The 106,692-nt window shown below is 59.1% G+C and carries 104 protein-coding genes and 3 pseudogenes; 63 read left to right on the top strand and 44 right to left on the bottom strand.

Annotation, left to right across the window (positions count from 1 at the left end):
- Positions 1-278: 278 nt before the first annotated feature.
- The 4 genes from F8N85_RS23080 (at position 279) to F8N85_RS23095 (ending at position 4,766) form a co-directional block, all read left to right on the top strand.
- Complete coding sequence (locus tag F8N85_RS23080; RefSeq protein WP_150805825.1) at positions 279-1,541, top strand: ATP-binding protein; 1,263 nt, start codon at positions 279-281, stop codon at positions 1,539-1,541.
- Positions 1,534-2,094 carry a response regulator transcription factor gene (locus F8N85_RS23085; protein ID WP_150645248.1) on the top strand — a complete coding sequence of 187 codons (561 nt, stop codon included), beginning with the start codon at positions 1,534-1,536 and terminating at the stop codon, positions 2,092-2,094. Before F8N85_RS23080 ends, F8N85_RS23085 begins: the two co-directional genes overlap by 8 nt.
- Before the next feature lie 96 nt (positions 2,095-2,190).
- The gene (locus F8N85_RS23090) at positions 2,191-3,921 is read left to right on the top strand and encodes an ABC transporter ATP-binding protein/permease (protein ID WP_150805826.1); all 1,731 of its coding nucleotides are present in this window, start codon (positions 2,191-2,193) and stop codon (positions 3,919-3,921) included.
- 95 nt (positions 3,922-4,016) lie between these two features.
- A complete protein-coding gene (locus F8N85_RS23095) occupies positions 4,017-4,766 on the top strand; it encodes a FadR/GntR family transcriptional regulator (protein ID WP_150805827.1) in 750 nt (249 codons plus the stop codon).
- A 39-nt stretch (positions 4,767-4,805) separates the two neighbouring features.
- Here the strand turns inward: F8N85_RS23095 and F8N85_RS23100 are convergent, their stop codons facing one another.
- Positions 4,806-6,170, bottom strand: coding sequence for a phospholipase (locus tag F8N85_RS23100; RefSeq protein WP_150805828.1), 1,365 nt, complete (start codon positions 6,168-6,170; stop codon positions 4,806-4,808).
- Between the two features lie 237 nt (positions 6,171-6,407).
- Between F8N85_RS23100 and kdgD the strand changes: the two genes are divergently transcribed.
- The 5 genes from kdgD (at position 6,408) to F8N85_RS23125 (ending at position 13,074) form a co-directional block, all read left to right on the top strand.
- Complete coding sequence (gene kdgD, locus F8N85_RS23105; RefSeq protein WP_150805829.1) at positions 6,408-7,319, top strand: 5-dehydro-4-deoxyglucarate dehydratase; 912 nt, start codon at positions 6,408-6,410, stop codon at positions 7,317-7,319.
- Positions 7,320-7,374: 55 nt separating this feature from the next.
- A complete protein-coding gene (locus F8N85_RS23110) occupies positions 7,375-8,820 on the top strand; it encodes an aldehyde dehydrogenase family protein (RefSeq protein ID WP_150805830.1) in 1,446 nt (481 codons plus the stop codon).
- Between the two features lie 77 nt (positions 8,821-8,897).
- On the top strand, positions 8,898-10,385 hold the full coding sequence (locus F8N85_RS23115; RefSeq protein WP_224795736.1) for an MFS transporter: 1,488 nt from the start codon (positions 8,898-8,900) through the stop codon (positions 10,383-10,385).
- Positions 10,386-10,395: 10 nt separating this feature from the next.
- Positions 10,396-11,949, top strand: coding sequence for a galactarate dehydratase (garD, locus tag F8N85_RS23120; RefSeq protein ID WP_150805831.1), 1,554 nt, complete (start codon positions 10,396-10,398; stop codon positions 11,947-11,949).
- 183 nt (positions 11,950-12,132) lie between these two features.
- A complete protein-coding gene (locus F8N85_RS23125; RefSeq protein WP_150805832.1) occupies positions 12,133-13,074 on the top strand; it encodes an AEC family transporter in 942 nt (313 codons plus the stop codon).
- Here the strand turns inward: F8N85_RS23125 and F8N85_RS23130 are convergent.
- The 7 genes from F8N85_RS23130 to gatC form a co-directional block, all read right to left on the bottom strand.
- The gene (locus F8N85_RS23130; protein WP_150805833.1) at positions 13,071-14,564 is read right to left on the bottom strand and encodes a PhoPQ-activated pathogenicity-related family protein; all 1,494 of its coding nucleotides are present in this window, start codon (positions 14,562-14,564) and stop codon (positions 13,071-13,073) included. The two genes, F8N85_RS23125 and F8N85_RS23130, sit on opposite strands and share 4 nt — an antisense overlap.
- 272 nt (positions 14,565-14,836) lie before the next feature.
- Positions 14,837-15,217: a carboxymuconolactone decarboxylase family protein gene (locus tag F8N85_RS23135; RefSeq protein WP_150805834.1), complete on the bottom strand. Its 381-nt coding sequence runs from the start codon at positions 15,215-15,217 to the stop codon at positions 14,837-14,839.
- On the bottom strand, positions 15,214-16,281 hold the full coding sequence (locus tag F8N85_RS23140; protein WP_150805835.1) for a calcium/sodium antiporter: 1,068 nt from the start codon (positions 16,279-16,281) through the stop codon (positions 15,214-15,216). The genes F8N85_RS23135 and F8N85_RS23140 overlap by 4 nt, the downstream gene beginning before the upstream one ends.
- A gap of 50 nt (positions 16,282-16,331) precedes the next feature.
- Positions 16,332-16,703, bottom strand: coding sequence for a septal ring lytic transglycosylase RlpA family protein (locus F8N85_RS23145; protein WP_150805836.1), 372 nt, complete (start codon positions 16,701-16,703; stop codon positions 16,332-16,334).
- A 255-nt stretch (positions 16,704-16,958) separates the two neighbouring features.
- Positions 16,959-18,404, bottom strand: a complete 1,446-nt coding sequence (gene gatB / locus F8N85_RS23150; protein WP_150805837.1) for an Asp-tRNA(Asn)/Glu-tRNA(Gln) amidotransferase subunit GatB — start codon at positions 18,402-18,404, stop codon at positions 16,959-16,961.
- 10 nt (positions 18,405-18,414) lie between these two features.
- Positions 18,415-19,866 (bottom strand): Asp-tRNA(Asn)/Glu-tRNA(Gln) amidotransferase subunit GatA, encoded by a 1,452-nt coding sequence (gatA, locus tag F8N85_RS23155; protein WP_150805838.1) that lies wholly within the window; start codon positions 19,864-19,866, stop codon positions 18,415-18,417.
- A gap of 16 nt (positions 19,867-19,882) precedes the next feature.
- On the bottom strand, positions 19,883-20,170 hold the full coding sequence (gatC, locus tag F8N85_RS23160; protein WP_007915356.1) for an Asp-tRNA(Asn)/Glu-tRNA(Gln) amidotransferase subunit GatC: 288 nt from the start codon (positions 20,168-20,170) through the stop codon (positions 19,883-19,885).
- Positions 20,171-20,384: 214 nt separating this feature from the next.
- Here gatC and mreB point away from each other — a divergent pair, with 214 nt between their 5' ends.
- The 8 genes from mreB to tldD all read left to right on the top strand — a co-directional run bounded on the left by mreB (position 20,385) and on the right by tldD (position 31,609).
- The gene (gene mreB / locus F8N85_RS23165; protein ID WP_002555108.1) at positions 20,385-21,422 is read left to right on the top strand and encodes a rod shape-determining protein MreB; all 1,038 of its coding nucleotides are present in this window, start codon (positions 20,385-20,387) and stop codon (positions 21,420-21,422) included.
- 142 nt (positions 21,423-21,564) lie between these two features.
- Positions 21,565-22,710 carry a rod shape-determining protein MreC gene (gene mreC, locus F8N85_RS23170; RefSeq protein WP_150805839.1) on the top strand — a complete coding sequence of 382 codons (1,146 nt, stop codon included), beginning with the start codon at positions 21,565-21,567 and terminating at the stop codon, positions 22,708-22,710.
- Positions 22,710-23,198: a rod shape-determining protein MreD gene (mreD, locus tag F8N85_RS23175; RefSeq protein WP_150805840.1), complete on the top strand. Its 489-nt coding sequence runs from the start codon at positions 22,710-22,712 to the stop codon at positions 23,196-23,198. The genes mreC and mreD overlap by 1 nt, the downstream gene beginning before the upstream one ends.
- 42 nt (positions 23,199-23,240) lie before the next feature.
- Complete coding sequence (locus F8N85_RS23180; protein ID WP_150805841.1) at positions 23,241-23,846, top strand: Maf family protein; 606 nt, start codon at positions 23,241-23,243, stop codon at positions 23,844-23,846.
- Positions 23,847-23,903: 57 nt separating this feature from the next.
- On the top strand, positions 23,904-25,361 hold the full coding sequence (gene rng, locus F8N85_RS23185; RefSeq protein ID WP_150805842.1) for a ribonuclease G: 1,458 nt from the start codon (positions 23,904-23,906) through the stop codon (positions 25,359-25,361).
- 76 nt (positions 25,362-25,437) lie between these two features.
- A complete protein-coding gene (locus tag F8N85_RS23190; RefSeq protein WP_150805843.1) occupies positions 25,438-29,241 on the top strand; it encodes a YhdP family protein in 3,804 nt (1,267 codons plus the stop codon).
- 58 nt (positions 29,242-29,299) lie between these two features.
- Positions 29,300-30,148, top strand: a complete 849-nt coding sequence (locus F8N85_RS23195; RefSeq protein ID WP_150805844.1) for a carbon-nitrogen hydrolase family protein — start codon at positions 29,300-29,302, stop codon at positions 30,146-30,148.
- An 18-nt stretch (positions 30,149-30,166) separates the two neighbouring features.
- Positions 30,167-31,609: a metalloprotease TldD gene (tldD, locus tag F8N85_RS23200; RefSeq protein WP_150805845.1), complete on the top strand. Its 1,443-nt coding sequence runs from the start codon at positions 30,167-30,169 to the stop codon at positions 31,607-31,609.
- 56 nt (positions 31,610-31,665) lie between these two features.
- Here the strand turns inward: tldD and yjgA are convergent, their stop codons facing one another.
- Positions 31,666-32,187, bottom strand: coding sequence for a ribosome biogenesis factor YjgA (gene yjgA, locus F8N85_RS23205; protein WP_150805846.1), 522 nt, complete (start codon positions 32,185-32,187; stop codon positions 31,666-31,668).
- A gap of 108 nt (positions 32,188-32,295) precedes the next feature.
- On the opposite strand from yjgA, the gene pmbA reads away from it, so the two are divergent.
- The 6 genes from pmbA to F8N85_RS23235 all read left to right on the top strand — a co-directional run bounded on the left by pmbA (position 32,296) and on the right by F8N85_RS23235 (position 37,693).
- Positions 32,296-33,642, top strand: a complete 1,347-nt coding sequence (pmbA, locus tag F8N85_RS23210; RefSeq protein WP_150805847.1) for a metalloprotease PmbA — start codon at positions 32,296-32,298, stop codon at positions 33,640-33,642.
- A 259-nt stretch (positions 33,643-33,901) separates the two neighbouring features.
- Complete coding sequence (locus F8N85_RS23215; protein ID WP_150805848.1) at positions 33,902-34,297, top strand: FagA protein; 396 nt, start codon at positions 33,902-33,904, stop codon at positions 34,295-34,297.
- On the top strand, positions 34,290-35,666 hold the full coding sequence (locus F8N85_RS23220; RefSeq protein ID WP_150805849.1) for a class II fumarate hydratase: 1,377 nt from the start codon (positions 34,290-34,292) through the stop codon (positions 35,664-35,666). Before F8N85_RS23215 ends, F8N85_RS23220 begins: the two co-directional genes overlap by 8 nt.
- Before the next feature lie 27 nt (positions 35,667-35,693).
- The gene (locus tag F8N85_RS23225; protein ID WP_150805850.1) at positions 35,694-36,155 is read left to right on the top strand and encodes a hypothetical protein; all 462 of its coding nucleotides are present in this window, start codon (positions 35,694-35,696) and stop codon (positions 36,153-36,155) included.
- A gap of 1 nt (position 36,156) precedes the next feature.
- The gene (locus F8N85_RS23230; protein ID WP_150805851.1) at positions 36,157-36,768 is read left to right on the top strand and encodes a superoxide dismutase; all 612 of its coding nucleotides are present in this window, start codon (positions 36,157-36,159) and stop codon (positions 36,766-36,768) included.
- Between the two features lie 31 nt (positions 36,769-36,799).
- On the top strand, positions 36,800-37,693 hold the full coding sequence (locus F8N85_RS23235) for a ZIP family metal transporter (RefSeq protein WP_150805852.1): 894 nt from the start codon (positions 36,800-36,802) through the stop codon (positions 37,691-37,693).
- Positions 37,694-37,884: 191 nt separating this feature from the next.
- Here F8N85_RS23235 and F8N85_RS23245 read toward each other — a convergent pair whose 3' ends face one another.
- The 10 genes from F8N85_RS23245 to F8N85_RS23290 form a co-directional block, all read right to left on the bottom strand.
- Positions 37,885-38,160, bottom strand: a complete 276-nt coding sequence (locus tag F8N85_RS23245; RefSeq protein WP_150805854.1) for an HPr family phosphocarrier protein — start codon at positions 38,158-38,160, stop codon at positions 37,885-37,887.
- 15 nt (positions 38,161-38,175) lie between these two features.
- Positions 38,176-39,033, bottom strand: coding sequence for an RNase adapter RapZ (rapZ, locus tag F8N85_RS23250; protein ID WP_150805855.1), 858 nt, complete (start codon positions 39,031-39,033; stop codon positions 38,176-38,178).
- A gap of 2 nt (positions 39,034-39,035) precedes the next feature.
- A complete protein-coding gene (gene ptsN, locus F8N85_RS23255) occupies positions 39,036-39,500 on the bottom strand; it encodes a PTS IIA-like nitrogen regulatory protein PtsN (RefSeq protein WP_150805856.1) in 465 nt (154 codons plus the stop codon).
- A 12-nt stretch (positions 39,501-39,512) separates the two neighbouring features.
- Complete coding sequence (gene hpf, locus F8N85_RS23260; RefSeq protein ID WP_150805857.1) at positions 39,513-39,821, bottom strand: ribosome hibernation-promoting factor, HPF/YfiA family; 309 nt, start codon at positions 39,819-39,821, stop codon at positions 39,513-39,515.
- Positions 39,822-39,938: 117 nt separating this feature from the next.
- Positions 39,939-41,432 carry an RNA polymerase factor sigma-54 gene (locus tag F8N85_RS23265; protein WP_150805858.1) on the bottom strand — a complete coding sequence of 498 codons (1,494 nt, stop codon included), beginning with the start codon at positions 41,430-41,432 and terminating at the stop codon, positions 39,939-39,941.
- Positions 41,433-41,656: 224 nt separating this feature from the next.
- Positions 41,657-42,382, bottom strand: a complete 726-nt coding sequence (gene lptB / locus F8N85_RS23270; protein ID WP_150805859.1) for an LPS export ABC transporter ATP-binding protein — start codon at positions 42,380-42,382, stop codon at positions 41,657-41,659.
- Positions 42,382-42,927: a lipopolysaccharide transport periplasmic protein LptA gene (gene lptA, locus F8N85_RS23275; protein WP_150805860.1), complete on the bottom strand. Its 546-nt coding sequence runs from the start codon at positions 42,925-42,927 to the stop codon at positions 42,382-42,384. The genes lptB and lptA overlap by 1 nt, the downstream gene beginning before the upstream one ends.
- Entirely contained in the window at positions 42,914-43,486 is a 573-nt protein-coding gene (gene lptC / locus F8N85_RS23280; RefSeq protein WP_150805861.1) for an LPS export ABC transporter periplasmic protein LptC, read from the bottom strand. Before lptC ends, lptA begins: the two co-directional genes overlap by 14 nt.
- An 8-nt stretch (positions 43,487-43,494) precedes the next feature.
- Positions 43,495-44,019, bottom strand: a complete 525-nt coding sequence (locus F8N85_RS23285) for a KdsC family phosphatase (protein WP_150805862.1) — start codon at positions 44,017-44,019, stop codon at positions 43,495-43,497.
- Positions 44,019-44,993, bottom strand: coding sequence for a KpsF/GutQ family sugar-phosphate isomerase (locus F8N85_RS23290; protein WP_150805863.1), 975 nt, complete (start codon positions 44,991-44,993; stop codon positions 44,019-44,021). Before F8N85_RS23290 ends, F8N85_RS23285 begins: the two co-directional genes overlap by 1 nt.
- On the opposite strand from F8N85_RS23290, the gene F8N85_RS23295 reads away from it, so the two are divergent.
- From F8N85_RS23295 to hisC, 11 genes are all read left to right on the top strand, one after another.
- Positions 44,992-45,180: a hypothetical protein gene (locus F8N85_RS23295; protein WP_150805864.1), complete on the top strand. Its 189-nt coding sequence runs from the start codon at positions 44,992-44,994 to the stop codon at positions 45,178-45,180. The genes F8N85_RS23290 and F8N85_RS23295 overlap by 2 nt on opposite strands.
- Before the next feature lie 89 nt (positions 45,181-45,269).
- Entirely contained in the window at positions 45,270-46,079 is an 810-nt protein-coding gene (locus F8N85_RS23300) for an ATP-binding cassette domain-containing protein (RefSeq protein ID WP_150805865.1), read from the top strand.
- A complete protein-coding gene (gene mlaE, locus F8N85_RS23305) occupies positions 46,079-46,876 on the top strand; it encodes a lipid asymmetry maintenance ABC transporter permease subunit MlaE (protein WP_150805866.1) in 798 nt (265 codons plus the stop codon). The genes F8N85_RS23300 and mlaE overlap by 1 nt, the downstream gene beginning before the upstream one ends.
- Positions 46,876-47,343, top strand: a complete 468-nt coding sequence (gene mlaD / locus F8N85_RS23310) for an outer membrane lipid asymmetry maintenance protein MlaD (protein ID WP_150805867.1) — start codon at positions 46,876-46,878, stop codon at positions 47,341-47,343. Before mlaE ends, mlaD begins: the two co-directional genes overlap by 1 nt.
- 10 nt (positions 47,344-47,353) lie before the next feature.
- Positions 47,354-48,007, top strand: coding sequence for a phospholipid-binding protein MlaC (locus F8N85_RS23315; RefSeq protein ID WP_150805868.1), 654 nt, complete (start codon positions 47,354-47,356; stop codon positions 48,005-48,007).
- The gene (locus F8N85_RS23320; RefSeq protein ID WP_150805869.1) at positions 48,004-48,309 is read left to right on the top strand and encodes a lipid asymmetry maintenance protein MlaB; all 306 of its coding nucleotides are present in this window, start codon (positions 48,004-48,006) and stop codon (positions 48,307-48,309) included. Before F8N85_RS23315 ends, F8N85_RS23320 begins: the two co-directional genes overlap by 4 nt.
- A gap of 114 nt (positions 48,310-48,423) precedes the next feature.
- Entirely contained in the window at positions 48,424-48,663 is a 240-nt protein-coding gene (locus tag F8N85_RS23325; protein ID WP_150805870.1) for a BolA family protein, read from the top strand.
- A 22-nt stretch (positions 48,664-48,685) separates the two neighbouring features.
- A complete protein-coding gene (murA, locus tag F8N85_RS23330) occupies positions 48,686-49,951 on the top strand; it encodes a UDP-N-acetylglucosamine 1-carboxyvinyltransferase (protein WP_150805871.1) in 1,266 nt (421 codons plus the stop codon).
- A 138-nt stretch (positions 49,952-50,089) separates the two neighbouring features.
- On the top strand, positions 50,090-50,725 hold the full coding sequence (gene hisG, locus F8N85_RS23335) for an ATP phosphoribosyltransferase (RefSeq protein WP_150805872.1): 636 nt from the start codon (positions 50,090-50,092) through the stop codon (positions 50,723-50,725).
- 168 nt (positions 50,726-50,893) lie between these two features.
- A complete protein-coding gene (gene hisD, locus F8N85_RS23340) occupies positions 50,894-52,219 on the top strand; it encodes a histidinol dehydrogenase (RefSeq protein ID WP_150805873.1) in 1,326 nt (441 codons plus the stop codon).
- Entirely contained in the window at positions 52,216-53,268 is a 1,053-nt protein-coding gene (gene hisC, locus F8N85_RS23345; RefSeq protein WP_150805874.1) for a histidinol-phosphate transaminase, read from the top strand. The genes hisD and hisC overlap by 4 nt, the downstream gene beginning before the upstream one ends.
- Positions 53,269-53,403: 135 nt before the next feature.
- Here hisC and F8N85_RS23350 read toward each other — a convergent pair.
- The 3 genes and pseudogenes from F8N85_RS23350 to algW all read right to left on the bottom strand — a co-directional run bounded on the left by F8N85_RS23350 (position 53,404) and on the right by algW (position 57,485).
- A pseudogene (locus F8N85_RS23350) lies at positions 53,404-54,122 on the bottom strand (DUF4198 domain-containing protein).
- Positions 54,123-54,134: 12 nt separating this feature from the next.
- Positions 54,135-56,240 (bottom strand): TonB-dependent siderophore receptor, encoded by a 2,106-nt coding sequence (locus F8N85_RS23355; protein ID WP_150805875.1) that lies wholly within the window; start codon positions 56,238-56,240, stop codon positions 54,135-54,137.
- 84 nt (positions 56,241-56,324) lie between these two features.
- Positions 56,325-57,485, bottom strand: coding sequence for a Do family serine endopeptidase AlgW (algW, locus tag F8N85_RS23360; protein ID WP_150805876.1), 1,161 nt, complete (start codon positions 57,483-57,485; stop codon positions 56,325-56,327).
- Between the two features lie 102 nt (positions 57,486-57,587).
- Here algW and F8N85_RS23365 point away from each other — a divergent pair, with 102 nt between their 5' ends.
- From F8N85_RS23365 to cysN, 3 genes are all read left to right on the top strand, one after another.
- The gene (locus F8N85_RS23365) at positions 57,588-58,346 is read left to right on the top strand and encodes a Nif3-like dinuclear metal center hexameric protein (RefSeq protein ID WP_150805877.1); all 759 of its coding nucleotides are present in this window, start codon (positions 57,588-57,590) and stop codon (positions 58,344-58,346) included.
- Between the two features lie 148 nt (positions 58,347-58,494).
- Positions 58,495-59,412: a sulfate adenylyltransferase subunit CysD gene (cysD, locus tag F8N85_RS23370; protein WP_150805878.1), complete on the top strand. Its 918-nt coding sequence runs from the start codon at positions 58,495-58,497 to the stop codon at positions 59,410-59,412.
- 9 nt (positions 59,413-59,421) lie between these two features.
- On the top strand, positions 59,422-61,320 hold the full coding sequence (gene cysN / locus F8N85_RS23375) for a sulfate adenylyltransferase subunit CysN (protein WP_150805879.1): 1,899 nt from the start codon (positions 59,422-59,424) through the stop codon (positions 61,318-61,320).
- A gap of 174 nt (positions 61,321-61,494) precedes the next feature.
- Here cysN and F8N85_RS35115 read toward each other — a convergent pair.
- Positions 61,495-61,592 (bottom strand): annotated as a pseudogene (locus F8N85_RS35115) (acyltransferase); the annotation flags it as partial.
- Between the two features lie 216 nt (positions 61,593-61,808).
- Between F8N85_RS35115 and F8N85_RS23385 the strand changes: the two are divergent.
- Together F8N85_RS23385 and F8N85_RS23390 are read left to right on the top strand one after the other, a co-directional pair.
- A complete protein-coding gene (locus F8N85_RS23385) occupies positions 61,809-62,363 on the top strand; it encodes a hypothetical protein (protein WP_150805880.1) in 555 nt (184 codons plus the stop codon).
- Positions 62,344-62,652, top strand: coding sequence for a hypothetical protein (locus tag F8N85_RS23390; protein WP_191636242.1), 309 nt, complete (start codon positions 62,344-62,346; stop codon positions 62,650-62,652). Before F8N85_RS23385 ends, F8N85_RS23390 begins: the two co-directional genes overlap by 20 nt.
- A gap of 186 nt (positions 62,653-62,838) precedes the next feature.
- Here the strand turns inward: F8N85_RS23390 and F8N85_RS23395 are convergent, their stop codons facing one another.
- The 3 genes from F8N85_RS23395 to F8N85_RS23405 form a co-directional block, all read right to left on the bottom strand.
- Positions 62,839-63,744, bottom strand: a complete 906-nt coding sequence (locus F8N85_RS23395) for an acyltransferase (protein ID WP_150805881.1) — start codon at positions 63,742-63,744, stop codon at positions 62,839-62,841.
- Complete coding sequence (pta, locus tag F8N85_RS23400; RefSeq protein WP_150805882.1) at positions 63,745-65,844, bottom strand: phosphate acetyltransferase; 2,100 nt, start codon at positions 65,842-65,844, stop codon at positions 63,745-63,747.
- A 237-nt stretch (positions 65,845-66,081) separates the two neighbouring features.
- Positions 66,082-66,420 (bottom strand): DUF3565 domain-containing protein, encoded by a 339-nt coding sequence (locus tag F8N85_RS23405; RefSeq protein ID WP_150805883.1) that lies wholly within the window; start codon positions 66,418-66,420, stop codon positions 66,082-66,084.
- Here F8N85_RS23405 and F8N85_RS23410 point away from each other — a divergent pair.
- The 3 genes from F8N85_RS23410 (at position 66,389) to F8N85_RS23420 (ending at position 68,809) form a co-directional block, all read left to right on the top strand.
- The gene (locus tag F8N85_RS23410; protein WP_150805884.1) at positions 66,389-66,874 is read left to right on the top strand and encodes an FKBP-type peptidyl-prolyl cis-trans isomerase; all 486 of its coding nucleotides are present in this window, start codon (positions 66,389-66,391) and stop codon (positions 66,872-66,874) included. The genes F8N85_RS23405 and F8N85_RS23410 overlap by 32 nt on opposite strands.
- A gap of 132 nt (positions 66,875-67,006) precedes the next feature.
- On the top strand, positions 67,007-67,489 hold the full coding sequence (locus F8N85_RS23415; RefSeq protein WP_150805885.1) for a glutathione peroxidase: 483 nt from the start codon (positions 67,007-67,009) through the stop codon (positions 67,487-67,489).
- 216 nt (positions 67,490-67,705) lie between these two features.
- The gene (locus tag F8N85_RS23420) at positions 67,706-68,809 is read left to right on the top strand and encodes an NADH:flavin oxidoreductase (protein WP_150805886.1); all 1,104 of its coding nucleotides are present in this window, start codon (positions 67,706-67,708) and stop codon (positions 68,807-68,809) included.
- 104 nt (positions 68,810-68,913) lie between these two features.
- Here the strand turns inward: F8N85_RS23420 and F8N85_RS23430 are convergent, their stop codons facing one another.
- Together F8N85_RS23430 and cysZ are read right to left on the bottom strand one after the other, a co-directional pair.
- Positions 68,914-70,149: a glycosyltransferase family 4 protein gene (locus F8N85_RS23430; protein WP_150805888.1), complete on the bottom strand. Its 1,236-nt coding sequence runs from the start codon at positions 70,147-70,149 to the stop codon at positions 68,914-68,916.
- A gap of 40 nt (positions 70,150-70,189) precedes the next feature.
- Positions 70,190-70,945, bottom strand: coding sequence for a sulfate transporter CysZ (cysZ, locus tag F8N85_RS23435; protein WP_150805889.1), 756 nt, complete (start codon positions 70,943-70,945; stop codon positions 70,190-70,192).
- Between the two features lie 305 nt (positions 70,946-71,250).
- Between cysZ and trxB the strand changes: the two genes are divergently transcribed.
- Positions 71,251-72,213: a thioredoxin-disulfide reductase gene (gene trxB / locus F8N85_RS23445; protein WP_150805890.1), complete on the top strand. Its 963-nt coding sequence runs from the start codon at positions 71,251-71,253 to the stop codon at positions 72,211-72,213.
- A gap of 80 nt (positions 72,214-72,293) precedes the next feature.
- On the opposite strand, the gene F8N85_RS23450 is transcribed toward trxB, so the two are convergent.
- The 6 genes from F8N85_RS23450 to F8N85_RS23475 form a co-directional block, all read right to left on the bottom strand.
- Positions 72,294-72,632 (bottom strand): HopJ type III effector protein, encoded by a 339-nt coding sequence (locus F8N85_RS23450; protein WP_150805891.1) that lies wholly within the window; start codon positions 72,630-72,632, stop codon positions 72,294-72,296.
- Positions 72,625-72,921 carry a DUF1244 domain-containing protein gene (locus F8N85_RS23455; RefSeq protein WP_150805892.1) on the bottom strand — a complete coding sequence of 99 codons (297 nt, stop codon included), beginning with the start codon at positions 72,919-72,921 and terminating at the stop codon, positions 72,625-72,627. The genes F8N85_RS23450 and F8N85_RS23455 overlap by 8 nt, the downstream gene beginning before the upstream one ends.
- Positions 72,922-73,020: 99 nt before the next feature.
- On the bottom strand, positions 73,021-73,392 hold the full coding sequence (folX, locus tag F8N85_RS23460) for a dihydroneopterin triphosphate 2'-epimerase (RefSeq protein ID WP_150805893.1): 372 nt from the start codon (positions 73,390-73,392) through the stop codon (positions 73,021-73,023).
- Between the two features lie 2 nt (positions 73,393-73,394).
- Positions 73,395-73,955: a GTP cyclohydrolase I FolE gene (gene folE, locus F8N85_RS23465; RefSeq protein WP_150805894.1), complete on the bottom strand. Its 561-nt coding sequence runs from the start codon at positions 73,953-73,955 to the stop codon at positions 73,395-73,397.
- 21 nt (positions 73,956-73,976) lie between these two features.
- Positions 73,977-74,687 carry a dihydromonapterin reductase gene (gene folM, locus F8N85_RS23470; protein WP_150805895.1) on the bottom strand — a complete coding sequence of 237 codons (711 nt, stop codon included), beginning with the start codon at positions 74,685-74,687 and terminating at the stop codon, positions 73,977-73,979.
- A gap of 287 nt (positions 74,688-74,974) precedes the next feature.
- Positions 74,975-75,553: an antibiotic biosynthesis monooxygenase gene (locus tag F8N85_RS23475; RefSeq protein ID WP_150805896.1), complete on the bottom strand. Its 579-nt coding sequence runs from the start codon at positions 75,551-75,553 to the stop codon at positions 74,975-74,977.
- A 212-nt stretch (positions 75,554-75,765) separates the two neighbouring features.
- Between F8N85_RS23475 and F8N85_RS23480 the strand changes: the two genes are divergently transcribed.
- The gene (locus F8N85_RS23480) at positions 75,766-76,725 is read left to right on the top strand and encodes a MerR family transcriptional regulator (RefSeq protein WP_150805897.1); all 960 of its coding nucleotides are present in this window, start codon (positions 75,766-75,768) and stop codon (positions 76,723-76,725) included.
- A gap of 13 nt (positions 76,726-76,738) precedes the next feature.
- On the opposite strand, the gene F8N85_RS23485 is transcribed toward F8N85_RS23480, so the two are convergent.
- Both F8N85_RS23485 and F8N85_RS23490 read right to left on the bottom strand, forming a co-directional pair.
- Positions 76,739-77,344 (bottom strand): hypothetical protein, encoded by a 606-nt coding sequence (locus F8N85_RS23485; RefSeq protein WP_150805898.1) that lies wholly within the window; start codon positions 77,342-77,344, stop codon positions 76,739-76,741.
- 54 nt (positions 77,345-77,398) lie between these two features.
- Positions 77,399-77,872, bottom strand: a complete 474-nt coding sequence (locus F8N85_RS23490) for a PAS domain-containing protein (protein ID WP_150805899.1) — start codon at positions 77,870-77,872, stop codon at positions 77,399-77,401.
- A gap of 125 nt (positions 77,873-77,997) precedes the next feature.
- Between F8N85_RS23490 and F8N85_RS23495 the strand changes: the two genes are divergently transcribed.
- Positions 77,998-78,456: a flavodoxin gene (locus F8N85_RS23495; protein ID WP_150805900.1), complete on the top strand. Its 459-nt coding sequence runs from the start codon at positions 77,998-78,000 to the stop codon at positions 78,454-78,456.
- Here the strand turns inward: F8N85_RS23495 and F8N85_RS23500 are convergent.
- Positions 78,437-79,333, bottom strand: coding sequence for a LysR family transcriptional regulator (locus tag F8N85_RS23500; protein WP_150805901.1), 897 nt, complete (start codon positions 79,331-79,333; stop codon positions 78,437-78,439). The two genes, F8N85_RS23495 and F8N85_RS23500, sit on opposite strands and share 20 nt — an antisense overlap.
- Positions 79,334-79,430: 97 nt before the next feature.
- On the opposite strand from F8N85_RS23500, the gene F8N85_RS23505 reads away from it, so the two are divergent.
- The 5 genes from F8N85_RS23505 (at position 79,431) to F8N85_RS23525 (ending at position 83,584) form a co-directional block, all read left to right on the top strand.
- Complete coding sequence (locus tag F8N85_RS23505) at positions 79,431-79,832, top strand: CidA/LrgA family protein (RefSeq protein WP_150805902.1); 402 nt, start codon at positions 79,431-79,433, stop codon at positions 79,830-79,832.
- Positions 79,822-80,508, top strand: a complete 687-nt coding sequence (locus F8N85_RS23510) for an LrgB family protein (protein WP_150805903.1) — start codon at positions 79,822-79,824, stop codon at positions 80,506-80,508. The genes F8N85_RS23505 and F8N85_RS23510 overlap by 11 nt, the downstream gene beginning before the upstream one ends.
- Before the next feature lie 154 nt (positions 80,509-80,662).
- On the top strand, positions 80,663-81,445 hold the full coding sequence (locus F8N85_RS23515) for a class II aldolase/adducin family protein (protein WP_150805904.1): 783 nt from the start codon (positions 80,663-80,665) through the stop codon (positions 81,443-81,445).
- Complete coding sequence (locus tag F8N85_RS23520; RefSeq protein ID WP_150805905.1) at positions 81,445-82,347, top strand: alpha/beta fold hydrolase; 903 nt, start codon at positions 81,445-81,447, stop codon at positions 82,345-82,347. The genes F8N85_RS23515 and F8N85_RS23520 overlap by 1 nt, the downstream gene beginning before the upstream one ends.
- Positions 82,348-82,672: 325 nt before the next feature.
- The gene (locus F8N85_RS23525; RefSeq protein WP_150805906.1) at positions 82,673-83,584 is read left to right on the top strand and encodes an SDR family oxidoreductase; all 912 of its coding nucleotides are present in this window, start codon (positions 82,673-82,675) and stop codon (positions 83,582-83,584) included.
- Positions 83,585-83,655: 71 nt separating this feature from the next.
- Here the strand turns inward: F8N85_RS23525 and F8N85_RS23530 are convergent, their stop codons facing one another.
- Complete coding sequence (locus F8N85_RS23530) at positions 83,656-84,426, bottom strand: N-acetylmuramoyl-L-alanine amidase (RefSeq protein ID WP_150805907.1); 771 nt, start codon at positions 84,424-84,426, stop codon at positions 83,656-83,658.
- Between the two features lie 295 nt (positions 84,427-84,721).
- Positions 84,722-85,108 carry a hypothetical protein gene (locus F8N85_RS23535; RefSeq protein ID WP_150805908.1) on the bottom strand — a complete coding sequence of 129 codons (387 nt, stop codon included), beginning with the start codon at positions 85,106-85,108 and terminating at the stop codon, positions 84,722-84,724.
- Between the two features lie 933 nt (positions 85,109-86,041).
- Between F8N85_RS23535 and F8N85_RS23540 the strand changes: the two genes are divergently transcribed.
- From F8N85_RS23540 to F8N85_RS23560, 5 genes are all read left to right on the top strand, one after another.
- Positions 86,042-87,835, top strand: coding sequence for a DUF1302 domain-containing protein (locus F8N85_RS23540; RefSeq protein WP_150805909.1), 1,794 nt, complete (start codon positions 86,042-86,044; stop codon positions 87,833-87,835).
- A gap of 22 nt (positions 87,836-87,857) precedes the next feature.
- Positions 87,858-89,225 (top strand): DUF1329 domain-containing protein, encoded by a 1,368-nt coding sequence (locus tag F8N85_RS23545; RefSeq protein ID WP_150805910.1) that lies wholly within the window; start codon positions 87,858-87,860, stop codon positions 89,223-89,225.
- A gap of 342 nt (positions 89,226-89,567) precedes the next feature.
- The gene (locus F8N85_RS23550) at positions 89,568-91,094 is read left to right on the top strand and encodes a glycoside hydrolase family 10 protein (RefSeq protein WP_150805911.1); all 1,527 of its coding nucleotides are present in this window, start codon (positions 89,568-89,570) and stop codon (positions 91,092-91,094) included.
- Between the two features lie 149 nt (positions 91,095-91,243).
- Positions 91,244-93,784, top strand: a complete 2,541-nt coding sequence (locus F8N85_RS23555; RefSeq protein WP_191636243.1) for a LuxR C-terminal-related transcriptional regulator — start codon at positions 91,244-91,246, stop codon at positions 93,782-93,784.
- Positions 93,785-94,022: 238 nt separating this feature from the next.
- A complete protein-coding gene (locus F8N85_RS23560) occupies positions 94,023-94,355 on the top strand; it encodes a hypothetical protein (protein WP_224795737.1) in 333 nt (110 codons plus the stop codon).
- Positions 94,356-94,422: 67 nt separating this feature from the next.
- Here F8N85_RS23560 and F8N85_RS23565 read toward each other — a convergent pair whose 3' ends face one another.
- Complete coding sequence (locus F8N85_RS23565) at positions 94,423-95,220, bottom strand: IclR family transcriptional regulator (RefSeq protein WP_150805912.1); 798 nt, start codon at positions 95,218-95,220, stop codon at positions 94,423-94,425.
- A 163-nt stretch (positions 95,221-95,383) separates the two neighbouring features.
- Here F8N85_RS23565 and hmgA point away from each other — a divergent pair, with 163 nt between their 5' ends.
- From hmgA to maiA, 3 genes are read left to right on the top strand one after another with little or no spacing between them, the layout of a single operon-like run.
- Entirely contained in the window at positions 95,384-96,688 is a 1,305-nt protein-coding gene (gene hmgA, locus F8N85_RS23570; RefSeq protein WP_150805913.1) for a homogentisate 1,2-dioxygenase, read from the top strand.
- A gap of 3 nt (positions 96,689-96,691) precedes the next feature.
- The gene (fahA, locus tag F8N85_RS23575) at positions 96,692-97,996 is read left to right on the top strand and encodes a fumarylacetoacetase (RefSeq protein WP_150805914.1); all 1,305 of its coding nucleotides are present in this window, start codon (positions 96,692-96,694) and stop codon (positions 97,994-97,996) included.
- Positions 97,997-98,008: 12 nt separating this feature from the next.
- The gene (maiA, locus tag F8N85_RS23580) at positions 98,009-98,644 is read left to right on the top strand and encodes a maleylacetoacetate isomerase (RefSeq protein WP_150805915.1); all 636 of its coding nucleotides are present in this window, start codon (positions 98,009-98,011) and stop codon (positions 98,642-98,644) included.
- Positions 98,645-98,691: 47 nt separating this feature from the next.
- Here the strand turns inward: maiA and F8N85_RS23585 are convergent, their stop codons facing one another.
- Positions 98,692-99,516: a class I SAM-dependent methyltransferase gene (locus tag F8N85_RS23585; RefSeq protein ID WP_150805916.1), complete on the bottom strand. Its 825-nt coding sequence runs from the start codon at positions 99,514-99,516 to the stop codon at positions 98,692-98,694.
- A gap of 65 nt (positions 99,517-99,581) precedes the next feature.
- Positions 99,582-100,385: a SirB1 family protein gene (locus tag F8N85_RS23590; protein ID WP_150805917.1), complete on the bottom strand. Its 804-nt coding sequence runs from the start codon at positions 100,383-100,385 to the stop codon at positions 99,582-99,584.
- A gap of 182 nt (positions 100,386-100,567) precedes the next feature.
- Between F8N85_RS23590 and F8N85_RS23595 the strand changes: the two genes are divergently transcribed.
- The 4 genes from F8N85_RS23595 to F8N85_RS23610 all read left to right on the top strand — a co-directional run bounded on the left by F8N85_RS23595 (position 100,568) and on the right by F8N85_RS23610 (position 104,872).
- A complete protein-coding gene (locus F8N85_RS23595; RefSeq protein ID WP_150805918.1) occupies positions 100,568-101,587 on the top strand; it encodes a Leu/Phe/Val dehydrogenase in 1,020 nt (339 codons plus the stop codon).
- 82 nt (positions 101,588-101,669) lie between these two features.
- Entirely contained in the window at positions 101,670-102,767 is a 1,098-nt protein-coding gene (gene pdhA, locus F8N85_RS23600; protein WP_150805919.1) for a pyruvate dehydrogenase (acetyl-transferring) E1 component subunit alpha, read from the top strand.
- On the top strand, positions 102,760-103,746 hold the full coding sequence (locus tag F8N85_RS23605) for an alpha-ketoacid dehydrogenase subunit beta (RefSeq protein ID WP_150805920.1): 987 nt from the start codon (positions 102,760-102,762) through the stop codon (positions 103,744-103,746). The genes pdhA and F8N85_RS23605 overlap by 8 nt, the downstream gene beginning before the upstream one ends.
- Positions 103,747-103,762: 16 nt before the next feature.
- Positions 103,763-104,872 carry a dihydrolipoamide acetyltransferase family protein gene (locus F8N85_RS23610; RefSeq protein WP_150805921.1) on the top strand — a complete coding sequence of 370 codons (1,110 nt, stop codon included), beginning with the start codon at positions 103,763-103,765 and terminating at the stop codon, positions 104,870-104,872.
- Positions 104,873-105,079: 207 nt separating this feature from the next.
- Here the strand turns inward: F8N85_RS23610 and F8N85_RS35120 are convergent.
- Positions 105,080-105,319: pseudogene (locus F8N85_RS35120) on the bottom strand (YebG family protein); the annotation flags it as partial.
- Positions 105,320-105,833: 514 nt separating this feature from the next.
- Here F8N85_RS35120 and F8N85_RS23620 point away from each other — a divergent pair.
- Positions 105,834-106,148: a hypothetical protein gene (locus F8N85_RS23620; RefSeq protein WP_150805923.1), complete on the top strand. Its 315-nt coding sequence runs from the start codon at positions 105,834-105,836 to the stop codon at positions 106,146-106,148.
- A gap of 202 nt (positions 106,149-106,350) precedes the next feature.
- On the opposite strand, the gene F8N85_RS23625 is transcribed toward F8N85_RS23620, so the two are convergent.
- The coding region (locus F8N85_RS23625; protein ID WP_150805924.1) for a transposase at positions 106,351-106,692 on the bottom strand (342 nt) is incomplete at its 5' end.

Below are 106,692 nucleotides of genomic sequence, written 5' to 3' on the forward strand. Positions count from 1 at the left end.
GAGCGAGAAGGGCGGCGCTGCGGCTGAATGTGTGCATGGAATCTCCTTGAGTGCGGTCCGCAGGTGCTGGGGCCGAGCCTGCGTGAAACCATCAGACTGTAGCTTTTATTATCCGGTTCACTCAGTTACAACTTTGATACACATCAACCCCAAGATGAACGTGCGACGGGTATATTGCGGCGCTTGATGGCTGTGGCCGTTTGCCGCAGTTTGCCTGTGCGGGCTGCTGCTTGGTTATACTCGACGCGATCCGCCTGGAGCGCTCATCAGGAGAGCTCATGCTCGCCCCCGTTCAACTGCTTTCCGCCACTCGCCAGAACCTTTGGCGTCTGACCTTTATCCGCACCCTGGTACTGGCCGCTCAAGCCGGCTCGGTGGGGCTTGCCTACTGGTTCGATCTGCTGCCCTTGCCCTGGCTGCAACTGGCGATAACCCTCGGGTTTTCCATGGTGCTCTGCGCCCTGACCGCCATTCGCCTGCGCACCTCGTGGCCGGTCACGGAGCTGGAATACGCCGTGCAACTGGCCTGCGACCTGTTTATCCACAGTGCCTTGCTGTATTTCTCCGGTGGCTCGACCAACCCCTTCGTGTCCTATTATCTGGTACCGCTGACCATCGCCGCGGTGACGTTGCCCTGGCGCTATTCGCTGATCCTCTCCGGTATTGCCCTGGCGCTTTACACCCTGCTGCTAGCGCAGTTCTATCCGCTGGAGACGTTCCAGATCGCCCGGGAAAAGATGCAGATCTACGGCATGTGGCTGAGCTTTGCCCTGGCGGCGGCAGTGATTACCTTCTTCGCGGCGAAGATGGCCGAGGAGCTGCGGCGTCAGGAAGAGTTACGGGCGATCCGCCGCGAAGAGGGCCTGCGCGATCAGCAATTGCTGGCCGTGGCCACACAGGCCGCTGGTGCTGCCCATGAATTGGGTACACCCTTGGCGACCATGAGCGTGCTGCTCAAGGAGATGCGTCAGGATCACCACGATCCGCTGCTGCAGGACGATTTGAGCGTGCTCCAGGACCAGGTCAAGCTGTGCAAGGAGACCTTGCAGCAACTGGTCCGCGCCGCTGAAGCCAATCGTCGGCTGGCCGTGGACATGCAGGACGTCACCGACTGGCTCGACGAAGCCTTGAACCGCTGGCACCTGATGCGCCCGGAGGCCAGTTATCGTCTCCAGCGCCTGGGCCAGGGCACGGTGCCGCGCATGGCGCCGCCGCCGGACCTCACCCAGGCGCTGCTGAATTTGCTCAACAACGCCGCCGATGCCTGCCCTGAGGGGTTGCAGGTGACCCTGGACTGGAATGCCGAGGACCTCACCATCAGCATTCGCGACCACGGCGCCGGTGTGCCGCGGGCGATTGCCGAGCAGATCGGTAAACCATTTTTTACCACCAAGGGCAAAGGTTTCGGCCTGGGCCTGTTTTTGAGCAAGGCCAGCGTGACACGCGCCGGCGGCTCAGTGAAACTCTACAGTCATGAGGAAGGTGGCACGCTTACCGAGCTGCGCCTGCCCCGTGTTGCCCGAGGAGACGAACATGAGTGACGAGATCCAAGTCGAAGGCGAAGAACTGCCGCATTTATTGCTGGTAGACGACGACGCTACCTTTACCCGCGTCATGGCACGCGCCATGAGCCGCCGCGGTTTTCGCGTGAGTACCGCGGGTTCCGCCGAAGAAGGCCTGAGCATCGCCCAGCAGGACATCCCGGATTACGCTGCGCTGGACCTGAAAATGGATGGCGACTCGGGGTTGGTGTTGCTACCCAAATTGCTCGAACTCGATCCGGAAATGCGTGTACTGATCCTGACCGGCTATTCGAGCATCGCCACTGCTGTCGAAGCGATCAAGCGCGGTGCCTGCAATTACCTGTGCAAACCGGCGGACGCCGATGACGTGTTGGCCGCGCTGCTTTCCGAGCACGCCGACCTCGACACCCTGGTGCCGGAAAACCCGATGTCGGTGGATCGCCTGCAATGGGAGCACATCCAGCGCGTGCTGACCGAACACGAAGGCAACATCTCTGCCACTGCCCGCGCCTTGGGCATGCACCGCCGGACCTTGCAGCGCAAACTGCAGAAGCGTCCGGTTCGCCGCTGAACGGACACTGATCAGCTGCCTCAGACCTCGCGACAACCCGAGTCGATCAATTATGATCGGTTCAGTGCGTGTTCTTTACCTTATCGAGCCTGAACAATGAATCAGAACGCTGAGTATTCCGCGGTCAATGATGCTGTGCGTGGGCAGTTTTTGCGGCGGGTCTGGAAGATGACTACGCCGTACTGGCGCAGTGAGGAGAAAGGCAAGGCCTGGACGCTGTTAATTGCGGTGATCGCGCTGTCGTTGTTCAGCGTGGCGATCTCGGTGTGGATCAATAGTTGGTACAAGGATTTCTACAATGCGCTGCAACAGAAGGACGAAGCGGCCTTCTGGCAACTGATCCTGTATTTCTGCGGGATCGCCGCGGTGGCGATTCTCGGTGCGGTGTATCGGCTGTACCTGACGCAGATGCTGAGCATTCGCTGGCGGGCCTGGCTGACCGAGCAGCATTTCAGCCGCTGGCTCGGTCATAAGAATTACTACCAGTTGGAGCGGGGCGGCTACACCGATAACCCGGACCAGCGGATTTCCGAAGATCTCCACAGTTTCACCACCAACACCCTGGACCTTGGGCTCGGGCTGATCCGCACCGTGGTCAGTCTGGTCTCGTTCTCGATCATCCTCTGGGGGGTGTCGGGCAGTATCGAAGTCTTCGGCTACACCATCCCCGGTTATATGTTCTGGTGCGCGCTGGTGTACGCGGTGGTCGGCAGTTGGTTGACGCACTTGATCGGCAAGCGCCTGATCGGCCTGAACAACCAACAACAACGCTTCGAAGCCGACCTGCGTTTTTCCATGGTGCGGATTCGTGAAAATGCCGAAAGCATTGCGCTGTATAACGGCGAACCGAACGAGAACAAACGCTTGAGCAGCCGTTTCGGCATGGTCTGGCACAACTTCTGGGACATCATGCGGGTGTCCAAACGCCTGACATTCTTCACCGCCGGTTACGGGCAAATCGCAATCATCTTCCCGTTCATTGTCGCTGCGCCGCGCTATTTCAGCGGCAAGATCCAGCTCGGTGAGCTGATGCAAATCAACTCGGCGTTCGGCAACGTTCAGGAGAACTTCAGCTGGTTCATTACCGCGTATTCCGATCTCGCGGCCTGGCGCGCCACCTGTGACCGCTTGCTGAGCTTTCGCCAGGCCATGACCGACAACGAAAACCGGCCACCGGCGATCGATGTGCAGAGCCAGGGCGATGGACTGCACGTACACAACCTGGGGCTGGATCTGGCGGACGGCCGTCACTTGCTGTCTGGCGCCAACATGAGCATTGCGGCGGGTGAGCGACTGATGCTCAGCGGCCGCTCCGGTAGCGGCAAAAGTACTTTGCTGCGGGCCATGGGCCGGCTCTGGCCTGACGGCCACGGCAGCATCCGCGTACCAGCGCAGCGTTATCTATTCCTGCCGCAAAAGCCTTACCTGCCGATTGGCAGTCTGCGCGAAGCCCTGAGTTATCCACAGCCGGGGGACGTTTACCCGCATGAGCGTTACGTGCAAGTGCTGGAAACCTGCCGCTTGCCGCACCTGATTCCGCGTCTGGATGAGAGCAATCACTGGCAGCGCATGCTGTCGCCGGGCGAACAGCAACGCCTGGCCTTCGCCCGCGCGATGCTCTATGCGCCGCAATGGCTGTACATGGACGAAGCCACCTCGGCGATGGATGAAGAGGACGAAGCCGCGCTCTATCAAGCCTTGATCAACCAACTGCCGGGCCTGAGCATTGTCAGCGTGGGGCATCGCAGCAGCCTCAAACGTTTCCACGCAAGGCATGTGCGTATCGAGAGTGGCCACCTGGTCGAGCAAACAGTGACGGCGGCGTAGGTGATCGTACAACTCAGGTAAGCTATGATGTGGGCAATGTGGAAGCGGGTTTGCCCGCGAAAGCGATTCTTTTGAACCCGAGATAGATGCTCACCATGGAAAACCAGATCGACGCGCCACGCCTTCCACGCAAGCGCCGCAGCCTCGCGCAGGAACTGGTGACGGTGCTGTCCGAGCAGATTCGCGACGGCTTGCTCAAGCGTGGCGACAAGTTGCCCACCGAGTCGGCAATCATGGAGGCGCATGGCGTCAGCCGCACCGTGGTGCGTGAAGCGATTTCCCGCTTACAGGCCGCAGGCCAGGTCGAGACCCGTCACGGTATCGGCACCTTCGTGCTGGACACCCCGAGCCCGAGCGGCTTCCGTATCGATCCGGCGACCGTGGTGACCCTGCGCGATGTGTTGGCGATTCTTGAGCTGCGTATCAGCCTGGAAGTGGAGTCCGCCGGCCTCGCGGCACAACGTCGCAGCGCCGAGCAGCTGGCGTTGATGCGTGCGGCACTGGATGCCTTGAACGAAAGCGCGGCCCGTGCCAGTGACGCGGTGGCCTCGGATTTCCAGTTTCATCTGCAGATCGCCCTGGCTACCGGCAACCGTTACTTCACCGACATCATGACCCACCTGGGCACCAGTATCATTCCGCGCACCCGGCTCAACTCGGCACGCCTGGCCCATGATGACCAGCAGCACTACATGAACCGCCTGAGTCGCGAGCACGAAGAGATCTATGAAGCGATTGCCCGCCAGGACTCCGACGCGGCCCGTGCCGCCATGCGCCTGCACCTGACCAACAGCCGCGAACGGCTGCGCCATGCCCATGAAGAAGCGGAGGCACAGCGGGGCTAAGGTGTTTACGTTGCCTGAGTAGGAGCCGTCCGGCTGCTCCTACAAGGGTTCTGTGTTGTACACATAATTTGTGCCAAGTGCCGAGCCAGGTTTGCTCGGCTTGTAGCCCTTGAGCAGCAGATAGGTACTCCAGCCCCACCAGTCGCCGATCCGGTTCTGGTCGTCAAGATTGTTGACGTCGCTGCGGCGCAGCACTTTGTCTCCTTCCATGACGAATAACGGTGAGAAATTGCCGGAAGGGTTCTGTACGGCTTTCAGGTCAGGGATGTAGTCGAGTGCGATGTAGTTTTCGGGCGCAGGCAAGGTGCCCCTGATGAACGTGTCGAAGACTTCATCCACCGATCGCTGCACGGCCAGTTTGACCTGCCTGCAATTGGCGCTGTCGAGGGTGTCGAAGTAGCGCTTGTCGCCATAGGCACGCCATTTGTCGCCCCGGGCGTTGCTGACATTGAGCCCGAACTTGCTGTCTTCATCGTGCATGAATCGAGTGATCAGTGAGCCCAGATCGCTCGGGGTCACGACTGCCGCCAGCTGTTTGCGCGGAACGCGAAGGTGCCCGGCGGAAAACAGATCGGTCAGGAAATGGTCGGCGAAGGCGTTCATGGCGTAGGCCAGTTCCAGTTGCCTATCATCGCCACTGTTGTGCGCCAGCACCGCCTGATGCAATGCCGCGGTATGACCGGCCACATAAGCCAGCAGCGCCCATTCACCAAAGTGGTCGACGTTGTTCGCTGCCAGCTTCAGGTAGCGCCCCAACGGGAACAGCGAGGAAACAAGACTGCCACCGCCGGTGACCCCGTTCGACTCCTCGGACAACGTATCTCCCAGGAACTCGTAGACTTCGTGGGGCTGATTGCCGTCCCTGATAGCCAGGTTGGTGGCGATAATTGCCTTCTGCATGACACTGAGGATTTGCCTGGCTTCGTCCTTTGCCGTGGGCGATACCGCCAGAGAATTGAAGGCTTCCAGAAAACGCTGAAGTCGATTGGCAGGCGTTGCTCCTTCGCAAATCGGTTGTTCAGGGAGGCCATAGAAATCACCCCCCAGGGCAACGATCTGCCCATAGGTCAGCACCAGGCTGTTGGGCAGGCGCAATTGCACTTGTCCGGCGGGAATACCCGCCGCGTCCTTGACGAGGCGCAGCAAGGTACTGTCGCCAATCGCGGTGTGCTCTGCACCCTCGAACCTCAGTATTGGCGAGGCTTTCAGGCCACTGCCTGGCAGGTTGGAGATCACTCCTGGCGGGTAATAGTTGTTGTCGGGTTGGTCGTCGGCGACCAGCCTCAACGTATCGCCAGCGGCCGAAACCCGAATGCCGTGCTCGGTAAAAAGGTTATCCGGATCAGCAATGACTTTGCTGTCCGGGCTCAAGCGTTCCTGCGGTTGGACGTGTAGACCGGACATTCTCAGCTCCTTGATATGCCGTAAATGTTCTCTCGATAAGCTGTATGTATATACAGTATATGTCGATCATAGATGAACCCCGGCTTGCGTCAAGAAAGTCATTGTTGCGGCCCCTATCTACGGCTCCGGCGATGAAATGCAGTTGACGATTGAATTTTTGGTTGTACGATGACGTATGACATCAGCGACGGCTGACTTAACCTTTCATCACAACGTGTTTCCCAGGGTGTTCGAATAATGAATCCACAAGAACTGAAGTCCATCCTCTCTTCCGGTCTGCTTTCTTTCCCGGTTACCGATTTCAATGCCCAGGGTGATTTTCACCGCGAGGGCTATATCAAACGTCTCGAATGGTTGGCCCCGTATGGCGCCTCAGCCCTGTTCGCGGCGGGCGGCACGGGTGAGTTCTTCTCCCTGGCGGCCAGCGAGTATTCGCAAGTGATCAAGACCGCCGTCGACACCTGCGCCAACAGCGTGCCGATCCTCGCCGGTGTCGGTGGCTCGACTCGCCAGGCTATCGAGTACGCTCAAGAAGCCGAGCGTTTGGGCGCCAAAGGCTTGCTGCTGTTGCCACACTACCTGACCGAAGCCAGCCAGGACGGCGTTGCCGCCCACGTCGAAGCGGTGTGCAAATCAGTCAACATCGGGGTGATCGTCTACAACCGCAACGTCTGCCGGCTGACCGCGCCATTGCTGGAACGCCTGGCCGAGCGTTGCCCGAACCTGATCGGTTACAAGGACGGTATCGGTGATATCGAGTTGATGGTGTCGATCCGTCGTCGCCTCGGCGATCGCTTCAGCTACCTCGGCGGCCTGCCGACCGCGGAGGTTTACGCCGCTGCCTACAAGGCGCTGGGCGTGCCGGTTTACTCCTCGGCGGTGTTCAACTTCATCCCGAAAACCGCGATGGATTTTTACCGCGCCATCGCCCGTGAAGATCACGCCACCGTCGGCAAGATCATCGACGACTTCTTCCTGCCGTACCTGGACATCCGCAACCGCAAGGCCGGTTATGCGGTGAGCATCGTCAAGGCCGGGGCAAAAATCTCCGGCTACGACGCAGGTCCGGTCCGTACCCCGCTGACTGATCTTTTGCCAGAAGAATACGAAGCACTGGCGGCGCTGATCGACAAGCAGGGCGCGCAGTAAACAATTCACCAGGGCCGCTGAGCAATCAGCGGCCTTTTGCGTAAGGAGATTGCTCGTGTCTGATGTCAAACGATTCGAAAACTACATCGGCGGCCAATGGGTCGCTGGCGCCGACTACTCGACCAATATCAATCCGTCCGAGTTGTCGGATGTCATCGGCGAATACGCCAAGGCTGATCTGGCCCAGGTCAATGCCGCCATCGATGCTGCTCGCGCGGCGTTCCCGGCCTGGTCCACTTCGGGTATCCAGGCACGCAGTGACGCGCTGGATAAAGTCGGCAGCGAGATCCTCGCCCGTCGCGAAGAACTCGGCACGCTGCTGGCTCGGGAAGAGGGCAAGACCCTGCCCGAAGCCATTGGTGAAGTGAGCCGCGCCGGTAACATCTTCAAGTTTTTCGCCGGTGAATGCCTGCGCCTGTCGGGCGATTACCTGCCATCGGTGCGTCCTGGCGTCAACGTCGAAGTGACCCGCGAAGCGCTGGGTGTGGTCGGTCTGATCACCCCGTGGAACTTCCCGATTGCGATCCCTGCCTGGAAGATCGCTCCGGCGTTGGCCTACGGCAATTGCGTGGTGCTCAAACCGGCCGAACTGGTGCCGGGTTGCGCCTGGGCCTTGGCGGAAATCATCTCCCGCGCCGGCTTCCCGGCCGGTGTGTTCAACCTGGTAATGGGCAGCGGGCGAGTGATCGGCGACGCCATGGTCAACAGCCCGAAAGTCGACGGCATCAGCTTCACCGGTTCCGTGGGCGTTGGTCGGCAGATCGCGGTCAACTGCGTATCGCGTCAGGCCAAAGTTCAACTGGAAATGGGCGGCAAGAACCCGCAAATCATTCTCGACGATGCCGACCTTAAACAAGCGGTCGAGCTCTCGGTACAGAGCGCGTTCTACTCCACCGGCCAGCGTTGCACCGCGTCGAGCCGCTTCATCGTCACCGCCGGGATTCACGATAAATTCGTCGAAGCCATGGCCGAGCGCATGAAGTCGATCAAAGTTGGCCATGCGTTGAAATCCGACACCGACATTGGTCCGGTGGTCTCGCAGGCGCAGCTTGAACAAGACCTGAAGTACATCGACATCGGTCAGTCCGAAGGTGCGCGTCTGGTCAGCGGCGGTGGTCTGGTGACGTGTGACACCGAAGGCTACTTCCTTGCGCCGACACTGTTTGCCGACAGCGAAGCTGCGATGCGCATCAGCCGCGAAGAGATCTTTGGCCCGGTGGCCAACATCGTTCGCGTGGCCGACTACGAATCAGCGCTGGCCATGGCCAACGACACCGAATTCGGTCTGTCGGCGGGCATCGCCACCACGTCGCTGAAGTACGCCAACCACTTCAAACGCCATTCCCAGGCCGGGATGGTGATGGTCAACCTGCCGACCGCCGGCGTCGATTACCACGTTCCGTTTGGGGGTCGAAAAGGTTCATCCTATGGTTCTCGCGAGCAAGGTCGCTACGCGCAAGAGTTCTACACCGTTGTAAAAACCGCCTACGTCGGCTCCTGACAACACAATGCCGGCAACTACGTCGGCAATGACGACACCGCACCACCGGCGTAGGAGCTGCCGCAGGCTGCGATCTTTTGATCTTCAGCGCCATCAAGGGTGCCAAGTATCAAGATCAAAAGATCGCAGCCTGCGGCAGCTCCTACAAGGGAATACAAGATTCACCCGCGCATAAAAACAATCAGTGGGAGTACCTCTACATGCAAGCGACCAAGCCAACGCATGTCCGTTATTTGATTTTGCTCATGCTGTTCTTGGTGACCACGATCAACTACGCAGACCGCGCGACCATCGCCATCGCAGGCTCGAGCCTGCAAAAAGACCTCGGCATCAGTGCCGTCACCCTGGGCTATATCTTCTCCGCATTTGGCTGGGCCTACGTGGCCGGGCAAATCCCCGGAGGCTGGCTGCTCGATCGCTTCGGCTCGAAAAAAGTCTATGCGATGAGCATCTTCACCTGGTCGTTGTTCACCGTGCTGCAAGGCTATGTCGGTGAGTTCGGTGTTTCCACCGCGATCGTTGCGCTGTTCATGCTGCGCTTTCTGGTAGGGCTGGCCGAAGCGCCATCCTTCCCGGGTAACGCGCGCATTGTTGCGGCCTGGTTCCCCACCGCTGAACGCGGCACGGCCTCGGCGATTTTCAACTCGGCGCAATACTTCGCCACGGTGCTGTTCGCGCCGCTGATGGGCTGGATCGTCTACTCCTTCGGCTGGCAGCACGTGTTCATCGTCATGGGCGTGATCGGTATCATTTTCTCGCTGGTCTGGCTGAAAGTTATCCACAGTCCGCGCCAGCATCCGATGATCAACGAGGCCGAGTTCAAGCACATTGCCGACAACGGCGGCCTGGTCGATATGGATCAGGACAAAGGCCATGGCAAACGCAGCGATGGCCCGAAATGGGACTATCTGCGCCAGCTGCTGACCAATCGCATGATGCTTGGTGTGTATCTTGGCCAGTACTGCATCAATGGCATCACTTACTTCTTCCTGACCTGGTTCCCGGTGTACCTGGTTCAGGAGCGCGGCATGACCATTCTCAAAGCGGGTTTCATCGCGTCGTTGCCGGCCATCTGTGGCTTCATCGGCGGCGTGCTGGGCGGGGTCATTTCCGACTATCTGCTGCGCAAGGGCCATTCCCTGACCTTCGCCCGCAAGGCGCCGATCATTGCTGGCTTGCTGATCTCCAGCAGCATCGTGGCCTGCAACTATGTGGACGTTGAATGGATGGTCATCGGCTTCATGGCGCTGGCGTTCTTTGGCAAAGGTGTGGGTGCACTGGGCTGGGCCGTGGTGTCCGACACGTCGCCGAAACAGATCGCCGGCCTGAGTGGTGGCCTGTTCAACACGTTCGGCAACATCGCCTCGATCACCACGCCGATTGTCATCGGTTACATCATCAGCTCCACGGGCTCGTTCAAATGGGCGCTGGTGTTCGTCGGTTGCAACGCACTGTTGGCAGTGTTCAGTTATCTGGTGATCGTCGGCCCGATCAAGCGTGTAGTGCTCAAAGAGCCGCCGAGTACCGATCCTGAGCTCACCAAACTTTCTCAAGCTCATTCCTGAGGGCGGCGTCATGCAGTTGATTGAACATTCCGATTCGCCGCGCTACATCCGTCTGCACGAACTGGATAACGTCGTGACAGTGGTTAACGACCAGGGGGTGCCGGCCGGCACCGAGTTCCCGGACGGTCTGGTCACCGTGGATTTCGTCCCGCAGAGCCACAAGGTGACGCTGGTGGATATTCCCGAAGGCGGCCAGGTGATTCGTTACGGCCAGACCATCGGTTATGCCTTGCAGCCGATCCCGCGTGGCAGCTGGGTCAAGGAAGATCAACTGCGCATGCCCACCGCGCCACCGCTGGACAACCTGCCGCTGTCCACCGATGTGCCGGCTGCACAGGCGCCGCTCGAGGGGTTTACCTTCGAGGGTTATCGCAACGCCGACGGCACCGTCGGCACGAGAAATATTCTCGGCATCACCACCACTGTGCAGTGCGTCACCGGCGTGTTGAATCATGCGGTCAAGCGTATTCGTGACGAGCTGCTGCCCCAGTACCCGAACGTCGATGACGTGGTGGCCCTGACCCACAGCTATGGCTGCGGCGTGGCGATTACCGCCACCGATGCCTACATCCCGATCCGTACCGTGCGCAATCTGGCGCGCAACCCGAATCTGGGCGGCGAAGCACTGGTCATCAGCCTGGGCTGCGAGAAATTGCAGGCCGGCCAGGTGATGCATGAGAACGACAGCTCGGTGGATCTCAGCGAGCCGTGGCTGTATCGCTTGCAGGATTCCAGTCACGGTTTCACCGAGATGATCGAGCAGATCATGGAACTGGCCGAGACCCGCTTGAAGAAACTCGATCAACGTCGTCGCGAAACCGTGCCGGCGTCCGAGCTGATTCTGGGCATGCAGTGCGGTGGCAGTGATGCGTTCTCCGGGATCACTGCCAACCCGGCGCTGGGGTATGCCTCGGACTTGCTGTTAAGAGCGGGCGCGACGGTGATGTTTTCCGAAGTGACCGAAGTGCGTGATGCCATCTACTTGCTGACCGCGCGCGCCGAGACCGAAGAAGTCGCCCAGGCGTTGGTGCGCGAGATGGACTGGTACGATCGGTACCTGGCCAAGGGTGAAGCCGACCGCAGTGCCAACACCACGCCGGGCAACAAGAAGGGCGGGTTGTCGAACATTGTCGAGAAGTCCCTGGGCTCCATCGTCAAGTCCGGCAGCAGCGCGATCAATGGGGTGCTGGGCCCGGGTGAACGCTTCAAGCGCAAAGGGCTGATTTTTTGCGCGACGCCGGCCAGTGATTTTGTTTGCGGAACCTTGCAACTGGCGGCGGGGATGAACCTGCATGTGTTCACCACCGGCCGCGGCACGCCCTATGGTCTGGCGATGGCGCCAGTGGTGAAGGTTTCGACCCGCACCGAACTGGCCCAGCGCTGGCCGGACCTGATCGACGTCGATGCCGGGCGAATAGCCACGGGGCGGGCTTCTATTGAAGAGCTCGGCTGGGAACTGTTCCACTTCTATCTGGATGTGGCCAGCGGCAAGAAACAGACCTGGGCCGAGCAGCACAAGCTGCATAACGACATTACCTTGTTCAACCCGGCGCCTATCACCTGACACCGCGTTATCGTTCATCGCGAGCAAGCTCGCTCCCACAGAGATCTCCGGTGTGCACACATTGTGTGTCACAAAGAAGATCTCTGTGGGAGCGAGCTTGCTCGCGATAGCGGTCTACCAGACGCAGATGCTCTTGCTGGCTTATCATTAGCCCCCTAACGACAGGCACAAGGTTCACCCGGCATGCTGGCAATCTTTCTCGAAACGCTGAATATCACCGCGCCGGTGTTTGCCATGTTGTTTTTGGGGGTATTGCTCAAGCGCATCGACTGGATCAACGACAACTTTATCCACACCGCGTCGGCCCTGGTGTTCAACGTCACCATGCCGGCGTTGTTGTTTCTCGGCATCCTGCATGCCGATCTGCATTCGGCATTGCAGCCTTCATTGTTGATTTATTTTTCCATTGCCACGCTGGCCGGTTTCGCGATTGCCTGGGGTTGGGCGATCTGGCGTTGCCCGCGGGAAGACCGTGGGATCTATACCCAGGGTGCGTTTCGCGGTAACAACGGGGTGATCGGTCTCGCGTTGGCAGCAAGCATGTATGGCGATTACGGGATTTCCCTCGGAGCGATTCTCGCGGGCCTGGTGATCCTGTTCTACAACACCCTGTCGAGTATTGTGCTGGCGGTCTACAGCCCGGTGATCAAGTCCGATCCGTGGAGCATTTTTAAAAGCGTGCTCAGTAACCCGCTGATCATCAGCGTAATGGCTGCCACGCCGTTCGCCTATTTCCAGATCGGCCTGCCCGACTGGCTGGAAACCTCCGGCGGTTACCTGGCAAAGATGACGTTGCCTCTGGCACTGATCTGCATTGGCGGTACCCTGTCACTGGCGGCATTACGCAAAAGTGGTGAGATGGCGTTGAGCGCAAGCCTGGTGAAGATGATCGGTTTGCCGGTGCTGGCAACCCTTGGGGCCTGGTTGTGCGGGTTTCGTGGGCCGGAGTTGGGGATTCTGTTTCTGTACTTCGGTAGCCCGACCGCCGCCGCCAGCTTTGTCATGGCCCGCCAGGCCAATGGCAATCACGAGTTGGCGGCGGCGATCATCGTGATCACCACGTTGATGGCTGCGGTGACCACCAACGTCGGGATCTTTTTGTTGCAGTGGGGTGGGTGGATTTAACGGTCGCCTTCATCAATCAGGGTCTTGCAAGCCGGTTCCATAGCTGGCGGTACAACTGTTGGATATCGCTTGGGCGTGATCTGTACCGGTGTGGTGGCGACAAAGCCATCGGCAAAAGTCGCTTCGACAAACGTCGCCTTCCATCCATTGTCAGGTGTGTCGATCAATACCTGCGCGTTCAGCGGGTCGATAGGGATGATTTCCTTGGCCTCATAACGAATGCCGCACGGGTAACGAAAGTCTCGAGCTATTGGATTCAGGGCGGTCCACTGAGTCACCTTGACCGGGGCTTCGGGAAAATGGAGCGAGATGGTTTCCCGAGCCAGATTTATTGTCGAGCGTGCGGTAATGCTCGGTAGCGGGCGATCCTGTTGCCAGCGATTGATCACCGGGATCAGCGAGTTTTCGACAAGTTGCTGGATGCCGTAATGGCTGGCATTGGGCGCGACCCGTAAAGCTTTCGGGCCGGGCAGTTGGTCGAAATAGAAGTCTGTATTGTCCGGTACGAAAAAATCGTCGCTACTGGCGTTGACGATGTATTTCGGTATCGACAATCGCTCGGCATAGGCACTGTCCAGATAGCTCAGCGGATCTTCGATTTTCAGCAGCTTGGCGAAGTTCTCGCTGGTGCGTTGTCGGGTAATACCTTCGTGGTGATAGTCATAAAACGCTAACGGCCAGCTTTTTCCGTAGGTTTGGTAGGTGTGTTCGAGCACTTTACCCATACCCAGGATGTCGATCACAAACGGCACAATGGCGTTGATCCGGTCATCGGCAATTGCAGATAGCCAGGCTGCCCATGCACGCTTCGACGCGCCGCTGGCGATGAAGTGCTCGATCTGCCAAGGCTGTAATTCTTTTTGTGCGAGATCCATCGCCTTGACCACGGCCGCCATCATCGGCAGGTGCAGCGACATGAACGGACGCGCCTCAGGATCGTCGAGAAATAACTTCCAGCTGTGGGCGACGCTGGCATCTTCTTTACGGGCGATGCCATCATCGGTATAGGTCAAGTACTGATTGGGGATGTTGCTGACTGAAATGACGATCGTGCGGGTTTTGCGCGCAACTTCAAGTGCCATGGCTTCAGTGAAGTCCGAAGGCCCGCTTATACCTTTGTTACCCATGGCAATGTTGATTCCATTATTCGCCACTAATAATGCTCGGCCGTGCAGGGCGTCGCTGGGAATATAAATATCGACATCGTGTTTCCATTGTTCAGGGCTGACCAGTCCCTGTGGCGACCACTCCTGAGAGGCAAGTTCAAAGCTGCGCTTCTCAATATCCGGAAACAGTTGTGTACCTTTTGCGGTATAAAGTAAAGGTTTTGAAACTTGAGCCTTTTTATAGCAATTCAGGACTTCGCTGAAGTCGTAAGAATTGGCCTCGAAGCATGCCGGGGCCGAAGTCGCGGCGTGTACCGTGACGCTGCCGAGCAAGCCCAGCAGTAATAGATTCGATAGCATGACACGAACGCCAGATCGCAACATACAGACCTCTTTGGTATTTATAGATGCGAATTGAGGATGGACGTAACTGTGCGGCCACTCACTACGCTTGAGGATGCGCAGTGCATTGTGTCGTAAAGAGGCGCAGGTGTAAGTTGTTGTGAAGGGTTATTTCTTATCGAAATATTTGTAAGTAGGGAAATTCCGTCAGCTGCGTCATAGCGCAGTAATTAAGGGCTGTTCGACAGGTTGGTAAACATTATCATCCAACCGTCGAACGATTTATTCAGGAAAGAAATTTTAGTTTCGTGTCGTCATTGCGGTTTCTGATACTCATCAATCACTTCCTGCGCCGCCCGAAACGCATCGACCGCCGCCGGCACGCCGGCGTACACCGCGCAGTGCAGCAGCGCTTCACGAATCTCTTCCACGGTGCAGCCGTTATTCAGTGCGCCGCGAACGTGACCTTTGAGCTCCTGTGGACACTTCAACGCCGTGAGAGCGGCGAGGGTGATCAGGCTGCGGGTTTTCAGCGGCAAGCCTTCGCGGTTCCAGACACTGCCCCAGGCATGTTCATTGATGAAGTCCTGCAGCGGTTGGGTGAACTCGGTGGCGTTGCCCAGTGCGCGGTCGACGAAGGCATCGCCCATTACCTGGCGGCGCATTTCAATGCCGGAATTTTTTGGGTCGGTCATAGCGATTCTCTCTTGTGTTGGCGGCGCCAGGTGAACAGGGAGGTGAACAGCAGAAACACTACCAGCGCCGGCAGGACGAAAAACAGCATCAAGTGTTCGAGCTTGCCGGCCAGCGGCATGCCGGTGGTGAACGCCACCACGTGCAGCCCATAAGCCAGGTACAGGCTCAGAAACAGCAAACCTTCAGCCCGAGTAATCCGGTAGCCTGAATAAAACACCGGCAGACACAGCACGGCGACCCCGAGCATGACCGGCAGGTCGAAATCCAGGGCGTTGGGCGACACCGATAACGGCATTGGCGCCACCAGCGCGGTGAAGCCCAGCACCCCCAGCAGGTTGAACAGATTGCTGCCGATCACATTGCCCACGGCGATATCGCGCTGACCGCGAAAGGCGGCCATCAGCGAAGTGGCGAACTGCGGCAGCGAAGTACTGACGGCCACGATGGTCAGCCCGATGATCCGTTCCGATAACCCCAGGTCGGTCGCGACCTCGACCGCAGCGTCGAGCAGCAGATGACCGGCGAACACCAGCAGTGCCAGGCCGCACATCATCAGCAGCAGGCTGCTGAGCCATGGTGCACGACTCCTGGCAGGAGCGTCGTCGTGGGCAGGTCGAGGGCGAGCGGAGCGCCGTGACTGACGCAGCAACAGGCCGAGATACAGCACCAGCCCCGTCAGCAGTAGCAGGCCATCCAGCGGCGTCAGCTCTTCGTTGTAGGCCAGTACGAATACCAGCAGGCTGGCGCCGATCATCAACGGAATGTCCAGCCACACCAGTTGCCGGGAAACCCGCAATGGAATGATCAGTGCTGACAGACCCAGGGTGACGAGGACGTTGAAGATGCTGCTGCCAATCACGCTGCCGACGGCAATGTCGGCGTTTTCCGAGAGGGTCGCTTGCAGGCTCACGGCCATCTGTGGCGCGCTGCTGCCGAAGGCGACGATGCTCAGGCCGATGATCAGCGGACGGACTTTCAGCCGGGCGGCCAAGCGCATGGCACCGCGCACCAGCAGTTCGGCACCGGCAATCAGTAGTACCAGGCCGCTGAGCAGTTGAATCACACTCAGCAGTGGTAATTCGGCTAATCCGAAAATGGTCAGGGCTCCGTTGATCAGTTATTCAAGGCTTGCACGCGAACCCGTGCGGTACCGCTGCGCAACATGCCCAGCCGCTCGGCAGCCTCGCGCGAGACGTCGATCAAGCGGCCACGAGTATGCGGTCCGCGGTCGTTGATGCGCACCACGACGGTTTTGTCGTTACCCAGATTGGTGACCTTTACCCGAGTGCCAAACGGCAATCCGCGATGGGCGGCGGTCAAACCATGCTGGTTGAAACGCTCGCCGCTGGCGGTGCGTTTGCCTTGGTGTTTGGCGCCGTAATAGGAAGCGGTGCCGGATTTGTCATATCCGCGTGGGTCGATGTCTTGGCTGGCACAACCGGCCAATAGAGAGAGCAGGGCACAGGCGCTAAGCAGACGTTTCATTTGAAGGGTTCCCACAATAAATGTGGGAGCGGGCTTGTGTGGAGATTGGGCTTATTGTGGCGAGGGGGCTTGCCCCCGTTGGACTGCGCAGCAGTCCCAAAACTTGAAGACTCGCTCTGATACTACGCGAGTCCAACTATTGGGGTCGCTTCGCGACCCAACGGGGGCAAGCCCCCTCGCCACAAAAGCTCTGTGACCACTACAAGCCCGCTCCCACAGGGGTCGAGCCAGACTTTAGTTCTGGCTCCATACCTGTCAGCCTTCGAGCTTGCTTTTCAGCAGTTCGTTGACCTGTTGCGGGTTGGCTTTGCCTTTCGAGGCTTTCATCGCCTGACCGACGAAGAAGCCGAACATCTTGCCGCGCTTGGCTTCATCAGCCGCGCGGTATTGTTCGACCTGTTCGGCGTTGGCCGCGAGCATTTCGTCGAGCACTCTGGAGATTTCGCCGCTATCGGTCACTTGCTTCAGGCCGCGCTTCTCGATGATCTCGTCGGCGCTGCCTTCGCCATTGGCCATGCCTTCGAAGACCATCTTGGCGATCTTGCCGGAGATGGTGTTGTCCTTGATGCGCAACAGCATGCCGCCCAACTGCTCGGCCGAGACCGGTGCCTGGTCGATTTCCAGGCCCTGTTTGTTCAACAGGCTGCCCAGCTCGACCATGACCCAGTTGGCCGCCAGTTTGGCGTCGCCGCTGGTGCTCACGACTTTCTCGAAGTAATCCGCTTGCTCACGGCTTGAAGCCAACACGTTGGCGTCGTAGACCGACAGACCGAACTGCTCCTGGAAGCGCTCGCGTTTCTGCGGTGGCAGTTCCGGCAGGGTGGCGCGGATGCCGGCGAGGAACGAGTCCTCGATGACCACCGGCAACAGGTCCGGATCGGGGAAGTAACGGTAGTCGTTGGCTTCCTCTTTGCTGCGCATGGCTCGGGTTTCGTCTTTGTTCGGATCGTACAGGCGGGTCTGCTGAATGACCCGGCCGCCGTCTTCGATCAGCTCGATCTGGCGTCGCACTTCGGTATTGATCGCCTTCTCGATGAAGCGGAACGAGTTGACGTTCTTGATCTCGCAGCGCGTGCCGTACTCGACCTGGCCTTTGGGGCGGATCGAGACGTTGCAGTCGCAGCGCAGCGAACCTTCAGCCATGTTGCCGTCGCAGATGCCCAGGTAACGCACCAGCGCGTGGATCGCCTTGACGTAAGCCACGGCTTCCTTGGCGCTGCGCATGTCCGGCTCGGAGACAATCTCCAGCAACGGCGTGCCGGCGCGGTTCAGGTCGATGCCGGTAGCACCGCTGAATTCTTCATGCAGGCTCTTGCCGGCATCTTCTTCCAGGTGCGCGCGGGTGATGCCGACGCGTTTGACGGTGCCGTCTTCCAGGGCGATGTCCAGGTGGCCCTTGCCAACGATCGGCAATTCCATCTGGCTGATCTGGTAGCCCTTGGGCAGATCCGGGTAGAAGTAGTTTTTGCGGGCGAATACGTTGTGCTGGCCGATTTCTGCATCGATGGCCAGGCCGAACTTGACCGCCATGCGCACCGCTTCCTGGTTCAGCACCGGCAGGACGCCGGGCATGCCCAGGTCTACCAGGCTGGCCTGGGTGTTGGGCTCGTTGCCGAACGTGGTGGCGCTACCGGAGAAAATCTTCGATTGGGTGGCGAGCTGGGTATGAATCTCCAGCCCGATCACGACTTCCCATTGCATAGTGTTCTCCTCAGAAGCCGGTAGGGGTGCGAGTGTGCCAGTCAGTGTTGAGCTGGTACTGGTGCGCCACATTGAGCAGGCGGCCTTCCTGGAAATACGGGGCGAGCAATTGCACACCGACCGGCAAGCCGTCGACAAAACCGGCGGGCATGGACAAGCCCGGCAGACCGGCGAGGTTGGCGGTGATGGTGTAGACATCTTCCAGATACGCAGCGACCGGGTCGTCGTTCTTGGTGCCGATCTTCCAGGCCGGGTTCGGCGTGGTTGGGCCGAGGATGATGTCGACCTCAGTAAAGGCTGCCATGAAGTCGTTCTTGATCAGGCGACGGATTTTTTGCGCCTTCAGGTAATAGGCGTCGTAGTAGCCAGCCGACAACGCGTAGGCACCGACCATGATCCGGCGCTGCACTTCGGTGCCGAAACCTTCACCGCGCGAACGCTTATAAAGGTCGGTCAGGTCTTTCGGGTTTTCGCAGCGATAGCCGAAGCGCACGCCGTCGAAACGCGACAGGTTGGAGGAGGCCTCCGCCGGCGCGATCACGTAGTACGCAGGAATCGCGTGCTGCATGTTTGGCAGGCTGATTTCCTTGATCACCGCGCCGAGCTTTTCCAGCTCCTTGACGCTGTTATGGATCAACTCGGCGATGCGCGGGTCGAGACCTTCGCTGAAGTATTCCTTGGGTACGCCGATGCGCAGGCCTTTGAGCGAGCCGTTGAGGCTGGCGCTGTAGTCCGGCACGGGTTCATCGATGCTGGTGGAATCCTGCGGGTCGAAGCCGGCCATGCCTTGCAACATGATCGCGCAGTCTTCGGCAGTGCGCGCCAACGGGCCACCCTGATCGAGGCTCGAGGCATAAGCGATCATGCCCCAGCGCGAAACGCGACCGTAGGTTGGTTTCAGGCCGGTGAGGTTGGTCAGTGCCGCGGGTTGGCGAATCGAGCCGCCGGTGTCGGTGCCGGTGGCAGCCGGCAACAGGCGAGCAGCCACCGCGGCCGCTGAACCGCCGGACGATCCACCGGGTACGTGTTCCAGGTTCCACGGATTTTTCACGGCGCCGTAGTAGCTCGACTCGTTGGCCGAACCCATGGCGAATTCGTCCATGTTGGTCTTGCCCAGGGTCACGGCCCCGGCAGCGGCGAGCTTGGCGACGACTGTGGCGTCATACGGCGCCTTGAAGTTGTCGAGCATCTTCGAGCCGCAGCTGGTGCGAATGCCCAGGGTGCAGAACAAGTCCTTGTGGGCGATCGGTGCGCCAAGCAGGGCACCGCTCTCACCGTTCGCGCGGCGTACGTCAGCGGCCTTGGCCTGCTGGAGCGCGAGGTCTTCGGTGAGGCTGATGAAACTGTTGAGCTGTGGGTCGAGCTGGGCGATACGCGCCAGCAGAACCTTGGTCAGCTCTTCGGATGAAAACTTTTTATCGGCGAGACCGCGGGCGATCTCGGCCAGAGTCAATTGATGCATTGCAGGCTCTTTCCCTTTAGTCGATGACTTTCGGAACCAGATACAGGCCGTTTTCGACCGCTGGTGCGATGGACTGATAGGCCTCGCGATGATTGCTTTCGGTCACCACGTCTGCGCGCAAGCGTTGGCTGGCTTCCAGTGGGTGGGCCAGAGGCTCGATACCGTCGGTATTCACAGCCTGCATTTCATCGACCAGTCCGAGAATGCTGTTCAGGGCCGAAGTGATGTGTGGAAGATCGGCATCATTGAGGCCAAGACAGGCCAGATGAGCGATTTTTTCCACGTCGGAGCGTTCAAGCGCCATGGGATTCTCCAGTGGAAGGAAAACAGAACGGATGCTATCCGTGTGTTAGATTGTCGGAACACTACCGCATTTCTACGGTCATAAGGCCGCGATTGTGGGGGTTGGTGCACAGAAAAGCGGTCAATTTAACATATTGGCGCCTTGCCCAAAATCCCTGTCGTTGTTAGAGTTTGCCGCACTTTTTTACCCACGCGTTGCCTAGGGTCCTTTCCCCATGTTCAAGAAACTGCGTGGCATGTTTTCCAGCGATCTTTCCATTGACCTGGGCACTGCCAACACCCTTATTTACGTGCGCGAGCGCGGTATCGTCCTGAATGAGCCCTCGGTTGTGGCCATTCGCACGCACGGTAACCAGAAAAGTGTCGTTGCCGTCGGCACCGAGGCCAAGCGCATGCTCGGCCGTACACCAGGTAACATTGCTGCCATTCGTCCGATGAAGGACGGCGTGATCGCCGACTTCAGCGTTTGTGAAAAAATGCTTCAGTACTTTATCAACAAGGTTCACGAAAACAGCTTTTTGCAGCCTAGCCCTCGTGTATTGATCTGCGTTCCCTGCAAATCCACCCAGGTTGAGCGTCGTGCCATCCGTGAATCGGCCCTCGGTGCCGGTGCCCGTGAAGTATTCCTGATCGAAGAGCCAATGGCTGCTGCCATCGGTGCCGGCCTGCCGGTTGAAGAAGCGCGCGGTTCGATGGTCGTCGATATCGGTGGCGGTACCACTGAAATCGCCTTGATCTCTCTCAATGGTGTGGTTTACGCCGAATCCGTACGGGTTGGCGGGGACCGCTTCGACGAAGCGATCATCACTTATGTGCGTCGTAACTACGGCAGCCTGATCGGTGAGTCCACCGCAGAGCGCATCAAGCAGGAAATCGGCACTGCCTACCCGGGCGGCGAAGTCCGTGAAGTCGACGTTCGCGGCCGTAACCTGGCTGAAGGCGTTCCACGTGCCTTTACCCTGAACTCCAATGAAGTGCTGGAAGCTCTGCAAGAGTCCCTGGCAACCATCGTTCAGGCCGTGAAGAGCGCTCTGGAGCAATCGCCTCCGGAACTGGCTTCGGATATCGCCGAGCGTGGTCTGGTACTGACCGGCGGTGGCGCCTTGCTGCGCGACCTGGACAAATTGCTGGCCCAGGAAACCGGTCTGCCGGTGATTGTCGCCGAAGACCCGCTGACCTGCGTTGCTCGCGGCGGTGGCCGTGCGTTGGAAATGATGGATAAGCACACCATGGACCTGCTCTCCAGCGAATAATTTCGCGGGATGCATCTATGCTGTTCCGCCCTCAGGCAGCACTTTGCAGTGCTGCCTGTTGGCGTTTATCTTCTGTCAATCTGTTCCAGGCCGGTTTGATGCCGTATGAATAACGAGAACATTTGCCTGGGAGGAGCGGCTTATTAAACCGCTTTTCACCAAGGGCCCCTCACTGGGCGTGCGCGTGTTGGTGCTGGTCGTGCTATCGGTCGCGCTGATGGTGTTCGATGCCCGCTTCACACTGCTCAAGCCAGTGCGTAGCCAGATGTCGCTGGTGTTGATGCAGTCTTACTGGATCACCGACCTGCCGCAGCGGCTATGGCAGGGTGTCGCCAGTCAATTCGGCAGCCGCACGGAGCTTGTCGCCGAAAACGAAAAACTCCAGACCGAAAACCTGCTGCTGCAAGGCCGCATGCAAAAACTCGCCGCCTTGACCGAGCAGAACGTCCGGCTGCGCGAGTTGCTCAACTCTTCTGCATTGGTCAACGAAAAGGTCGAAGTGGCCGAGTTGATCGGCATGGACCCCAATCCCTTTACTCATCGCATTATCATCAACAAAGGTGAGCGCGATGGCGTGGTTCTCGGCCAGCCGGTACTCGATGCCCGTGGCTTGATGGGGCAGGTGGTCGAGTTGATGCCCTACACCTCACGGGTGTTGCTGTTGACCGACACCACCCACAGCATCCCTGTTCAGGTGAACCGTAACGGTCTGCGGGCGATTGCCAGCGGCACCGGTAATCCCGAGCGTCTGGAACTTCGCCACGTGGCGGACACCGCGGATATCAAAGAAGGCGACTTGCTGGTCAGCTCCGGGCTCGGCCAGCGTTTTCCAGCGGGCTACCCGGTCGCAACGGTCAAGGAAGTGATTCATGACTCTGGCCAGCCGTTCGCTATCGTGCGCGCCGTTCCAACCGCCGCGCTGAACCGCAGCCGTTATCTGTTGCTGGTGTTCAGCGATACCCGCACTGTCGAAGAGCGCGCCAATGCCGCCGCCCAGGCTCAGGAAGCGCAGGACCGGCAAGGCGGCGCAGCCCCGAGCATTCCGGCGACCCTGCCCAAGACTGTCGTGCCCTTTGTCCCGGCGCCAGCGCCAGCCGCTGCCGCCGCTGCGCCGACCACCACGCCAGCGACCCCGGCCAAGCCGGTTGCTCCTGCTGTCGCGGCCAAACCTGGCGCTGCCAAACCACCTGCGGCCAAACCACCCGCTGCGCAACCGGCTGCCGCCAAACCTGCCGCGACCAAACCGCCCGCTACGGCACCGGCGACACCTGCTCGGGAGAGACAATAATGGCCGGCACCCGGTCCAGTAACGGTTGGATAGTCTGGTTGACCTTCGCGATCGGTCTGCTGCTCAGCGTCTCGCCACTGCCGCAGTTCATGGAAATCCTGCGCCCGCTGTGGCTGGCTTTGTTGCTGGCCTTCTGGGTGTTGGCGTTGCCACAGAAGATCGGCATGGTCACCGCCTGGTGTCTGGGCCTGGCGGAAGATGTGCTGTACGGCACATTGTTGGGGCAGAATGCCTTGATCCTGACCTTGATCACCTTCCTGGTATTGTCGTTGCAGCAGCGCTTGCGCATGTTTCCGATGTGGCAGCAATGTCTGGTCATTCTGGTGATCTTCGGTCTGGCCCAGTTGGTACAGCTGTGGCTCAGTGCCTTGACCGGCAACCGCCAACCGACCCTGGCACTGGTATTGCCAGCACTGGTCAGTGCGTTGCTCTGGCCGTGGATCAGCTTCGGTTTGCGTGGATTGAGTCGCCGCTACAAAATCAATTGATCGGTCAGGCATTTGCCCGCACCTCGACAGGGAGATGTCTTGATGAACCTGCTCTATCTGGCCTCTGGCTCACCACGCCGACGCGAACTGTTGACGCAGATCGGCGTGCCTTTTTCCGCCATCGGCGCGGACATCGATGAAACCCCTCTGAATGACGAATCCCCTGCCGCCTATGTCGAGCGTCTGGCGCGCGGCAAGGCCGAGGCCGGGCGCGCAGTGCTGGCGCTCAGCGAGCCCGCGTTAGCGGTTTGTGTGCTGGGAGCCGATACCGCCGTGGTACTCGACGGGCAGATTCTCGGCAAGCCGGTCGATGAGGCCGATGCCCTGAGCATGCTCATGGCGCTGTCTGACCGTGAACATGAAGTCTTGACCGCGATCGCCGTGCTCGACGGGCAACGTTGCGAGTCGCGGGTGGTCCGCAGCCTGGTGCGGTTTCGCCCGATCAGCCGCGAAGAAGCCGCGGCCTACTGGGCCAGCGGCGAGCCGCAGGACAAGGCCGGTGGTTACGGGATTCAAGGGTTGGGCGCGGTGTTTGTCGCCGGGCTCAATGGTAGTTACTCAGCAGTCGTTGGCCTGCCAGTGTGCGAAACCGCAGAACTGTTAGGCCATTTCGGCATACCCTGTTGGCAAAACCTTACCGTGCGCTAAGCGCCGTACCTGACTGACGCGGCCATTATCGTGAATACGCCTGAGCGAGACCCTGCCATGAGTGAAGAGATCCTGATCAACATCACGCCGATGGAATCGCGCGTGGCGGTGGTTGAAAACGGTGTTCTGCAAGAAGTGCATGTCGAGCGCACCCAGAAACGCGGCATCGTCGGCAATATCTACAAGGGCAAGGTGGTCCGGGTGTTGCCGGGCATGCAGGCAGCTTTCGTCGATATCGGCCTGGATCGCGCGGCCTTTATTCACGCCTCGGAAATCTCCATGCGTGAAGGCCCTGCGGTGGAAAGTATCAGCTCCCTGGTCCATGAAGGGCAGAGCCTGGTGGTGCAAGTCACCAAGGATCCGATCGGTTCCAAGGGCGCGCGCCTGACGACCCAGTTGTCGATTCCATCGCGGTATCTGGTGTACATGCCGCGCACCGCCCACGTCGGCATTTCCCTGAAGATTGAAGATGAAGCCGAGCGCGAGCGACTGAAGCAGGTGGTCAGCGACTGCGTGGCGAAGGAAGGCATCAAGGAAGCCGGTGGCTTCATTCTGCGTACGGCTGCCGAAGGCGCCGGGGCCGATGAGATCCTGATGGACATCCGCTACCTGCGCAGGTTGTGGGACCAGATCGCGGAGCAGATCAAGACCATCAGCGCACCCAGCGTGATTTATGAAGACCTGGGCCTTGCCTTGCGCACCTTGCGTGATCTGGTCAGTCCGAAGATCGAGAAAATCCGCATCGATTCCCGGGAAACCTTCCAGAAAACCACACAGTTCGTCGCCGAGCTGATGCCGGAAATCGCCGATCGCCTTGAGCACTATCCCGGCGAACGGCCGATTTTCGATCTGTACGGAGTAGAGGACGAGATCCAGAAAGCCCTTGAGCGCAAAGTGCCGCTTAAATCGGGCGGTTATCTGGTGGTCGATCCGGCGGAGGCCATGAGCACCATCGACGTCAACACCGGGGCGTTCGTTGGCCATCGCAACCTCGAAGAGACGATCTTCAAGACCAACCTCGAAGCCGCGACGGCGATCGCTCGCCAGCTGCGCCTGCGTAACCTGGGCGGAATCATCATCATCGACTTCATCGACATGGAAGATGAAGAGCACCAGCGTCAGGTCTTGCGCACCCTGGAAAAGCAACTGGAGCGCGATCACGCCAAGACCAACATCATCGGTATCACCGAATTGGGCCTGGTGCAGATGACCCGCAAGCGTACCCGCGAAAGTCTCGAGCAGGTGTTGTGCGAACCGTGCAGCAGCTGCCAGGGCCGCGGTAAGTTGAAGACTCCGGAAACGGTTTGCTACGAGATTTTCCGCGAAATCCTGCGTGAAGCGCGGGCCTACCAGGCGGTTGGCTATAGAGTGTTGGCTAACCAGAAAGTGGTTGATCGGCTGCTCGACGAAGAGTCGGGCAATGTCGCCGAGCTGGAGGGGTTTATCGGGCGCACCATCCGCTTTCAGGTCGAGACCATGTATTCCCAGGAACAATACGACGTGGTGCTGCTCTGAATCGGCATGCTTTACTTTTATTGAAAGCGACTGACTTCAGCGTTTTGCATGACTATTGCCTTGGGGGCCACCTGACATGGAGCGTCTGATACGTTTTTTCGCTGCCCTGACCCGTTGGTCCCTGGGGCTTTGCGCGTTGTTGCTGGTGTTGACCGCGCTGTACGTCAGTCTGGGCCGTGAATTGACGCCGCTGGTCGCCGAGTATCGCGCCGAAGTCGAGACCAAGGCGCGCGAAGTGTTGGCCATGCCGCTGCACATCGGCAGTCTTGAAGGCACCTGGAGCGGCATGGCGCCTATTCTGCTGGCCCACGACGTGATGGTGGGCGAAGGTGCCAACGCATTGCGCCTGGATCAGGTGCGGGTGGTGCCGGATGTCTGGGCCAGCCTGATGGCGCGCGAAATCCGCATCGCCCATCTGGAACTCAACGGTCTGCAACTGAGCCTCAAGGAAAACCAGGATGGCCGGTGGGCGCTTGAAGGGTTGTCGCTGCCAGAGGATAAACCGTTCGACCCCGAGCAACTGCTCAACCGCCTGCAAATCCTTGCGCAGCTGTCGGTGCTCGACAGCCAGGTCACCTTGCAGCCCTTCAATCAAGCCCCGCTGACCCTGACCTATGTTGGCCTGAATCTCAAGACCGGTCCCACTCGCCAGCGTCTCGATGCTCGCCTGACCCTGCCTGACGGGCAACCCCTGGCCCTGAACCTGCGCACTCGCCTGCGCGCCAGCGAGTGGCGCGATGGCGAAGCTGATGTCTACCTGAGCCTGCCGCAAAGTGATTGGGCGCGCTGGTTGCCGGCGAGCCTGACCCGGCAATGGAAGTTTTCCGAGCTCAAGGCCGGTGGCGAGGTCTGGCTTCGCTGGGGGCAGGGCACCGTGCAAAGCGCGGCCCTGCGCCTGAATGCTCCACAAGTCGAAGGTGCCTATGCCGAGCGCAAGCCGGCCAGGATCCAGAACCTGGCGCTCAACGCCTGGCTCCAGCGTAGCGCTGAAGGCCTTAATGTACTGGTCGATTCGCTGGCCATGAACCTCGGCGAAACGCGCTGGGAGTCCCATGTGCAACTCCAGCAACTGGTCGCCACCGAGAAAGTCGAGGAGCGCTGGCACCTGCAGGCGGATCGCCTCGATCTGACCCCGCTCACACCTGTGCTGGATGCCTTGGTCCCGGTGCCGGACAAGGTCGCCGAGGTGATCGACAACCTCAAGGTCACAGGCTCCCTGCGCAATGTGCTGCTCGATTACCGGCCCTTTGCCACTGGCGACCAGCGTCTGAGTTTTGCCGCCAATCTTGAACGGGTCGGGTTCAACGCCACTCACGGTGCCCCGGCGGCTCGAAACGTCACCGGTAGCATCAGTGGCGACCTCGGCCAGGGCGAATTGCGCATGGACAGCAAGGACTTTTCCCTGCACCTGGACCCGATCTTCGCCAAGCCATGGCAGTACCTCCAGGCCAATGCGCGGCTGGCCTGGAAGCTCGACAAAGACAGCTTCACGCTGATCGCCCCGTATCTGAAAGTGCTCGGTGAAGAGGGCAAGATTGCCGGCGACTTCCTGATCCGCCTGTATTTCGATCAGGCCCGGGAAGACTACATGGACCTGCGGGTCGGGCTGGTCGACGGCGACGGCCGTTACACCGCCAAGTACTTGCCCACAATGCTCGGCCCGGCCCTGGATGAGTGGCTGCGCACGGCCATTCTCAAGGGCGCGGTGGACCAGGGCTTCTTCCAGTACCAGGGCTCGCTGAACCATGGGGCCGCCGAAACGGCGCGCAGCATCAGCCTGTTCTTCAAGGTGCATGACGCCGAACTGGCCTTCCAGCCAGGTTGGCCGCATGTCAGCAAGGTCAGCGGCGATGTCTTTGTCGAAGACAGCGGGGTACGAATCCTGGCCAGCAAAGGTCAGTTGCTCGGTACCCAGGTTCGCGACATCCGCGTCAACATTCCCCATGTGCCCACCGGGCAAGTCAGCCGTCTGTTTCTCGATGGCGAGTTTGCCGGTGGCCTGGGCGACGGTTTGAAGATTCTCCAGGAAGCACCGATCGGCACCGCTTCGACCTTTGCCGGCTGGCAGGGCGAAGGGGATTTGCAGGGCAAGTTGAAACTGGATATTCCGTTGGCCAAAGGCCAGTTGCCGAAGATCCTGGTGGACTTCAAGACCGCCAGGGCGCGGCTGAAGCTGAGCGAGCCGGAACTTGAACTCAGCCAGCTCAAGGGTGATTTTCGCTTTGACAGCAGCAAGGGCCTGAGCGGCCAAGGCATCACTGCGCAAGCCTTCGAACGGCCGATTACCGCGCAGATCTTTGCCGACGGCAGCCCAGGGAGCCTCAAAACTCGCGTGGTCGCCAAGGGCCAGGTGGCGGTGAAGAAACTCACCGACTGGCTGAAAGTCACTCAGCCGTTGCCGGTTTCCGGCGATCTGCCTTACCAGTTGCAGCTGACCCTTGATGGCGCCGACAGCCAGTTGATGGTCAATTCCAGCCTCAATGGGGTCGCGGTGGATTTGCCCGCGCCTTTCGGTCTGGCGGCCGGAGAAAGCCGCGACACGGTGTTCCGGATGACCCTGCAAGGGCCTGAGCGACGCTACTGGATCGACTACGGCGACCTGGCCAACGTCACCTTCGCGGCACCGCCTGGCAATATCTCCGACGGTCGCGGCGAGCTGTTCCTGGGTGACGGCGACGCGAGTTTGCCGGGCGCTAAAGGCTTGCGGGTCCGCGGCGTGCTCTCCGAGCTGGATATAGAACCCTGGAAGGCCCTGGTTGATCGTTATGCCGGACAAGATCCGGGTGACAACGCCAAACAACTGTTGAGCAGTGCCGACATCAACGTGGGCAAGCTCCGCGGTTTTGGCAGCACCTTCGATCAGGTGGCACTGCAATTGAATCGCAAGCCGGCGACCTGGGCCCTGCAGATCGATAGCCAGCAGGCCAAAGGCAGTGTCGGTATCCCCGATGCCAAGGCCGCGCCAGTGGTGATCAACATGCAATATGTACGGTTGCCGGCAGTAGATCCGACGGTTCAGGCCGACGAAAATGCGCCGGACCCTTTGGCCTCGGTCGATCCGACTAAAATCCCCGCGCTGGATATCATCATCACTCAGCTGTTCCAGGGCAAGGATCTGATCGGCGGCTGGTCGCTTAAAGTGCGTCCAACCGCCAAAGGCATTGCACTGAACAATCTGGACCTGGGCCTCAAGGGCATGGTGTTGCAGGGCTCCGGTGGCTGGGAAGGCCAGCCAGGGGCCAGCAGCAGTTGGTACAAGGGCCGCTTGGGCGGCAAAAACCTCGCTGATGTGCTCAAAGGCTGGGGCTATGCTCCAACCGTAACCAGCCGCGACTTCCATATGGATGTCGACGGTCGTTGGCCGGGGTCACCGGCATGGGCCGGGCTCAAGCGCTTTTCCGGCAGTCTCGATCCGACACTGCGCAACGGTCAGTTCGTTGAAGTCGAGGGCGGCGCGCAGGCGTTGCGAGTGTTCGGTCTGCTGAACTTCAACTCGATCGGACGGCGCCTGCGTCTGGACTTCTCTGACCTGTTCGGCAAAGGGTTGAGCTACGACCGGGTCAAGGGACTGCTGGTGGCCACCAATGGGGTGTACGTCACCCGTGAGCCGATCACCCTGACCGGGCCGTCGAGCAATCTGGAGCTCGATGGCACGCTGGACATGGTCGCCGACCGGGTCGATGCCAAGTTGCTGGTGACCTTGCCCGTGACCAACAACCTGCCGATCGCCGCCTTGATCGTCGGTGCCCCGGCGATTGGCGGTGCGTTGTTCCTGATCGACAAGCTGATCGGTGATCGCGTAGCGCGTTTTGCCAGTGTGAAATACACCGTCAAAGGCCCGTGGAAAGAGCCGAAAATCACCTACGACAAGCCTTTTTGAAAAACCACGATATCTGCCTATGGAGTAGCATGGCTGCATCCCTTTCAAGGAGTGCTCCATGTCTCTTGCGGTGATTCAAATGGTCAGCCAGAGCGACGTGCTGGCCAATCTGGCCCAAGCCCGGCGCTTGCTCGAGCAGGCAGCGGCCGGCGGTGCCCGGCTCGCGGTGTTGCCGGAAAACTTCGCGGCCATGGGTCGTCGGGATGTTGCCGACCTTGGCCGTGCCGAAGCCCTGGGCGAAGGGCCGATCCTGCCCTGGTTGAAACAGGCCGCTCGCGACCTCAAGTTATGGATAGTGGCCGGCACCTTGCCGCTGCCGCCGGTGGATCAGCCGACGGCCAAGGCCAACGCCTGCTCGTTGCTGATCGACGAACAGGGCGAGACAGTGGCGCGCTACGACAAACTGCATTTGTTCGATGTGGACGTAGCCGATCATCGCGGTCGTTATCGTGAATCCGATGACTATGCTTATGGAGGCGCGGTGGTGGTGGCTGACACGCCTGTCGGCCGGGTTGGCCTGACGGTGTGTTACGACCTGCGTTTTCCCGAGCTGTACACTGAACTGCGCGCCGCCGGTGCCGAATTGATCACCGCGCCCGCGGCATTTACCGCGGTAACCGGTGCGGCTCATTGGGAAGTGCTGATTCGCGCGCGGGCGATCGAGACTCAGTGTTATGTGCTGGCGGCGGCTCAAGGTGGAACTCACCCAGGACCGCGAGAAACCTTTGGTCATGCGGCGATTATCGACCCTTGGGGGCGCGTGCTGGCCGAACAGGATCAAGGCGAGGCCGTGCTGCTGGCTGAACGCGATAGCAGCGAACAGGCGTCCATTCGGACGCGGATGCCGGTGGCCAGCCACCGGCGCTTTTTCTCGCAGGGCGCGCAGCGACCTGCCTCAGAACGATGAATTTAAGGCGTAAAGCATATGAGCGAGTTGTTGACCTCAGTCAGTGAACACCTTTTAGCACCCGGCGGCGTGACCATCGAAAGCCTGCAAGCAGTGCTTGGTGACCTGGCCGGGCCGGGCATCGATGCCGCCGACCTGTATTTTCAGGGACAGATTTCCGAGTCCTGGGCGCTGGAAGATGGCATCGTCAAGGAAGGCAGTTTCAATCTCGACCAAGGGGTCGGCGTGCGTGCGCAATCGGGCGAGAAGACCGGTTTTGCCTACAGCAATGCCATCACCCTTGAAGCCCTCGGCGCGGCGGCTCGCGCGGCGCGTTCGATCTCCCGTGCCGGGCAGAACGGCACGGTGCAGGCCTTCACCACCCAGGATGTTGCGCAGTTGTACGGGCCCGACAATCCGCTCGAGGTGATGACTCGCGCCGAAAAAGTCGACTTGCTCAAACGCATTGACGTGGCGACCCGTGCCCTCGATCCGCGTATCCAGCAAGTGACCGTGAGCATGGCCGGGGTCTGGGAACGGATCCTCGTGGCGTCCACCGACGGCGGCCTGGCCGCGGATGTGCGTCCGTTGGTGCGCTTCAATGTCAGCGTGATCGTCGAGCAGAACGGTCGCCGCGAACGCGGTGGCCATGGTGGCGGCGGGCGTACCGACTACCGCTACTTCCTTGGCGACGACCGTGCCATGGGCTATGCCCGTGAAGCGCTGCGCCAGGCGCTGGTCAACCTCGAAGCGATTCCGGCACCGGCCGGTACCTTGCCGGTGGTTCTCGGTTCTGGCTGGTCTGGCGTGCTGCTGCACGAAGCGGTCGGGCACGGTCTGGAAGGCGACTTCAACCGTAAAGGCAGCTCGGCTTACAGCGGCCGCATGGGCGAAATGGTTGCTTCCAAACTCTGCACCATCGTCGACGACGGCACCCTGGCGGGTCGCCGTGGCTCCTTGAGCATTGACGACGAAGGCACCCCGACCGAGTGCACCACGCTGATCGAAAACGGCGTGCTCAAAGGTTATATGCAGGACAAGCTCAATGCCCGCCTGATGGGCCACGCCCGCACGGGCAACGGTCGTCGCGAGTCTTACGCGCACTTGCCGATGCCACGCATGACCAACACCTACATGCTCGCAGGCGAAAGCGATCCGGCGGAAATCATCGCCTCGGTGAAGAAGGGCATCTATTGCGCCAACCTCGGTGGCGGCCAGGTGGACATCACCAGCGGCAAATTCGTGTTCTCTACCAGCGAGGCCTATCTGATCGAGGACGGCAAGATTACCGCTCCGGTCAAAGGTGCGACCTTGATTGGTAACGGCCCGGAAGCCATGAGCAGGGTGTCGATGGTCGGTAATGACCTGGCGCTGGACAGCGGGGTAGGGACATGCGGCAAGGATGGACAGTCGGTGCCGGTAGGTGTCGGCCAGCCAACCTTGAAGATTGACGCGATCACCGTGGGTGGCACGGGCGGGTGAAGTGGAGCCTTGGGTGGGCGAACCGCAACGCGGCGCAACCCACCCGGGGTCGAAGACTAACGCAGACCGCGTTGAGTCTCGTCCAGCTCACGGATGTACTTGAAGATTTTCCGGCTGGCAGCAGGTGGCTTGCTTTGCGCAAGTTCATGCTGGGCCTGACGGATCAGGGAGCGCAGTTGCTGGCGATCCGCGTCCGGGTAGTCGAGGACGAACTTCTCCAGGACGCCGTCATCGCCCGCGATCAAACGATCGCGCCAGCGTTCCAGGCCGTGGAAACGTTCGTTGTACTGCCGAGTGGAGGCATCGAGTTGATCAAGCAAGGCCAGAATGGCGTCAGTGTCCTGATCGCGCATCAGTTTGCCGATGAACATGAGGTGCCGTTTACGCGCGATATTCGCGGTGTGCTTGGGCGCATCGTTCAGAGCCCGGCGCAAGGCGTCGGTCAATGGCAGTTTTGCCAGCAAGTCAGGCTTGAGTGTTGTAAGGCGCTCGCCAAGATCAACCAGAGCATGCAGCTCGCGTTTGACCTGGGATTTGCTTTTCTCCCCATCGAGGGAGTCGTCGTAAGAATCAACCATGGTGGCAGTCCGCAAAGAAACGCCGCCATGATAACCAGTCGGGGGCCGCTTGTCCGGCCCGGTCGCTCGAAGGCCTTAACCGAAAGCAGAATTTGAGTGGAGAACACCATGAGTGCAGCAGAAAGCGTCGGCCCACAAGCTTTGCCGGCACTGCAGGAACAAGTCGAGCAGATCATCGCCGAAGCCAAACGCCAGGGCGCCAGCGCCTGCGAAGTCGCAGTGTCTCTGGAGCAGGGATTGTCGACCACAGTTCGTCAGCGGGAAGTCGAAACCGTTGAGTTCAACCGTGACCAGGGCTTTGGCATCACCTTGTATGTCGGCCAGCGCAAAGGCTCGGCCAGCACCTCGGCCAGCGGTCCGGAGGCGATTCGCGAAACCGTCGCCGCGGCACTGGCCATCGCCAAACACACCTCGGAAGATGAGTGTTCAGGGTTGGCCGATGCCGCCTTGATGGCCAAGGACTTGCCGGATTTCGACCTGTTTCATGCCTGGGACATTACCCCGGAACAAGCCATCGAGCAGGCTCTGGCTTGTGAAGCGGCGGCGTTTGCCGCCGACAGCCGGATCAAGAACGCTGATGGCACCACCCTGAGCACCCATCAGGGCTGCCGCGTGTATGGCAACAGCCACGGCTTTGTCGGCGGTTATGCATCGACCCGGCACAGCCTGAGCTGCGTGATGATTGCCGAAGCCGACGGTCAGATGCAGCGCGATTACTGGTATGACATGAATCGCCAGGGCGAACTGCTCGCTGATCCGGTCAGTATCGGCCAGCGTGCCGCGCAACGGGCGGCCAGCCGCCTGGGCGCACGTCCGGTTCCGACCTGCGAAGTGCCGGTGCTGTTTTCCGCAGAATTGGCCGGCGGTCTGTTCAGCAGCTTCCTCGGGGCGATTTCCGGCGGCAACCTGTACCGCAAATCGTCGTTCCTCGAAGGCACGCTGGGCCAGCGGTTGTTCCCTGAGTGGCTGACCCTGGATGAGCGCCCGCATTTGATGCGTGGCCTGGCCAGTTCAGCGTTCGATGGCGACGGTCTGGCCACTTATGCCAAGCCTTTCGTGGAAAACGGCCATTTGGTGTCTTACGTATTGGGCACTTACTCCGGTCGCAAGCTGGGCATGCCAAGCACCGCCAACGCCGGCGGCGTGCATAACCTGTTCGTCACCCATGGCGACGAAGATCAGGCAGCGTTGTTGCGTCGCATGGGGCGCGGGCTGTTGGTCACCGAGTTGATGGGGCAGGGCCTGAACATGGTGACGGGCGACTATTCCCGTGGCGCGGCAGGGTACTGGGTAGAGAATGGCGAGATCCAGTTTGCCGTGCAGGAAGTGACCATCGCCGGCAACATGCGCGACATGTTCCAGCAGATTATCGCGGTGGGTAATGACCTGGAACTGCGTAGCAATATTCGTACGGGCTCGGTGTTGATCGAGCGGATGACGGTCGCCGGTAGCTAAACGTCCATCGCCGCAAGCAAAGGCGCGTCACCCAATGGGTGGCGCGCTTTTTTTTTGGGGAGTTGAGTTGATGTGAGCCGAAAAGATCGCAGCCTCGCTGCGCTCGGCAGCTCCTACGGATTGGTGTTCACACCGGATGTGCGTCGGCCCCGGCTCATGTAGGAGCTGCCGTAGGCTGCGATCTTTTGATTTTTCTCAGGGTTGTGTTGATTCTCAATATCATATAATAATAAATCTCATTATCGAATGAGCCCGGGTCATGAGTTCTGTCTTGCACGAGCAGCCTTACCTTGAAAGCTGGCGCTGGATGAGTCGTCAGATCCGTTGCGCACTGGATCCTGACGAACCGCGCCTGATCGAGCACTACCTGGCCGAAGGCCGTTATCTGGCCTCTTGCACGGCCACTTCTCCCTGGACCGTCGCCGAAACCGCGTTGCGGCTCCTGCTCGACACCGCGAGCGACACCGCGCTGCCCTGGCATTGGCGCGGCCTGTGTCTGGATCAGGCCTGGCGGCCATTGCGTGATCTGGAGCGGTTGTCCCTGTGCAAGTGTCGGCTCAAGCGCTGGCAAAGCTACTCCTGGCAACTGGCGACCTGCTCGTTGCAGCCCTCCATTCCTCTCACAGAACTGCTGCAAGGATTTCCCGATGAGTAATTTCCGTATCGAACGCGACAGCATGGGTGAACTGCAGGTCCCGGTGGATGCCTTGTATGGCGCGCAGACCCAGCGTGCGGTGAACAACTTCCCGATCAGCCAGCAGCGTATGCCGGCCCAGTTCATTCGCGCGCTGATCCTGGCCAAGGCCGCGGCGGCCAGGGCCAACATCGAGCTTGAACAGCTGAGCGCGGCCCAGGGCAAAGCCATCGTCGACGCAGCTCAAGGCTTGCTCGAAGGCGACTACATGCAGCATTTTCCGGTGGATATCTTCCAGACCGGTTCCGGCACCAGTTCCAACATGAATGCCAATGAAGTGATCGCGACGCTGGCCAGTCGCTTGCTGGGCGAGGTGGTCAACCCGAATGACCATGTCAACTGTGGGCAGAGCAGCAACGACATCATCCCGACCAGCATTCATGTCAGTGCCGCGTTGGCGTTGCACGAGCAGTTGTTTCCGGCGTTGATGCATCTGGTCGAGGTGATCGAGTACAAGGCCGAACAGGTTCACCCGTTCATCAAGACCGGGCGCACGCACCTGATGGATGCCATGCCGGTGCGCATGAGTCAGGTGCTCAACGGCTGGGCGCAGCAGCTCAAGGCCAATATCGGTCACCTGCAGGACTTGCTGCCGAGCCTGCAGTCCCTGGCTCAAGGCGGTACCGCAGTCGGCACTGGAATCAATGCTCATCCTGAGTTCGCCGCACGTTTCAGTCAGCAGCTCAGCGCGTTGACCCAGGTGCAATTCACGCCAGGCAAGGATCTGTTCGCGCTGATCGGTTCCCAGGACACCGCGGTGGCGGTCTCTGGCCAGCTCAAGGCCACTGCCGTATCGCTGATGAAAATCGCCAACGACTTGCGCTGGATGAACTCCGGTCCCTTGGCCGGTCTCGGTGAGATCGAACTGGAGGCGTTGCAGCCTGGTTCGTCGATCATGCCTGGCAAGGTCAACCCGGTGATCCCGGAAGCCACTGCGATGGTCGCCGCTCAAGTGATCGGTAATGACACCGTGATCACGGTGGCCGGGCAGTCGGGCAACTTCGAGCTGAATGTGATGCTGCCGATCATTGCGCAGAATTTGCTGAGCAGCATCGAGTTGCTGGCCAACTCCAGTCGTTTACTGGGGGACAAGGCCATCGCCAGCTTCAAGGTGAACGAGGCCAGGCTCAAGGAAGCACTGTCGCGCAACCCGATTCTGGTCACCGCCCTCAACCCGATCATTGGTTACCAAAAGGCCGCCCAGATCGCCAAGCAGGCCTATCAGCAGGGGCGACCGGTTATCGATGTGGCCCTCGAGCACACCGACCTGTCGCGCAGCCAACTGGAAGTCCTGCTTGACCCGGAAAAGCTTACGGCGGGTGGCGTGTAATCACCGACTCAGCTTTGGAGACTCACCATGGAGCACTGGAAACGAACGATCGAAAGGGCCAATAGCTGCTTCATTCAGGGCGAACTGGTGGACGCCCGCGAGCTTTACCTGCAGGCATTGGCCCTGGCCCAGGTGTTGTTCGAGCGCTGGCCGGATGCCGAGGAAGCGGTGGCGGCCTGCGTGATCTCCCATCACAACCTGGCGGACCTGCATTTGCGTCTGAACCAGCCGGAAGAAAGCGTGGAGTACCTCTGTTCGATACACCAACGGCTGTTGCAGACGATGCAGGATGCACGATTGGCACCTGCGCTACGTGAGGCAGCGTTACGTCAGAGCAACAAGACTTACGTCGAATTACTCAACTTCATCAGCGAGCACGGCGAATATCCGCGCACTGACCGCTTGCTGCACAGCAACCTGGCGCAATCGGCCTCGGCCCATGCGCACGATGCATTGATCGTAAATGGCCCACATTACGGAGCACATTAAGATGTCCTTTAGCTTGCCTGCCTTGCCTTATGCGTATGACGCGCTGGAACCGCACATCGATGCACAGACCATGGAGATCCACTACAGCAAGCATCACCAGACTTACATCAACAACCTGAATGCGGCCGTTGAAGGTAGCGAATGGGCTGACTGGTCTGTGGAAAAGCTGGTCGCCAGCGTTCAGCTACTACCCGAAAATCTGCGCGCGGCGGTGATCAACCAGGGCGGCGGACATGCTAACCATTCGCTGTTCTGGGCCGTCATGGCGCCTGCGGGCGGCGGCAAGCCGGACGGTGCGCTGGGCGACGCGATTGATGAACAGTTGGGCGGTTTCAACAGTTTCAAGGAAGCCTTCACCAAGGCCGCGCTCACACGTTTTGGCAGCGGCTGGGCCTGGCTGAGCGTAACGCCGCACAAGACGCTGGTGGTGGAGAGCAGCGGTAATCAGGACAGCCCGTTGATGAATGGCAACACGCCGATCCTCGGCCTGGATGTGTGGGAACACGCCTATTACCTGCTGTATCAGAACCGTCGCCCGGAATACATCAACGCTTTCTACAACGTGATCAACTGGCCGGAAGTCGCGCAGCGCTACCAGGCTGCTCTTGTTTAAGACCCCATGATAAAAAGATCTAAGGCCGACTATGGGTACTGAAACACTGGCGATCAGCAGTGGACGGATGTTTCGCTATGCGTTGGGTTCGCTGTTGCTGTTGGCGGGAATGGCGTTGGTGGTTGCCCAAGGATTGGACTGGCTGGCGCTTGAACCGCGTTTGTTGCGCGCGTTGCAAGGGGGCGCTATCTGCGCCCTTGGCACGGCATTGGGTGCGGTTCCGGTGTTGGTCATTCGCCGAATGCCCTTGGCGGTCAGCGATACCTTGCTAGGTTTCGGTGCCGGCGTGATGCTGGCGGCCACTGCGTTTTCGCTGATTGTCCCGGGTATCTCCGCTGCCGAAAATCTTGGATTGATGCCATGGGCTGCCAGCGGATTGATCAGCTTCGGCATCATGCTAGGGGCGTTCGGTTTGTTTCTGGTGGATCGCAAGGTGTCCGGCGCGACCCCGCAAATGCTGGTGGGCACCGCTGAGCGTCCGGTTATCCCCCCACGGATCTGGTTGTTTGTGTTTGCAATCATTGCTCACAACATCCCGGAAGGCATGGCGGTCGGCGTGTCGGCCGGGGGCGGAATGCCCGATGCCGACAGCCTGGCCATGGGTATCGCGTTGCAGGATGTGCCGGAAGGTTTGGTGATTGCGTTGGTACTGGTCGGGGCGGGGATGTCGCGGCTCAAGGCGTTCCTGATCGGCGCGGCTTCAGGTCTGGTCGAGCCGGTCTTCGCGCTGTTGTGCGCCTGGCTGGTGAGCCTGGCGCAGATGCTCTTGCCGCTGGGATTGGCGTTAGCCGCCGGTGCCATGCTGTTGGTGGTGACTCATGAGGTCATCCCCGAGTCGCGACGCAATGGTCACGACAAGCTGGCCAGTCTGGGCCTGCTAATCGGGTTTTGTCTGATGATGGTGATGGATACGGCGTTGGGGTAGCACAGTCTTGTTGTGAGGGAATAGATGAGCTACCTGTGGCGAGGGGGCTTGCCCCCGTTGGGTCGCGAAGCGGCCCTAAATGCTACTGCCGCGGTCTTTCAGTTAGATCGCGTACACCGGATTACGACTGCTTCGCAGCCGAGCGGGGGCAAGCCCCCTCGCCACATAAGCCCCTCACCAAAGGGTAGGCGTTACTCGCCTTCATCGAAGTAGCGGTTGATCAGATCGACCAACGCATCCAGCGCTTCCTGTTCTTGCTCGCCTTCAGTGGCTAGATGGATTCTGGTGCCTTTACCGGCAGCCAGCATCATCATGGCCATGATGCTTTTACCGTCGACCGTGGATTCTGGCGTGCGTCCTACTCTGATCGTGCAATCCTTGAATTGACCGGCGACTCCGACGAATTTGGCAGACGCCCGGGCATGCAGGCCCAGCTTGTTGATGATTTCAATTTCCAGAGCGGGCATCGCGGTGTGGATCCTTTAGCTAAGGTCGCGGTGGCGAACCTGGACGTTCTTCAGGGATGCTTGCAGGACCTGGCCCAGACGTTCGGTCAGGTAGACGGAGCGGTGATGTCCGCCGGTGCAGCCAATGGCGATGGTGACGTAGGCGCGGTTGCTGGCGGCGAAACGAGGCAGCCACTTCAGCAGGTACGTAGAGATATCCTGGAACATTTCTTCAACATCCGGTTGTGCGGCCAGATACTCGGCTACTGGTTGATCCAGCCCGGATTGCTCGCGTAGCTCGGGTTTCCAGTAGGGATTGGGCAGGCAGCGCACATCGAACACCAGGTCGGCATCGACCGGCATGCCACGCTTGAAGCCGAAGGACTCGACCAGGAAGGCGGTGCCCGGTTCCGGCTGGTTCAATAGGCGCAGCTTGATGGTGTCACGCAGTTGATACAGGTTCAGGTTGGTGGTGTTGACCTTCAAGTCCGCAAGGTCGGCAATCGGCCCCAGCAGATTGGTTTCATCGCGAATGGCTTCGGCCAGCGAGCGCTGGGCATTGCTCAGCGGGTGGCGCCGACGGGTTTCCGAAAAACGCTTGAGCAGGGTTTCTTCGTCGGCATCCAGATACAGCACATCGCATTGGATGTGTCGGCTGCGCACTTCTTCGAGCAATTGCGGGAAACGTGTCAAGTGACTGGGCAGGTTCCGCGCATCGATCGAGACGGCGACCAGCGGCTGCGCCAGTTCCGTGTGAATCAATGCGCGCTCGGCCAATTCCGGAAGCAGCCCGGCCGGCAGGTTATCGATGCAGTAATAGCCACTGTCCTCCAGTACATCGAGTGCGGTGCTTTTACCCGAGCCGGACCGGCCGCTGACAATTATCAAACGCATGATTAACTACCGTTCTGCTCTTCCAGGACAACCTGGTACAGGGCTTCGTTGGTTGAGGCGCTGCGAAGTTTTTCGCGCACTTCCTTGCGGTCAAGCATGCTGGCTATCTGCCGAAGCAGTTCCAGGTGTGCATCGGTAGCGGCTTCCGGAACCAGCAGGACAAACAGCAGGTCGACCGGGGCGCCATCGATGGCATCGAAATCTATGGGGGCGTCCAGGTGCATCAAGGCACTGATGGGCGAGGTGCAGCCTTTGAGGCGGCAGTGGGGGATGGCGATGCCGTTGCCAAAACCGGTGGAACCGAGTTTTTCACGGGCAATCAGACTCTCGAATACATCTTGCATCTCCAGATCCGGCACTTCGCGGTGGATAAGGTTGGCAATTTGCTCGAGTGCGCGCTTTTTACTGCCGCCCGGCACGTTCACCAAAGAACGGCCGGGGGTCAGGATGTTTTCAAGTCGGATCATGGGTTGGGAGTGTTAACGACCCGTCGCGCCCTGGAGGACACTTTGGGTCTTTTCCTTATGCTTTTTGAGTTGGCGATCCAGCTTGTCGGTGAGTGCGTCGATCGCCGCGTACATGTCTTCATGTTCGGCGTTGGCGACCACTTCATTGCCGGGAATATGCAAGGTAGCTTCGATTTTCTGCTTCAGCTTCTCGACCGTCATCGTGACTTGCACGTTGGTGATCTTGTCGAAATGCCTCTCCAATCGTTCGAGTTTTTCGCCGATGTAGGCGCGCAAAGGTTCGGTCACTTCCAGTTGGTGTCCACTGATGTTGACTTGCATACAGCTTCTCCTTCGTTGCCAGTGCATAAGGCGGCAGGCTGGCTTGCCTGCCACTAGGCTGTGTCCGAAAACTGCCTGAGTTCTCGAACACACCCTGGAACGCTGTGGCGTGGCCCGTTACATCAACCGCTTGCGTTCGCTCGAAGGCGCGATTCCAAGGGATTCGCGGTACTTGGCGACGGTGCGGCGGGCTACCTGAATGCCTTGTGCCTCCAGTAAACCAGCGATCTTGCTGTCACTCAACGGCTTTTTCTGATTTTCCGCGGCAACCAGTTTTTTGATGATCGCGCGAATCGCTGTGGACGAGCATTCGCCGCCCTCAGAGGTGCTGACGTGGCTGGAGAAAAAGTATTTCAGTTCGTAGATACCACGCGGGGTATGCATGAATTTCTGAGTGGTCACCCGGGAAATCGTCGACTCGTGCATGCCGACCGCTTCGGCGATGTCATGCAGGACCAGCGGTTTCATCGCCTCATCGCCGTATTCGAGAAAGCCGCGCTGGTGCTCGACGATCTGGGTAGCGACTTTCATCAGGGTTTCATTACGGCTTTGCAGGCTCTTGATGAACCAGCGCGCTTCCTGCAACTGGTTGCGCATGAAGGTGTTGTCGGCGCTGGTGTCGGCGCGGCGAACGAAACCGGCGTACTGCGGGTTGACCCGCAAGCGTGGCACGGACTCCTGATTCAGTTCCACCAGCCAGCGCTCGTTGTCCTTGCGCACGATCACGTCGGGGACGACGTATTCGGCTTCACTTGACTCGATTTGCGAGCCTGGGCGCGGGTTCAGGCTTTGCACCAGCTCGATGATCTGCCGCAGTTCGTCTTCCTTGAGCTTCATGCGACGCATCAGCTGGCTGTAATCGCGGCTGCCGAGCAGATCGATGAAGTCCGTGACCAGGCGCTTGGCCTCGGCCAGCCAAGGGGTCTTGGCCGGCAGTTGACGCAGTTGCAGCAGCAGGCACTCGCCAAGATTGCGCGCGCCGATACCGGCCGGCTCGAATTGCTGGATGCGATGCAGGACCGCCTCGATCTCGTCCAGTTCGATGTCCAGCTCCGGATCGAAGGCCTCGAGAATTTCCTCGAGGGTTTCGTCCAGGTAACCCTGATTGTTGATGCAATCGATCAGTGTCACGGCAATCAGGCGATCGGTGTCGGACATCGGCGCCAGGTTCAGTTGCCAGAGCAAATGGCTCTGCAGGCTCTCGCCGGCCGATGTACGGGTGGTGAAATCCCACTCGTCGTCATCGTTGCTTGGCAGGCTGCTGGCGCTGGTCTGGTAAACGTCTTCCCAGGCGGTGTCGACCGGCAGTTCATTAGGAATGCGCTCGTTCCAGTCACCTTCCTCGAGGTTGTCCACCGTCGGGGCGGTTTCCTGGTAGGAGGGTTCTTGAACATCGGCGTTGGGTTTCTGCTCGACGTTGTCGGCCAGAGGGTCGGCGTTATCGAAGTCGTCGCCTTCTTCCTGGCGTTCGAGCATCGGATTGGACTCCAGGGCCTCCTGGATTTCCTGTTGCAGGTCCAGGGTCGACAATTGGAGCAGGCGGATGGCCTGTTGCAGCTGCGGTGTCATCGTCAGCTGCTGGCCCATTCTCAAGACTAGCGATGGTTTCATGGCAGGGGCTTAACACCTTATTCGCCGGCGCGCATGCGCCATCCACTACAGGGCGCCGGAGCGCCAATCATAAGCAAATTATATGCCTGAAACTGGAGTGTTTGCCTAGAGCGCCGTAACAATAAAAATTTACAAGGTTTCATTGACATCGGCGCTCTGGTGATAGCTGAAATCGTCCAGAGTGTTATTGCGGCGGGGCCTGAGTCGACCCCACCTCTCAATGCTTACAAACGGAACTCATGCCCCAGATACACTTCCTTGACCAGTTCATTGGCCAGGATGGTCTCGGAGTCGCCTTCGGCGATCAGTTGGCCGTCGTTGACGATGTAGGCGGTCTCGCAGATATCGAGGGTTTCACGGACGTTGTGGTCGGTGATCAGTACGCCGATGCCCTTGGCCTTCAAGTGATAAATGATCTGCTTGATATCGCCTACCGAAATCGGGTCTACGCCGGCGAAAGGTTCGTCGAGCAGGATGAATTTCGGCGCTGTAGCCAGTGCGCGGGCGATTTCCACCCGACGACGTTCACCGCCGGACAGGCTCATGCCGAGGTTGTCGCGAATGTGGTGGATGTGGAACTCCTCCAGCAGGCCTTCCAGTTCCTTGCGACGATCGGCCTTGTCGAGTTCCTTGCGGGTCTCGAGGATGGCCATGATGTTGTCGGCGACCGATAGTTTGCGGAAGATCGACGCTTCTTGCGGCAGATAGCCGATGCCGGCCCGTGCCCGGCCGTGCATCGGCTGATGGCTGACGTCCAGATCATCGATCAATACCCGACCCTGATCGGCCTGGACCAGGCCGACGATCATGTAGAAACAGGTCGTCTTGCCGGCACCGTTTGGACCGAGCAGGCCGACGATCTGACCGCTGTCGATCGACAGGCTGACGTCGCGCACGACCTGACGGCTCTTGTAGCTCTTGGCCAGATGCTGAGCTTTCAGAGTTGCCATTACGGGGCCTTTTGCTCGTCGGTTTTCTTCTTCGGCTGGATCACCATGTCGATCCGCGGACGCGGCGCGGTCACCGTAGTACCAGTGGCGCGACCGGCATTGGCGACCTGTCTCTTGGTGTCGTAGACGATTTTTTCGCCTTCGGTGGTATTGCCTTCATTGATCACTTTGGCCTTGTCGATCAGCACTACGCGATCTTGCGAAGCGTGGTACTGGATGGTCACGGCATAGGCCTTGACCGGCTCGGTATCGCCGGCCTTCTGCAGCTGTTCGAAGTAAGCCAGGTTGCCGACGGAGGTGACCACGTCGATCTCGCCCGAAGCTGCGCGGGTGATGGTCACGGTATTGCCGGTGATCTTCATCGAACCCTGGGTGATGATCACATCGCCCTTGTAGGTGGCAATGCCTTGCTTGTCATCCAGCTGGGCGTCGTCGGCCTGAATGCGGATTGGTTGCTGGCTATCAGTCGGCAGAGCCCAGGCGCTCGCGCTTCCCAGTGCTGCGCTCAGGCTGAGCAAAATAGGGAGGGTTTTAACGAGACTCATACTGTCCTCTTACGTTCGATAGCAGGTGTATCCTGCTTTCTTTCAAATACGCTTTCATGCCCTTGCCAGTCGACACGCCACCAGCGCCGTCGATTCTAACGGCTTGCTCGGTCTGCGCATATTGCTTCTGAGGGAATACAGTCATGCGACTACTGGTAATAATCGTCGCACGGTTTTTCTCGTCGGTACGTGCGATACGTACCGAGTCGATCAGTTCGACTTCGGTGCCGCCCGGATTGACCTCGCCACGCTCGCTCTGGACGTGCCAGGGGTAAGTCGTGCCGCGATACAGGTTCAGGTCGGGTTTGGTCAGCAATGTCACATCGGTTGCTTTCAGGTGTTCGACCTTGTCGGCAGTCATTTCGTACTGCAACTTGCCATCGGGCAGGAACTGTACGCTGTGGGCATTGAGGGCGTAGTAGTCGATGGCCGTTTCGTCGACGACCACCCTCGGCCGCTCCATAAAGCGTTCCGGGCTGATGTTCCAGTAGCCAACGGCCGCAAACAGTGCAGCAATGGCTGTGAACATCAAAATGTTACGAACTTTTTTGCTCAGCATAGGTGGCTCTACAGGTAAGCGGCATTGGCTGCTTCAAGGTTGCCTTGGGCGCGCAGGATCAGCTCGCAGAATTCGCGTGCAGCTCCTTCGCCGCCACGGGCCTGGGTAATGCCGTGTGCATGTTCGCGGACAAAGCTGGCAGCGCTGGCGACCGCCATGCCCAGGCCTACGCGACGAATCACCGGCAGGTCAGGCAGGTCGTCACCGAGGTAGGCGACTTGCTCATAGCTTAGGTTGAGTTGGGCAAGAAGCTCGTCGAGTACGACCAGTTTGTCTTCGCGGCCCTGATAAAGATGAGGAATCCCGAGATTTTTCGCCCGACGCTCGACCACCGGGGTTTTTCGGCCGCTGATAATAGCCGTCTGCACGCCCGTTGCCATCAGCATTTTGATGCCCTGGCCGTCGAGGGTGTTGAACGTCTTGAACTCGCTGCCGTCTTCGAGAAAGTACAGGCGGCCATCGGTCAGCACGCCGTCGACATCGAAAACCGCCAGTTTGATGTTTTTACCGCGTTGCAAAAGATCAGTGCTCATTACATTACTCCCGCACGCAGCAAGTCGTGCATATTCAAGGCACCCACCGGCCGGTCATCGGCATCGACCACCACCAGGGCGTTGATTTTGTTGTCTTCCATGATTTTCAGGGCTTCGGCTGCGAGCATCTCGGCCCGCGCGGTCTTGCCATGAGCAGTCATCACTTCATCGATTTTGGCGCTGTGGATGTCAATGGTGCGGTCGAGCGTGCGGCGCAAGTCACCATCCGTGAAAATCCCCGCCAGGCGTCCGTCGGCCTCGAGCACCACGGTCATGCCCAGACCTTTGCGAGTCATTTCCATCAAGGCGTCTTTGAGCAAGGTGCCGCGCTGCACTTGCGGTAGCTCCTTCCCTGCGTGCATGACGTTTTCCACTTTCAGCAGCAGGCGACGACCGAGAGCACCGCCCGGATGGGAAAAGGCGAAATCTTCGGCGGTGAAACCCCGCGCTTCAAGGAGGGCGACCGCCAGTGCGTCGCCCATCACCAGCGCAGCGGTGGTCGAAGAGGTCGGCGCCAGGTTCAGCGGGCAGGCTTCGTGCTCGACATGGACATTGAGATTGACCTCGGCAGCCTTGGCCAGCGCTGAGTCGGGGTTGCCGGTCATGCTGATCAACTGAATGCCCAGACGCTTGATCAGCGGCAACAGTGTGATGATTTCATTGGTTGAACCGGAGTTGGACAGCGCAAGGATGATGTCATCCCGGGTAATCATGCCCATGTCACCGTGGCTGGCTTCAGCCGGGTGGACGAAAAATGCCGTAGTGCCGGTGCTGGCCAGGGTGGCGGCGATCTTGTTGCCGATGTGCCCGGATTTACCCATGCCCACCACTACTATGCGGCCTTTGCTGGCCAGAATCATCTCGCAAGCGCGTACGAAATCTGCGTCGATATGGGCCAGCAAGCCTTGTACGGCTTCAAGCTCGAGGCGGATGGTGCGTTGTGCTGATTGAATCAGGTCGCTGGATTGGCTCATGACAGAAGTCGAATACCCTGGTGAAAAGGCGGCGATTATAGCGGTAATGATCGATTCCCTCACGCAAGTTCGTCAGGCTTTGTGTGGCTGGTTTTGCCGAGCCGCTCTATTAAGCCGCTTTTTGCCTGTCCAGTTGCTGAACAGGCATGGCTTCGGCCTTGGGGGCTCTGCATCAGCAGTGATATAGTTCGCCGCCAGTTCGGCCTGCCCAGGATCCATGTGCTTTTGGTAGGGCGCCAGGCGTCCGAGTGAGAGGCTGCATCGCAAGGAGTTTAGATGAGTGCCGATAACGCCTACGCGGTCGAGCTGAAGGGATTGTCCTTCAAGCGCGGTGCGCGCAGCATTTTCAATAACGTCGATATTCGCATACCGCGGGGCAAGGTTACCGGCATCATGGGGCCTTCCGGCTGCGGTAAAACCACGCTGCTGCGGCTGATGGGCGCCCAGTTGCGGCCCAGCAGCGGCGAAGTCTGGGTCAACGGCCAGAACCTGCCGCAGCTTTCGCGCAGCGATCTGTTCGATGCACGCAAGCAAATGGGTGTGTTGTTTCAAAGCGGCGCATTGTTTACGGATCTGGACGTGTTCGAGAACGTGGCCTTTCCGCTGCGCGTTCACACCCAGTTACCGGATGAAATGATCCGCGACATCGTCTTGCTGAAATTGCAGGCGGTGGGGCTGCGTGGCGCCATCGATCTGATGCCGGACGAGTTGTCGGGCGGCATGAAGCGGCGCGTCGCCCTGGCGCGAGCCATTGCCCTCGATCCGCAGATCCTTATGTACGACGAGCCCTTTGTCGGTCAGGACCCTATCGCCATGGGCGTGCTGGTGCGCCTGATTCGTCTGCTCAACGATGCCTTGGGAATCACCAGTATCGTGGTTTCCCACGACCTGGCCGAGACCGCGAGCATTGCCGACTATCTGTATGTGGTTGGCGATGAGCAGGTGTTGGGGCAGGGGACTCCCGAAGAGTTGATGAACTCCGACAACCCGCGCATTCGCCAATTCATGACCGGCGAACCGGATGGCCCGGTACCGTTTCACTTTCCGGCGCAGGATTATCGCGCAGATCTTCTGGGGAAGCGCTGATGCGCAAGAAATCACTGATTGAGAGGGTTCGCCTCTTCGGTCGCTCGGCCATCGACATTGTCGAAGTGCTGGGGCGTTCGGGGCTGTTTCTGTTTCATGCGCTGCTCGGACGCGGCAGCATCGGCGGCGGATTTGGCCTGCTGGTCAAGCAACTGCATGCGGTCGGCGTGATGTCCCTGGTGATCATTGTGGTCTCCGGGATCTTCATCGGCATGGTGCTGGCGCTGCAAGGCTTCAATATTCTGTCCGGCTACGGTTCGGAACAGGCGGTCGGGCAGATGGTTGCGCTGACCTTGCTGCGCGAGCTGGGGCCGGTGGTCACGGCCTTGCTGTTCGCCGGGCGTGCTGGTTCGGCCCTTACCGCCGAAATCGGTAACATGAAATCCACCGAGCAGCTCTCCAGTCTGGAAATGATTGGTGTGGATCCGCTGAAGTACATCATTGCCCCGCGCCTCTGGGCCGGTTTCATTTCCCTGCCGTTGCTGGCGATGATTTTCAGCGTGGTAGGAATCTGGGGCGGCTCCTGGGTGGCCGTCGACTGGCTTGGCGTGTATGAAGGTTCCTACTGGTCGAACATGCAAAATAGCGTGAATTTCAGTGACGATGTGCTCAATGGTGTGATCAAAAGCATCGTCTTTGCCTTTGTAGTGACCTGGATTGCCGTATTCCAAGGCTATGACTGTGAGCCCACCTCCGAGGGGATCAGTCGTGCCACCACCAAGACCGTGGTGTACGCCTCATTGGCCATTCTCGGCCTGGACTTTATTTTGACTGCCTTGATGTTTGGAGATTTCTGATGCAAAACCGCACCCTGGAAATCGGTGTCGGCCTTTTCTTGCTGGCTGGCATCCTGGCTTTGTTGTTGCTTGCGTTGCGGGTCAGTGGTCTGTCCCCGACGTCGAGCACCGATAGCTATAAACTTTATGCATATTTCGACAATATCGCCGGTTTGACGGTCAGATCCAAAGTGACCATGGCCGGTGTAACCATCGGCAAGGTCACGGCTATCGATCTGGATCGCGACAGTTTCACCGGTCGGGTCACGCTGCAGCTGGAAAAGCGGGTAGATAATCTGCCGACGGATTCCACTGCATCGATCCTGACCGCTGGCCTGTTGGGTGAGAAGTACATCGGCCTCAGCGTGGGCGGGGAGGAGACCCTGCTCAAGGATGGTTCGACCATTCATGACACCCAGTCATCGCTGGTGCTCGAAGACCTGATCGGTAAATTCCTGCTCAATACCGTTAGCAAAGACGCCAAATAAGGAGTTTTTCATGATCTCTACCTTGCGACGTGGCCTGTTGGTGTTACTCGCGGCCTTGCCGTTGATGGCTAACGCCGTGGCAGCGCCTTCCGCGCACGATCTGGTCCAGGACACCACGACCCGGTTGCTGGCCGATCTGGCCGCCAATAAAGAGAAGTACAAACAAAGCCCAAGTGCGTTCTACGATGCCCTGAACGGTATCGTCGGCCCTGCGATCGATGCCGATGGCATTTCCCGCAGCATCATGACGGTCAAGTATTCGCGTAAAGCCACGCCTGACCAGATGGCGCGCTTTCAGGACAACTTCAAGCGCAGCCTGATGCAGTTCTATGGCAACGCCTTGCTCGAATACAACAACCAGGGCATCACCGTTTCCCCTGCCAAGGAAGAAGGCAAGGACCGCACCAGCGTCGATATGCAGGTCAAGGGCACCAACGGCTCGATCTACCCGGTTTCCTACACCTTGACCAAAGTCAACGGTGAGTGGAAAGTCCGCAACGTGATCATCAACGGCATCAATATCGGTAAGTTGTTCCGTGATCAGTTCGCTGACGCCATGCAGCGCAATGGCAACGATCTGGACAAGACCATCAATGGTTGGGCCGGTGAAGTCGCCAAAGCCAAGGAAAAGACCGAAGAATCCACCGAGAAGACTGTGCAATGAATGAGTCGGCTGTCCGTATGGGCGCGCCTGGCGAGCTGTTGCTCAGTGGCGTACTGGATTACCGCAGTGGTCCCGATCTGCGCAAGGAAGGCCAGGCCTTGATTAAAGCCAGTACGGCCGAGTCCCTGGTTGTCGATTGCTCGGCGGTGCAGAAGTCCAGCAGCGTCGGTCTGTCGTTGTTGCTGGCCTTCATGCGTGATGCGCAAGCGGCCGGCAAGGCGTTGAGCATCCGGGCGTTACCCGACGATATGCGAGAAATTGCTCAGGTCAGCGGTTTGACCGAGCTGTTGGCGCATCCCTAACTATCATCTATAGAGAGGCCCCCCGTCAGAGTCCTGCTTAGCGGGGTTCGCAGGCGCGGGGCTTTTTTGTATGATGTCCGACCCGCGCGCACAGGGCGCCGATTGAGGTTGAGCATGCAGGCCACAGAAGTGAAGAGCTTTCTTGAGGGGAAGCTGCCCGGAACGCTGGTAGAAGTTGAGGGCGAAGGCTGCAATTTTCAGCTGAACGTGATTAGTGACGAACTGGTGGCATTGAGCCCGGTCAAGCGTCAGCAGAGCGTTTATGCCCATTTGAACCCATGGATCGCCGATGGCAGCATCCACGCGGTCACTATGAAATTTTTCAGCAGCACGGCCTGGGCCGAGCGCACCTGAGCCCAAGGGCGACGAGATTCTTATGGATAAATTGATTATTACCGGCGGGGCTCGTCTTGATGGCGAAATCCGCATCTCCGGGGCAAAGAACTCTGCCCTGCCGATTCTGGCTGCAACCTTGCTGTGCGATGGCCCGGTGACGGTCGCCAACCTGCCGCACCTGCACGACATCACCACCATGATCGAACTGTTCGGTCGCATGGGCATTGAGCCGGTGATCGACGAAAAACTCAGCGTCGAAATCGATCCACGCACCATCAAGACGTTGATCGCCCCGTACGAACTGGTGAAAACCATGCGTGCCTCGATCCTGGTGCTGGGCCCGATGGTTGCCCGTTTCGGTGAAGCCGAAGTCGCACTGCCTGGCGGTTGCGCCATTGGTTCGCGTCCGGTCGACCTGCACATCCGTGGCCTCGAAGCCATGGGCGCGATCATTGACGTCGAAGGCGGCTACATCAAGGCCAAGGCGCCTGAAGGCGGCTTGCGCGGTGCGCACTTCTTCTTCGATACCGTCAGCGTGACCGGTACCGAAAACATCATGATGGCCGCCGCTCTGGCCAAGGGCCGCAGCGTTCTGGCAAACGCCGCGCGCGAGCCTGAAGTCATCGACCTGGCGAACTTCCTGATCGCCATGGGCGCCAAGATCACCGGCGCCGGCACCGACACCATCACCATCGATGGTGTTGAGCGTCTGCATCCGACGACCTACAAAGTGATGCCTGACCGTATCGAAACCGGGACCTACCTGGTCGCTGCTGCCGTGACTGGCGGCCGTGTGAAGGTCAAGGACACCGATCCGACGATCCTTGAAGCCGTACTGGAAAAACTCAAGGAAGCCGGTGCCGAAATCACCTGCGGTGAAGACTGGATCGAGCTGAACATGCACGGCAAGCGGCCAAAAGCCGTGAACATCCGTACGGCTCCGTACCCGGCGTTCCCGACTGACATGCAGGCACAGTTCATCTCGCTCAACGCGATTGCCGAAGGCACTGGCGCGGTAATCGAGACCATCTTCGAAAACCGCTTCATGCACGTGTATGAATTGCACCGCATGGGCGCCAAGATCCAGGTCGAAGGCAACACCGCGATCGTTACCGGCACCGAAAAGCTTAAAGGCGCGCCAGTCATGGCTACCGACTTGCGGGCTTCGGCCAGCCTGGTGATTTCGGCGTTGATCGCCGAAGGCGACACGCTGATCGATCGCATTTACCACATAGACCGTGGTTACGAGTGCATCGAAGAGAAACTGCAGATGCTCGGCGCGAAGATCCGCCGCGTACCGGGCTAGTTTCTGCGTCAAGGGCACAGGGATGTGCCCGACAGCTGGTTTTCGTTCCAAATCGAGCCTGAGCTTTTTCAGGCTCGATGTGTGTCTGGCGCCGTTTGCGACCGGGCATGAGTATCCTGATAAGGACTTACGTTTCCCATGTTGACCATCGCACTGTCCAAGGGCCGCATCCTCGACGACACCCTGCCGCTTCTGGCTGAAGCGGGCATTGTGCCGACCGAGAATCCGGACAAGAGCCGCAAGCTGATCATCCCCACGACCCAGGCCGATGTGCGCTTGCTGATCGTGCGTGCCACCGATGTGCCGACTTACGTCGAGCATGGTGCCGCCGACCTCGGTGTGGCCGGTAAAGATGTGTTGATGGAATACGGTGGCCAGGGCCTGTACGAGCCCCTGGACCTGCGAATTGCCCTGTGCAAGCTGATGACCGCCGGCCGTATTGGTGACGTCGAGCCCAAGGGCCGCCTGCGAGTGGCGACCAAGTTCGTCAACGTCGCCAAGCGTTATTACGCCGAGCAGGGCCGTCAGGTCGACATCATCAAGCTCTACGGCTCGATGGAACTGGCGCCGCTGATCGGTCTGGCCGACAAGATCATCGACGTGGTCGATACCGGCAACACCTTGCGCGCCAATGGCCTGGAACCCCAGGACTTTATTGCCGACATCAGCTCCCGGCTGATCGTCAACAAGGCCTCCATGAAGATGCAGCACGCCCGTATCCAGGCGCTTATCGATACCCTGCGTAAAGCGGTAGAGTCGCGACACCGCGGCTGAGTCACCCGCGCGGCCCAGGTCGCGCCCATCTATCCGTGTCATAGCCAGAATTCTCAGGTGCCCACGCGGATGGCTTGGTAGTCTTGCGGCGCCTGAGCTTTTGCAAACACGGTTTGCATTCGTAAGCTTTGCCCATTTGAGCATTCGCCAATTATCGAGGCCTTCGCCATGACCGCTCCCACTGCAATTCGCCGACTCAACGCTGCTGATCCGGATTTCGCACATCATCTGGATCATCTGCTGAGCTGGGAAAGTGTGTCTGACGACGCGGTCAATCAGCGGGTGCTGGACATTATCAAGGCCGTGCGCGAGCGTGGCGATGCCGCGCTGGTGGAATTCACCCAGCGTTTCGACGGTCTACAAGTGGCGTCGATGGCGGACCTGATCCTGCCACGCGAGCGTCTGGAACTGGCCCTGACCCGAATTACCGCGCCCCAGCGTGAAGCCCTGGAAAAGGCCGCAACGCGGGTGCGCAGCTACCACGAAAAACAGAAACAGGAATCCTGGAGCTACACCGAAGCCGACGGTACGGTGCTGGGCCAGAAAGTCACGCCAATTGATCGCGCGGGTCTGTACGTACCGGGTGGCAAGGCGTCCTATCCGTCCTCGGTGTTGATGAACGCGATTCCGGCCAAGGTCGCGGGCGTGGCCGAAGTGGTCATGGTCGTTCCGACCCCGCGCGGTGAAATCAACGAGTTGGTGCTGGCCGCGGCCTGCATCGCTGGCGTCGATCGGGTGTTCACCATCGGTGGCGCCCAGGCGGTTGCCGCGTTGGCGTACGGCACCGAAAGCGTGCCCAAGGTCGACAAAGTGGTCGGCCCGGGCAATATCTATGTGGCCACCGCCAAGCGTCACGTATTCGGCCAGGTCGGTATCGACATGATCGCCGGTCCGTCCGAGATCCTGGTGGTCTGCGATGGTCAGACCGATCCGGACTGGATTGCCATGGACCTGTTCTCCCAGGCCGAGCACGACGAAGATGCCCAGGCGATCCTGGTCAGCCCGGACGCCGAGTTCCTCGACAAGGTCGCCGCGAGCATCGCCAAACTGTTGCCGACCATGGAGCGCGCCGAGATCATCGAGACTTCGATCAATGGCCGTGGTGCGCTGATCAAAGTTCGCGATATGGAGCAAGCCATCGAAGTGGCCAACCGCATCGCGCCGGAGCACCTGGAGTTGTCGGTCGCCGATCCGCAGGCCTGGTTGCCGCAGATCCGTCACGCCGGTGCGATCTTCATGGGTCGCCACACTTCAGAAGCCTTGGGCGACTACTGTGCAGGTCCGAACCACGTATTGCCGACTTCCGGCACCGCGCGGTTCTCCTCGCCGCTGGGTGTGTACGACTTCCAGAAACGCTCGTCGATCATCTTCTGCTCCGAGCAGGGTGCGTCCGAACTGGGCAAAACCGCTTCCGTGCTGGCCCGTGGCGAGTCGCTGACCGCTCACGCCCGCAGCGCCGAATACCGCATCGTTGAAGAAGGGAAAAAAGCATGAGTAAATTCTGGAGTCCCTTCGTCAAGAGTCTGGTGCCTTACGTTCCGGGCGAACAGCCGAAACTGGCGAAGCTGGTGAAGCTCAACACCAACGAAAATCCGTACGGACCATCGCCTAAAGCCCTGGCGGCGATGCAGACCGAACTCAATGACAACCTGCGTCTGTACCCGGACCCGAACAGTGATGTGCTGAAACAAGCCGTTGCCAAGTATTACGGCGTGCAGGGCAGTCAGGTGTTTCTCGGCAATGGTTCCGATGAAGTCCTGGCGCACATCTTCCACGGTTTGCTGCAACACGATCAGCCGCTGCTGTTCCCGGACATCAGCTACAGCTTCTACCCGGTTTACTGTGGCTTGTATGGCATTAAGTTTGATGCCGTGCCGCTGAACGAGCAGTTCCAGATCAGCCCGGCGGACTACGCCAAGCCGAACGGCGGGATCATTTTCCCGAACCCTAACGCACCGACCGGTTGCCTGTTGGCACTGGAGGCGGTGGAGCAAATCCTCAAGGCCAGCCCGGACTCGGTGGTGGTGGTGGATGAGGCTTACATTGACTTCGGCGGCGAGACGGCAATCACCCTTGTGGACCGTTATCCGAACCTTCTGGTGACTCAGACCCTGTCCAAGTCCCGTTCGTTGGCCGGCCTGCGGGTGGGTCTGGCGGTGGGGCACCCGGACTTGATCGAGGCGTTGGAGCGGATCAAGAACAGCTTCAACTCCTACCCCCTGGATCGTCTGGCCATTGTGGGCGCGGCGGCGGCGTTCGAGGATCGCGAGTACTTCGACAAGACCTGCCGGTTAGTGATCGAGAGCCGTGACAAAGTAGTCGCGCAGTTGCAGACCAAGGGCTTTGAAGTACTGCCGTCGGCGGCGAACTTCATTTTCGCTCGTCACCCGAAACACGATGCAGCTGGCCTGGCGGCGAAGTTGCGCGAGCAGGGGGTGATCGTCCGGCACTTCAAGCAAGAGCGGATTGCTCAATTCCTGCGGATCAGCATCGGCACGCCAGAGCAGAACCAGGCGTTGATTGACGGCCTCAGCGACCTTTAAACCGCTATCGTCGGAACGCCGCCCGGAGCAAGCTCGCTCCCACACTGGTTCTGCGCTGATCACAAATTTGTGGCCAACCGAAAACCCTGTGGGAGCGAGCTTGCTCGCGATTGGCATCACCACAGATGCCAAGCCCTACTCGTGATGCGCCTCCCCCAGGAACGTCAGCGAACTGAACACCCCCCGCGTCGCCACATCGGCATTGTCCTTCAGTGGAATGTCCATCTGCGCCGCAATCACATTCAACCCCTCATTACGCACCAGTACCTGCGCCCGACCTTCGGCATCTGTCTCTGTGCTCAGGGTATTGGGGGCATTGCGATAATCGCCAATCAACTTCACCCCGGCCGCCGGTTTGCCATCGAGCAACACCCGAACCGGCAATGACTGGCCCGGCCCTACGGTCAGCGGATCAACTTCCGGCAGAATCAGCAGTTTGATCTGATCAAGTCTGGGCAGCTTCGCCCCCGGCTGATAGATCGCCAGGCTGTATTTAAAGGTCTGGGTCGATTCGACGGCACCCGGCACTTTGCTGCGCCCCTGATTGATCCACTGCTTGTCGGCAGTCTGTGACCACATACCATTATCCAGTGCTACCGCCAGGACCGCGGGCGGCTTGAGCGGTTGCAGGCGTGCGTGGTCGACCAGGCGCCGCACGCTCACCGGGATCCTCTTGCCGCCGAGATCATAGGCCCAGGCGCCGCTGATTTTCTGCGCCTTGAAGGCATTGTCCTCGGCGCCATGACCATAAATGACTTCGATATTGCCGCGCCGCTGTTCGGTCCATAGACCGTGGGCCGGACCTGAGTGGAGAACAGCAGGCCGAGCAGCGCCAGTAATTTGAATGGTTGCATGGTGACTTCCTTTTACAGATTGAGTGTCAGGCTGACGGTGAAATTGCGCGGCTCGCCGGGATTGACCCAGTAATTGCTGTAGGAGCGCTCGTAGTATTTTTCGTCGAACAGGTTGTTCAGGTTCAGGCCTACCGTGAGGTTTTCGCTGGCCTTGTAATGGGCCAGCAGGTCGATGGTGTGGTAGGCCGGCAGTTCGAAGTCGCTGCCGGCTTCACCCGAACGATCGCCGACATAGGTGAGCGCCGCACCAAGGTCCGAACCGCGAAACCGGCCGTCCTGAAATTCATACACGCCGAGCAAACTGCCGCTGCGTTTGGCCACGCCGAGAATTCGGCTGCCGGTGGGAATCACTGCGTCGCCTTGGGTCACTTCGGCATCGATATAGGCGAAGGCGCCGATCACTCGTACTGCGTTGCTGAGTTGGCCGGCGACTTGCAGGTCAACGCCCTGGCTGCGGGCCTTGCCCATGGCGCGACGGGTGTCAGTGCCCGGGTCGAGGGCCAGCACGTTTTCTTTCTCGATATGGAAGGCGGCGAGGGTGGCGCTCAGGCGCTCGTCGAACAGCTCGCTTTTGATCCCGATTTCGTAGCCCACACCTTCCTCCGGATCGAAGGATTTACCGGCGGCGTCCAGACCGTTGTTCGGCTTGAACGAAGTGGAGGCGTTGGCGAACAGCCCGACTTGCGGCGTCAGTTGGTAGAGCAGGCCGGCCCGCTGGGTCAAGGCGTCATGGCTTTGCCTGTTGCTGGCGTTCCTCGCGTGGTCGTCGACCTTCTGCTCGAAGTGTTCGATGCGCGCTCCGAGCATGCCCCGCAGGCGCTCGGTGAAAACGATCTGGTCTTGCAGGTTCAGCGCTTGGCTTTCAACGTGCTCGAAGAAGTCCGTGCCCGAGCGGGCGCCATCGGGTTTCGGCTGGCCGTAAACCGGGTGGTAGATGTCGATGGCATAGGGGCTTCCGGCGATAGTGCTGACCCGCTCGTTCTTGCGGTAGTTCTCGTATTCGCTGCCGATCAGCAGTTCGTGCTGCCAGCTGCCGATGTCGAACAGGCCGCGCAGTTCCAGCTGGGTAATGCTGTCGTGCCAATTGCTGTCGCGCTCGCGGTAGCGACGATTGACAGTGTGGCCGTCTGCATTCAGCGGGCGAGCCTCGGAAGCGAAGCCCCAGAGTTTGCCTTCCTTGTAATGGCTGGCCAGGCGCAGCTTCCAACTGTCGTTGAGCTGATGTTCGAGGGCGGCTTGAAGCAGGTTGTTGTGGTTATTGATGTCGCTGTCATTGGGCTCGCCAAGGTAGGTCGAGCGCGATATACCGCTCCATCGGTTATTGGGCGCGACGATGCCGCGGTCGAAGGTCGAACTGTGACGGACGAATTCGCTTTCCAGCAACAGGCTGGTGTCCGGGTTCAGTTGCCAGCTGAAGGAGGGCGCGACGAACACTCGTTTGCTGTCGACGTGGTCGCGAAAGCTGTGGTTGTCCTCGACGGCCAGGTTCACCCGGGACAGGACGTTGCCGTTGTCATCCAGCGGTGTATTGAGGTCCAGGGCCGTGCGGTAGCGATCCCAGCTGCCGGCGCTGGTTTGCAGGGTAGTGAACGCTTCAGGCTGTGGCTTCTTGGTGACGATGTTTACAGTGCCGCCGGGATCGCCGCGTCCATAAAGGCTGGCTGCCGGGCCTTTGAGCACTTCGATGCGCTCGATGTTGGCGGCATCCGGGGTGCTCGGGTAACCGCGGTTGGCGCTGAAACCGTCCTTGTAGAACTCCGAGGTGGTGAAGCCGCGCACGCTGTACTCGTACAGGGTCAGGCCGCCGAAGTTGTTCTGTTTCGAGACGCCGCCGGCAAATTCCAGGGCTCGTTCGACACGGGTGCTGCCCAAATCATTGAGCACGCTGGCGGGAATCACGCTGATGGACTGCGGGATGTCCTTGATCGCCGTGTCAGTTTTGGTCGCGCTGGATGAGCGGGTGGCGCGATAACCCTGGACCGAACCGGTAGGGGATTCGTAGTCGGAGGTGACGCTGATGACGTCCAGTTCGAGGGGTTGCGGCTCTTCGGCGAAGACCGGATCTCCCAGCAGGCCGAGGGCCAGACCTGCCAGGGTGACAATTTTGCGAGATGTCATGACATCGTTCCAATAGCGATATTGAAACAATATAACATAACCAAAACGAATGTATGTCTTTAGCCCGGCATGCCGGGCGAGGGCTTATTCTTCTTCTTTGGCCGGAGTAGTTACAGGCGGTGGCCGCAGACCAATCTCCGCGGTGAGCTTGAGCTCCTTGCCGTTGCGCATGACCTGAATGCTGACCTTGTCGGTCGGCTTGATCCGCGCCACCTGGTTCATCGAGCGACGGCCGTCGCCGGCCGGTTCGCCGTCGATGCTGAGGATCACATCACCCAGTTGCAGGCCGGCCTTTTGCGCCGGACCGTCACGGAAAATCCCGGCGACCACGATGCCCGGGCGCCCGGAGAGGCCAAAGGATTCCGCCAGTTCCTGAGTCAAGGGCTGCACTTCAATGCCGAGCCAGCCACGGATGACCTGGCCGTGCTCGATGATCGACTTCATCACCTCCATGGCCAGTTTGATCGGGATCGCGAAACCGATGCCCTGGGAGCCGCCGGATTTGGAGAAGATCGCCGTGTTGACCCCCGTCAGGTTGCCGTTGGCGTCCACCAGCGCCCCACCGGAGTTACCGGGGTTGATCGCGGCGTCGGTCTGAATGAAGTCTTCATAGTTGTTCAGCCCAAGCTGGTTACGCCCGGTGGCACTGATAATGCCCATGGTGACGGTCTGGCCGACGCCGAAAGGGTTGCCGATGGCCAGCGCGACATCGCCGATGCGGATGTTGTCGGAGCGACCGACGGTGATCGAGGGTAAATTCTTCAGATCGATTTTCAGCACCGCCAGGTCGGTTTCCGGGTCGCTGCCGATCACCCGGGCCAGGGTTTCGCGACCATCCTTGAGCGCCACCACGATCTGGTCGGCACCGCTGGTGACGTGGTTGTTGGTCAGCAGGTAGCCTTCAGGGCTCATGATCACGCCCGAGCCGAGGCTGGACTCCATGCGCTTCTGCTTGGGCAGGTTATCGCCGAAGAAGCGTCGGAACTGCGGATCCTCGAACAATGGATGGCTGGGTTTGTTGATCACCTTGGTGGTGTACAGGTTGACCACCGCAGGCGCGGCGATGGTCACCGCATCGGCGTAGGACACGGGGCCCTGCTGAGCCAGGGTAGTTTGTGGGGCTTGCTGCAGGTTGACGTCAAGGCTTGGCAGCCCCACCCACTGCGGGTAACGCTGAATAATCAGCATCGCAATAAGCACGCCGGCCAACAGCGGCCAGCCAAAAAAACGCAGCGCCTTGAGCATTAAGCAAGTCCTGAGAGGTTGCAGGGGGTGTGAGACCGCCCATAATGTCGCGCATTATAGAGGCGTGCGAGCACCTCTGAACGGGATATTTAGGAGTCTTTTATGGCCGTTGCCCTGAACACCCTGGTAGAAGAAGCAGACCGTTACCTCAGCAGTTCGCGGATTGCCGATTACTGCCCCAACGGCTTGCAGGTCGAAGGCCGGCCACAGGTCATGCGCATCGTCAGCGGCGTCACCGCCAGCCAGGCGTTGCTCGACGCGGCAGTGGAGGCCAAGGCTGATCTGGTGCTGGTGCATCATGGTTATTTCTGGAAAGGTGAGAATCCGTGCATCACCGGCATGAAGCAGCGCCGGCTGAAAACCCTGCTCAAGCACGACATCAGTTTGCTGGCATACCACCTGCCACTGGACTTGCATCCCGAGGTCGGCAACAACGTACAGCTTGCTCGGCAGTTGGATATTACTGTCGAAGGTCCGCTGGACCCGGATAACCTCAAGGTCGTCGGCCTGGTCGGCTCGTTGTCCGAACCCATGACCGCGCGCGATTTTGCCCGGCGCGTACAGGAAGTGATGGGGCGCGAACCGCTGCTGATCGAAGGCAGCGAGATGATCCGGCGTGTCGGCTGGTGCACCGGTGGTGGCCAGGGGTATATCGATCAAGCGGTGCTGGCCGGTGTCGACCTGTACTTGAGCGGCGAAGCCTCGGAACAAACCTTCCACAGCGCCCGGGAAAACGACATCAGTTTTATCGCCGCCGGTCACCACGCCACCGAACGCTACGGCGTGCAGGCGCTGGGAGATTATCTGGCGCGACGCTTTGCTCTCGAACACATCTTCATCGATTGCCCGAATCCGATTTGATTTTCAGGGTGGGAGCCCCAAACACCCGGGTATATTCATATACTCTTTCGATCTAGTTGGCCTCCTCAATAGAAGCGGACGCTGTGCTAGCATGCCTCGCTCGAACACGGCCCGCTGGCCGTCCATAAGATCGTTTTCGTGAGTAGCTATGGTCGACAAACTGACGCATCTGAAACAGCTGGAGGCCGAAAGCATCCACATCATCCGCGAGGTCGCCGCCGAGTTCGATAACCCGGTGATGCTGTATTCCGTCGGTAAAGACTCCGCCGTAATGCTGCACCTTGCACGCAAGGCGTTCTTCCCGGGCAAACTGCCATTCCCGGTGATGCACGTCGACACCCAGTGGAAATTCAAGGAAATGTACAGCTTCCGCGACCGCATGGTCGAAGAGCTGGGCCTAAAACTGCTGGTGCACGTCAACCCCGATGGCGTCGCGCAGGGTATCAACCCGCTGACCCACGGCAGCGCCAAACACACCGACATCATGAAAACCGAAGGCCTCAAGCAGGCCCTCGACAAGTACGGCTTCGACGCTGCCTTTGGTGGTGCCCGTCGTGACGAAGAGAAGTCCCGTGCCAAAGAGCGCGTGTATTCCTTCCGCGACACCAAGCACCGCTGGGACCCGAAAAACCAGCGTCCCGAGCTGTGGAATGTCTACAACGGCAACGTCAACAAAGGTGAATCCATTCGTGTGTTCCCTTTGTCGAACTGGACCGAACTGGACATCTGGCAGTACATCTACCTCGAAGGCATCCCGATCGTGCCGCTGTATTTCGCCGCCGAGCGCGACGTCATCGAGATGAATGGCACCTGGATCATGATCGACGACGAGCGCCTGCTCAATCACCTGAGCGACGAAGACAAGGCGCGTATCGTCAAGAAGAAAGTCCGCTTCCGCACACTGGGCGACTACCCGTTGACCGGCGCGGTCGAGTCCGAGGCCACCAGCCTGACCGACATCATTCAGGAAATGCTCCTGACGCGAACTTCCGAACGCCAGGGCCGAGTCATCGATCACGATGGCGCCGGCTCCATGGAAGAAAAGAAACGTCAGGGTTATTTCTAAGGGGTTGTCATGTCGCACGCATCTGATTTGATCAGCGAGGACATCCTCGCCTATCTGGGCCAGCACGAACGCAAGGAAATGCTGCGCTTTCTTACCTGTGGCAACGTCGACGACGGCAAGAGCACGCTGATCGGGCGACTGCTGCATGATTCCAAGATGATCTACGAAGATCACCTGGAAGCCATTACCCGCGACTCGAAAAAAGTCGGCACCACGGGCGATGATATCGACCTGGCGTTGCTGGTTGACGGCCTGCAGGCCGAGCGCGAGCAGGGCATCACCATCGATGTCGCCTACCGTTATTTCTCGACCGCCAAGCGCAAATTCATCATTGCCGATACCCCTGGCCATGAGCAGTACACCCGCAACATGGCCACCGGCGCATCGACCTGCGACCTGGCGATCATTCTGGTGGATGCCCGCTATGGCGTGCAGACCCAGACCCGTCGTCACAGCTTTATTGCCTCGCTGCTGGGCATCAAGCACATCGTCGTCGCCATCAACAAGATGGACCTCAACGGCTTCGATGAAACAGTCTTCGAGTCGATCAAGGCCGATTACCTGAAGTTCGCCGAAGGCATCGCGTTCAAGCCGAGCACCATGGCGTTTGTCCCGATGTCGGCGCTCAAGGGCGACAACGTGGTGAACAAGAGCGAAAGTTCGCCCTGGTACACCGGTCAGTCGTTGATGGAGATTCTCGAAACCGTCGAGATCGCCAACGACCGCAACTACACCGACCTGCGTTTCCCGGTGCAGTACGTCAACCGTCCGAACCTGAACTTCCGTGGCTTCGCCGGTACCCTGGCCAGCGGCATCGTGCACAAAGGCGATGAAATCGTGGTGCTGCCGTCGGGCAAGAGCAGCCGGGTCAGATCCATCGTCACCTTTGACGGGGAGCTGGAACACGCCGGTCCTGGCCAGGCGGTGACGCTGACCATGGAAGACGAAATTGATATCTCCCGTGGCGACTTGCTGGTGCATGCCGATAACGTGCCGCAAGTCACCGACGCCTTCGACGCCATGTTGGTGTGGATGGCTGAAGAGCCGATGCTGCCGGGCAAGAAATACGACATCAAGCGCGCTACCACCTACGTGCCGGGTTCGATTACCAGCATTGTCAATCGCGTCGATGTGAACACCCTGGCCGAAGGCCCTGCCAGTTCGTTGCAGCTGAACGAGATCGGTCGGGTCAAGATCAGCCTCGATGCGGCCATCGCGCTGGACGGTTACGCCAGCAACCGCACCACCGGTTCGTTCATCGTCATCGACCGTTTGACCAATGGCACGGTCGCAGCGGGCATGATCATCGCCCAGCCTGTGGCTCACGACAGCGTCACGCACCATGGCAAGCTGGCGCATGTAGCGGTTGAAGAACGCGCCCAGCGCTTCGGCCAGCAACCGGCCACCGTGTTGTTCAGCGGCTTGTCGGGCGCGGGTAAAAGCACCCTGGCCTATGCGGTTGAACGCAAGTTGTTCGACATGGGACGTTCGGTGTTTGTGCTCGATGGCCAGAACCTGCGTCACGACCTGAATAAAGGTCTGCCACAGGACCGCGCTGGGCGTACCGAGAACTGGCGTCGTGCCGCGCACGTTGCGCGTCAGTTCAACGAAGCCGGACTGGTGACTCTGGCGGCGTTCGTTGCGCCAAGTGCCGAAGGGCGTGAGCAGGCCAAGGATTTGATCGGTAAGGAGCGTCTGCTGACGGTCTACGTCCAGGCCTCGCCGACGGTCTGTGCCGAGCGCGATCCGCAAGGCCTGTACGCGGCGGCCGGGGATAACATCCCGGGCGACTCCTTCCCGTACGACGTGCCGCTGGACGCTGACCTCGTGGTCGACACCCAGTCGCTGTCACTGGAAGAAAGCGTCAAGCAAGTGCTGGATCTGCTGCGCAAGCGTGGCGCGATCTAAGCGTTAGCCGCTAATAAAAAACCCGCCGATGAGTGATCATCGGCGGGTTTTTTGTGTCCTTTTAATCGTCAAGATCGCAGCCTGCGGCAGCTCCTACATGGTCCGTGTACAACCGCGATTGATCGGGTGCGCACCTCTCCTGTAGGAGCTGCCGAAGGCTGCGATCTTTTGATCTTAGGTGCCTGGATACTCCCGATGCATCTGCGTTAGCAGCGCATCCTTATCTTCCCACAACTGATCCACCCCTGAAACTGCAAGCAATACCCCCCATCCACACCGGTCCCGAAAATTCTGGCATGCATATGAATTGCCAGCATCATTAATGCTATCGGATTTGGACTACAGGAATATCGGAAATGGATAAGTTTCATTGATTTGTAAATGAGAATAGTGTTGTTAGCAGGGTAGGTGAATTAGATTCTCGGTTGTATATAAGGCATGTGCGCGTGCATTAGAGCTGCTTGTTTCGGCGTTCGGAGAGTTGTGGTGTGCGATATAAAATATTCGATATTCCCAAGGGGTATGTGCCGAGTGTTTTTGAAATTATTTTTTTAATCATTATTCTGATGTATTTTTCTGTTGTTTCCTTGTGCCACTTTGAAGAGGTGGTAGAAATTCCTTCGGTTCCAAAAAAATTAGTTTTGGAAAGCGCTTTTATATATAGGGATATTTCGAGAGTTTCAAAAACTACGTCGAATTTATATCTCAGGGTTGGACCAGGTGATGAAGCGTATGATCATGTTATCGAAGCTTCTACTCGTGAGGTTCAGCACTTGGGTTTTAGCAAGTCGCGAAAGCTATGGGTCGCTGTAGAACCGGATCGGAGTAAGCGGTTTGTTTGGGGGGTGTATGATAATGACCTACGGTTGTTGATAAGTCGTCAAGATATTCTGCAGTGGGCGCAATACAGTAATTCTGCAAATTATTTTGTAATTGTTACATGGGGCTTTCTGTCTCTGTATTTGCTATTTGTGCTTTTAAAGCATGGTGTTTGGAATGGATTTTTAGCGAAAAGGATAGCGCGTGAAGATCGAGCAGATTGATAATGAAATATTTGTAATCGACGAGTTCTTAACTCAAAGTGAAGAGGAAAGCATAAACGTTCAGCTTAAAGGCGCGGTCTGGAGATACAACTGGCCAAATTATGAGGAGCTCCCCTTCGTTAGACCCTGTTGGCATGTTTTTATTGCTGGTAAAGGTCGCCCTGATCGGCAGTCTTGTGTCGAAGAACTGAACAGCAACGACTCATGGCGTTTCCTGATCGGGTTTATAAATTGCCTGGCTCTCATGTGTTCTCCGATTGGCGCCCGGTTAAGCCGCACTACTGGGTAACAGGGTAGCGTTGGCCACCCATAAAAAACACGTCGGTGAGTGATCATCGGCGGGTTTTATTGTGTCCCTGAAATCACCATCGTCGGAACGCCGCCCGGAGCCGGCTCGCTCCCACAAGGTCAATGTTCACCGAAGATCAACTGTGGGAGCGAGCTTGCTCGCGAAGAGGCCGGAACATTCACCTAACTACTTCGCTGGATACTCCCGATGCATCTGCGCAAGCAACGCATCCTTGTCTTCCCAAAGCTGGTTGATCCACCCCTGAAACTGCAATCGATACTCCCCATCCTGGTCGTAATTCTTGCCGATGAACTGCGGCGGAATTTTAAGCTCCTGAAAATGCACCACCACATCCTTCACATTCCCGCAGAGCAGGTCCCAGTAACCGGGGCGCCCGGCCGGGTAGTGAATGGTCACGTTGACGATGGATTCAAGCTGCTCACCCATGGCATCCAGCACAAACGCGATACCACCGGCCTTGGCTTTAAGCAGGTAGCGGAACGGAGAACTCTGCTGCGCGTGTTTGCCTTCGGTAAAACGCGTGCCTTCGACGAAGTTGAATATCCCCACCGGATTATTGCGGAACTTGTCGCACGTCTTGCGGGTGGTTTCCAGGTCTTTGCCTTTTTTCTCTGGGTGCTTCGCCAGATAAGCCTTGGAGTAACGCTTCATGAACGGAAAGCCCAGCGCCCACCACGCCAGGCCGATCACCGGGACCCAGATCAGCTCCTGCTTGAGGAAGAACTTCAACGGGCGAATGCGCCGGTTCAACACGTACTGCAGCACCATGATGTCGACCCAGCTCTGGTGATTGCTGGTGATCAGGTACGAGTGCTGATAGTCCAGACCTTCGAGCCCGCTGAGCTTCCAGCGTGTGTGCCCGAGTAAGTCCATCCAGGCCTTGTTGTTGCTGATCCAGGCTTCATGGATGTGGCTCATCAGCCAGTCGGTGAAGCGTTGGGCGGCCGGGAAGGGCAACAACAGTTTGAAGATCGCCACCACGAACAGCGGCGTACAACAAAGGATCGTGTTCAGCGCCAACAGCAGCGAGGCGATCACGCCGCGCACGGGTGCAGGTAGAGAATCCAGCATTTAAACATCCATAGGTCGGTTGGCGGCTTGAATCGCGGTCAGGGCGATGGTGTACACAATGTCATCGACTTGCGCACCACGCGGCAGGTCGTTCACCGGCTTGCGCAGGCCTTGCAGCATCGGCCCGAGGCTCACGCAATCGGCGCTGCGCTGCACGGCCTTGTGGGTGGTGTTGCCGGTGTTCAGGTCGGGGAACACGAACACCGTGGCTCGGCCGGCGACCTGACTGTTCGGTGCCAGTTGCCGGGCGACCGATTCGTTGGCCGCTGCGTCGTACTGCAACGGGCCGTCGATCAGCAGTGAATTTTGTGCTTCATGGGCCAGCAGGGTGGCTTCGCGGACCTTCTCGACTTCTTCGCCGCTGGCCGATTCGCCGCTGGAATAACTGATCATCGCCACCCGTGGGGTGATGCCGAACGCCGCCGCCGAGTCGGCGCTTTGCAAGGCGATCTCGGCCAGTTCAGTGGCGCTTGGATGCGGGTTCATCACGCAGTCGCCATAGACCAGCACCTGCTCGGGGAACAGCATGAAAAACACCGACGAGACCAGGGTGCAGCCCGGGGCCGTCTTGATCAGCTGCAGGGCCGGGCGGATGGTGTTGGCGGTGGAGTGAATGACCCCCGACACCAGGCCATCCACTTCATCCAGCGCCAGCATCATGGTGCCGATCACCACGGTGTCTTCCAGTTGCTGCTCGGCCATCGGCGCGTTGAGGCTTTTGGTTTTGCGCAGGGCGACCATCGGCTCGACATAACGCTGACGAATCAGGTCGGGGTCGAGAATTTCCAGACCTTCCGGCAGCTCGATGCCTTGGGCGCGGGCCACTGCTTGCACATCGTCGGGCCTGGCCAGGAGCACACAGCGGGCAATCCCGCGGGCCTGACAGATGGCGGCGGCCTGAACCGTCAGCGGATCACTGCCTTCCGGCAGGACGATGCGCTTGTTGGCGGCCTGGGCGCGCTGGATCAGTTGGTAGCGGAACACCGCCGGAGTCAGGCGCATTTCCCGTGGCGTGCCGCAGCGTTGATGCAGCCATTTCGCATCCAGATGGCCAGCGACGAAATCGGTGATGATTTCCGCGCGTTCACGGTCATCGATCGGGATTTCCTTGTTCAGCCCGTTCAACTGGTTGGCGGTGTCGTAGGAACCGCTGCTCACCGACAACACCGGCAGGCCGCCCTGCAAGGCACCACGACACAGATCCATAATGCGCGGGTCGGGCAGGGTGTCGCTGGTCAGTAACAGGCCGGCCAGCGGTACGCCGTTGATGGCTGCGAGGCTGACGGCGAGGATGATGTCGTCGCGATCCCCCGGGGTCACCACCAGTACGCCGGGCTTGAGCAGCTCGACCGTGTTGCGCATGGTCCGGGCGCAGATGATGATTTTGCTCATGCGCCGGGTTTCATAATCCCCCGCGTTCAGAATCTGCGCGCCCATCAGGTCGGCCACGTCGCGAGTGCGCGGCGCGTTCAGTTCCGGCTGGAAGGGGATGCAGCCGAGCAAACGGAAGTCGCCGCTGCGCAGCAATGGCGAGTGTTCTTTCAGGCGCGCGGCGAAGGCCTCCATGCTTTCATCGGTGCGGACCTTGTTCAGGATCACCCCGAGGACTTTCGGGTCTTTCGGGCCACCGAACAACTGGGCTTGCAACTCGACCCGTCCGGACAGCTCGGTGAGCACTTCGTTTTCCGGCGCGGAAACCAGGATTACCTCGGCATCGAGGCTTTTCGCCAGGTGCAGGTTGACCCGCGCGGCATAGCTGGCGCTGCGGGTCGGGACCATGCCTTCGACAATCAGCACGTCTTTGCCGATGGCCGCTTCCTGGTACAGGGTAATGATTTCTTCCAGCAACTCATCGAGCTGGCCGTCGCCGAGCATCCGTTCGACATGGGCCAGGACCAGTGGTTTTGGCGGTTTCAGGCCATGGGTACGGGCCATCAGTTCAGTCGAACGTTCAGGTCCCAGATCGCCCGGGTGCGGCTGGGCAATGGGTTTGAAAAAGCCGACTTTCAGCCCGGCCCGCTCAAGGGTACGCACCAGCCCGAGGCTGATGGAGGTCAGACCCACACCAAAATCGGTGGGCGCGATAAAAAAAGTCTGCATGCGAGATTCTCGGAATGTGCGCAAGGGTGAGGCCTATCCAGGGTCTGTTGACGCTTGGTGACGACCGCGACGGGTGCCCCGTCCCTTCGGGTTGCGCGCCAACTTGCGCGAGGCTGCGTTGCGGGATTTGCCAAGGGAACAACCATTGGCGGCATCCCGCGCCTTGCCTCGCACAAGCTGGCACAGCAACGCGGTTCGTCACCAAACGTCAACAGACCCTGAGCCATCTACCGGATATCAATCGCTAAGGTTATCGCTAACCGGGCCTTGAGCACACCAACCGCAGTCAAAGGGTTGGCCTATTTTTTCCTGGCGTTGCACAGGATCCGTCACCCAGGCCCGGGATTGCCACGGTGGCTGGTGGCGCAGGTGCTGCGTGTGGCCGCAGGAAAGCTCGACAACCCAGTGCCGGTCTTCATCTTGATGAAAGCCGGTGATCGTCGAGCCTTTCGAAGCGACCCGTTTGTCCGGGTTCTGTTCGCTTTCGGGCGTTTGCTTCGCTAAACTTGACCATTCTTCATTCTTTTGCAAAAGGTCTCGCCCCATGCTGATCGCCGCCAATAAGGCTGTCTCCATCGACTATACCCTGACCAACGACGCTGGTGAGGTCATCGACAGCTCCGCCGGCGGCGCGCCGCTGGTCTACCTGCAAGGCGCAGGTAATATCATTCCGGGCCTGGAGAAGGCTCTGGAAGGCAAAAAGGTCGGTGACGAACTGACGGTTGCCGTAGAACCTGAAGATGCCTACGGCGAATACTCTGCCGAACTGGTCAGCACCCTGAGCCGCAGCATGTTCGAAGGCGTCGACGAACTGGAAGTGGGCATGCAGTTCCACGCATCCGCTCCGGACGGCCAAATGCAGATCGTCACCATCCGCGATCTGGACGGCGACGAGGTTACCGTCGACGGCAACCACCCGTTGGCTGGCCAGCATTTGAACTTCCAGGTCAAAATCGTTGATATCCGCGATGCCAGCCAGGAAGAAATCGCCCATGGTCACGTCCATGGCGAAGGTGGTCACCACCACTGATTTCTGCGCTAAGCTCAGAATTCTGGAGAGGCGCCCGAGGGCGCCTTTTTAGTCGCGGCTGTTCCTGACTGCAAAGCGCTTGCACTGTCGAGTGGCTGTTTCAAGAAGAACACGGGAAATTTGGAGTTCGTCATGAGTGCTTTTCACGACCTAACATTGAAAGCTCTGGATGGCCAGGACCTACCTCTCGCGCCGTTGAAAGGGAAAGTCGTGCTGGTGGTCAACGTCGCCTCCAAGTGTGGTTTGACGCCACAATACAAAGAGCTTGAAGCGCTTTATCAACGCTACAAGGATCAAGGTTTCAGTGTGCTGGGCTTGCCGTGCAATCAATTCGCCGGACAGGAACCAGGCTCCGAAGCAGAGATTCAGGAGTTTTGCAGCCTCAACTACGACGTGACGTTTCCCTTGAGCAGCAAGCTCGAGGTCAACGGGCAAGATCGTCACTCCTTGTATCGCCTGCTGGCGGGCGAGGGTGCGGAGTTCCCGGGTGACATTACCTGGAACTTCGAGAAATTCCTGCTGGGCAAGGACGGACGTGTGCTGGCGCGTTTCTCGCCACGGACCACTCCCGATGATCCGGCGGTTGTTCAGGCGATCGAAAAAGCGCTGAGCTGAAACCCGGATCAAAATCAAAAGATCGCAGCCTGCGGCAGCGCCTACATTGGATTGTGTATATCCGTAGGAACTGCCGCAGGCTGCGATCTTTTTGCTTCTCCTTTCTTTTGATTCTTAATCACCAAAATCAATAGTGGTATTCAAGGCTAAGCGCTGCGCATATTATCGCCGTCATAAAACTTCCGTCCCGTCGATACCGTTTTCGTGGAGCGCCCCATGCCTGTCAAAGCCCTGTTCAAACCGTTCAACCTTGGCAACCTCGAACTGCCGAGCCGCGTCGTCATGGCGCCAATGACCCGGTCTTTCTCCCCAGGTGGCGTGCCGAATTCGAAAGTCGTCGAGTACTACCGTCGACGGGCCGCCGCCGGTGTGGGCCTGATCATCACCGAAGGCACTACCGTCGGTCACAAGGCTTCCAACGGCTACCCGAACGTTCCGCATTTCTACGGTGAAACGGCATTGGCTGGCTGGAAGAAAGTCGTCGATGCGGTGCACGCCGAAGGCGGCAAGATCGTTCCGCAACTGTGGCACGTGGGTAGCGTTCGGCGTATCGGCACCGAGCCGGATGCCAGCGTGCCGGGCTATGGTCCTTCGGAAAAACTCAAGGACGGTCAGGTTGTCGTGCATGGCATGACTCAACAAGACATCAAGGACGTCATCGACGCGTTTGCCCAGGCCGCCAAAGATGCGCAGAGCATCGGCATGGACGGCGTGGAGATTCACGGCGCCCACGGCTATCTGGTGGATCAGTTCTTCTGGGAAGGCAGCAACCAGCGCACCGATGAATACGGCGGCAGCCTGGCCAATCGTTCACGTTTCGCCATCGAGCTGATTCAGGCCGTACGCGCCGCAGTCGGCCCGGGCTTTCCGATCATTTTCCGCTTCTCCCAATGGAAGCAGCAGGATTACACAGCTCGCCTGGTACAAACCCCGGAAGCCTTGGGTGAGTTCCTCCAGCCGCTGTCCGATGCCGGTGTGGATATCTTCCACTGTTCGACGCGACGTTTCTGGGAGCCGGAATTCGACGGTTCCGAGCTGAACCTGGCCGGCTGGACCCGCACGCTGACCGGCAAACCGACCATCACCGTGGGCAACGTTGGCCTGGATGGCGAGTTCCTGCAGTTCATGGTCAACACCGACAAGGTCGCGCAGCCGGCGAGCCTGGGCAAATTGCTCGAACGTCTGAACAACGATGAATTCGACCTGGTCGCCGTCGGCCGCGCGCTGCTGGTCGACCCGGACTGGGCGCTGAAAGTGCGCGAAGGCCGGGAACAGGACATCCTGCCGTTCAGCCGTGAGGCACTGATGACCCTGGTTTAAGCAGCGTCAGGGCAACCTGTGGCGAGGGGGCTTGCCCCCGCTGGACGGCGAAGCCGTCCCAAAAGCAGCAATCGCGATTTTCGGAAGAAACGCGTCTGGCGCTTTTACGACTGCTTCGCCGCCGAGCGGGGCGATGCGGCGTTCCGACAAGCTCCCTCGCCACGGACCACCGGCTCTTCCTGACAAGCCCCACGCAACTGGCTTTCCAACTGCTCAATCACCGCCGCCCAGCCTTGTCGGCTGGCGTGCTGGCGGGCATTGAGGCGTACTCGCCGCATGGTTTCGCGCTCCTCCAGCAACCAGCACGCCACATCGCAGAACGCATCCTCGTCGCCGGGCATGGCCAGTACGCCGCTGTATCCATGGCGAATGTGTTGGCCCGCCGCCGCCTGATCGTATGCCACCACTCCCAGGCCAGAAGCCAGCGCCTCAAGTACCACGTTGCCGAAGGTTTCGGTCAGGCTTGGAAACAGAAACAGATCCCCAGACGCATAGTGACTGGCCAATGCTTCCCCGCGTTGCGTTCCGCAAAAAATCCCTTCCGGCAATTCCTGCTCCAGCGCTGCGCGCTGCGGACCGTCACCGACCACCACCAATTTCATCCGCCGCTGTGGGTAAGCAGACTGCAAGGCTTCGAAACTGCGCTTGAGCAACCCGAGGTTTTTCTCCGGCGCGAGGCGTCCTACGTGGATGACGGCAATATCGTCACCCTCCAGGCCCCAGGTTTCCCGCAGCACATCCAGACGTTTGGCCGGGTGAAACAGCTGGCTGTCGACGCCACGGGAGAGCAGTGCCAGGCGTTCGAAGCTCCTGCGCTCCAACTCCATGCGCTGGCTGGCGCTGGGCACCAGGGTCAATTGCGAACGGTTGTGAAACCAGCGCAGATAGTGCGTCAGCAGCCGGGTCAGCAGGCTCAGGCCGTACTGGCTGGTGTACTGCTGAAAGTTGGTGTGGAAGCCGCTGACCACCGAGATGCCCAGGCGACGAGCAGCCCGCAGTGCCGCCAGGCCCAACGGTCCTTCGGTGGCGATGTACAGCACATCAGGCCGCTGGCGCTTCCAGCGCCGCAGCAATTTGTGCATCGAACAAATCCCCCATTGCAGGCCGGGATAGCCGGGCAACGGCCAGCCGCGACAGAGCAGCAGTTGCTCGTCACTCGGCCGGCCCAGGTCGTCATTCTGACGTGGCCGGATCAGTTCGACCTGATGCCCGCGCGCGCGCAAGCCATCGCAAAAGCGCCCAAGGGTATTGGCCACGCCGTTGATTTCCGGAGGGAAGGTTTCGGTGATCAGAGAGATACGCAGAGCTGTCGTCATGACCTCAGTGTCGGCTGAGGCCATGTCGTCATTGTGTCAGGACGATGATGGATTTGTGACGAGGTCAGCGCTGGTTGACCACCAGGTTCTCAGCGCCACGTTCCCGCACCCAGAACAAGGTCGCCCCGGCCACCGCTGCCGGCATCATCAGGATGTTGACCACCGGAATCAGCAGCACCAGATAGACGCTCCCGCCGAAGCTCAGGCTCTGCCAGCGTTTCTCCCGTAGCCAGGCGAGCATCTCGTTCCAGCCGAGTTTGTGGTTGTCCGCCGGGTAGTCGATGTACTGGATCGCCATCATCCACACCCCGAACAGCAACCACAGCGGCGCGGCGATCAGATTGACCACGGGGATGAACGAGAGGATGAACAGCGCAATGGCCCTCGGCAGAAAGTAGCCGAGCTTGCGCATTTCCCGCGCCAGGGTGCGGGGGACCATGGCAACCAACTCACCCCAGCTGAAGGCCGGGAAGTCATCGGTGCCACGCACTACCACTTCGACTTTCTCCGCGAGAAAACCGTTGAACGGCGCGGCGATGACGTTGGCCAGCATGGTGAAGGTAAAGAACACCATCAGCACCACCAATACCACGAACAGCGGCCAGATCAGGTAGCTGAGAAAACTCAGCCAATCCGGCAGCGAAGGCATCAGGGTATCGACCCACAGGCTGAACTGATGGCTGGCCAGATAGATCAATCCGACGAACAGCACCAGGTTGATCGCCAGCGGTAACAGGACGAACAAACGCAGGCCGGGGCTCAAGACCAGTTTCAGGCCTTCGCGCAGGTATTGCGGGCCGGACAGAACGGGGGCAGGCATAACAGAGTCCTTGCAATGGATAAACGCGCCGACCTTACCGACTTTGCCTTGCAGGCGATAGCGCGGCAAACGTGTCGACATTAACTGTAACAAAGGCGTCCTTTGATCAGCCGCCTGGAGATAGAGTCCGCCTATGAGCTGGATTGTTATTGCGTATTTCCTTAATCTTCGCCCCCTCGATACGCTGCACCCATATTTTTCAGGACTGTCGAGCTTCCCCAAACGCTTTCACGGTCCTTTTTTTATTCCAGCCGGTTTCCGGCGTTCCGCGCCAGATGTCCCGGGCCGGTCAATAGGAGTGAGTCATGTCTGATGTACGTCATTCGCGAGTGATTATTCTCGGTTCCGGCCCTGCCGGTTACAGCGCTGCGGTCTATGCCGCACGTGCCAACCTCAAGCCCCTGCTGATCACCGGCATGCAGGCCGGCGGCCAGCTGACCACCACCACTGAAGTCGACAACTGGCCGGGCGACGTCCATGGCCTGACCGGCCCAGCGCTGATGGACCGCATGAAAGAGCACGCCGAGCGCTTTGAAACCGAAATCGTGTTCGACCACATCAATGCTGTCGACTTCGCGGCCAAGCCTTACACCCTGACCGGTGACAGCGCTACTTACACCTGCGACGCACTGATCATCGCCACCGGCGCCAGCGCTCGTTATTTGGGCCTGCCTTCGGAAGAAGCCTTCATGGGCAAAGGCGTTTCCGCCTGCGCCACCTGCGATGGTTTCTTCTACCGCAATCGTGAAGTGGCCGTAGTCGGCGGCGGCAACACCGCCGTGGAAGAGGCGCTGTACCTGGCCAACATCGCCAGCAAGGTCACGCTGATCCATCGTCGCGAAACCTTCCGCGCCGAGAAGATCCTGATCGACAAACTGCACGCGCGGGTTGCGGAGGGCAAGATCGTCCTCAAGCTGAATTCCACCCTCGACGAAGTCCTGGGCGACAACATGGGCGTGACCGGTGCGCGCCTGAAGAACAACGACGGCAGCTTCGACGAGCTAAAAGTCGACGGCGTGTTCATCGCGATCGGCCACACCCCGAACACCTCGCTGTTCGAAGGTCAGCTGACATTGAAAGACGGCTACCTGGTCGTGCAGGGCGGCCGTGAAGGCAATGCCACCGCGACCAGCCTCGAAGGTATCTTTGCCGCCGGTGACGTGGCCGACCACGTTTACCGTCAGGCCATCACCTCGGCCGGTGCCGGCTGCATGGCTGCACTGGATGCAGAGCGTTATCTGGACGACCTGCAGAACGCCAAGCACTGAGTCTGATGAAATGAAAAAACCGGCGAAAGCCGGTTTTTTTATGCGCCAAGTTCAGTGGCGCGGTTAATCCTAAAGGGGGATCAACGGCGCTGCAGCGGATGTGCTTCGAACTTCACTCCTGCCAACCCATGGGCGATCAATGCGCGGATATTGCTGTGGTCGCTGCCCTCTGGTGTGGCTACCACCGAGCGATAATGCTCGCCGAACGCCAGCAACGCTTCTTCGTCGCTCAAACCTTCCAGCAGCGCCAGACCCAGGGTTTTGCACGAGCCTTCGTTCTGTCCGGCAGCGTTTTCCACGCCGCCGTTGTTGAAGGCCTGAGGCTGGTAATCGTAGCCGGCGGCGATAAACGCCAGGGTTTCGGCGAAGGCGTGTTCGCCGCTTTTCAGGCTGGCGCGCAGGGTGTTCAGATCAGTCATGGGTTTTTCCTTTGGCGAACGCCGCTTGCTGTTCGGCGCTGGCTTCTTGCTGGTATTTGGCTTTCCACTCGGCGTACGGCATGCCGTAGACCACTTCGCGGGCATCGTCCATGCTGACGTCGATCCGGCGATCGTCGGCTTCGGCCTTGTACCACTTGGACAGGCAGTTGCGGCAGAAACCGGCGAGGTTCATCAGGTCGATGTTTTGCACATCCTTGCGGCTGTCCAGGTGCGCGACCAGGCGGCGGAAGGCGGCGGCTTCGAGTTCGAGGCGTTGTTGCTCGGTCATAGAGGTCTCTGCGAGACAGCTTCAAGCGGCAAGCTTCAAGCTGCAAGATATGGATTACGGTGGCCTGTAGCTTACCGCTTGAAGCTTGAAGCTTGAAGCTTAGCGGCTCGCCGCGAGGGTGATCGACACCGACTCGGCAAAACGCAGGGCATGGGGTTTGTCGACTTCGACTTCGGCGTACAGCACCGATTCGTTGCTCATCACCAGATCGAGCACTTCCTGGGTCAGGCGTTCGAGCAGGGCAAAGCGGTTGCCCTCGACGTGGGCAATGATCGCCTTGGTGATGGTGCGGTAATTCAGCGCGTGGTCGATGTCGTTGTCGCGCACGGCATCCTGCGCGGCATACAGGATGGTCAGGTTAATCAATACATCCTGCTTGTTGAGGATTTCGTCCTCGTTGATCCCGATATAGGTGCGCAAACACAGGTCCTTGACCCGGATACGCGCCATTCCTGGTTGAAGTTGTGGCATTGCTACTTGCTCCGTCCAATCAATTGCAGGAACTCCTGGCGGGTGTTGCTCGAGTCGCGAAAGGCGCCCAGCATCACCGAGGTGTTCATGGTCGAATTCTGCTTCTCGACGCCGCGCATCATCATGCACATGTGTTTGGCCTCGATCACCACCGCGACACCGGCGGCCTGGGTCACGCGCTGAACCGCCTCGGCGATTTCCCGGGTGAGATTTTCCTGGATCTGCAGGCGGCGGGCGAACATGTCGACGATCCGCGCGATCTTCGACAGCCCCAGCACCTTGCCGGTTGGAATATAAGCCACATGGGCCTTGCCGATGAAGGGCAGCATGTGATGTTCGCAGAGTGAGTAGAGCTCGATGTTGTCGACGATCACCATCTCGTCGTTATCGGAGTCGAACAGCGCGCCATTGACGATCTCCTCGACGCTTTGCTCATAGCCATGACAGAGGTACTGCATGGCCTTGGCTGCACGGACAGGGGTGTCGAGCAAACCCTCGCGATCCGGATTCTCACCCAGGCCGATCAGGATCTCGCGGTAATTCTGGGGTAGGGATAACGTCATACAACATCCTCGCGGGGCGGCTTATTTGAGATGCCGCCCGCCGTTGACTGTCAGGGTCGTTCCTGTGACATAAGGATTGTCCAGCAGATAGCGCAGGCTCTGGTAAACCACCTCGCTGCCGGGTTCGATGCCCAGCGCGGACTTGGCCAGTGCCTTGACGCGGTACGCCGCGTCGTCCTCGGGGTTGAACAATAGCAGGGCCGGGGCAATGCCGTTGACCTTGATCTGCGGGGCATATTTCGCCGCGAAGGACAGGGTCAAGCTGTCGAGTCCGGCTTTGCTGGCGCAGTAGGCGATGTGCCTGCTGCTGCCCTTGCGGGTCACATCGTCGCTGATATGCACGATGTCCGCCGGCGTCGAGCGTTGCAGCAAGTCAGCACAATGCAGGTTGATCAGATAGGGCGCAAGCATATGCACGCTGAACATCCGGGTGAATGCGGCGGTTTCGCTGTCGGGCGTTTCGGCCAGCCAGGCTGAGGCGTTATGCACAATCGCCCGCAAGCGATCGGTGTGGGTTTTCAGTTCAGTGATGAACGCCAGGATACCGGCTTCGCTGGAGAAGTCGGCAAACAGCGCAACGGCGCCGCGTTCGCGCAGGGCTTGCACGCCAGGCCGCTCGCTGCGGTAGGTGAAAATCACCGGATGACCTTCCTCCAGCAGCCGCAATGCGCAATGCAGGCCGACGCGCTGGCCGGCACCGGTAATCAGGATCGGGGCGGGAGAAAGATTCATTGATGGCTCGGCTCGCGGGTAAGGGAAAACTATACCAGCGACCATAGGTGTACAGCCATGGAGCCTTTGGGGGGAACAGTCAGTTAAGCGTAGATATGCCGAGCACAGAATCTGTGGCGAGGGAGCTTGCTCCCGCCGGCCGGTCCGCGCTCGGGCATAGCAGTCGTAAAGCCTGCACATGCGGTGTGTCTGACGGAACGGGTTTGCAGGTTTTAGGGCCGCTGCGCGCCCCAGCGCGAGCTTGCTCCCTCGCCACAGGTGCGCCGCGGTGTGTCAGGCAGAACCGGTCATCGTTCTTCGCGGGCAAGTCCGCAAGTTGCACCGGGCGATGATCGTGCAGGCGCAGTGTTCAACCAGCCCGCCAGCAGGCGGGTGGACAGCGGGATAAAGAAATACACCATCAATGGCGTGAGGGCCAGGGTACTGAGGAGCACTCGGCTCAACAGGTCCAGTTCACCCATTAACGGACCCAGCAAAAAGTTGAACAGCAACGAGACCGGAAAGAATGCCAGCCAGATAGCCACTGCCTGTTTCCAGCGGGGTGGACGTTGACCGACGGCGCCAAACCAGCCATCGATACCGCTGACCCGATGTTCCGAAGGATGTGCGAACAAGTCGCTGCCCCGCACCAGCCAGGCGCTGCGCGAGGCGGAGTGTTCCCAGGCATGCAAGGTCTGTTCATTGGCAAAGCGAAAGATGATCTGGAATTCATCATCACCTGGCGGTGGTGCAAGCACGCCAGAACCGAGGTAGCCGGGGAAGTCGGTGGCCAGTTGTTCGCCTTCGCCAAGCCAGGCGATCAAGTCCTGGTAACGACCATTGGCGACGCGGCGCGCGACCATCAAAGTGACAGGTGAGGCAGACATTATGTATCTCCGTATTGCAGGCGTGTGCTCCCGGATAGGGCGCGCACGGCACGCAGCACCGGGGTGGTGGGCTGCGTTTAAGTACAAGCAAGGATTATTCCTGATTTTGACAAATACACCAGTCAACCTGGTCGATTATCTACCCCTTGAATGATAGGTACTGATGAGGCGTAGAATGGGATCCAATTCATTGAATGATATTCAGTACTGAGATGACCGTCATTAGTGACCTTGCCCCTGCTTCACTGACCTCCCGCTACCTTGAGCAGGAGCAGCTGTTCCCGATCCGGGAAGTGGCGCGGCTGACTGGCGTCAACCCGGTGACCTTGCGCGCCTGGGAGCGACGCTACGGTTTGATTGTTCCTTTACGCACCGAAAGTGGACATCGGTTGTACTCAATGACCGATATCGAGAAAGTGCGCAGCATCCTCAGCTGGATTGAACGTGGCGTTGCGGTCAGTAAGGTTGGCAAGATCCTGGTCAGAACCAGCGCAGCGCAGGCGCTGATCAATGACAATCCCGGCGAAGGTGCCCAAGGCGAACATGTGCAATGGCAGATGCGACTCAAGACGGCTGTCAGCGCGTTCGATGAGCTGCAACTGGAACGGCTGTATGGACGGATTTTTTCCAGTTACGCACAGACCGTTGTGTTTCAGGACATCCTGATGCCTCTCTGGAAACAGCTAGTACAACAACAGGATAGTTTTGGGCAGACCAGCGAGTGGCTGTTCCTGGATAGCTTTTTACGTGCTCGGGTTGTGCAACGTTTACTGTTGCCGCGCGGCTCGCAACCGCAGCGGGTGCTGCTGACAGCCAAGGTCAGACAGTGTCGCGAGCTTGAATTGCTGGTGGCCGCCTTACTTATGGGAAGCCCGGAGGTCGGTGTCAGGGTGCTCACGGTGGGGCAACCGCACGATGAGTTGGCTTTGATCTGCGAAAAAATAAAACCTCAGGGGCTGGTGCTGTTCTCCAGCCATGCGCCGGCTCCCGAGTTACCCAGACGTTTGAGTCGTCTGGCCATGACCCTGAATTGCCCGGTCATGCTGGCGGGTGATGTGGCGGATCTGGCGCAGGAGAGTCTGGCGGGGTCGTCGATCGGGTGTCTTGGCAGCGATGGTCTGTTGATGCAGCAGCGCCTGCAACGATTCCTCGCAGGGACACTGGATACCTGAGTAGGAGGAGCCGTCAGGCGTGCAGTGCGGGATGGGTCAAGCGATGCTGCTGGAGGATGTACTGGCGCAGACGCTCGGTCTCGTCCTTGTCGCCCTGGTTCAGACGATAGGCATAGTAGCCGTGCTCGGTTTCGCGTTCGAAGGTGCCACGCAGGGCGATACGTTCGTAACCCGAAGGGCTGAACCACAGGGCGAAGTGCTTCGGCGGCTTGGTTCGGTTGTGAATCTCCAGCAGCACCCCTTTGAACGAAATTTCATGGACCCACAACGTGCCCGGTTGGCCCTTGGCATTTTCCAGAGCAACCGGTTCCTCCAGCATCAAACGCCATGGCCGGACCATTGGCCCGTCTTCATAAATACTGGGTACACCGAGGCGCAAATGCAACGCGTGAAACTCGTCTTCCACCAAGTGCAGCGGAAAGGTAATTTGTTGGTTTTCGAAGGTCGCCTGGATGGTGACCTGCTCATGAGCGGCCAGGCGCGTAAGCAGATCGCGAATCTGTGAGCCACCGTTGACCAGCAGGCTCGAGTTCGCATCCCGCACGTTGAGCTGCGGGTTGTGCTGCATCGTCTGGATAAAATCCAGCTCATCCTGGGTCAGGAGTGCGTTACGGTGCATGGCTGGCTCGAAAGAAGGAGTTACAGAGTCATTGGTGATTGTAGTTAGTGACACCTAATTCGCAGATTGGTTTAAACCGTTCGTCGCTTTTAGCGCTTCGAGTTCGGCCTTGACCTCGGCCAATTGCGCTTCCAGCTCGTCTACTCGCTGCTGAGCCTTGACCTGCAGGGTGACGTCTTTTTGCACGCCAACGAAATAGGTCTGTTTATCGCCGTCATTGAACACTGTCGATAGTGACAGTTCGCTCCAGAAATGCCTGCCATCTTTTCGGTAGTTACGCAAAATTTCCCTGCAAGCTGTGCCTGAACTCAGCGCCTGGCGAATCACCTCGAGTGCCGGTTGATCGCGATCACCTGATTGAAGAAAGCGGCAGTCCTGATACAGGATCTCTTCACTGCTGTAACCCGTCAGGCGTTCGAACGCCGGGTTTACATAAATCAGAATGTTGTCTTCACCTTCCTTTTCGGCGATCACAATGCCGTCGTTGGAGGCGTTTATCAGCATTTGCATCAATTGAGCATTGATCATCGATAGAGAACGTCCTGTGTCGATTGGGGCGCAACACTCCAAGGCATCATTATCGGGCCACCCGCGGGTTTTCCTGCGTGTGCTGTTAATATCCTGTTCTTTTACTCAGTTTCAGGATCAGATTGATGAAAGTCGCCATCCTTTCCGGCTCGGTATACGGCACTGCCGAAGAAGTCGCCCGGCATGCTGCAAAAATTTTGAATGATGCCGGTTTCGAGGCCTGGCACAACCCGCGGGCGAGCCTGGCCGATGTCCTGGCCTTCAGTCCCGAGGCCTTTCTGGCGGTGACCTCGACCACCGGCATGGGTGAATTGCCGGACAACCTGCAACCGCTGTATTCGATGATTCGCGATCAATTGCCCGCAGTCTGGCGCGGGCTGCCGGGCGCGGTGATCGGTTTGGGCGATTCTAGCTATGGCGATACCTTCTGCGGTGGCGGCGAGCAGATGCGCGAACTGTTCTTCGCCGACCTGGGCCTGCGCGAAGTCCAGGAAATGTTGCGACTGGACGCCAGCGAAAGCGTCACCCCGGAAACCGATGCCGAGCCTTGGCTGGCGCAGTTGATCAAGGCGCTACGGGACTGACTGGGTACTCGCGCAGCAGCGCCAGCCAGGCTTGCGCGGCTTTTGACAAATAGGCGCCCTGACGCCAGATGAAGGCGATGTCCCAGCGCAGAGACTCGGGCGCCTTCAGTGTCAGCCGCACGACGCCTGGTCTGACCAGGCCGCGTGCGACGACTCTGGGCAGTAACACCACGCCCTGGCCCGCGGCCACCAACGCCGCGAGAAAGTCCGCCTGACCGCTGCGTCCGCCTTCCTTCGGGGTAAAACCCAATTGCTGGCACGCCTGGAGCAAGCGGTCGTTGAGTACAAAGCTGCGTTGGTAGAGCAAAAAGGGGGTGTCTGCCAGCTCTTCGAGACCAATCTCTGTCTTGATAGCCAGCGGATGATCTGCCGGTAGCAAAGCATCCAGCGGCTCGTCACAGAATGGCTGAAAAGCAAACTGCGGTTCCTTGGGCAGCAAGCTGCCGCCCAGTTCCAACTCCCCGCTCAGTACCGCCTGCTCGATGTTCAGGCTGCCGCCTTCGAGCAACTGCACAGTGATATTCGGGTAACGCCGTCGGTATTCGGCAAACAGGCTGGCGAACAGTGCGTCGCTGCCGAGCAGCGGCAGCCCCAGTCGCAACTCTCCTCGGGCCAATTGGCTCAGATCATCCAGCTCGCTGAGCAACTCGTTGCGCAGGCGCAGCATGCCCTGGGCGCGCTGCAGGACCACCTTGCCGGCGGCGGTCAGGCGAATTTGCGAACCCAATCGCTCCAGCAGGGGCGTGCCGAGGCTGTGTTCCAGTTGTGCGACCTGCTTGCTGACGGCCGACTGACTGATATGCAAGGTCTTCGCCGCTTGGGTGAAACCACCTTGGTGGATCACTTCGATGAAGCTGCGCAGCTGTTTGAATTCCATATCCGTGATTCCAGTCTGGAATGGCATCCAGTCTAACAATTCGCTTCGGGGATGGCAGGTGCTTCTCTAAAATGAACACCTGCGAGGACCGAAGACCATGAAAGGCTCCACCTTCAACTACTCCATCTTGAAACGCTTGGCTCGACTCCTGTGCGAATTGGCGGTGCTGCTGGCTATTTATCTATTGGGCTGTCAATTGGCGCTCTGGTTGTCCTGGCCGATTCCCGGCGGGGTCATCGGCTTGGCGTTACTGTTGCTGGCTTTTGCCTTTGGATGGGTCAAACCGGCGGCCCTGCAATTGGGCGCCGGGGTGCTGATGGCCGAAATGCTGCTGTTCTTTATTCCGGCGCTGATGAGTCTGCTCGATTATGGCGTGCTACTGCGCGAGGACGGTTGGCGGATCCTGTTGGTGATTGGCATCAGCACACTAATGGTGATGCTGGTCACTGCATTTACCGTGGAACTGGTGTGTCGTTTGCGGATGCGTCATGAAGCTTGAGCTGATGCCAATGTTTTGGCTGGCCTTTACGCTGTTGGCTTATCTGTTCAGCCGCTGGCTCTACCGGCGCAGTGGCCGTTACCTGCTGTCGCCGTTGATTCTGGTACCCGCATTGCTTCTGGCGTTGGCCGTACCCCTGCATACCGCCTATGCCGAATACTCAAGCAATACTCACTGGTTGATGCTGGTTCTGGGGCCGGTGACGGTCGCTTTCGCGGTACCGATCTGGCAGCAACGGCAGTTGCTGATTCGTCACTGGTTGGCGCTGTTGCTCGGCATGCTGGCGGGCAGCATGGCGTCGATTGGCAGTTCATTTGGCCTGGCCAAAGTCCTGGCACTGGACAGCTCGGTGACGATGTCGCTGGTGCCGCGCTCAATCACCACGCCCTTTGCCATGCCGTTGGCCCATGAATTGGGGGGCGTGCCGGAATTGACTGCTGTCTTCGTGATGTTCACCGGAGTCTTTGGTGCCCTGCTTGGCGGGGTTTTACTGAAATGGCTGCCCCTGCGCAGCACCTTGGCCCGGGGGGCGCTGTTTGGCGTCGGCGCCCACGGTGCCGGGGTCAGTCGGGCCCATGAAGTGGGGGGGGAGGAAGGTTCGGTGGCGGGGTTGGTGATGGTCCTGACCGGGCTGTTGAATCTTTTTGCGGCGCCTTTATTGGCGTCTATGCTTTGAAACTAAGTTGAACATATTGATACCGGACTCAGGTCTGACTCGTTCGGCCAGTAAGCTGGCTGCCAATGCAACTACCGCAACTCGAGAGGCTGGCTAGACTGGTCGGACATTAGCAAAAACAAATAAAAAACCGAAATCTGCCGAGGTCCTTGCCGTGAGCGTAGTCCCCGTCCAATCGACACCGAATGTGAAAGGCCAGGTCAGTGCCGCCGAGTGGCAAGCCCGGGTAGATTTGGCCGCCTGCTATCGGTTGGTGGCACTGCATGGTTGGGACGATCTGGTGTTCACGCATATTTCGGCCAAGGTTCCGGGCACTGAAGATTTTCTGATCAATCCCTTTGGTTTGATGTTTCACGAAATCACCGCTTCGAGCCTGGTGAAGGTCGATCAGGCCGGCAACAAGCTGATGGACAGCCCCTACGAGATCAATCCCGCGGGTTACACCATCCATAGCGCTGTACACGAAGTGCGTCACGATGTGGTTTGTGTCCTGCACACCCACACCGCCGCCGGCGTCGCGGTTTCCGCGCAGAAGCAGGGCGTATTGCCGATCAGCCAGCAATCGCTGTTTGTGCTCTCAAGCCTGGCCTATCACGCCTATGAGGGCGTCGCGCTGAACCCTGAAGAGAAACCCCGGCTGCAGGCCGATCTGGGCGAGAACAGTTTTCTGATGCTGCACAACCACGGTCTGCTGACCTGTGGCGGCACCATCGCCGATACCTTCCTGATGATGTTTACCTTCCAGCGTGCCTGCGAAATCCAGGTGCTGGCACAGAGCGGCGCGGCGGAGCTGATCGTCATCGAGCCGCAGATTCTCGCAGGGGCCAAGGCGATGATCGCCGGGGTCACCAAAAGCGCCCAAGGCATGGGCGGCACACTGGCCTGGCCGGCGCTGCTGCGCAAACTCGACAAACAAGACCCGGGGTACAAACTCTAATGCCACTTGCCGAGATTCCTCTGTGCGCCTGGCGCAAACGCGGGCAGAGCTTTCTGTTTCGCGGCCAGACCATTCGCTATTGGACGGCGGGGCAGGGTGAACCGCTGTTGCTGATTCACGGTTTCCCGACGGCCAGTTGGGATTGGCATTATCTCTGGCAGCCGCTGACCCAGCGCTATCGGGTAATCGCCTGTGACATGCTCGGTTTCGGCGACTCGGCCAAACCGCTGGATCACCACTACAGCCTGCTGGAGCAGGCGGATTTGCAGCAGGCGCTGCTCAAGCATTTATCTATCGATCAACCGGTGCATGTGCTGGCTCATGATTACGGCGATAGCGTTGCCCAGGAACTGCTCGCCCGGCATTACGAAGCCAGCATCCATATCGCCAGCTGCGTGTTTCTCAACGGTGGCCTGTTTCCGGAAACCCATCGTCCGGTAATGATGCAAAAACTCTTGCTCAGCCCGTTGGGCTGGATGATCGGTCGGGCCTTCAGTCGTGAAGGGCTGGTCAGGAGTTTCAGCCAGATCTTCGGCCCTCTGACCCGGCCCAGCGAAAGTGCGGTGGATGACTTCTGGAGCCTGATCAAAAGTAACCAGGGGCCACGGATCCTGCACAAACTGATCGGTTATATCCCGGAGCGTCGTGTGCAGCGCGAGCGCTGGGTCGGCGCCATGCAGCGCGGCGAGGTGCCCCTGCGGGTCATCGATGGCGAAGTCGATCCGATTTCCGGCAGGCACATGGTCGAGCGTTATCGACAATTGATCCCCAATCCAGACACCGTACTGCTCGAGGAAATCGGCCATTATCCTCAAACCGAAGCTCCAGGGCTGGTACTCAAACACTATCTGGATTTCCGTGACCTGCTGGTCTCCAAACCTCGGAAAAGGGCCTGTTCCTGAAGGGCTTGTCCTGACAACCAGGCATTTGAACCTCGCTGACCCCAAAAGATCGCAGCCTGCGGCAGCTCCTACGCCGACCGAGTACGCCCGCGAATTTGCGGGTGGACACAAACCTTGTAGGAGCTGCCGCAGGCTGCGATCTTGGCGATACCAGCTGCACCGCAAGCCTGTGGGTAGCGGCGAGGATCTGGTACCAGACCTCAAAAGCACCCCCAATTATCCCTCTGCCTTATCGAGTACCATTCAGCACGCGCCGTGTTTATTGTGACCAGCCAGCGTGTGCCTGACACTCAATACATTGTCCATTTACCTGCTGGAGTTCTACATGAATGAGTCTGTGCGCTTCGAAGATAAAGTCGTGATCGTCACTGGTGCAGGCGGCGGTCTGGGACGGGCTCACGCGCTATTGTTCGCCCGGCATGGCGCCAAAGTGCTGGTCAACGATCTCGGCGGCTCCGCTCAGGGCGAAGGCGCCAACGCTTCTGCGGCAGACCGTGTGGTGGCAGAGATCCGCGAGGCCGGCGGTACCGCGCAGGCTAACCACGATTCGGTGACTGACGGCGACAAGATCGTCCAGAACGCCCTGGACGCTTTCGGTCGAGTGGATGTGGTGGTCAACAACGCCGGGATCCTGCGGGACAAAACCTTCCACAAAATGGACGACAGCGACTGGGACCTGGTTTACCGGGTACATGTCGAAGGCGCCTACAAAGTTACTCGCGCCGCCTGGCCACACATGCGTGAACAAAACTATGGCCGGGTTATCTTCACCGCGTCGACCTCGGGTATCTACGGCAACTTCGGGCAGTCCAACTACGGCATGGCCAAACTCGGCCTTTACGGCCTGACCCGCACCCTGGCCATCGAAGGCCGCAAGAACAACATCCTGGTCAATGCCATCGCCCCCACCGGCGGTACGCGCATGACCGAAGGCCTGATCCCGCCACAAGTCTTCGAACAGCTCAAACCGGAACTGGTCAGCCCGCTAGTGGTGTACCTGGCCAGCGAAAACTGCCAGGAAACCTCCGGACTGTTCGAAGTGGGCGGCGGCTGGATGGGCAAAGTCCGCTGGGAACGCAGCCTCGGCGCCGGGTTCGATCCACACACCGGTTTCTCGCCTGAAGACGTGGCGGCCCAATGGCAACACATCTGCGACTTCGAAGGCGCGGCGCATCCGCAGGACAACATTGAGGCGTTGAAGGAAATGATGGCGAATCTGCAGAAGTATTCGCTCTGAACCCGGGTTTTTAGTCAGTACCACCGAAGGCTGCCCGGATCCCACAGGATCTGTGGCAGCCGTATGAGTTCTTATGCCGGGAAATATTTGTGAACCAGCGCTGCAAGGTTCGCCGCGGTTTCAGTATCTAGCACACCGTCATATCTTGCCGGACGAAAGTGCAGCTGGAAGGCCCGAACCAAGCGCTGAAAGCCCGCCTCAGTGGTGGCGCCGGAAATGTCATAACCGTACTTCTTGAACTTGGCGAGTATGTCTTCCCGAGAGGGCAGGCCCTTGAGGCGGTAGTCCTGGAGAAAGGTATTTTGGCTGTTTTCGTCAAACCAGGCGCCGACACCTTTCAAATACAGTTGATGCCAGGGAAACATGGGCCCCGGATCACTCTTGCGGCCGGGAGCAATATCCGAATGGCCTACGACATTGACGGGGCTGATATCCGGGTAGCGTTTCAGAATATTCAGCGCCAACTGTTCAACCGCCGCAATCTGTTGTGGCTGATAAGGCGGAAAGGTGAACTGGCCATTGTTATCGGTTGCCAGGTTCACTATTTCAATGCCGATGGACGTGTCGTTCAGATTACTCCGATTACCCCAGGCACTGACGCCCGCATGCCAGGCGCGATCATTCTCATCCACCAGATTGAAAATCTCCTGTTCGCTGAATCCTGCCTGCAGGTAACTCGGGTCTGTGATATCGGGCACCAGATAGTGCGCGCTGACGCTGGGACCGGTCAGGGCGTTTTTTGAAGCAGAGAAGTTCGCAGCGGTGTAATGCATGACCAGGAAACGAACTCGGCTGTTAAAACCTTTAACGGAACGGTAGCGGGTGTAGTTGATGGGTTTCATGAAAAAGACTCGTGGCAAATGCTGATAGAGTGCATGTCAGGTCGGTTGATATGCATTGATGTGTATCTTTCTTCAGCTTAGTGGCCGCTTGAACGAGGGAGGGATGTTTGTTCTGTAGCCGATTTCCTTAATGATTGTCGGTTTTGAAACGATATTCTTTGGAGTGCTTACCAAGCCTTCTAAGTTTAAGCCGTTCACCATTTGCTTTGACTTCCGTTTCTTACGATTTGCCCCATAGTGTTCATTAAGTTGAGGCACGTCCCGATGCAGACGATCGTAGCCCACCGGTTTTTTGTTATTGGACCTCAAGACGAAGCTGTTCCGCCTGGCGCTTAGCCTCTGCCAGTTCCGCGAGACGCGCCAGCTCGGTAGCAATATGTTGCACCGCAGCTTGAGCCACAAGGCGAGCTTGCTCATTAGCCAGGCGTTGAGCTTCTGCCAATGCTGCAAACCGTGCCTGTGCGGCGGCGATGCGTTGAGCGTCTTCTTCTGCGGCAATACGAGCCTGCTCAGCGGCGACATGTCTGGATTTCGCATCTGCGGCCAGACGGCTCAGTTCGGCTGCGGTATCGCTATGGGGAATATCTTTCGACGCTGCCGCTATGGAGTGTATTCCAGGCGAAGCCTGCGCTGTAGTATTTGATACAGGAGATTCAAGTGGTGGTGGTTTTGACATATTCATTTCCCATGAACTTGTTTATGATTTTTTAGAGTGGATGTGCTTCATGCTTTGAAGTGATTGCATTGACGTGGGTAAGCGTTTTTTTTTGTGTGGGTTAACATCTTGAGGGAGAGTGCCGGCTGCATCCGTGTTTACAGTACATTGGATTTGAAGAAAGCGAATCTGAAAAGTCTGAAGGAAAATTCACTACTGATTGAGTGATATTTCAAAGATGAAGTGGTGATAGTGGGGATGGCTGCTCTATAAGATAGATATTTCTTATAGTGCTAAAGGGTGCGCTCTGTATGGGCTGTTTGTCGTAGTGACGAAAATTTTGTCAAGCCACCACAAAAAAAAGCCACTGCATAAGCAGTGGCTAAAGTAAGACGTTAGATCAGGAGCTATAAATCTACGTCAGTGAACTCAGGGGTGACGAACTGAAACACGCTTTCAATCGGTCTGAAATCTGTCGATCATCAAGTGGCGTGGTCACACTTGGAGAGTGGCGCTTTCTGCTGGTTTGCCGTGAAAGCCCGACAAGAATAAGCGCTTATTTCCAAAGGAAAAATAGCGATTCACGACATGGACCGTTACAGACTGAGTAACAGTCGGTCCCGTAGCAGCTGCCGAAAGCTGTGTCCGAGTGCCGAGCACTCGGAAAACCAGCCACTGAACGCTTTCAGGTACACCAGGCGGTTGTTATTGGCGACTGCTTCGCCCGAACGTGGACCGCGCCGAACGCAGCCTTCGGCAGCGGCTACGAAAGGTGTTGTGCCTTGCGCTATCCATTCCCCTGATAGCTTCCCATCCAGCCCGTCGATGCGTCGCCCAAAGCCTCGCGCTGTGCGGCCTGTCATCCTTTAGAGGTACACCGCGAATACCTCCTTGGTGCGCTTATCGCTGCCGGGTGCCGGCAGTAGGGTGTGGCCTTCTGTCACTCACCGGGGAAGACGCATGACAAAAACAACAATGCGCGCCATCTTCAGGCCGCAGGCGCTGGCCGCTGCGGTTACCTTGGGTTGCTGTGCCCAGGCGCAGGCTGTTTCATTCAACATCGGGGAAATCGAGGGGCAGTTCGACTCCTCGCTGTCGGTAGGCGCCAGTTGGGGACTGCGCGATGCTGACAAGGAACTGGTCGGCACTACCAATGGTGGCACCGGCCAGGCGTCGACCGGGGACGATGGGCGTTTGAATTTCAAGAAGGGCGAAACCTTCTCGAAAATCTTCAAAGGCCTGCACGACCTCGAACTCAAATATGGCGACACCGGTGTGTTTGTCCGCGGCAAGTATTGGTATGACTTCGAACTTCAGGATGAAGACCGCGAGTTCAAGCCCATCAGCAACCACAACCGCAAAGAAGGCGCCCAGTCTTCCGGCGCGCAGATTCTCGATGCCTTCGTCTATCACAACTATTCCATCGCCAATCTGCCCGGCACTGTGCGCGCCGGTAAACAGGTGGTCAGTTGGGGCGAAAGTACCTTCATCGGCAACTCGATCAACAGCATCAACCCGATCGACGTTTCCGCTTTCCGTCGCCCTGGCGCGGAAATCAAGGAAGGTCTGATTCCGGTCAACATGCTGTTCGCTTCCCAAGGCCTGACTGACCAACTGACGGTAGAAGGCTTCTACCAGCTGGAGTGGGACCAGACTGTCGTTGATAACTGCGGGACCTTTTTCGGTAACGATGTGGTTCAGGACGGTTGCGACTCCAACTACACCGTCGGCAGTCCGGCGATCGCGCCGTTGCAACCGCTGGCGGCGGCATTCGGGCAAGGCTTCGATGTCACTTCCGAGGGCGTTGTCGTGCCCCGCGGCGGCGACCGCGATGCCCGTGACTCCGGGCAATGGGGTACGGCGTTGCGCTGGTTGGGTGACGACACCGAGTACGGCCTGTACTTCATGAACTATCACAGCCGCACCCCGACGGTCGGTACCACGACTGCCGGGCTGTCGACACTGGCCAGCCTGCCGGGCATGGTCAGTATTGCCAACAGACTGGCACCGGGCAGTGGCTCGGGGCTGGCGCGAAGTGTGATGCTCGGGCGCGGTCAGTACTACCTCGAATACCCGGAAGACATTCGACTGTATGGCGCCAGCTTCTCCACCACCTTGCCCACCGGCACTGCCTGGACCGGAGAAATCAGCTATCGCCCCAACGCTCCGGTACAGCTCAACACCACCGACCTGACCCTGGCCCTGCTCAACCCGATTGCCGGTGGCGCGGCGTCGCCGATCCAGACCACAGCGGGGGCTGACAATAGCGGTTACCGGCGTAAGGAAATCACTCAGATCCAAAGCACCATGACGCAGTTTTTCGATCAAGTGCTGGGCGCTGATCGCCTGACCCTGGTCGGGGAGGCGGCGGTGGTGCACGTCGGTGGTCTGGAGCCGAGGAGCGAGTTGCGTTATGGCCGCGACTCGGTCTATGGCCAGTACGGTTTTGCCGGTGATACCCAGGGTTTTGTCACCTCTACCTCCTGGGGTTATCGCGCCCGGGCGATCCTCGATTACAACAACGCAATTGCCGGGATCAACCTCAAGCCCAACCTGTCCTGGTCCCATGACGTTAATGGCTACGGCCCCAACGGACTGTTCAACGAAGGCGCCAAGGCCGTCAGCCTCGGGGTCGACGCCGACTACCGCAATACCTATACCGCCAACCTCAGTTACACCGACTTTTTCGGTGGCGACTACAACACCCTGACTGACCGTGATTTCGTCGCCTTGAGCTTCGGCGTGAACTTCTGATATGGCTGAGAAGGACAACAACATGCGCAAAATGATTCTGCAATGCGGTGCCCTGGCCTTGAGCCTGTTGGCTGCCAACGTGATGGCCGCGGTCTCGCCCGAAGAGGCCGCCAAGCTGGGCACTACACTGACGCCAGTGGGGGCCGAGAAGGCCGGCAACGCCGACGGCTCGATTCCCGCGTGGACCGGCGGCATTCCAAAAAATGCCGGCGCGGTAGACAGCAAAGGCTTCCTGGCCGACCCGTTCGCCAGTGAAAAACCGCTGTTCACCATCACCGCTGCCACCGCCGACAAGTACAAGGACAAGCTCTCGGACGGCCAGCTGGCGATGTTCAAGCGCTACCCGGAAACCTACAAGATTCCGGTTTATCCAAGTCACCGTACCGTCGCGTTACCAGCTGATGTCTACGACGCGGCCAAGCGTAGCGCCCTTAATGTGAACTCGATCAACGAAGGTAACGGTCTGGTCAACTTCACGGGCAACCGTTACTACGCCTTCCCGATTCCGAAGGCTGGCGTCGAGGTGCTGTGGAACCACGTCACCCGTTATCGCGGGGGCAACCTCAAGCGCATCATCACCCAAGCGACACCGCAAACCAACGGCAGCTATACCTCCATCCGCTTCGAAGAAGAAGTCGCGGTGCCTGGGCAAATTCCCGATATGGACCCGGAAAAAGGCGCCAACGTGCTGCTCTATTTCAAGCAGTCGGTGACTTCACCGGCGCGCTTGGCGGGTAACGTGTTGCTGGTTCACGAGACTCTTGACCAGGTCAAGGAGCCGCGTCTGGCCTGGATCTATAACGCCGGTCAACGGCGGGTGCGTCGCGCGCCGCAAGTGGCCTACGACGGGCCGGGCACTGCTGCCGACGGCCTGCGCACTTCGGACAACTTCGACATGTTCTCCGGAGCGCCGGATCGTTATGACTGGAAGCTGATCGGCAAGAAGGAAATGTACATTCCGTACAACGCCTACAAGCTCGATTCGCCGAGCCTCAAGTACGACGACGTCATCAAGGCCGGGCACATCAACCAGGACCTGACCCGTTACGAGCTGCATCGGGTCTGGGAAGTGGTCGGTACCGTCAAGCCGGGCGAGCGGCACATCTACGCCAAGCGTCATATGTTCATCGACGAGGACAGCTGGCAGGTGGCGCTGGTGGACCACTACGACGGTCGTGGCCAGCTCTGGCGGGTAGCCGAAGGGCACCAGCAGTTCTACTACAATCACCAGGTGCCGGCTTATACCCTCGAAGCGCTCTACGACATTATTGCCGGTCGTTACATCGCCCTCGGCATGAAGAACGAAGAGAAGCACAGCTTCGAATTCGGCTTCGCGGCCAAGTCGGCGGATTACACGCCATCGGCGCTGCGTAGCGAGGGCGTTCGCTAGACCGCCACAGGCACCCTGCAGGCCCTGTTTATCGCTCGTACCGATTGGCACGAGTGAAGAACAGGGCCTTTTTTTGTTTGAATGTTAAGTTTGAATAGAGTTGTGTGAGTCGGTGGGAAGTTTCTTATACGTCTGTGAGTTGTTTTCTGGTTATTGCATAAGGTCGAAAGTTCATTCGTTATTTTTGTTGGAGGGGCTGAAATATCATTTAATCTTTTGCACAGAACTGAACGGGCAGTATCGCCAAGGTTGAATTACGCTTTGAATAGGCAGTGAGCCTGTCGCCTGATGTCGCGTTATCGCTGGGATAAGGCGCCGACAGGTTCGCAGGAGTAACAGAACGTGAATGCTAATAATCAAATACACCATAAACGCCATCTGCGCGGAAGTTGGATTGCCACGGTCATTAACCTCGACTGGCCCTCTACTGCTTCCCAAAAAATCGTTGACCAGACAGAGCGGGTGAGGGTTCAGAAGAGTGAGCTGATTGCCATGCTGGACGAGGCAGTCGACCTGCGGATGAATGCGCTGTTCTTTCAGGTCAAGCCCTGTTCGGATGCCTTCTATCGTTCCTCCATTTTGCCCTGGTCGTCGTACCTGACCGGAACACTTGGCAAGGACCCAGGCTTCGATCCGCTTCAGTTCGTGATCGACGAAGCCCACCGACGAAACCTTGAACTGCATGCCTGGTTCAACCCCTACCGGGTTTCGATGAACACCCGACAAAGCACCATCGATCAATTGACCAGCGTCTTGCCGGGGGCGCCCGTCAGTGTCTACGCTGCCCATCCACAATGGATCGGTGTCGCTTCCGATCGCTTTGTGCTCGACCCAGGGATTCCCGAAGCGCGAGCCTGGGTCGTCGAAGGCATAATGGAAGTGGCGCGCAATTACGATATCGATGGTATCCAATTCGATGACTATTTCTACAATGAGTCATCCAGTTCGAAACTCAACGATGACGCCACATTTGCCCTGCATGGGCAGAACTTTTCCAGTAAGGCAGATTGGCGTCGTAACAATACTTTTCAGTTGATTAGTGAATTGTCTCAGGCGTTGCGACAGTTCAATCCCGCTATCAAATTTGGTATCAGTCCAGCGGGAGTATGGCGTAATAAAAGTGATGATCCGCAAGGTTCCGATACCTCCGCCGGCATTCCAAATTTTGATGCGGCATTTGCCGATACACGCCGCTGGGTACATGAAGAGTTGATCGATTACATCGCCCCGCAAGTTTACTGGAGCTTTGGTTTGAAAGCGGCGCAGTTCGATATCGTAACCCGCTGGTGGGCCGATACCGTACAGGGGAAAAACGTGCATTTGTACATTGGCGAGGCGCTTTACAAAGTGGCTGTACCAAGTCAGAGGGAGCCGGAATGGACACAGGACAATGGCGTCTCGCAAATCAATAAGCAACTGGCCTGGAATATCGATATCCCGCAGATCCAGGGCAGCCTGCTGTTTCGTCACCTGTTCTTGCGTGCTCCAGCGGTTCTGCCTGCCATCGCCAGCCTCCGTGAAGAGGTGTGGAGGTCTGTGGCCCTGGTGCCGACCATGCCCTGGAAGGGAGGCTCTGCGCCAGCCCCGCCGGCCTGTGTTCAACAGATCGGAACGCTGGCCGGCACACAGGTCAAATGGCATGAGAGTGCCGCCAATCCGCCGGGCAAGACCTGCTATTACGCCCTCTACAGGTTCCCCAAAGGGCAGCCTGTGGATATCACGCGAGCGGAGTATCTGGTGGCAACATGCAGACGAGACGAATGCCTGCATGTCTGGACCGACCCGGTGCAGCACGACGGCGAGGTGACTTATGCGGTCACGGCGCTGGACCGAGGGCATTTCGAGAGTGCAGCTACGACTGCCGCCTGAGGCGTTTCGACAGTGGCAGGGGCCGGAGCCCGTGGGTCAACACGGGTCGGCTTTGTTATGGACGCCAATCAACACACTGAATACTTGTTCAATCCGCGTGGGCAAGAGGACTAGGGTGGCCGGATAAAACCAAGAAAAGGCATGCCGCAATGACCGCCATGACCGCACGTCTGGATCCTCCTGGGTTTGTGCCGCGCTTGCCCTCCCAGCATGTGTACCGTCCACGGTTGAGTAGTGCATTGCTGGCTTCGACAGCAAGGGTCAAGTTGCTCTGCGCGCCGGCCGGCAGTGGCAAAAGCGTGTTGCTCGGCGAATGCTTGTCGCAGGTTCCGGCGCAGTGCAAAGTCGGCTGGTTGCCGTTGGCGGGACAGCGGCAAACGAACGCGCAGTTCTGTGAGTTGTTGGCTCAGGTGCTGGGTCTGGTGTCGGCCGATGAGGCTTCCCTGCTCAATTATCTGAGTCGATTGCAGACCCCGACCTGGTTGTTTCTCGACGACTATTGCCGCGTGCCTGCCGCGGAACTGGACTCGCTGCTCGATCGGCTGCTGGCCGTCAGCAGTCCGGCATTGACCTGGTGGCTGAGCGGGCGCAGGCGTGCGCAATGCAACTGGCCGCGCCTGCTGCTCGATGACGAGTTGTACGAGTGCAACGCGGCGGACCTGGCCTTCGACGAGGCTGAAATCGAGCAGGTGCAGCAGGTATCGCCGCACAACCCGGGCGCCCAAACGGCTACGCGGATTTCCCAGCTCACCGGCGGCTGGTGTGTCGGGGTGCGGATCGCCCTGTTGGACACCGCGGGCGGAAAATTCACCCGTTCGGGGACTCTGCTCGACTATCTGGAGCATGAACTGTTCAGTGGTTTGTCGCCGGAACTGGCCGAGGCCTGGCGGGTGTTGGCCCATCTGCCGCGTTTCAACGCGAGCCTGTGCGAGCATCTGTTCGGCGCAGGCGAGGGCGCCCAGTGGCTGCGTTCGTTGCACGAGTCGGGGTGTTTCATAGAAGCCTGGGACGCTTCGGCGGATTGGCTGCAAGTCTTTCCACCGTTGGCGCGGCGCATACGCGCCGAAGAATGGCCGGGCGGGCGTTCCTGGCACCGTCGCGCCTGCCAGTGGTTTGTTACCCAGGAGGATTGGCAGGCCGCCTTCGAGCAGGCTTTGCTGGCCCATGAATATGAAGTGGCGGTCAGTTTGCTGCAGCACTTCAGCTTCGAGCACCTGTTCCAACAGCAGAACGTGGTGCTGCTGTTGCGTCTGCATGAGCAGCAAGGTGACGAACTGATGCTCGGTACTGCGCAACTGGTCGGGCTGATTACCGCCGCATTGCTCTTTGCCGGTCGCTTCGAACAGGCCGCCGCCTGCATCGATCAGATGGCGCGGTTCGCTCCACAGCCGTCTGCCACCTTGCAGAGGCAGTTGGTGGCGCGTTGGCAGGCTCAGCAAGGATGGTTGTTGCATCTGCTGGGCCGACACGCGCCTGCGCGGGCGCATTTTCTCGAGGCCCTGACCGAGCTTCCCGCGTCGGCATGGACTGCGCGCTTGCTGTGTCTGTCCGGGTTGACCCAGCAAGCGTTGCTCAACGGCGGGCTGGATGTGGCGCAGGCGACCAATCGCGAAGCGCTGTGCCTGGCGCGCGCGCAAGGTTCGTTGTTGCTCGAGGGTTTGCTGGAGCTGGATCACGCGCAACTGCTCGAGCAGCGTGGAGCTGTGCAGAGGGCGGAAAGTCTGCTGGCCACTGTTTATGAGCTGCTCGGCGAACAAGTCACCTGCGCCACGCCATTGCTCGGACGGATTGCCTTGCGCCGTGGGCGCCTGGCGTTGCGCCAGGGGCAGGACGCACAAGCCGCGCAGTTCTTTCAGTCAGGGCTGCAAGCGTGTGTGCACAGCCAGGACAAGCTCGCCTTGTACGGCTTTCTCGGCCAAGCGCTGTTGGCGGGCAATCAACGTGACTATGCCCAGGCCTTTGTGCGATTGCGCGATGCCGAACGGCTGATGCAACAGCGGCAAATCCCGGACACGGTTTACCGTGGCGTATTGCTGCAAGTCAGCAGTCAATTCTGGTTGCAGCAAGGTCGTCCGGAGCTGGCCCATGAAGCCTTGAGCCGGGTACTGCGGCATTACCGTGGGCCGCACGCGCGTCAGGCGCCTCCGGCGACCCTGGAGTTGATTCCGCGGGTTGAATACCTGCTGATACTGGCCAACGTCTATCGGCATCAGGCTGAATTCCCACTGCAGCAGCTCACGACTCTGCTAGAGGCCGCTCAACGTCAAGGCATGCTCGGTCTTGAGGCTGAATTACATTTAGCGCGGGGCGAAGTCGCTTATCTGTGCGGCGATCAGCGACTGGCCAGGCAGTGCATGGAGGCTGGGCTGAATCTGATCCGTCGCTGCAATCTGCAACAAGCCTTGTGCGAGCTGCGCTTGCGCCAGCCCAACGTGCTGCGTGACTTGGGGCTGGATGCGCAGGATTTCAACGCGGCGTCGCCGTCTGATGGCGAAAATCCCCTTAGCCAGCGTGAGTTGGAAGTCCTCAAGTTGATTGCCTTGGGTAACTCCAATCAGCAGATTTCCGAGCAACTATTTATCTCATTACATACAGTAAAAACCCATGCTCGGCGGATTCACAGTAAGTTAGGTGTGGAGCGCCGGACGCAGGCAGTGGCGAAGGCCAAGTTGTCGGGGCTGATACGATAATTGAAGTATTAATTTTAACGGGCTGGTGTGGGAAGTCTGCAGTGCTGATGCTCGGAAGCTACCATGCTGTAGCGGTGGGAAGTTTTTCGCCTGGCTGAATGAGTCAGGATTTTACGAATGCTCACATTTTAGGATGTGCATGTTTTTGGTGTTTTCGCTATATATGTAATCGCAGCCACAAAAATATCAATGTTGATGTCTGATGGGTTGTTCGACTATATTAACAAGGAGAGTTACGATGGACATGGAAGTAAAAAAAGAAGCATTGACGCTCGATCTGGTGCGTGCGAAGTTGAACTCAAGGCTTGCTAGCCGCGGGATTGATGTGGATAAAATGTTTATCACGCGTTCAGTCATTAATGACCAGGGCACACCGGTGGCAGAGTATTCTGAATCGCTCGCGAGTGGTTTCTATTTGCAGTTGCAGGACAACCAGGTTCCGGTATTTGGCTCACAGTTTAAACTGTACTCGGCACGTTACACAGTGGATGAGAGTTATCTCTTCTCTGACGTCACTCTTGAGGAGCTTAACCAGTATGGGATCGAAATAGCGCCCACGTTCCTTGACTAAAAAATTGGCCGAGTAAAGCATACGGTTTTGTCAAATTGAACGTGTACAAAACCGTTTGTTGTTTGCGTCAACTAGTTGGCTGATACCCCATCCGCCAACTCACTGCCCGGGTCGCCGCCAACAAGCGCTGTGCCGCCGGGCCATTTTCATCGGCATGGAACATTGAAGTCGGGCCAACTATCGTGAGCACCGCCGCCACGTTCCCAACCGCGTTGAACACCGGTGCCGACAAGGCGTCTACACCCGGCATCAGCAAGCCATGGACGTGATGCAGACCTCGGGCACGAATCTGTTCGCATACCTTCGCGTAAGCCTGGTCATCGGCCAATAGATGGTTATCGCTCGCCTTCAACTCCTGTTCACGCAACTCGACGGTTTCGCGGTTCGGCAGGAAAGCGCTGAACACCAAGCCGGTCGATGAGCTGAGCAATGGCAGCACCGATCCCAACTGAGTGACCACCGTCACCGCTCGCACAGCCGGCTCGATATGCACCACGGTCGCGCCCTGGTTACCCCATACGGCGAGGAAGCAGGTTTCGTTCAGCTCGTCGCGCAGCTCCGCCAACGGCAGGGCGGCGACCTTCAGCACGTCCATACTGGCCAAAGCGGCTAACCCCACACGCAAGGCTTCACGACCCAGGCCATAGTGGTTGGTGGCGGCATTTTGCTCGGCAAAACCACTGGCGATCAGCGCCTGCAAATAGCGGTGAACCTTGCTTGCCGGCATCTGCACGTGTTCAGCCAGGCGTGACAAAGAAGTCGAGGGTGACAGTTGCGCCAAGGCCTTGAGGATGTCGGTGCCGACCTCGGCCGAGCGGACTTTCTGTTTACCGTTGCTGTCGCTGGTGCTGCGCGGCTTTTCCATGGAGGCGGTGTGATCCCGAGACGAATGGGCGTCTTTATAACTTGACGGTCAATCCCAATCAAATTACGTTATGCGTAATTGGATTACGATAAAAATAATGCAGCGCGCCGAGGCTTCTTGTCGGAGATGCGGCTCACTGCTCACTCCATTTTCAGGAGGCTCCATGACCCTCGATTCCTCGACGCCAGCGCTGGCTTATCAGTCAGGCTTCGGTAATGAATTCAGCAGTGAAGCGCTGCCCGGCGCATTGCCCGTCGGCCAGAACTCGCCGCAAAAGGCGCCGTACGGTCTCTATACCGAACTGTTCTCCGGCACCGCCTTTACCATGGTCCGCAGCGAGGCGCGGCGGACCTGGATGTACCGCATACAGCCATCGGCCAACCACCCGGCCTTTGTGAAGCTCGATCGGCAGCTGGCCGGTGGCCCGCTGGGCGAGGTGACGCCTAATCGCCTGCGCTGGAACCCACTGGATATGCCTTGCGAGCCGACCGATTTCATCGACGGTCTGGTGAGCATGGCCGCCAACTCGGCGGCGCAAAAACCGGCCGGAATCAGCATCTATAACTACCGCGCCAACCGCTCCATGGAGCGAGTGTTCTTCAATGCCGACGGGGAGTTGCTGCTGGTGCCGGAACAGGGCCGTCTGCGCCTCGTCACTGAACTGGGCGTGCTGGAACTGGAGCCGCTGGAAATCGCTGTATTGCCTCGCGGTCTGAAATTTCGCGTCGAGTTGCTCGATGCCCAGGCTCGCGGCTACATCGCCGAGAACCATGGCGCGCCGCTGCGCCTGCCGGACCTGGGGCCGATTGGCAGCAATGGTCTGGCCAATCCGAGGGATTTCCTGACCCCGGTCGCGCATTACGAAGACCTGAAACAGCCGACCACCCTGGTGCAAAAGTTCCTCGGCGAACTCTGGGGTTGCGAGCTCGATCATTCGCCGCTGAACGTGGTCGCCTGGCACGGCAACAATGTGCCCTACAAATATGACCTGCGGCGTTTCAACACCATCGGCACGGTCAGTTTCGACCATCCCGATCCGTCGATCTTCACCGTCCTGACGTCGCCCACCAGCGTCCACGGCCTGGCTAACCTCGACTTCGTGATCTTCCCGCCACGCTGGATGGTGGCCGAGAACACCTTCCGTCCACCCTGGTTCCACCGCAATTTGATGAATGAGTTCATGGGTTTGATCCAGGGTAGCTACGACGCCAAGGCCGAAGGTTTCCTGCCGGGCGGCGCGTCCTTGCACAGCTGCATGAGCGCCCACGGACCGGATGGCGAAACCTGCACCAAGGCGATTGCCGCCGAGCTTTCACCGAGCAAGATCGACAACACCATGGCCTTCATGTTCGAGACCAGCCAAGTGCTGCGCCCGAGCCGTTTCGCCCTCGACTGCCCGCAGTTGCAGAATAACTATGATGCTTGCTGGGCCTCGTTGCCCGCTACTTTCAATCCGAACCGGAGATAACCGATGAATCAGCCAACCATTACTCGTAGCTGGGTTGCCTCCGCCAACGGCCACGCCGACTTCCCGCTGCAGAACCTGCCGCTGGGTGTATTCAGCATCAAGGGCGGCGCACCGCGCAGCGGCGTGGCTATCGGTGAGCATATCTTCGACCTGGAAGCTGCGCTGGATGCCGGTCTGTTTGACGGTGCCGCGCGCACGGCGGTCGAAGCCACCCGCGGCGGCCAACTGAATGCCTTCTTCGATCTGGGCCGCAGTGCCCGGGTCGCATTGCGCGAACGTCTGCTGGAGCTGTTCGCCGAAGGCAGTACCCTGCACGGCAAGATCGAAGCCCAAGGCGCGAAGTTGCTGCCACTGGCGGTGAGCTGCGAAATGCACCTGCCGGCGAAGATCAACGACTACACCGACTTTTACGTCGGCATCGAGCACGCGCAAAACGTCGGCAAGCTGTTTCGTCCCGACAACCCGCTGCTACCGAACTACAAATACGTACCGATCGGCTACCACGGCCGCGCTTCGACCATTCGTCCGTCGGGCACTGACGTGCGTCGGCCCAAAGGCCAGACCCTGCCGGCCGGCCAGGCCGAGCCGACCTTCGGCCCCTGCGCGCGCCTGGACTATGAGCTGGAACTGGGTATCTGGATCGGTCAGGGCAATGACATGGGCGACTCGATCGCCATTGGTGATGCCGCCGAACACATTGCCGGTTTTTGCTTGCTCAACGACTGGTCGGCGCGGGATATCCAGGCCTGGGAATATCAGCCGCTGGGGCCGTTCCTGTCGAAAAGCTTCATCACCAGCATCTCGCCGTGGGTAGTGACCGCCGAAGCGCTGGAGCCGTTCCGCCGTGCCCAGCCGGCTCGTCCGGAAGGCGATCCACAGCCGTTGCCGTACCTGTTCGATAAACGCGACCAGGCTGGCGGTGCCTTCGATATTGAACTGGAAGTGCTGCTGCTGACCGAGTCGATGCGCGAGCAGAACCTGCCGGCTCACCGTCTGACCTTGAGCAACACCAAACACATGTACTGGACCGTGGCGCAGATGGTAGCGCACCACAGCGTCAATGGCTGTCAGTTGCAAGCCGGCGATCTGTTTGGTTCGGGCACCCTGTCGGGGCCTGAGAATGGTCAGTTCGGCAGCCTGCTGGAAATCACCGAGGGCGGCAAAAAGCCGATCGAATTGGCCTCCGGCGAAGTGCGCAAATTCCTCGAAGACGGTGACGAAATCATCCTGCGTGCGCGCTGCAGCGCCGAGGGTGTTGCGTCCATCGGTTTCGGCGAATGCCGCGGCAAAATTCTCCCGGCCCGTTAAGAGGTTCGAGCCATGGAACTCTATACCTACTACCGCTCGACTTCGTCCTATCGGGTGCGTATCGCGCTGGCGCTCAAGGGCCTGGATTACCAGGCGCTGCCGATCAACCTGATCGCCCCCCAGGGCGGCGAACATCGGCAGTCGACGTACCTTGGCATCAATCCCCAGGGCCGTGTGCCGGCCTTGCGCACCGATGAAGGCGAGTTGCTGATCCAGTCACCGGCGATCATCGAGTACCTCGAAGAGCGTTATCCGCAGCTGCCGTTGCTGTCCAAAGACCTGACCACTCGCGCTCACGAGCGTGGGGTGGCGGGGTTGATCGGCTGCGACATTCATCCGCTGCACAATGTCAGCGTGCTCAACCTGCTGCGCCAATGGGGCCATGATGAAGTCCAGGTGGTGCAGTGGATCAGCCACTGGATCACCCAGGGGTTGGCGGCGGTCGAACACTTGATCGGCAACCAGGGTTATTGCTTCGGCGATGAGCCGGGACTGGCGGATGTCTACCTGATCCCGCAGTTGTATGCGGCCGAACGGTTCAACATCTCCCTTGAGAGTTACCCACGGATTCGCCGGGTGGCCGGGTTGGCGGCCCAGCATCCGGCGTTTCTCAAGGCGCATCCGGCACAGCAACCGGATACCCCCTGAAAGCTTTGCGGGCAAGTCCCAATGCCGTTTACAGGTATGAAATAAGATCAGGAGGCGCTGCCCCGAATCAGGCGCAGCCCCCATCCGGTAGGAATGGAGCCGTCTTCCAGTTTCAGATGTTCGATAGAAGTTTTGAAACGTCCCTTCAACCGGGCTTGTGCTGCGGACGTTAGCCGATCCACATCGTAGGTATCATTCAGTGATGCCCAAAGCTCGTCGAATTGCGGATGCCACTCGACATCCATATCTTCAAACTCAACGCAGGTAAAATCTGCACTCAGTAACTCGATCCATCCCTCCCGGGTACGGGTGCGTGGATCGCCCATTGGCAAATGCGCCAGCGCATCTTGCTGGGCGATAGCCCGAAAAGCATCCAGATACAACGTACCGACCTCTCCCAACAAGAAACCTCGTCCAACGATCACTGCCAGCTTCCCGTCATCGCGCAGAACACGGCGGATCTCAATCAGGACTTGTTCCAGGTCGTCCATCAGCATCAGGGCCAGATGCGAGAGAACAAAATCAATACTGCCCGTCGCCGTCGACAGTGCCTGGGCTCGTTCTTTCAGCAGGAGCACATGGTCAGGCAGCATCGAGCGCGCTACGTCCAGTTCGGCCTGGCTCATGTCCACGCCGATCAATCGCAATGCCGGTTGTTGCCGGTTGGCCAGCAATGCCAGCAAGTGTCCGTCCCCACAGGCTAGGTCCAGCACCGTCAGTGTTGGCCTGGAAGTGGGGATAACCGATGCCAGAATTGTGTATGAAGAAACTTGATTCGAGGTGCTCAGATGGGCAAATGCGGCGCTGGTAGTCCCAGGCCGGCGCTGGTGAAAATCCTGAAGAAATTGTTCAGCGGGGGAAAGAACATTCATGTCAGCTTCATCCATGAGGTGGACAAGCAGTGTACGGAAAAGCGCGAAGGGCGAGGAAACGGAGCTCAATGCACAATCGAATTCGGCGGCAAATGCCCCAGCCGCTCGGTCAGCCGTAACCGCTGGATAGGGTCTTCGCTGAGCAGCAACGCGTGCTCCAGGTCGAAGCGTTCGGCGTTCGGGCAGTCGAGGCGCTGGTAGAGGCTGGCGCGGGCCAGGTAGTCGGAGGCGCTGGCGTTGCCCAGTTCCAGCACGCGCTCGGCGTCGATCAACGCACCGAGGTTGTCGTCGTTGGCCAGGTGCAGTTGACGCAAGTTGCGCGACAGGCGCTGCAGCATTTGAACCGGCTCGGCGGTGAGCAAATGCTCGGCACTGAGCTTCATGTTCTGGCCATACTGGCGTTGCAGCAGATCGCGGCAGTCATTGGGGTACAAGCGCCGCCCGCCACAAGGGTCGAGCAAATGATCGGCACCCGGCACACGCAGCAGAAAATGCCCAGGGAAGTTAACCCCCACCAACGGGATTTCCAGGCGCCTGGCCAACTCCAGGGCGATCAACCCCAGCGCCAGTGGCTGTCCGCGTTTGCGTTCCAGTACTTTATTGACCAATGCGGCCTGGGGTCGTAGCGGGGTGGCGTCATCCTGGGCGAACCTCAGGTCATTCATCCGGCGCAACAAGGGCTGCCCGAGTTCGCTCACCGGCAGCAGGGGTAAACCGCAGCTGACCCGTTGTACCAGGTCTTTGAAGTTGTGCAGCAACGCCTCTGGCTCTACCGCCGGATCATGCTCGACAGCGATCCACACCGCCGCTTCAAAGAGCGCTGGCGGAGAGCGTTGCAGACAGTCGAAAAAAGCCTCGCGCGGGGTCATCGAAATCTCCGGTCAATGCCTCGTTTTAGCCCCGTCGCCGGCTTTCGTCCAGTGCTGTACACAACAGGTTGCAGGTTATGTCCTAAAGCTTGAAATCCGCTGCGGCTTATTCCTGTGCGTTTCTGCAATCTTTCGCCACAAGCCTATACTGGCGACTGGAAGCTTGATTCGGGAGCCCGATGATGTTCGCTCTCATGCAAAGCACCCGCCTTGAATCGCTACACCTGAGTGTCGACCCGGTGACCGGTTTGAAGGCGGTGATTGCTATCCATTGCAGCCGTCTGGGACCTGCCCTTGGCGGCTGTCGATACCTTGCCTACCCCGACGATGAAAGTGCCGTGGCGGATGCCGTGCGCCTGGCCCAGGGGATGAGTTACAAGGCTGCCTTGGCCGGACTGCCTCAAGGCGGCGGTGTAGCGGTAATTATTCGACCGGCCCATGTCGAAAGCCGTTCCGCATTGTTTGAAGCCTTCGGCCGCTGCGTCGAACAGCTCGACGGTCGTTATATCACCGCCATCGACAGCGGCACCTCGGTTGCCGACATGGATTGCATCGCCCAACAAACCCAACATGTCACCAGCACCACTGCAGCGGGCGACCCTTCGCCGCATGCTGCCATGGGGGTATTCGCCGGAATCCGCGCCACCGCCATCGCCCGCCTGGGCATCGATAACCTCGAGGGCCTGCGGATTGCCGTTCAGGGCCTGGGCAATGTCGGTTTCGCGCTTGCCGAACAGTTGCATGCCGCCGGTGCCGAACTGCTGGTCAGCGACATCGACCCGGGCAAAGTACAGTTGGCCATGGAGCAACTCGGTGCCCACCCGATTGCCAATGAATCACTGCTCAGCACCCCCTGCGACATCCTCGCGCCTTGTGGCCTGGGCGGCGTGCTCAACAGCCACAGCGTCGCCCAGTTGCGCTGCGCGGCGGTAGCGGGTTCGGCAAACAACCAGCTGACCAATCTGCAGGTCGCCGATCAGCTGGAGAACCGCGGGATTCTGTACGCGCCGGATTACGTGATCAATTCCGGCGGGCTGATTTACGTCTCGCTGAAACATCGCGGCGAGGAGTTGCCGATCATTACCGCGCATCTGTCGAAAATCGGCGCGCGACTGACCGAAGTCTTCGCCCATGCCCAAGCCGAAAAACGCTCCCCGGCGCGGGTGGCGGACGAGTTGGCGGAGCGCCTGCTGTACCGTTAGGAGCCGATATGTTTCAGAGCCCGGCGTCACAAGCGCGGGGCTTATCAGCTTCACGCTTATCCGGCGTGCAAGGAGCTGTGCCATGCCTCGTAACACGGTCGACCTTCCCTATACCCGTTATTTATCCCCCGATGGCCAACTGCTCGGTGAGCTGCCTGCCTGGGCGGATGATTTTAATCTGCTGACGCGCCTTTACCGGCAGATGGTACTGACCCGCCTGTTCGATCAGAAAGCGGTCGCCCTGCAACGTACCGGACGCATCGGCACCTACGCGCCGACCCTGGGTCAAGAGGCGATCGGCGTGGCGGTCGGCAGCCTGATGCACGCCGAAGATGTGCTGGTGCCGTATTACCGCGACACCGCCGTGCAATTGATGCGCGGAGTGCGGATGGAAGAAATCCTTTTGTACTGGGGCGGTGACGAGCGCGGCAGCCACTTTGCCGAGCCCGCGGTGGCTCAGGACTTTCCCATCTGCGTGCCGATTGCGACCCAGGCGCTGCATGCTTGCGGTGTCGCCAGCGCGTTCAAGATCCGCGGCGAACACCGGGTGGCGGTGACCACCTGCGGCGACGGCGCCACCAGCAAGGGCGACTTTCTCGAGGCCCTTAACGTGGCGGGCGCCTGGCAGTTGCCGGTGGTGTTCGTGATCAACAACAACCAGTGGGCAATCTCGGTGCCGCGCCGGATTCAGTGCGGTGCGCCGACCCTGGCGCAGAAGGCGATCGGCGCCGGGTTCCATGGCGAACAGGTTGACGGCAATGACCTTCTGGCAGTCTATGACCGTGTGCAAGTCGCGCTGGAGCGGGCGCGTCACGGCAAAGGCCCGGTGTTGCTGGAATGCGTGAGTTATCGCCTCGGCGACCACACCACCGCCGACGATGCCACGCGCTATCGTCCCGCCGAGGAGGTCAAGCACGCCTGGCTCGAAGAACCGATCAAGCGCCTGCAAACCTTCATGGCCGGGCAGGGCGTCTGGGACGAACGTCGCGAGCAGGCGCTGATCGCCGAGTGTCAGGGGCTGGTGCAACGCGCTGTGGATAACTTCGACGCGGCCGGTCATCAAGCCCCAGAAACACTGATGCAATACGTCTACGCACAATGGCCGGCAGTCCTGGGCGATCAGCGCGAATGGTTTCTCGAACGGGCAGCCCGGCGCGCGCGAGGAGGGGCTCATGAGTGACGCTAAAGTCAGCCTGCTGGAAGCGGTGAATCTGGCCCTGCATCGAGCCATGGGCGAAGACGAAAATGTCATTGTTCTGGGCGAAGACGTCGGCGTGAACGGCGGGGTGTTTCGCGCCACCCAAGGGCTGCGGGACAGCTTTGGCTTCAAGCGGGTAATCGACTCGCCGCTGGCCGAAACCATGCTCGGCGGGCTGGTGATAGGCATGGCCGCCCAAGGCCTGAAACCGGTGGTGGAGATCCAGTTCATGGGTTTTATCTACGCCACCATGGAGCACCTGGTGTCCCACGCCAGCCGCATTCGCAACCGCACACGAGGGCGGATCACCTGCCCGATGGTGCTGCGCTCCCCGATGGGTGCCGGGATTCGTGCACCCGAGCATCACAGTGAAAGCACCGAGGCGCTGTTCGCGCATATTCCGGGGCTGCGAGTGCTGATCCCCTCATCGCCGGCCCGGGCCTATGGCCTGCTGCTGGCGGCCATCGATGATCCGGATCCAGTGGTGTTTCTCGAGCCGACCCGACTCTACCGAATGAACCCGCAACCGCTGGTTGATGACGGCAAACGCCTGCCCCTCGATAGCTGTTTCACCTTGCGCGAAGGCAGCGATATCACGTTGATCAGCTGGGGCGCCAGTGTCATGGAAACCCTGCAGGCCGCTACCGCACTGGCTGAGCAGGGCGTGTCGGCGGAAGTGATCGACGTCGCCTGCATCAAACCCCTGGACCTCGACACGCTGGAAGCTTCAGTACGCAAGACCGGCCATTGCGTGATCATCCATGAAGCACCGCGCTCCTGCGGGGTTGGCGCGGAAATCGCTGCCAGCCTCTACGAACGGGCGTTGCTGGAATTGCAGGCGCCAATTCTGCGGGTTACCGCGCCGGATATCCCGCCACCGCTGTATCGGCTCGAGCAACTGTACATCCCCAGCGTTGAAGACATTCTTCACGCCTGCGATAGCGTGCTGAATTTCGCCTGAGCCCGAGGAGGGAGTGATGAAATATTTCAAACTGCCCGATCTGGGCGAAGGTCTGCAGGAAGCGGAGATCGTCAAATGGCACGTCAAGGTCGGCGATACGGTCAAGGCCGATCAATTGCTGGTCTCGGTGGAAACCGCCAAGGCACTGGTGGATATCCCCGCGCCCTATGACGGCGTGGTGGCGAAAACCTACGGCGCTGAAGGCGATATCCTGCACGTCGGCGAGCCCTTGCTCGGATATGAAGGCGAGGCGGATGCAGGCACGGTGGTCGGGCGCCTGGAAGGGGGTGGCAGCCGCCAGGACGATCAGTTTTTCGTTGGCGCTGCCCCCTCGACTCGCGAACACATGGCCACCCGTGCCACCCCTGCGGTGCGGCAACTGGCCCGGCAACTGGGCGTCGACTTGAGCGAGTTGAGCGGTTCCGGCACGGACGGCCTGATTACCCGTAGTGACGTCGAGGGGGCATCGCGGACCGAGCGCGAAAAATTCGGCGGCGAGAAGCTGCGCGGAGTACGTCGCAGCATGGCGCTGAACATGGCCAGGTCCCACGCCGAAGTGGTGCCGGTGACGATCTTCGGCGATGCCGACTTGCATCGCTGGGGCCAGGCCCGGGATCCGTTGATTCGCCTGGCCAAGGCCATGGCTGCCGCCTGTGCGCTGGAACCCGTATTGAACAGTGCGTTCGACGGCAAGTCGCTGTCGATCAAGCAGCACCAGACACTCGATCTGGGCATCGCCGTGGACACACCGGACGGTTTGTTCGTGCCGGTCCTGCTCGATGTCGGCAAGCGTGCGTCGGCCGACCTTAAAGAGGGCATGAATCGATTGCGCGCCGACGTACAGGCGCGCTCGATACCGCCCCAGGAAATGATGGGCGCGACCCTGACCCTGTCCAATTTCGGCACCTTGTTCGGGCGCTACGCCAACCCGGTGGTGGTGCCGCCACAGGTGGCAATTCTCGCCGCCGGCGCCATTCGCGACGAACCGGTCGCGATGAACGGCAAGGTTGTGGTGCATCCGATCCTGCCGCTGTCGCTGACCTTCGATCACCGGGCGGTGACTGGCGGCGAAGCGGCGCGGTTCTTCAAGGCGCTGGTCGAAGCCCTGGAAAAACCTGAGGATTAGAACTTTTCCTGCAGCCATTAAAAAGGCCCTGAGTCAGTGACTCAGGGCCTATTCAATTCGGGGTGTTGCTTACTTCGCGGGCTTGGCGGCTTTCGCGGCTTTCGCGGGCTTGACGGGCTCAGCTGTTTCGGTTGCTTCAACCGGTTCGGCTGCTTCAGTCACTTCAGGCGCTTTAACCGGTTCAGGTGCTTCAGCCGGCACATTGAGTAACTCGGACAGGGCGTCCGGTTGGCTCTTGAATGCCTTGGCGAACACATCGCGATTTTTCGCCATGTAGATCCCGGCTTCTTCCACTTGCTGCTCGGTCAGCGACGGAACGGCTTTTTGCAACACTTCGGCCAGCAACTCGGCCAGTTCGAGCATTTTGTCATGACGGTCAGCTTCGGCTTTATCCATGAACAAACGCTCCAGATCTCGGCTGCTGCGGTATACCACTTCGACGGCCATTTACCACCTCACATGCCTTCACGATAAGTTGTCTTTTGCGACTACTGTATTTTTATACAGCTAAAAGCATAAGCGAATCCCGCCGCTTTGGGTAGTGGCTTTTCAATGTAGCTGTGTTTTAGGGTTTGTCAGGTAGACCGTGTTGCCTGCACCCCTGTAGGAGCGAGCTTGCTCGCGATGGACTCAAGGACGGCGCGTTTATTCAGAAAGCACGCGTTATCGTTAACCTCCATCGCGAGCAATCGAGCGTCGACCGGCTGCTCCTACAAGATCGACGCAAGACCTGTGGGAGCCGGGCTTGCCCGCGAAAGCGACCTGTCAGACGACTAAGATTTTGCGCGAACTCATCGGAAACTTCCCGCAGGCTGTGGCGGTTTGTATGAACTGGCGGGAGATTGGCTGCATCGATAATCTTTGAATGTCACTGCAAATTCAGTGACAGGGCGTAGGAACCCTTTAAATACCGGGACTCATTCGCGTCGATGCTTGATTGATGCATAACCAGAGCTCTCAAATGAAAACACTGACACCCGATCCACCCTTTTCCACCGCCCCCACCCATCGCTACATGCCTCTCACCAGCAACGACTGCGATATCCCGACCCTGTTCGTCGACACCCTGGCGCCACTCGATGTGCTGCAGGACGCTGCCGATTACCGCATCCGCGCCGTCACTCAGTTGATGGAAAACCTGGCCATGCGCGAGGAAATTCGTACCGATGCGGTGATCCTCCAAGACTTCGCCCGGCTCTGCGCCATTGCACTGCGCGATGGGTGTGATCTTCTGGATGTGCTCGGTCGGCGGTTGCAGGCGCAGATCTCGAAGTAGGCACAAACCTTGTGGCGAGGGGGCTTGCCCCCATAGGCGCTAACCAAATCTCTCGCTCCATAGCTCATCTTGCTGGTATCCCCGCTTTTTTCGCGGGGATTCGCGCAGTGCACGACTGAAGTAATCCCATTTCTCAAGACACGTAAACAACGACAAGCGGGGACTGATCACGCTACAAAGCAACCAATGGATAAAGGCCATTTCACGCCAGCGACAACGCCTCTGAGCCACGTTTTCTTGAATGCCCCTCGCTCTCGACAGGGGAAAAATGCTCGCCTGTGGCGATCAACCGCTCAATAAGGCAAGCCACTAATAATTTCCCTTGCAGCCAGGCTTTCGCGCCTTCCGGGTTTTTCTTTCTCAAGCGCGATAACCCTAGCAATGACTTCATCCGCTTGAACGCCAACTCCACCTGCCAGCGGTGCCGATAAAGGGCCAAGACCTCTTGCGCACTCAGGCAGTCCAAGGTCGTGACCACCACAACGTAGCCTGCTGCCTCCACTGTCTGTGATTGAAGCTGCTTCTGTTTTTGCTTTTTTTGTGC

It is taken from the genome of Pseudomonas fluorescens (assembly GCF_902497875.1).
GTDB lineage: Bacteria > Pseudomonadota > Gammaproteobacteria > Pseudomonadales > Pseudomonadaceae > Aquipseudomonas > Aquipseudomonas fluorescens_BR.

What these genes read in the sequence shown, in the direction of transcription:
- F8N85_RS23080 (WP_150805825.1), top strand. Translation starts at nt 279, where the DNA reads ATGCTCGCCCCCGTTCAACTGCTTTCCGCCACTCGCCAGAACCTTTGG.
- F8N85_RS23085 (WP_150645248.1), top strand. Translation starts at nt 1,534, where the DNA reads ATGAGTGACGAGATCCAAGTCGAAGGCGAAGAACTGCCGCATTTATTG.
- F8N85_RS23090 (WP_150805826.1), top strand. Translation starts at nt 2,191, where the DNA reads ATGAATCAGAACGCTGAGTATTCCGCGGTCAATGATGCTGTGCGTGGG.
- F8N85_RS23095 (WP_150805827.1), top strand. Translation starts at nt 4,017, where the DNA reads ATGGAAAACCAGATCGACGCGCCACGCCTTCCACGCAAGCGCCGCAGC.
- F8N85_RS23100 (WP_150805828.1), bottom strand. Translation starts at nt 6,170, where the DNA reads ATGTCCGGTCTACACGTCCAACCGCAGGAACGCTTGAGCCCGGACAGC.
- kdgD (WP_150805829.1), top strand. Translation starts at nt 6,408, where the DNA reads ATGAATCCACAAGAACTGAAGTCCATCCTCTCTTCCGGTCTGCTTTCT.
- garD (WP_150805831.1), top strand. Translation starts at nt 10,396, where the DNA reads ATGCAGTTGATTGAACATTCCGATTCGCCGCGCTACATCCGTCTGCAC.
- F8N85_RS23125 (WP_150805832.1), top strand. Translation starts at nt 12,133, where the DNA reads ATGCTGGCAATCTTTCTCGAAACGCTGAATATCACCGCGCCGGTGTTT.
- F8N85_RS23130 (WP_150805833.1), bottom strand. Translation starts at nt 14,564, where the DNA reads ATGTTGCGATCTGGCGTTCGTGTCATGCTATCGAATCTATTACTGCTG.
- F8N85_RS23135 (WP_150805834.1), bottom strand. Translation starts at nt 15,217, where the DNA reads ATGACCGACCCAAAAAATTCCGGCATTGAAATGCGCCGCCAGGTAATG.
- F8N85_RS23145 (WP_150805836.1), bottom strand. Translation starts at nt 16,703, where the DNA reads ATGAAACGTCTGCTTAGCGCCTGTGCCCTGCTCTCTCTATTGGCCGGT.
- gatB (WP_150805837.1), bottom strand. Translation starts at nt 18,404, where the DNA reads ATGCAATGGGAAGTCGTGATCGGGCTGGAGATTCATACCCAGCTCGCC.
- gatA (WP_150805838.1), bottom strand. Translation starts at nt 19,866, where the DNA reads ATGCATCAATTGACTCTGGCCGAGATCGCCCGCGGTCTCGCCGATAAA.
- gatC (WP_007915356.1), bottom strand. Translation starts at nt 20,170, where the DNA reads ATGGCGCTTGAACGCTCCGACGTGGAAAAAATCGCTCATCTGGCCTGT.
- mreB (WP_002555108.1), top strand. Translation starts at nt 20,385, where the DNA reads ATGTTCAAGAAACTGCGTGGCATGTTTTCCAGCGATCTTTCCATTGAC.
- mreD (WP_150805840.1), top strand. Translation starts at nt 22,710, where the DNA reads ATGGCCGGCACCCGGTCCAGTAACGGTTGGATAGTCTGGTTGACCTTC.
- F8N85_RS23180 (WP_150805841.1), top strand. Translation starts at nt 23,241, where the DNA reads ATGAACCTGCTCTATCTGGCCTCTGGCTCACCACGCCGACGCGAACTG.
- rng (WP_150805842.1), top strand. Translation starts at nt 23,904, where the DNA reads ATGAGTGAAGAGATCCTGATCAACATCACGCCGATGGAATCGCGCGTG.
- F8N85_RS23190 (WP_150805843.1), top strand. Translation starts at nt 25,438, where the DNA reads ATGGAGCGTCTGATACGTTTTTTCGCTGCCCTGACCCGTTGGTCCCTG.
- F8N85_RS23195 (WP_150805844.1), top strand. Translation starts at nt 29,300, where the DNA reads ATGTCTCTTGCGGTGATTCAAATGGTCAGCCAGAGCGACGTGCTGGCC.
- tldD (WP_150805845.1), top strand. Translation starts at nt 30,167, where the DNA reads ATGAGCGAGTTGTTGACCTCAGTCAGTGAACACCTTTTAGCACCCGGC.
- yjgA (WP_150805846.1), bottom strand. Translation starts at nt 32,187, where the DNA reads ATGGTTGATTCTTACGACGACTCCCTCGATGGGGAGAAAAGCAAATCC.
- pmbA (WP_150805847.1), top strand. Translation starts at nt 32,296, where the DNA reads ATGAGTGCAGCAGAAAGCGTCGGCCCACAAGCTTTGCCGGCACTGCAG.
- F8N85_RS23215 (WP_150805848.1), top strand. Translation starts at nt 33,902, where the DNA reads ATGAGTTCTGTCTTGCACGAGCAGCCTTACCTTGAAAGCTGGCGCTGG.
- F8N85_RS23220 (WP_150805849.1), top strand. Translation starts at nt 34,290, where the DNA reads ATGAGTAATTTCCGTATCGAACGCGACAGCATGGGTGAACTGCAGGTC.
- F8N85_RS23225 (WP_150805850.1), top strand. Translation starts at nt 35,694, where the DNA reads ATGGAGCACTGGAAACGAACGATCGAAAGGGCCAATAGCTGCTTCATT.
- F8N85_RS23230 (WP_150805851.1), top strand. Translation starts at nt 36,157, where the DNA reads ATGTCCTTTAGCTTGCCTGCCTTGCCTTATGCGTATGACGCGCTGGAA.
- F8N85_RS23235 (WP_150805852.1), top strand. Translation starts at nt 36,800, where the DNA reads ATGGGTACTGAAACACTGGCGATCAGCAGTGGACGGATGTTTCGCTAT.
- F8N85_RS23245 (WP_150805854.1), bottom strand. Translation starts at nt 38,160, where the DNA reads ATGCCCGCTCTGGAAATTGAAATCATCAACAAGCTGGGCCTGCATGCC.
- rapZ (WP_150805855.1), bottom strand. Translation starts at nt 39,033, where the DNA reads ATGCGTTTGATAATTGTCAGCGGCCGGTCCGGCTCGGGTAAAAGCACC.
- ptsN (WP_150805856.1), bottom strand. Translation starts at nt 39,500, where the DNA reads ATGATCCGACTTGAAAACATCCTGACCCCCGGCCGTTCTTTGGTGAAC.
- hpf (WP_150805857.1), bottom strand. Translation starts at nt 39,821, where the DNA reads ATGCAAGTCAACATCAGTGGACACCAACTGGAAGTGACCGAACCTTTG.
- F8N85_RS23265 (WP_150805858.1), bottom strand. Translation starts at nt 41,432, where the DNA reads ATGAAACCATCGCTAGTCTTGAGAATGGGCCAGCAGCTGACGATGACA.
- lptB (WP_150805859.1), bottom strand. Translation starts at nt 42,382, where the DNA reads ATGGCAACTCTGAAAGCTCAGCATCTGGCCAAGAGCTACAAGAGCCGT.
- lptA (WP_150805860.1), bottom strand. Translation starts at nt 42,927, where the DNA reads ATGAGTCTCGTTAAAACCCTCCCTATTTTGCTCAGCCTGAGCGCAGCA.
- lptC (WP_150805861.1), bottom strand. Translation starts at nt 43,486, where the DNA reads ATGCTGAGCAAAAAAGTTCGTAACATTTTGATGTTCACAGCCATTGCT.
- F8N85_RS23285 (WP_150805862.1), bottom strand. Translation starts at nt 44,019, where the DNA reads ATGAGCACTGATCTTTTGCAACGCGGTAAAAACATCAAACTGGCGGTT.
- F8N85_RS23295 (WP_150805864.1), top strand. Translation starts at nt 44,992, where the DNA reads ATGACAGAAGTCGAATACCCTGGTGAAAAGGCGGCGATTATAGCGGTA.
- F8N85_RS23290 (WP_150805863.1), bottom strand. Translation starts at nt 44,993, where the DNA reads ATGAGCCAATCCAGCGACCTGATTCAATCAGCACAACGCACCATCCGC.
- F8N85_RS23300 (WP_150805865.1), top strand. Translation starts at nt 45,270, where the DNA reads ATGAGTGCCGATAACGCCTACGCGGTCGAGCTGAAGGGATTGTCCTTC.
- mlaE (WP_150805866.1), top strand. Translation starts at nt 46,079, where the DNA reads ATGCGCAAGAAATCACTGATTGAGAGGGTTCGCCTCTTCGGTCGCTCG.
- mlaD (WP_150805867.1), top strand. Translation starts at nt 46,876, where the DNA reads ATGCAAAACCGCACCCTGGAAATCGGTGTCGGCCTTTTCTTGCTGGCT.
- F8N85_RS23315 (WP_150805868.1), top strand. Translation starts at nt 47,354, where the DNA reads ATGATCTCTACCTTGCGACGTGGCCTGTTGGTGTTACTCGCGGCCTTG.
- F8N85_RS23320 (WP_150805869.1), top strand. Translation starts at nt 48,004, where the DNA reads ATGAATGAGTCGGCTGTCCGTATGGGCGCGCCTGGCGAGCTGTTGCTC.
- F8N85_RS23325 (WP_150805870.1), top strand. Translation starts at nt 48,424, where the DNA reads ATGCAGGCCACAGAAGTGAAGAGCTTTCTTGAGGGGAAGCTGCCCGGA.
- murA (WP_150805871.1), top strand. Translation starts at nt 48,686, where the DNA reads ATGGATAAATTGATTATTACCGGCGGGGCTCGTCTTGATGGCGAAATC.
- hisG (WP_150805872.1), top strand. Translation starts at nt 50,090, where the DNA reads ATGTTGACCATCGCACTGTCCAAGGGCCGCATCCTCGACGACACCCTG.
- hisD (WP_150805873.1), top strand. Translation starts at nt 50,894, where the DNA reads ATGACCGCTCCCACTGCAATTCGCCGACTCAACGCTGCTGATCCGGAT.
- hisC (WP_150805874.1), top strand. Translation starts at nt 52,216, where the DNA reads ATGAGTAAATTCTGGAGTCCCTTCGTCAAGAGTCTGGTGCCTTACGTT.
- F8N85_RS23355 (WP_150805875.1), bottom strand. Translation starts at nt 56,240, where the DNA reads ATGACATCTCGCAAAATTGTCACCCTGGCAGGTCTGGCCCTCGGCCTG.
- algW (WP_150805876.1), bottom strand. Translation starts at nt 57,485, where the DNA reads ATGCTCAAGGCGCTGCGTTTTTTTGGCTGGCCGCTGTTGGCCGGCGTG.
- F8N85_RS23365 (WP_150805877.1), top strand. Translation starts at nt 57,588, where the DNA reads ATGGCCGTTGCCCTGAACACCCTGGTAGAAGAAGCAGACCGTTACCTC.
- cysD (WP_150805878.1), top strand. Translation starts at nt 58,495, where the DNA reads ATGGTCGACAAACTGACGCATCTGAAACAGCTGGAGGCCGAAAGCATC.
- cysN (WP_150805879.1), top strand. Translation starts at nt 59,422, where the DNA reads ATGTCGCACGCATCTGATTTGATCAGCGAGGACATCCTCGCCTATCTG.
- F8N85_RS23395 (WP_150805881.1), bottom strand. Translation starts at nt 63,744, where the DNA reads ATGCTGGATTCTCTACCTGCACCCGTGCGCGGCGTGATCGCCTCGCTG.
- pta (WP_150805882.1), bottom strand. Translation starts at nt 65,844, where the DNA reads ATGCAGACTTTTTTTATCGCGCCCACCGATTTTGGTGTGGGTCTGACC.
- F8N85_RS23410 (WP_150805884.1), top strand. Translation starts at nt 66,389, where the DNA reads ATGCTGATCGCCGCCAATAAGGCTGTCTCCATCGACTATACCCTGACC.
- F8N85_RS23405 (WP_150805883.1), bottom strand. Translation starts at nt 66,420, where the DNA reads ATGGAGACAGCCTTATTGGCGGCGATCAGCATGGGGCGAGACCTTTTG.
- F8N85_RS23415 (WP_150805885.1), top strand. Translation starts at nt 67,007, where the DNA reads ATGAGTGCTTTTCACGACCTAACATTGAAAGCTCTGGATGGCCAGGAC.
- F8N85_RS23420 (WP_150805886.1), top strand. Translation starts at nt 67,706, where the DNA reads ATGCCTGTCAAAGCCCTGTTCAAACCGTTCAACCTTGGCAACCTCGAA.
- F8N85_RS23430 (WP_150805888.1), bottom strand. Translation starts at nt 70,149, where the DNA reads ATGGCCTCAGCCGACACTGAGGTCATGACGACAGCTCTGCGTATCTCT.
- cysZ (WP_150805889.1), bottom strand. Translation starts at nt 70,945, where the DNA reads ATGCCTGCCCCCGTTCTGTCCGGCCCGCAATACCTGCGCGAAGGCCTG.
- trxB (WP_150805890.1), top strand. Translation starts at nt 71,251, where the DNA reads ATGTCTGATGTACGTCATTCGCGAGTGATTATTCTCGGTTCCGGCCCT.
- F8N85_RS23450 (WP_150805891.1), bottom strand. Translation starts at nt 72,632, where the DNA reads ATGACTGATCTGAACACCCTGCGCGCCAGCCTGAAAAGCGGCGAACAC.
- F8N85_RS23455 (WP_150805892.1), bottom strand. Translation starts at nt 72,921, where the DNA reads ATGACCGAGCAACAACGCCTCGAACTCGAAGCCGCCGCCTTCCGCCGC.
- folX (WP_150805893.1), bottom strand. Translation starts at nt 73,392, where the DNA reads ATGCCACAACTTCAACCAGGAATGGCGCGTATCCGGGTCAAGGACCTG.
- folE (WP_150805894.1), bottom strand. Translation starts at nt 73,955, where the DNA reads ATGACGTTATCCCTACCCCAGAATTACCGCGAGATCCTGATCGGCCTG.
- folM (WP_150805895.1), bottom strand. Translation starts at nt 74,687, where the DNA reads ATGAATCTTTCTCCCGCCCCGATCCTGATTACCGGTGCCGGCCAGCGC.
- F8N85_RS23475 (WP_150805896.1), bottom strand. Translation starts at nt 75,553, where the DNA reads ATGTCTGCCTCACCTGTCACTTTGATGGTCGCGCGCCGCGTCGCCAAT.
- F8N85_RS23480 (WP_150805897.1), top strand. Translation starts at nt 75,766, where the DNA reads ATGACCGTCATTAGTGACCTTGCCCCTGCTTCACTGACCTCCCGCTAC.
- F8N85_RS23485 (WP_150805898.1), bottom strand. Translation starts at nt 77,344, where the DNA reads ATGCACCGTAACGCACTCCTGACCCAGGATGAGCTGGATTTTATCCAG.
- F8N85_RS23490 (WP_150805899.1), bottom strand. Translation starts at nt 77,872, where the DNA reads ATGATCAATGCTCAATTGATGCAAATGCTGATAAACGCCTCCAACGAC.
- F8N85_RS23495 (WP_150805900.1), top strand. Translation starts at nt 77,998, where the DNA reads ATGAAAGTCGCCATCCTTTCCGGCTCGGTATACGGCACTGCCGAAGAA.
- F8N85_RS23500 (WP_150805901.1), bottom strand. Translation starts at nt 79,333, where the DNA reads ATGGAATTCAAACAGCTGCGCAGCTTCATCGAAGTGATCCACCAAGGT.
- F8N85_RS23505 (WP_150805902.1), top strand. Translation starts at nt 79,431, where the DNA reads ATGAAAGGCTCCACCTTCAACTACTCCATCTTGAAACGCTTGGCTCGA.
- F8N85_RS23510 (WP_150805903.1), top strand. Translation starts at nt 79,822, where the DNA reads ATGAAGCTTGAGCTGATGCCAATGTTTTGGCTGGCCTTTACGCTGTTG.
- F8N85_RS23520 (WP_150805905.1), top strand. Translation starts at nt 81,445, where the DNA reads ATGCCACTTGCCGAGATTCCTCTGTGCGCCTGGCGCAAACGCGGGCAG.
- F8N85_RS23525 (WP_150805906.1), top strand. Translation starts at nt 82,673, where the DNA reads ATGAATGAGTCTGTGCGCTTCGAAGATAAAGTCGTGATCGTCACTGGT.
- F8N85_RS23530 (WP_150805907.1), bottom strand. Translation starts at nt 84,426, where the DNA reads ATGAAACCCATCAACTACACCCGCTACCGTTCCGTTAAAGGTTTTAAC.
- F8N85_RS23535 (WP_150805908.1), bottom strand. Translation starts at nt 85,108, where the DNA reads ATGAATATGTCAAAACCACCACCACTTGAATCTCCTGTATCAAATACT.
- F8N85_RS23540 (WP_150805909.1), top strand. Translation starts at nt 86,042, where the DNA reads ATGACAAAAACAACAATGCGCGCCATCTTCAGGCCGCAGGCGCTGGCC.
- F8N85_RS23545 (WP_150805910.1), top strand. Translation starts at nt 87,858, where the DNA reads ATGCGCAAAATGATTCTGCAATGCGGTGCCCTGGCCTTGAGCCTGTTG.
- F8N85_RS23555 (WP_191636243.1), top strand. Translation starts at nt 91,244, where the DNA reads ATGACCGCCATGACCGCACGTCTGGATCCTCCTGGGTTTGTGCCGCGC.
- F8N85_RS23560 (WP_224795737.1), top strand. Translation starts at nt 94,023, where the DNA reads ATGGACATGGAAGTAAAAAAAGAAGCATTGACGCTCGATCTGGTGCGT.
- F8N85_RS23565 (WP_150805912.1), bottom strand. Translation starts at nt 95,220, where the DNA reads ATGGAAAAGCCGCGCAGCACCAGCGACAGCAACGGTAAACAGAAAGTC.
- hmgA (WP_150805913.1), top strand. Translation starts at nt 95,384, where the DNA reads ATGACCCTCGATTCCTCGACGCCAGCGCTGGCTTATCAGTCAGGCTTC.
- fahA (WP_150805914.1), top strand. Translation starts at nt 96,692, where the DNA reads ATGAATCAGCCAACCATTACTCGTAGCTGGGTTGCCTCCGCCAACGGC.
- maiA (WP_150805915.1), top strand. Translation starts at nt 98,009, where the DNA reads ATGGAACTCTATACCTACTACCGCTCGACTTCGTCCTATCGGGTGCGT.
- F8N85_RS23585 (WP_150805916.1), bottom strand. Translation starts at nt 99,516, where the DNA reads ATGAATGTTCTTTCCCCCGCTGAACAATTTCTTCAGGATTTTCACCAG.
- F8N85_RS23590 (WP_150805917.1), bottom strand. Translation starts at nt 100,385, where the DNA reads ATGACCCCGCGCGAGGCTTTTTTCGACTGTCTGCAACGCTCTCCGCCA.
- F8N85_RS23595 (WP_150805918.1), top strand. Translation starts at nt 100,568, where the DNA reads ATGTTCGCTCTCATGCAAAGCACCCGCCTTGAATCGCTACACCTGAGT.
- pdhA (WP_150805919.1), top strand. Translation starts at nt 101,670, where the DNA reads ATGCCTCGTAACACGGTCGACCTTCCCTATACCCGTTATTTATCCCCC.
- F8N85_RS23605 (WP_150805920.1), top strand. Translation starts at nt 102,760, where the DNA reads ATGAGTGACGCTAAAGTCAGCCTGCTGGAAGCGGTGAATCTGGCCCTG.
- F8N85_RS23610 (WP_150805921.1), top strand. Translation starts at nt 103,763, where the DNA reads ATGAAATATTTCAAACTGCCCGATCTGGGCGAAGGTCTGCAGGAAGCG.
- F8N85_RS23620 (WP_150805923.1), top strand. Translation starts at nt 105,834, where the DNA reads ATGAAAACACTGACACCCGATCCACCCTTTTCCACCGCCCCCACCCAT.